The sequence below is a fragment of the Tunturiibacter gelidiferens genome (assembly GCF_013410115.1).
In the GTDB taxonomy this organism is placed as follows: Bacteria; Acidobacteriota; Terriglobia; order Terriglobales; family Acidobacteriaceae; genus Edaphobacter; species Edaphobacter gelidiferens.
Map to the genome: position 1 here is coordinate 859,617 of NZ_JACCCV010000001.1, position 115,343 is coordinate 974,959.

A 115,343-nucleotide genomic window follows, 5' to 3' on the forward strand; every position below is an offset into this window, starting at 1 on the left:
ACTTCGTCGAAGATGTGGAGGAGACGCTGGCCTTTTCCTGTATCGGGGCCGATGAGGTAGGTGGTGCGTTTGACGCCTTTGACGAGCTTGCCGTACATGTTCTTGGGCTTGACGAGGTCGTAGCGGTTGATGAGCTCCATGTCGGGGTCGGCGAGGAGGTCGTAGGGGAGGTCGTACTTGTCTTTGAACTTCTTCTGGTCTTTGACGGTGTCGCGGGAGATGCCGAGGACGACGACGCCTTGCTTCTGAAACTTTTCAAAGGCATCGCGGAAGCCGCAGGATTCGATGGTGCAGCCGGGGGTGTCGGCGCGGGGGTAGAAGAAGAGGACTACGGGCTTGGTTTTGAAGTCGGTGAGGGAGACTTCTTTGCCGTCTTGGTTTTGGAGGGTGAAGTTTTCTACTTTGTCGCCGGGGTTCATGTGATTTCCTTTGCGGTGTTCAATAGCAGTTTAGCTCTGACATTGAAGCTAACGAACGAGAGTGTGCTGCCTGTTGTCGATTGCGAACAGAAAGAAGTTTCTAGATGGGCATCACTTTGCGGGTCTTGAACCAATGCAATGCCGATCCGTCTGCAAGGGCAAGCAGAAACATCGCGGGTCCTAAGCCCACATAAAACGGTGAAGAAAAAAAGCTCGGGGTCAGCAGCACTCCCAATATGCCCAATCCCCCAACAGTAGCTAGCGCAAGACTACCCCATCGCGGCGTAATCAAAGTAAGCAGGGCAGCTGGTAGGAGTAGCGGAACCATCGCAAGTGACAGGTATACGCCTGGGAGATCAGTTTGATTTACATGATGAAATCCAAAGCTGATCCCCGGCATGAGGAAAAGGCTATATAACGCTATGGTCGCAGGAATGAGAAAACGAAATAGCAAAATCATACGATAAGGTGTCGGAACTCTGGAAGAACTGTATTTCAAGCGAGCGAAGCAAGGGTTTTTTCGAGGGAGGCGGAGTCTTCGACGTGGGAGGTTTTTTGGGTGCGGTCGATTTGGCGCATCAGGCCGGAGAGGACCTTGCTGGGGCCTACTTCGATGAAGTGGGTTGCGCCCTGGGCAATGAGGAGCTGGATGCACTCGACCCAGCGGACGGAGCCGGTGACCTGACGGATGAGGCAGTCGGGGACGTCGGTGCGGCTGGTGAGGAGGCGGGCGTCGACGTTGGCGGCGACGGGGAAGGCGGGGTCGTTGAAGGTGACGGTTTTGAGGTCGGCGGCGAGGGCGTCCTGCGCGGGCTGCATGAGGGCGCAGTGGAAGGGAGCGCTGACGTGGAGGATGACGGTGCGCTTGGCTCCGGCGGCCTTGCAGAGGTCGGCGGCGAGATGAACGGCTCCGGAGGCTCCTGAGATGACGGTCTGGTCGGGGGAGTTGAGATTGGCGGGGGAGACAACGGCCAGATTCGCGTTGAAGGTTTTGGCGTCGGGCATGGTGGGGAGCGGGGTGAGCTGGTCGGTGACCTGGGAACAGACCTCGGAGATGAGGGTTGAGGAGAGGCCCAGGATGGCGGCCATGGCGCCTTCTCCGGCGGGGACGGCCTGCTGCATGTAACGGCCACGGGATCGGACAGTGCGGACGGCGTCGGCGAAGGAGAGGGTGCCGGCGGCAACGTGGGCGGAGTATTCGCCGAGGGAGTGACCGGCGGCGAAGGCGGGACCGGGGGTGCCTTTTTCGGCAAGAGCTTCCGTAAAGACACGGGCGGCGGCTACGGAGGCGGTGAGGATGGCGGGCTGGGTGTGCTCGGTGAGTTTGAGCTGGTCTTCGGGGCCTTCGAAGATGAGTTTGGAGAGAGGGAAGCCGAGGGCCTCGTCGGCCTCGTCGAAGACGGCGCGGGCGGTGGGGAAGTTGTCGTGGAGATCACGGCCCATGCCGACGGTCTGCGAACCCTGACCGGGGAAGAGGAAAGCTAGTTTTGTCATCGTGACTATCGTAAATCAGCGTGCAGATTGTTCGCTTTATTGCAATTAGGGCTTATGTGCGCTGGAACACAATTATTTCGGTGCCAATCTCCGTTCGCGAGTATCTGAATAGATGGCGGAAGGAAAAAGTTATGTTCAAGAAAATTGCGGTGGCATTTGATGAGTCGCCCGAGGCTGGCAGGGCGTTTCATTCTGCGTTGGATCTGGCGAAGTTCAGTTCGGCGACGCTTCATCTGATAACGGTGATTGAAGGCTTTCCGGCGTATATGAGTTACGTTGCGTCGGTGGCTCCTGATGTGCCTTTGTTGTTGAAGAATGAGAAACGGAGTTTTTATTCGGACTTGCAGGGTAAGGCGAGGGCGGAGGCTGATCGGGCCGGGGTCAGTCTTTTTCTGGAGCTGACCGAAGGAGATGTTGTCGGCGAGTTGTTACGTTTGATCGAGGGGATCAGGCCTGACCTGCTGGCGATTGGGCTTCGCCATGACCATCGCATAGCGGGCCGCCTGATGGGTGGGACGGCGCATCAGATTGCGGCCCATGCGAAGTGCAACCTGCTGGGGGTTCACTGAAGGGATTGTGGGGTTGCGGGGGTCGACAGGGTGTGAGTGTGGCTTGGCAATGAGTGAAGAGGGTTGGAGGAAAGGGAGTTCGTCGGGATCCTTCGCTGCACTCAGGATGACAGCAAGGGGCTGATACGAATTTCAGACTCAGGAGACTAGATGCCGAGGCCGAAGTCTACGTCCTGCTCGTCGCCGGAGTGGGCGTAGAAGTCGTAGGGGGTGCGGCGGTTGAACTTGTAGCGCTGGCGTAGCTCGCGGCCAACAAAGAGGCCCAGAGCTACGGCACCGAGGCCGGCGGAGATCCAGCCTACGGTCTTGATCAGGGTCGATTCTGCGTCACCCTCATCCTCTCGCGCGAGGCGGGGGAAGGGGAGCGGAGCAGTGACGGGGATGTCCTCGGATTGAGAGTCTTCAGGCCTCGATTTGGAGCGGAACATCATGCTTTGAATGATATCGCAGGTTCGTCGGTGGTTGAGAGAACCGGCGGTTGAGAGGTGCTGCTTCAGTGGCATTGACTGATTGGACGCCTTTGGGCGAATAAGGTTGCTGCAAGTGGTGGGTTGGGGGCAAAAGCAACAGAAGGCAATGGCAACGGCAAAAGGAACCGCAGCGGCAACGGCAACGGCAAAAGCAACCGCAGATCCCCTTCGGGGATGACAACAAGAACTGCAACCGCAACTGCAACGGGCAACTGTAACGGCGGCGGCTACGATGGCGGCAACGCGGTTGGCGGTAGGGGGTTTTAGGAGACGTCGACGTGGTTGACGCAGAGCGCGCTTCGATCTTGAGTGGCTTGGGTTAGGTGACGTCGACCTGGTGGAAGCCGAGGCTGTAGAGCAGGGTGGTGATGGTGGCGCGGCCGTTCTTGCGGGCGGTGTCGAGGATGCCGTCGGCGAGGGCGGACTGCTGGAGCTGCTGCTCGGCCTTGGCGCGGGTGTCGGACTCGAGGTTCTGGTCGACGGGAACGAGGAGGCCGGTGGAGCGGGCGTAGACGCGGGTGTGCTGGTTGTCGAGGGTGGTGACGAAGAGTTGAGAGGCGGGAAGGGTGACGTGGATGGATTGGCCGTTGTTGTCGATGCGGACGTCTTCGGGTTTGAGTTGCGAGAGATCGATGCCGGCGATGGATTGGCCGTGGACGACGAGGAGGAGGCGATCTCCGGCGAGGAGGTCTGGGAGGACGGTGCTGGATTTGGAGCCTTCGACTACGGTGTCGATGGAATAGACGACGGTTTCGAGGCGGTTGAGGCGTTGAATGCGCTGGACCACGGCGGGAACTGAAGTGTCGAAGGTGGTGGTGCGGCCGGTGATGGCCGTTGCGGCGCGGGCGAAGATGCCGGTGGTTGCGTGGCGCAGGAACACGGCCAGGGCGGCTGCGCCAAGGATCAACGAGAGCAGGACGACGAAGAAGGTGCCGGAGGATCTGCGTTCTGAACCGTATGAGCCGTATTGGGTAGTCATGTTGTTTGGATGCTACTACGTGGGGTGGTAACTATTGGCGAGTGAGGGGATGATTGGCGAGAGCAGAACAATACAGGGATCCTTCGCTGCGCTCAGGATGACGGCTAAAAACTGAAGCACGACCACTGCAACCGCAACGACAATGTAACTGCGATCTCAGCGGTTGGAGTGGGGTCAAGGTTTTAGGTAGGTTTCGAAGTGCCAGAGGATGCGGTTGAAGAGCTCGTCGCGTGCGGTGGGGCCGGCGATGGAGTGAGTTTTGCGGGGGAAGAGCTGGAGGTCGTAGGGGATGCCGGCTTCGATGAGGGGCTGAATGAATTGGATCGTGTTGGCCATGTGGACGTTGTCGTCGCCGGTACCCTGCGCGATGAGGAGATGGCCTTTGAGTTTGGCGGCGTTGGTGGTGGGGGAGTCGTCCTTGTAGGTGGCGGCGTTGTCGGAGGGGAGGCCGAGGTAGCGCTCGGTGTAGATGGAGTCGTAATTGCGCCAGTCGGTGACGGGGGCTACGGCTACGCCTGCGCGTATGCGGTCGGTGTGGGTCATGGTGTAGAGGGTGAAGGTGCCGCCCCAGCTCCATCCCCACCAGCCGATGCGCTTGGGGTCAAGCTGCGGGTATTGGGTAAGGATCTGGTCGAGCGCGGCCATCTGGTCGGAGAACTGGAGGGGGCCGAAGTTGCGGTAGGCGGCCTGCTGGAACTCGCGTCCGCGTCCGCCGCTGCCGCGGGTGTCGACGTCGAGGACCGCGAAGCCGTGCTGGGCGAGGAGTTCGTTGAAGATCTGGCTGGCGCTCCACGAGTTGCGGATGCTGCTTTGGGGGGTGGGTCCGTTGTAGGGGTTGAGGATCAGGGGAATGGAGACGGAGGTGGGGGTGGTTGAGGAAGGAAGAGTGAGGCGGCCGTAGAGCTTGGTCTTTCCGTCGGCGGCGGTGACGGAGACGATGTCGCTGGTGACGGTTTTGGCCGGAGGAAGGGGTTTCGACTTCCAGATGGGAGAGCAGTTTCGAGTGACGTTGCAGAGGCTGATGACGGGTGGGGTGATGGCGTCGCTGTAGTAGTCGCTGAAGTGGGCGCCGTCTGGAGAGGTCTTTGTGCCGTGAGTGCCGCGACCCGCGGTGAGCTGATCTTTTGAGCTACCATCGAGTTTGATAGACCAGAGATTGTCTTCGAGTGGGGAGCTTTCGTTGGAGGTGTAGAAGACGGTGTTGGATTTTTCGTCGATGCTGTTGACGTACTCGATCTCGTAGTCGCCCTGGGTGAGCTGGCGGGTGAGGGTGGCGTCGGCGGCGAGGGGATGGTGCTGGTCGAAGCTGTAGAGGTAGAGGTGGGTGTGGCCGTCGCGCCAGCTTTCGATGAGGAAGCGGCCGCCGGAGAGGATGTTGAGGTCGGTGCTGAAGTCGAGGTACTTGGAGTCGGTATCGGTGTAGACGACGCGGGTCTTGCCGGATTTTGTGTCGGCGAAGTAGAGGTTGAGGTGCTGTTGATCGCGGGTGAGGACTTCGATGTAGACGGTGCTGGCGTCGACCCAGCCGAAGCGGGGGATGTAGTCGTTGTTGGGGCTGAAGGGGACTTCGATGAATTTGGTCTTGGCGCCTTTGGCGGAGACGATGCCGACGCGGACTGCGGGATTGGGGTCACCGGGCTGCGGGTAGCGCTGGCTGTCGATGGTGGCGTGGGTCGGGATCCAGTCGGTGATGGGGTACTGGGGGACTTTGGTTTCGTCCATCTGGAGGTAGGCGATGGATTTGGAGTCGGGCGACCAGAAGTAGTTGCTGCGAACGTCGAGCTCTTCGAGGTAGACCCAGTCGACTTCGCCGTTGAGGAGGGTGTCTGTGGTGTCGCGGGTGAGGGCGGTTTCTTTGCCGGTGCTGGCGACGGGGTGGACGTAGAGTTTGTGATTGTGGAGGTAGGAGACGGATTTTGCGTCGGGGGAGAACTTGGGGTCGTCGCCGGAGCCCTCGTGGGTGTCGACGATGAGGGTGCCGGTGCCGGGGGCGATGTCGTAGAGCCAAAGGCGGCCACCGTTGTCGAGCAGGAGGTGTTTGGAGTCGGCGGCCCAGATGTAGGCGGACATGCCGTAGCGGGCGCGATGGTCGGCGTCTTTCTCGTTGACGGCGGCGGCGGTGAGTTTGCTGAGCTGCTCTGCAGTGGCGAGGACGCTGGCGTGGCCGGTGGCGGCTTCGATCTGGACGATGTCGCCGGACTTGCCGGTGGTGTCGTCCTCGGAGGCGATGTAGGTGAGGAGCTTGCCGTCGGGGCTCCAGTCGATGCCGTGGGGAGGGGTGCCGGTGAGGTTCTTGTTGGCGTCGGCGATGGTGCGGAGGCCGGGGTCGGTGGGGGAGCTGGTCTGGGCGGCGGTTTGAGCGATGGCGCAGGAGACCGAAAGGCTAAAGAGGAGAGCAACTCGCAAAGAGACTGGCATGGTTGCGACAAGTCTACAGATATGGGAGGAGCAGGCCAAACTGGCTTGATGTTGGTGGTGGGTCAACTTGAAATCCACGTGCTCCAAGCCTGTCGGCCTTTCGGATTAGGACTTTCTCTTGCCCCTTGCCCCTCTACTGAAAGCCTGAGATCATGGCATCCATGCCCTCAGGAGGAATTGACCACTATTCCTATCTCATCGATAGGCGACATAGACCTCTGCTTATCGGGATATTCTCATTGCTTCTTGCCGTAGTTGAAACGCTCACGGGGCAAAGCCTAGGGGGCTTTGGCAGAGGGGTCACACGTGCAGAAAATCCTAATAGGTTCTGGTGGAATGTCGCGTGCTATTGTGCCGCTGGTCTCTTAGGTATCGCCATCTTTCTCTGTCAGAATTCAAACTGACTCACCACCTCTGATTGCAGAGAAGAGCCAAGCTCGTCGCAAGTGGTGGTTCGTTGTCTTGTTACAGAGCTTCCATGCTGGAGGAGGCTGCGATCTCGTGGTGGATGGCGAGGCGGTTCTGATAGCTTGCGGCGATGAAGTCGCGGAAGAGCGGGTGGGGCTCTAGGGGCTTCGATTTGAATTCGGGGTGGAACTGGCAGCCGAGGAAGAAGGGATGAGTGGGGATCTCCACGATCTCGACGTAGGTGGCGTCGGGGGTGGTGCCGGTGAGGCGAAGACCTGCGCCGGTGAGGATAGCCTCGTACTCGCGGTTGAACTCGTAACGATGGCGGTGGCGTTCGCTGATCTCGGACTTGCCGTAGGCGTGGGCAGCGAGGGAGTCGGGCTCCATGACGCAGTCCCAGGCTCCGAGGCGCATGGTGCCGCCCATCTCTTCGACGCCGGTGAGCTCGCGGAGCTTGTAGATGATGCGGTAGGGGGTGGCGGGGTCGAACTCGCCGGAGTTGGCGTCCTTGAGGCCGCAGACGTTGCGGGCGTATTCGATGCAGGCGGTCTGCATGCCGAGGCAGATGCCGAAGTAGGGGACGGCCTCTTCGCGGGCGTACCGGATGGCGTTGAGCATGCCTTCGATACCGCGTTTGCCGAATCCGCCGGGGACGAGGATGCCGTCGAAGCCCTGGAGCTGGGCGGCGTAGTCGGGAACTTCGAGGCCTTCGGCTTCGAGCCAGGTGACGCGGAGCTTGAGGTTGTGGGCGAGTGCCCCGTGGACTAGAGCTTCCTTGAGGGATTTGTAGGAGTCTTCGTACTCGACATATTTGCCGACGATGGCGATGGAGACTTCGTCTTTGGGGTGGTAGGCGCGGCGGACGATGTCCTGCCAGCGGGAGAGGTCGGGGGCTTTGGTCTCGATACGGAGATACTTCAGGGCGAGGGTGTCTACGCCTTCGGCTGCGAAGGTGAGGGGGACTTCGTAGATGCTGGCGACGTCGCGGGCGGCGATAACGGCGGGCTCTTCGACGTTGCAGAAGAGTGCGATCTTGTTGCGCATCTCGCGGGGGACGGCGCGGTCGGAGCGGCAGAGGAGGATGTCGGGCTGGATACCGATGGAGAGCATCTCCTTGACGGAGTGCTGGGTGGGTTTGGTTTTCAGCTCTTGCGCGGCGGCGATCCAGGGGATGAGGGTGACGTGGACGAAGCAGGTGTTCTCGCGGCCGAGATCCTGACGCATCTGGCGGATGGCTTCGAGGAAGGGAAGCGATTCGATGTCGCCGACGGTTCCGCCGATCTCTACGATGGCGACTTCGCAGTCTGCGGCGACCTTGCGCATGGCGTTTTTGATCTCGTTGGTGACGTGGGGGATGACCTGGACGGTCTTGCCGAGATAGTCGCCGCGGCGCTCTTTGGTGATGATCTGCTCGTAGATGCGGCCGGTGGTGAGGTTGTTGTCGCGGGTGAGCTTGGCGTGGGTGAAGCGCTCGTAGTGGCCGAGGTCGAGGTCGGTCTCGGCGCCGTCGTCGGTGACGAAGACTTCGCCGTGCTGGAAGGGCGACATGGTGCCGGGATCGACGTTGAGATAGGGGTCAAACTTCATGAGGTTGACCTTGATGCCACGAGCTTCGAGCAGGCAACCAATAGAGGCTGCGGCGAGACCCTTGCCGAGCGAAGACACGACTCCGCCAGTTACGAAGATGTACTTTGCAGACATGTCCGCGACCTCTTTGTATGTATTTGAAGTTTGTGCAGGATGGGCACGGTTAAGTATCGCAGGGTCCGCGCTTGGAAGCAATGGGTTGACTTTTTGAGGGGAAGTCAGGTTGAGTCATTCGGTAGTTAGCGAGGCGGGGCGCTCTGGTTTTCAGGGGATGGGATTTTTCGGAACTCCGCGCGAAATTTTTTTGATCAGGAACTCCTGAATGAGGGAGGAGGCTGCGCCGGAGGCCGTGTCGATGAGTGCGTTTGAGATTGTGAGCCCTGCCCCGTTGCGGTCGCCGGCGGGGTAGTAGAGGTTGGAGAGGCCGGCTGAGGCGAAGTTTCCCAGGATGAAGGAGTAGTTCGGCTGCCAGTGGCCGTTGTCGCCTTTGCAGATGAAGGCGGTGGACATGGCGTAGAGCGCGCGGGAGCGAATGGTTCCGGTGCCTTTGTAGAAGTAGCGCGGGTCCTGGTGGAAGACCGACGGAAGGATTGCGTTGCCGATCATGTTGCCGATGAAGCCGTCGCCGTAGGAGGCCCCGAAGCGTTTGAAGTAGCCTGCTGCGCCCTGGCCGTAGCCGCTGAAGGTGTTCTGAGACTGCTCAACGCCAGCGATGATTGCAGGGATTGCGATGGATACGGGATCGTAGGCGGTCCTCAAGGCCAGGCGGAACTTCTGGCCAGAGCTGAGAGGGACAGCATCCCAGTTGTAGGAGACGTAGAAGTTGGGGAAGACGCCGAGGACGCGCTGTTTTTCTTCGAGCGATACCTGCTCCTCGGCGATGTCGTGTCGTGTGAAGTTGACGTCGACGTTTGTCGTGGCGGAGGAGAGTTGCAGCATGATCGTCGGCAGTTCGTAGAGCTGGCCTTTTTGGAGGACAAGGGCGGAGGAGACCCAATTCGCAAAGCCGGTTGAGACGACCGCTATCTTGAAGGTGCCGGGGTTGACGTCGGTGAAGTTGAAGGAGCCGGTTGAGTCTGTCGCGATCGCGCGCTGGGGTCTCGAGTCGATGAACTGGATCGAGACGAGAGCGCCTTCAACCTGGGCTCCGCTGGGGTCTACTACGGTTCCTGTGATGCTGCCGGCGGATTGCTGGTCGGATAGGATGAAGTTTGCAGATTGCTGTTCGGGTGCGTCTGGTAGTTCGTCGTGAGCGGGGCTGAGTGTGGCGACCTGGCGGGTTGTGCCTGGTGGGGTCGAGTTGATCGGATACGAGAATGGCGCGAGGTCGGATTGGAGGGGAAGCGTCTGCGCACGGGCATACGTACTGAACATCGCGCACAGCAGGGTGGTCAGGAGAAAGGGGCCCGTATTACGCATAACGTGCATATCAGTTACGTTTCCAATTGTAGAGACCCACGCGGAATGTTTCATGGAAAGCATAGGGTGAGGAGCCGATTTCGCCGACCTGATTGATCTTGGTCGTTTGATGATCGATCCCACAATCACCCATCGGTCCAATCACTCGGATCGTCTCGGGCAGAATTCGTTGCAGCATTCGATTCAATATCACTCTTAGAGTTTGCAACAGTCGCACGGTTGCAAACCGGTTGATTTCGAATGACTTGCTCAGAGGGTGGTTCCGAGGGTGTTAATGTCTTTGGATTCAAGGACGGATCGAGGGAAGCCTTGTTTGGCCACCAGAAGCATGGCGCGGCCGACCTGCTCCGTGGTGCCGATCTGTTTGGGAAATATGCTTTTCATGATGGGGAGGATCGGTTTCAGGACGGAGTAAAAGACGCGGTACAACTTCGTCTTGGAGACGATGCCATGAAGTGGTTGAACGAATCCGATGCGGAACATGAATGCGGCTTTGAAGGGGAGCTTGAGGAGGTCGTTTTCGGTTCTGCCTTTGACGCGGGCCCACATGCTCGAACCGCGTTCGGTGCCGTCGGTTCCCGATCCTGAGACGTAGATGAAGGTCATGGAGGGGTTGAGCTTTGCAAGAGTTGTTGCAGCGGCGAGGGTGAGGTCGTGCGTGACGCGGGTGTATTGGGCTTCGGACATGCCCGAGGATGTGACGCCCAGGCAGAAGAAACAGGCGTCGAAGCCGGTGAGGCCGGCTTCGATGGTGGAGTATTCGAAGAGATTGCTGTGAACGAGTTCCCGGAGCTTAGGGTCATGCTGGCCGGTGGGCGTGCGTCCGATGGTGAGGACCTGCTTTACGTCGGGGTCGAGGAGACACTCGCGGAGAGCGCCCTGACCGACCATGCCCGTTGCGCCGAAGATAATTACGTTCATCCGTTTGCCTCAGTTCGAACATTGCATAGTTTTGGATCCGGCGCGATCGATCGACGGTATGTTGTGAAGAGTGTCGATGGTTCCATGCTACAGGCATGATTGGAGGGACGCGGATTCGCTACTTAGGTGACTGCAGGACAGGGGAAGGGGGATTGAGGATGTTCGGCTTTGTGGCGCCAAGCCATCAGGAGATTGGTTTTGGCTGACAGGGCTGGGCTGATTTGAGCGGTCGCCCGATTTCCAGCCGTGGCCCATCGAGAAACAAGAGACTCCGAGGAGGAAGAGCGGCCTAGGTGACCGTTGGTCTTTATGGGGCCCGCACGTTGGTGCGGAAGGCTATTTATGTGGTACGAGCGCAAGGATGGGACGCTGACCGAATTGGAACCACATATGCTTCAGCATGACTAATTTCAAGCTCTAATTGCGAGAAGAGCTGTTTTTCGCTGTCGGTCCATCTGACGGTTAACGTATAACTGAGAGAGATGGCCGGTCGCGTCCTGCGGAATTTAAATGGAGTTTTTGATGGGCGTTTCTATATTTAGTCGTGCTGCAAATAAGGCTCGAATAGTGCTTCAAGGTCGCGTTTCCTGTTTCAAATTGGCCGTTTTGCTCGTTAAAGGAAAGAAAGGTCTAGAGATCGGAGGCCCGAGTGCAGTATTTCGTGACAAGTACAGTCCGCTGCCAATTTATGGGGAGTTGGATTCTCTGGATAATTGCGACATTGCGCGCTCAACAACTTGGGGGACTCATTCCGATAGCTACATATTTGCCCCGCACAAACATGCAGGCAAGAACATATTCTGCGATGGCTCGGATCTGTCCGTTGTGTCTAATGAGAGTTATGATTTTGTCTTGTCCTCTCACAATCTTGAGCATTTCGCAAATCCGGTTAAGGCCTTGAAAGAGTGGCAACGGGTCACTCGACCGGGTGGCTCACTGATTTTAGTTCTTCCAAATTACACCTTGACCTTTGACCATCGGCGACAGCCAACACCGGTAAGTCACATGATTGAAGATTTCGATCGCAACACTCAAGAGGACGACCTCACCCACTTACCCGAGATTTTACGGGCACACGATCTAGGTATGGACTTGCCCGCTGGTACGCCAGAGGAATTTCGGGCGCGTTCGCTGAACAACTTTAGCAACCGCTGTCTCCATCATCACGTGTTCGACGAAGCCAACAGTCGAGAACTGCTCACCCAGGTAGGAATGGAAGTGCTTGCAGTTGATCTCGCACTTCCCCACCACATCTTCTTGTTGGCACGGCGACCGTGACTTCAGAGTCACGGCATAGATCATTTTTGATTCTGTGCACGTGACCGGTCGCCTATTTGCGATTGCTTGACCCTAGAATTGGTTGCATAAATGGGTACGACCTCAAGAGAAGAAAATAATGCTCTCGATGCGTTCCATGTGAATGTCACTTCTGGTTTTTGGGGCCCGAAAATGGGTGCGGGGAAGGGAACGCCATCCTTAGAGATGAGATTCCGTAGTCCAAGTATTCTCCTTGGAGGTGGTAGCTGAAATCATATATTAGGGAACGGACAACAACTACGATGTGGATTGATATCCAGGCATGGGCGCTGCGAAGGATGGACTCGCTGCCTGCGCGGCGGACGGGCCAAAGAGGTATTCCGGTGCATCTCGTCACCGGGGAGCAGGGAGAGAGGGAGGCCCTGTTTCATCTGCGGAAGTTGGGATATACGGTCGTAGCTCAGAGGTGGAAGAGCGCGAAGTTATGGGGGGACATCGACCTGGTGGGGTGGGACGGGCCGACGTTGTGCTTTGCCGAGGTGAAGACGCGAGGTGCAAGGGATGGGATGACGGCTGAGTCGGCCGTGGACCGGGACAAGCGAGATATGCTGCGGAGGATGGCGCGCGCTTACCTGAAGGGATTTCCAGAGAAGTTGAGGGGTGATGTTCCGGTGAGGTTCGATGTGGTGTCGGTATACTTGCTGCCAACTGGAACTGAGTTCAAACTGTATCGGGGAGCGTTTGGATGGTGATGTATGCACAGCAGTCAGATGTTGCGGTGCTGGATTCAGTCGAGTTGAGCGAGCGGCTCTCGGCGGTGCTGCGCGAGTCGATGTCGTGGCTGGTGACGGTCTCTGAGGCTGAGGCGAGCGTACCGGAGCGGCCGGGCAAGTGGAGCGCGAAGCAGGTGATCGGGCATCTTATCGATTCAGCGGTGAACAACCTGGGTAGAGTCATCCGGTTACAGATTGGGCCGGGGCAGAGTATGCCAGGTTATGAGCAGGTGGCGTGGGTGAATCTGCAGCACTATTCCGAACGCGAATGGGCGCAGGTACTGGCGCTCTGGGTTGCGTTGAATGAGCATATGGCGTGGACGGTTGGTCATATCGAAAAGGCTCATCTCGGAGATGTTGGATCGGTTGCAGAGGAGTCTTTGACCCTCGGGTTTCTGATCGAGGACTACATCGCACATATGCTGCATCACTTGCGACTCATGCGGGTATGGATGGGAATCGGCGATAAGGTGGAGTAGTCGTCCAAAAACGGATGGAGCCGGTGTCTAATACACTTGATCTGTTTTGATCTAGAAGGATGAGGGACTATGACGCTGCTGAATGCACCGGATTTCGATAGCCGTCGCGAGACACGAAACCGTAATCTGTTGATTGCTTTTGGGGTTCTTATTCTGCTGTTGGTCGTGTCGGGGGTGGGTGGTTTTCTGTTAGGACATGGGTGGTTCTTTTCTAACCTTCCGGCCGAGCATAAGGTGAGCAACTTTTTCAGCGCACTCGAGACGCAGGACTTTGGCAAGGCGTTTGCGATTTATACAAACGACCCGGACTGGCAACAACATCCCGAACGTCACGCGGACTATCCGCTGAAGAGATTTACCGAAGACTGGACAAGCGCGAGCCCCGTAGGTGAACCCATTCGTTCCCACCATGTTGATATCTCGAAGACAGATGGGACGGGGCCGTTTGGAAGCGGGATTATTGTCGCAGTGAGGGTGAATGGCGACCACAAGCTTTTCATGTGGTACGAGCGCAAGGATGGAACGCTAACCGAGCCGGCACCGCATATTCTTCAATATGACTAGGTTCAACTCTAATTGGGAGGAGGCTGTTTTCTTAGTCGGTTCATTTGTCATTTGACGGCTAACGTATAACTAAGAGAGGGTTCTTCCGAGAGCCAACACCGGTCGACCACATGATTGACAATTTTAGGTCTCCACGCCAAAGAGGAACGACCTCTCCACTTACCCGAGGTTTTACGGCACACCACTTAAAGTATGGACTTGTTGGCGAGTACTCCAGAGGAATTTCGGCGGGTTCGCTGAACAACTTTAGCAATCGCTATCTCTATCGTCACGTGTTCGCCGAAGCCAACAGTCGAGAATTGCTCATCCAGGTAGGGATGGAGGTGCTTGCGGTTGATATTGCACTTCGCCGCATCTTCTTGCTGGCACGACGATCGCGACTTCACCGCTGCGGCATGTGTCATTTTCGATCCTGTGCGCCGACCGGTCGCCTGTTTGTGATTGCTTCAAAGCAGGCGCTGGGGCAAGTCATCTAGTTTAAGAGCGTTTTTCCAAGTTCGTCGATGGGTTAGGATAGATCGGTACATGGATACTGTTGCGCAAGCGAACGATCAGATTCATCAAACGCCGCTCTCTAACGACGAGGAGGTCTTTGATCTTCTCGATATTCTGCTGGTGCTGACGCGCAACCGTCGAATGATTGGTCTCGCGACGCTCGTCTCGCTCATAGCAGGGATTGTACTCTCGCTTCTGTTAAAGCCTAGTTTTACCGCCACGGCAATCATACTCCCCCCACAGCAGTCTTCTTCTTCTTCAGCATTGCTAGGACAATTGGGTTCGCTCGCTTCGCTCGGAGGAGGGTCCGCCGCCTCACTCGGACTCAAGACTCCTGGCGATATGTATGTGGGCATCCTTCAAAGTCGTACGATCGCAGATGATGTTATTGCCAAGTTTAACCTCCGAGATATTTACAAAGAGAAAAAAGCTGAAGACACGCGTAAGGCGCTAAAGTCACACACGGAGATTGAAGTCGGCAAAGACGGTCTTATCAGGATTTCTGTGACTGACCACGACCCCAATCGGGCGAGTGACATCACCAATGGCTATGTAAGTGAACTATACAAAATGAACTCTCATCTTGCCATCACCGAAGCTGCGCAGCGCCGGGTGTTCTTTGATGAGCAGTTAGATAGCGAGAAGAAGGCCCTTGCGGCTGCCGAAGAGGATTTGCGTGTAACAGAGCAAAAGACCGGTTTGATTCAACTGAGTGGGCAAGCTCAAATGATTATTCAGACAATTGCTCAACTTCGGGCGGAAATTGCGAGCCGCGAGGTGCAATTGCAGTCGATAAGAACGTTTGCCACGGATCAAAACCCTCAAGTAGCGGTCCTAACCGGCGAGATATCAACTATGCGCCAGCAATTCGCCAAGTTGGAGAATGACCAACAGCGACAGGTGCAACCCGGAAATACGCCCGCGGGGCGAATTCCTGAAGATAGCCTAGAGTACGCACGTAAACTTCGAGAAGTGAAATATCACGAAACCCTTTTCGACCTACTTTCGCGCCAATATGAGGCGGCTCGTATCGACGAAGCAAAGTCTGCACCCGTTATTCAAGTTGTCGATTACGCGGTACCTCCCGACAAGCGGTCCGGTCCAAAACGAGCGTTAATTCTCGCAGTTTTTATCGCAGTCGGTTTCGGTCTCGCTTCCGCGAAAGTTTTCGTCGAGGATGCTATCCGTCGGGTGCAGCAAATACCGACGCAAGCAGCCAAAATGCAGGATCTCTTCTCACAATTTCGCAGGAAATATTGAGGTTATCTTTTTCGGTTTGTAACACCGATCAGATCGAATTGCAGAAATGGAAGTAATTTTTGAACGCAGAGCCCGATGCTTGCAGTGGAGTCAAATTTCGCAGGTGCTAGGGGTTCGATGAGAAAGAGTTTTGTTGGGACGACGGCCGAGAAGGTGGCAATAGAGCTCTGAAAGCTGTATGCCAACCTCGCTCCAATCTTTTCCCAACTTAACACTGTGTGCGCGCTCTGTTCTTCCCATAGCAGCGAGAATCCCGCGTTCAATATCTTGCGAGTCACCCGGATCAACGTATTGCGCGTTTTCTCCAAGAAGTTCGTGAGTGCCTCCGCATTGAGAGGACACAATAGCGCATCCTTCACCGTAAGCCTCGAGATCCACAAGTGAAGACACCTCGAACCAACTCGCAGACACATGAACTCTAGAGCGCCGCATATACCTTAGTGTTTCGGTGTGAGAGAGTCCTGCTAGATATTTAGAACTAGATCTCGCGATTCGAGATTTAAATTCGCGGCAGTATTGTCTGTGATTTAGATTTTCTTTTCCAATAAAAACACCTGACAGTCCTAATTGTTCTAAGGCTTCTAGGATTTTGATTTGATTCTTGCGTGCTTCGATTCTTCCAACGACGCAAACTTCTAAGTCACGATGTCCTTCGTTCTTGGCTGCCGTGCCAGGAGGACTCGATTCACATCCATTGCGGATACAAACGAAATGATTGCTTTCCAATTCGCCAAAATCCTTGGCGATATCGATTCGCTCTTTCTTGGACAAAATTTGAATAAGGTTTGCGTTAGATAAAAGAGCGCGTTGAATTTCATAAACTCCACGGCGCATCACGGTCCACGTAGGCTTAATAAGCTGAGGACTTTCGGCGCAGCGAATCATGCTTCGCAGCAATTCCAGTTGTGGGAAGCGGAGATTACCTGATACTAAACCGACAACTCCGCCTCTTCCTTCTCTCTCATATCGATTCACTTCCTGATAAGAGTGGTGAATGGTGGACAAAACGATCGGTTTACCAGCTCTTTTCGCGGAGAGGTAGTATGCGAATGCATCGACCGGGCGGTCGATATTTGTTAAGTGCACAATATCGTATTCGGTAAAGTCTTCCTTGAAATCGACTATGACCTTACCTGCAAATGGGACTGCAGTGGATCTCTCGATTCGCTGCCCCGCATCGATGTAGGCCTGAATCTGATAGAGATCTCCTCCAGGTTGTTTGAAGGCATCAATTCGCATTGGGTAGGCGATTTTCATAACGCTTAGGGGATACAAAGCTGTTCCTCGTTTAGGGTCCAATCAATTAGCCCATTAATTGATTTATTTTTCGTCCGTCAGGTATCTGGGCAATAGACCTAGAGATAACTGAATTTGCTGCGCCGATGCGAGCCATGAGCGCGAGTAGCACCCACATCGGAGGAAAAGTAATATCTGGTCCACTTAAAACTAAGTCGATGAACAATGCTAGGCTAGCCCATCCTACCCAGTAGGTAGTGCGCGCCGCATTTCGTGTAAGTTGGAACGCCAATATTGCGAAAAGACAAATTCCTATCACGCCGGTATTGCTTGTTATAGCGGCGAACAGACTAGATGGTCGATTGCTTCCTAGACCTACACCGAGACCATAGGTTTGAATGGTCAATAGTAGGGAGTATAGGTCGGCTGTAGTTCGAAAGACGAATGATAAGCTGTCCGATTTATCGACGGTTTGCACGAGCAAGGACTGCCGCAGTGGAGAGACGATTATTGCGGCAAGTGAACCTAAACCAACGAGTGCCAAAATCGATATCTGTTTGAATGTTGCTTTTTTGATATACCATGGGAATTCATAGAGCTTACTGTTAAGCATCAAGAGAAACGCCACGATTATTACTGCTGCAACCGCCGAACTAGATCGCACCATGGCGAGAGCCAGGAAAACAAAAAGCAAAGATGCAAACTTTCGCTCTCGATTGAGCACGCGAGCAAGTAGGCCTCCAGTAAACATCGCCAGCACGGCGCCAGCAAGGGATGGTTCACTAAACGTGCCCATGACTCGCGAGTCCCAATTTTGTAAATCGATATTCGTGATGTAGTAACTAGGGTTATTTGCGAAAAAGGAGGACGGAAATGCAACCCCCACCCTCTGGCAGATAAACTGGATGAGTATTATCGTCAACAAGAAATAGAAGGAAGCCCAGTAAGACGGTAAAAATTTTGCGGGGTCCGCCTTTAGTTTACTGGCAGATAGAACAACGCAACCCTGCACTCCTAGGTATGCAGCCTGTGCTACGTTGCCCAGGCCAAACTGAAGCGGTGATTGGCGAAAAAAATCAACTCCGACCTTGGGGTCGTAGACCGGTACGCCACGAAAAATCAACGGAAGGGTGAAAGCCGATCCCACACCAATTACACAGAAAAGCAAAAGCGGGAGTTTGCCTCGGAATACGGTTGGGGAAACACCACCGAAGGAACGGTCCAAGAAAGTACGCAGGATGAAACAACATGCGACGAAATAGTACGGCTGTATTCCAAGAGTTCCGATGTTGATGATAGATCCAGCTTGAAATAGCGACGAGAAAATAAGCAACGAAAAAAGCTTGTCGGACGATCTTACGCCACAATATATGGTGGCAATAAGGAACATGGTACCTAAAGGAGTAAGCATTAGACGAGCCAGTCTTTTCGCAGGTAAAGCAACTCCCGCGCGTCAGATCCAATAGTTTTAACGCCAGTACGTTTCCGAGTCGAGGTTCCGTTCATAGTCGAAGGAGGAACTGCAGGTGGTTTAGTTTGCCAGTTCGTCTGATCCCATGACGGAGCAAGTTGATATTTCGTCGCTGCCACGACTCCTTCGGTAATGTTGTCATCGACACCAATGCTCTTCTGTCTGCCTCGTCAAGTCTAGTCCCAAATATCTTCAGGAAGGCCTCCGCCTGGAGCGCAGCAGCCGTAAGCCACATTTCCAATTCTGGATCGCTTCGAAGTCTCCGTAGCCGCTGAATCCAAGACAATCCACCGCCGGCGCCAACCACGTTATGTCTATGCTGGCGATATGTAACAGTTTGGTCGCGTAGGGGTTGCAGCACACCGAAAGCGGCGGCAATCAGCGCCGACCAATAATCATGCATCATGACGTCGTCGACCGGAACCGGAATCGCTAAGTCGATAAGTGCACGATTGGCTATCATGGTACATCCGGTGACCAAATTTTGCGCCAGTAAGTTTCTGAAACTGGCTTTTTCGGGCCGGACTCCTGCTCTTCTCCAATGTGATTGGGATAGAATGGTGCCGTCGCTGGAAGCGATCTTCATGTCGGTATAGATGAGAATGGGAGTGTCTGACCCGCATTGCATTTCCACTTGCATCAACCGCTCCATGCAACGGGCTAGCTTATCTGATCTCCAGACATCATCCTGGTCGCAGAACGCGATGTAGTCAGCGGTGGAGCGCCGCATGAGGGCGGCAAAGTTGTTGCAGGGGCCCATTCTTTTGGGATTCCGCTCCCAAAGTAACTTCCCTGGATATTCAGTTGCGTAGCGATCGAGGATATTGAGCGTGTCGTCGATGGAGCCGTCGTCATTTACGAGGACTCGAAAATTTGTCCATGTTTGTACGAACAAGGAGTCAAGCTGCTCGGCAAGAAACGTCTCTCCATTATAGGTAGCCAATAAGACGTCGATCCGGGGAGAATTCTGGGGACCACGTTTCAAACTTATTGGATCTACTTGACTGCTTTTAGCGCTCACCTTCTTAATCCTCGTCCAGTGTTGCTGCCAAAGTGTTTCTTGTCTGCCATGTGGTTTAAGTCTAATTTACGAAATAGGCCGTGGGCCGACGACCGTCCTAAGAGATCCGCGAATGCAATATTTGTGTGACTTCTGTCGGCTCTTCAAAAGACCATGGAATGCATTATAGTGCACACTCGCGGCCAGCTAGAATCAGCACCCGTAGTTGCAGACTCTTGCAAGTTGTTGAAAACCTTCGCCATTTTGATTGGGATATATAATAGCCATGTGCTTCCGATTCAAGTTCAATGTGTGATTGTCTTATATAAAAACACACCGGCAGAATCGAAAACGATCCAATCCATTGTGAATTGTTGCAAGCGGCGGAGCGATCTTGCCGAACAACTTTCGATCTTAATTTACGACAATTCTCCTTACCCACAACAAACGTCTCCAACGAACTTGCCTTTCTTGGCTACAGAATATCGCCACGACGGTCAGAACGGAGGCCTTGTGGCCGCCTACAATTACGCGTTGCGTAGAGCTCAACAACGCAAAATCAGTTGGTTGATTGTTTTGGACCAAGACACCGTGGTAGAGGATTGTTTTTTCCCGGCTCTGCTAAAGGAACTTGTCGCATTGTCAACACCCAATGTTTGCGCCGTGGTGCCGAAGTTAACGCGCGATGGCGTGATGTTATCTCCTCAAGTGGTCGGAAAATTCTGGAACAAATCAATTCCATTTGAATTCTCAGGGATATCTGATAAGCATTTGACGGCACTTAACTCCGCTGCCTGTCTGCGAATCGACGCTCTAGTTAAGATCGGAGGTTTTCCTCTAGAATATCGGTTGGACTATTTGGACCACGTCATATTTCATCGCTTGCAGTCAGCCGGTGGCCGAATAGTTGTGTTGGACGTCACCATCCAACACTGTCTCTCGTCTATGAATTTAGAGGCAGAGATGAGCATCGAGCGTTACGTGAGTATGCTTTCTGCGGAGTGGAGTTTTGTCAAGGAAACTGAGTGGGGAGGCGGCACACTCGTTCACCGACTTAGGCTGTGGAAGCGGGCAGTCGTCCTCTTCGTAAAAGTTCGCAATCGGCGCTATGCGCTTCAAACACTGAAATACAGCCTCAGATAAGCTCATGTTCTTGTGAGATCTGCGGAGTACTTGTGACCATTAATTTCGTTACGCACGTGAGGTTCGTTCGTGAACGATTGATAGCTCAGCACAAAACAAGACGCTTTACCAGAGGAGCGACTGCCGAGCCGTCTCATACTATGCAAGCGCCTAGTTTTTCGTGGCTCCAAAAACGTATGGAGTTCAGCGTATAATTGAGGCAATTCTATGGAGAGCAAATCCTCCTATTAAGAGAGCCTAGGATTCACGCTTGGAACCCTTTGCTAAAGCACATGATTACCCAATTGGCGTAGTCATTCCTACGTATAACCGTATCGATACACTTCTGATTTGCCTCAAGCATCTTGAGGTGCAAACGTGGAAAGACTTCGAAGTCATCGTCGTTGATGATGGCTCGATGGATTCGACCGCCCAAGTGATGAAGGAGTATCAAGCTCATGCGCCGTTTCCGTTTCGTTTTCTAACCCAACCCAACGGTGGTCCGGCCCGTGCCCGCAACCGAGCGATACGAGAACTTAATGCGACGGCCTGCCTTCTTCTTGGAGACGACATTTTTGCGTCGCCCGATCTTGTGCGTCTGCATTGTGAGCACCACCGTTCCCATCCGGAGACAAATGCTGCCGCTGTCGGCTTAACGCGCTGGAGCGCAGAGGGCCAGACTGTTACTCCGTTCATGCGATGGCTTGACCGCGATGGTGCGCAGTTCGCATACGGAGATCTGTTGCGTGGAGTGTCCCCTTCGTGGGAACATTTTTATACAAGCAATTTGTCGTTGAAGGCTGATCAACTGCGGCGCCATCCGTTTGACGAGCGGTTTCGATGGGCAGCCATGGAGGATATCGAGTTGGGATATCGCCTCGCGATAGAGAAAGAGCTTGTAATGTCGTTTCTGCCCGATGCTGTTGCCGAACACCTTCATCCGACCAGCTTTCGTCAAGCATGTCGCCGCATGGTTGGGCTAGGGGCAAGTGCCCATTTATTGGGTGAGATATGGCCAGAACATCGAATAAAGTCAGTCAGTCCTATTAAACTGAAGCTTCGATCCCTGTTGCAGCAAGCATGGGTGCTAGCACGACTTACCGACGCAGCAGATTTATTGACTCATATCTGTGTTCCCAATCCATTGATGGAAAGGGTTCTCTCGTTGCATAGCACTCTGGGCTATCAGCAGGCTGCGCAACGTGCCAACTCTTCTTCACTGCCAACTCCTTAGACGCTCGACACAGCCTGACGAGGTTGCGCTCCAGAGAATCCATAGGCCATGACATAGATGTGCGTAAGCAAAGGACCAAATGCAGAGAGCAGCGAGAAGAAGACCGCATCGTGTGTTGTCCGTACTCCATGTATCACGATGAAGAGAATCTGGCCCGAGAGCGTCAAGGTTATTTCAAGGATGGTTCCGCTCCAGAACACCCACTTTCTGGCGCGATTCATGATCCAGATCAAGATTGAAAGGTAATTTATTGATCCAGTGAGCATCGCCCATCCCACAACATCGCGCAGGCCTTCATACTTCGAACCGAGCAGCCATAACACGGGACCAGGCGCTGCGAAGGCCAGCACCACAATCGGCGTACATGCAAGCAGTGCAATTAGGATCAGAGTGATGTAGCGGGAGAGTACCTTATCAGCCGGTAGCCTCGCCATCGCGGGTTCTACCACGACCGTGTTGAAGATTGTAAGAATGCTGAATATTTGACTGAGCCGACCCAACGCTGATATTTGGGCGATGCTGACGCTTTGGCCGAAAATCCCGATCAGAAATACCGAACTCTGTAACTGGAAAGCTGCGAAGACGAGAGCCGGGATCGCTGGCAGAACGTATCGCATTACTTCACGATCGATCTTTGGGTCATCTTTCTCTGGCCACTCGACATGCGCGTGCGATACCCTCTGCAGTATCTCGCCATTGAGCGTAATGTTGAAGGCGGTTGCGATAGCAGCTGTCCACCCATTTAGTGCTCCAGCGATACGCATTATCCAAAATACGGCGAGACGCCCTATAGCAGAAAGTGTCTGCGGGACATAAAAGTCTTTGAGGCGTCCGTACAGGAAGAGTGGCGCCGAGTAATAGGACACCTTGCCGCCCGAATATACGGACAACAATACTGAACCCATCAATAGAACTTCCGAGACCCACGGCCATCTATGCCTGCGCATGATGGCAAAGAAGGCAATCATGGCGATGGGCGAAAGTATCCAGAAGGTGCGGTCACGCAGGTGCTTTGCCGCGCGAACATATTTGCCGACCAATACCTTGTCACCGCTTCGAGCACCCACTAGGGGAATGATCGTGCTGGTAAAGCCGAGATCCATCAGCAGGCCAACCGTCTGTTGAAATCCGGCGGCAAGACCGAACTGGGCATAAGCTTCGGTGCTCATAGTGCGAACGAGGTAAAGCCCCGCCAAAATGTTCACTCCTTGTAGAAGTCCTTGCCCCAAGAAGAAGGTAGTCAAGAGTTTTGAAATTCGATGTCCGCTCTTCCATACGCTGTTCATAGGATCGGATTGTTCGGACGAGGATTGGAACTTCCCTGTTTTCTAGGACAGATAACGGCTGACAAGACGCAATCTCGTCCGGCCAATAGCAATTGGTCGCGGCTCGTGGTCTGTCGGCAAGCTGACGGGATGGCCTTGGCGGGTGATGTGCAAGCCGGAGTCGATGGCTGTCGCTTGCAACCCTGCATAATTTTCAACGCGTGGAATTGGTACTTATCGAGGCTGTCGTCAGTGAAGATGGAACCATCGAAATTGTGAAGGATGGCGGCTTTGTCGATCACATAATTAGAGGTTCTACGATTGGCACCGATTGGCTGGGGATGGGGGAGATTCAATAAGTTGTACACGGAGCTAAAAAAAACGGGTTTCGGGCGATCTGGAGCGAAGTGCCGGTGACTGATAAAGGTGAAGTTCGGCAAGAACGGTAGTCCTATTCGACGGGGTGAGGTCGGATTCATCGCGCCAATTACGTAGAGTCTATCTCAGACACCCTTCTGATTACCAAGCCCGATACCAAATCGCTCTTCTGTATGGTGGAAAGGAAGATGCCTTGTCTCCATTCGCTGGAGAGATATATCAAAGGATTGAAATCGTATCAGCCGCTTGTCTATCTCCCTGACGCAGGGGTAGATAGTTGAATCGAAGATTGCCCGGTTTCTCTTGCGCTAGACGATTCTGGTTTTCAAGAGGCACTCGCTGAATAGGCGTTATTTTCGAGCAATTTGAGCACCACAGCTTGCTGGAGAGCTGAACCAGTTTGAAAATTGGATCAGAGCGTTTGGCATTGAAAGTCGTCGACGCAAAGCTTCCGGCCCTTCCGAATAACGAACTTCAATCTCTAGAGATCGGTCTTGACGGAGTAGCGAAACGCACCTCCAGTAATGCGACCAGAGCGAGCAATGTGCCTTTGGCGTACGTCTCAGGACATTTGGTGGGCCCACCAGGACTTGAACCTGGAACCAACGAATTATGAGTTCGCTGCTCTAACCAATTGAGCTATAGGCCCTTATGCAACCGGCGCATTGAATTGACTTTCCTATTTCTTCGATTCTACCGCAGGCTACGCAACGACTTGATGAGTTGAGCGAATTCCCGGCTTGCATGAGATCTACAGCGGAATTGAAAGACAGCCCCGCCAGTCTGGAACCGTTACCTCCACTAGATATCTTCTTGCGTTTAGTACTCTCCGATGCTGTGAAGGTACGAAATACTTCCGTTTGCCGTGCAATGTTCTGCGCATTGAAAGGCTGAAGGCACGTCATTGGCCTGTTTTTTTGGGTTTTTATTTGGCATGGCAAGTGCTTACTGAGGAGATAACTACTAGTCACAAGAGTTTTGGTACCCCTGGTTGCGGCGCAATTTCCCCGATCCGACTGCGATTGCAGAATCGCCAAGTGAATTCTCTGGAGGAATACAGCAAATGAAACATCTTCTTCGCATCTTTTTTGTCCTGGCTCTGCTTTGCGGCGGCTCCAGTTCCAGCATCGCTCGTGCGAGCGGTATCGACTTTCGTATGACGGTTCTCGACCCGCCCAACAGTTGTACGCCGGACGACACCGCATGCTTCATCTTCAATGCGGGAGTTCCCTTCAACGTTTCATTGTCACAGTCCGTCTGCGATCAATTCGGGTTGGGAAATGGCGTTACGCCTGGGACCTACGGTTGCTTCCTGGCCAATAACGCAACACCGGGTACGATCGACAGTCTCGAGCTCAGCTTCCTAGGCGCACCACTTGGCAATCAACCGGCCAGTTGCGACTCAGGCGGCCAAAACGGTACGCCCAGCGCTCTCAATGTTGTAAGTTGTACTGAGACCAACGGACTGTACGATCTGTCCTTCGCCGGTGGAACAGGGATAGCTCCCGGAAGCGATCTTATTGTTTTTGAAGAAGGCGCCGATCCTACCCTATTCCAGGGAGGGAGTGGAGTGGTTGGTATTACGCCTGAGCCGGACTCGTTGATGCTGTTCTCGACGGGCGTTATGATGGCTGGCTTGTATATGTCTCGTCGGATCTGGACGACTGTCAAAGGGTCAGCTGCCGGTAATCGCTAAAGGCTGTTTCTCTGTGGGAGTGTGGTTTCCGCCCCGCTGTTCAGAAGGTGCGAAGTAGCAATTTAGCCCAGGCTGTTTGGCCTGGGCTAAATTTGCTAACGGGACCGTCAGGGATTCTGGTTGACGTACTTTGAAACCAACAGCCTCCGCGGACAAGACTTTTTGTGCTCTCGACCGGTCCGAGCAAATCTGGGTGGTCTGCAACTGATGGAGCCGGAAGGAACCGTCAATCTTGTGGAAAAGGTTAACCGGGGATGGGAGTTCCGTAAGGTCGGCGAAGTCCCATGATGTCAGAAACATGACGTTGACAGGCAAGTGTTGGTTTGCGTAACCTGCGAATCAAGCCGCCAGCTGTCTTGATACATCCTTTCTTCTGCTCTGCTTGGCGTTGGGATGAAAGAAGTCCTTTTGTTGTCGACGCGAATCCATTAAGTCTCTGGCGTTTTGGCGTGGGCTATTTCGGTTGACTATAGGTTGTTGGGCATCGAGCGGTGATTGGTGCCCAGACTGATGAGGCAAATGGGAAGACGAAGCTTATGGCTTCAAGTACTTTCCAGTTCACTTGTTGCAACAAATGACAGATCACCGGCTGGGGAAGTTGATCAATAGATTTTGAGAGTTGCATCTATGCGATACGCTGGAACTTCGGTTGTGTTGTTGCTGCTCTTCGGCCTTGCGGCTGGGCTGCCTGGGCAGAAGGCCCCGACACCTGCGGCGCCGAGAACACAGCTCGAAGCCACGCTCGGGGACGGTACCCTTGAACTCTCCGGCCTCTGGAAGTTTCATATCGGTGACGATATGGCTTGGGCGCGCCCGGATTTCGACGACTCGAGTTGGGGGACGATCGATCTGACTCCTCCCGCAGGGTCCGCGAATCCGGAGCTAGGCAGCAGCGGTTACATTCCTGGCTGGACAGCCAACGGTTATCCGAAACATACGGGATTCGCGTGGTATCGGCTGCGAGTGAATGTGCAGAGTTCCCACGGCAGGCTTGCGATCAAGATGCCGAATGAAGTCGACGATGCGTATCAGCTCTACGTCAATGGTCAGCTTCTTGGGGAACTCGGCAAGTTTGGTGAGCGCAAGGCAACTGCCTATAGCACGCTACCCCGAGCTTTCCGACTACCGAGGGAACTCCGCAATGGCCCAATAACCATCGCGGTGCGGATATTTATGGACAGCGCGTCTCTTTTCCTTACTCCAGACGCCGGCGGCATGCATGAACCTCCGGTTCTTGGGCATGCCGGAGTAATTGGAACTTTGATTCAGATGGATTGGGACGATACTGCGCATGTTGTCGGTAGCGGCTTCCTGGAGATGTTGATTCTGCTCCTTGCGTGGATGGTGGCAGTGAGTCTTCTTTCGATGGATCGTACGGAACCTTCGTACCTTTGGCTGAGCCTAGTTTGTGCCGTCACGATCCTGAGTAATGGCGTCGTCCTCATCGTCAGTTTCGTGCCGTGGATTGCCCTGACCCCCGGGATAGTTTTGCAGGATGTCATCATTGGTCCGATCCGGATCGGACTGTGGGTTATCTTTTGGGGCTATTGGTTCCGAATCAGCCGAATGCGTTGGGTTCATCGCTTTGTTTGGGGGTTGGTCGCTCTGACGATGGTCGGAACGGCGATGATGCGTGCGCCTATCTACGGACAGCACGTTCCAGTACATGCGTCCGTCTACCTGACACCCATTTTGCTTGGACTAAGGCTCAGTTTTGCAGCGCTTCTTTGCGCAATTACTTTCCGAGGCATTCGCAAGCAGAAGACCGAGGGGTGGCTGGCCTTCTCGGCAGTGGTTCTGGTAGCCGTCGCTCTTTTTCAAGTGCAACTCCGCCTTCTTCTTCATGTACCGATTGCGTTTAACATTCTCGGATTTGACGTTCAGTTAGGAACAATCTCGACGATCTTCTCGCTCTTTCTCATTACCGTCATGTTGGTTCGTCGATTCCTGCATACCCAGCGAATACGCGAGCAGTGGAAGGCGGAGATCGAACAGGCCCGGCAAATTCAGCATGTGCTGATTCCAGAGCAGCTTCCCCGGACACCAGGTCTTGCTATCGAAAGTGAGTATCGTCCGGCGCGCGAAGTTGGCGGGGACTTCTTCCAGATCCTCCCCGTCCAGGATGATGGCAGCGTACTGATCGTGGTTGGTGACGTTACAGGAAAGGGCCTGCAGGCTGGCATGCTCGTCGCGCTGATCGTTGGTGCGATACGGACGGCGGTTCAATACGACTCCGATCCTTTGATCCTGATGAACAGCCTCAATGATCGACTGTGGGGTCGCGGCCGGGCCAGTGCGACTTGCCTCATCCTCCAAATTCGCACCGACGGACGGGTGACATTGGCAAACGCGGGACACCTGCCGCCGTATCTGAATGGAATAGAGATTGAGATGGATGGGTCACTCCCCATCGGTGTGGTGCCAGGTGCGGAGTTCTTCGTCTCGCATTTCACGCTCGAGCCGGGGGACACGTTGATGCTGATGTCCGACGGAGTCGCTGAAGCACAGGATCAACAGAAGCAGCTGTTTGGGTTTGAACGCATCGAGAAGATGTTGCAACAGCCGATCTCCGCAGCGGAATTGGCCTCGGCTGCTCAGGACTTTGGGCAGGAGGATGACATTCTCGTGCTGCGGATTCAGCGGAGGCCCCAGCCAGAAAACGTTCCAGATGAGAGGGGCATTCTGACGGCGACGTAGACAGCGGATTTCAGCGGAGGCGACTCGGCGGCTTAGTAAGCTCAGGTTTATTCGAAGCCTGCACAGGCAGCGGCTTCATCCGGGTAGAGTTTGGTGTACTTCGTAATGCCCACCATTGTGAAGACTTTTTGGAAGTGCGGGGTCAGACCAAACGTCTGGACGGTTTGTCCTTTCTGGCTGGCGGCGTAGAGCAGTTGAATGATCAGTGCGATACCGCTGGAGTTGAGATACTCCACCTTGGAAAAATCGAGCAGGATGCGCTTGGATGTCTCGGGTGACAGCCCTCCATAGGTGCCCAGTACCGCGGGCTCGGAGGAACTCGTAATATCGCCGGCGAAACGCAGCACCGTGATTGGATCGCCCGAAGCGCACTTAACCTGCTCCATTTTGACCTTCGTACTAAACTCCGCCATGGTGATGTCTCCTTCAATCCTCTGTTTTCCTTAAGCGTATGACGAGTCGCGCGTAGCTTCCAGTGAGAGGCGCACTGACCCATTCTGCCTCATCCACCAGAGACTGAATGAGAAACATTCCCATACCGCGACTGGCCTCTTCTCCGTGCATCTTCTTATCCATATCCGGGGTATGAACGCCACCCGGCGGCCCAGTCCCGGTGTCGAGGACCTTTACTTCGAGCGAAGTCTCATTCATGGAGAGAATGACGCCTACGATCAGAGACTCGTCGAGTTTATTTCCATGCTCCATCGCATTGATGCAGGCTTCGGCAACAGCGGTCTTGAGATCTTCGACACGATCTGGAGCGAAGCCCATCAGCTTCGCGACGCTGGAGGCGGTACTCATTGCAATCTTTTCAAAGCCGAGACGCGAAGGAAGACGCAGTTCGATGCTGTTCACGTTCTTACCGTCCACTTCCCCTCCTACGGCTTCCGTCCAATTACGAGTGCGGTCATATCGTCTGATTGGTTTTCCTGATTGGAGAAAGCATCCAGAGTCTGCCAAATCGAGTTCAGTGTTCCAGTTGCGTCCGAGAGGCGGCAGGCGCGGAATGCCTCCATAAGGCGCTCCTGACCGAATTCTTCGTCACCCTTAAACACCTCAGTCATTCCGTCGGTGTAGATTAGCAGCTTCGCCTTCTCAGACAGCACATATTTTTCTGCGGAGTAACCAGAGAAGGGAAGCATACCTACCGGGGTTCCGCTGGCTTCAATCAACTCAGGCATATCTCTGCCGTTGAGGAGAAAAGCCGGATTGTGCCCGGCGTTTACCACTTCGACAGTATGTGTCTTCGGATCGAGTCTAAGAAACATGGCCGTGACGTAACGGCGGCGCGACTCTTCACCCTCTTTGTAATGAAGGTAGTTCAGGTGGGTTGCCATGTCGGCGAGCGGCATCTCTGAGTTTGCAATGGCTCGCAATGCTGCCCGAAACGAGCTGCCAACCAAAGCCGAGGCGAGGCCTTTGCCCGCGACATCGGCTACGACTATCATCAGTTCTCCAGACGACAGTGGGATGAGATCGAGGTAGTCACCCCCGACTTCGTAGCAGGTCTGCGAGCGGCCCGCGATACTGTAACCGGAGATATCCGGAAAGGTCTGGGGAAGGAGACTTCTCTGGATGTCCCGAGCACAGGAGAGATCTTGCTTCACCCGCTCCATGTCCAGCGTTTGTTCGTGATAGCGGGCGTTTTCAACGGCGACGGCGGCCTGGACTGCGAGATGTTCCAGGAAGTCCTGCTCGAAGAGGGAGAGCGGCGCGCCTTCACGCGTGATAACGACCATTTCGGTGAGGACAGCACCGTGGCGGTCCAGTAGCGGGAAGCGGTAACAACCACGCTTCGGATCGGAAGACGGAGGATGTAAAAGGAATCGCGGGGGAATCTCTCCGTAGGAAAAGGGAAAGGCCGTGAAAAATGCACCCGCCATCTCAAGTTCGCGCACGGTGATCTGCAGGACGCTACGCAGTACACTGTCCAACTCGATGGTGCTATGGATTCTATGGGTCGTATCGAGGAGCGCCTGTAGCCGCGCGATTTGCTGTTGCAGATGAAGACTGCTTTCGATTTCCATGGACCTGCTCCTTCACGTGACCGTTCAGACGACAATAGAGCTCTCAAAGCTTTGCCGTAGGCCAACGAAGAGTTCGCTGCTTTCGTTATCCACCGTCTGTTGTGGGCTCTTCTGCTGAATCGCAACGTAACAGTGGCGGAAGTTCGACTGGAGCTTTGACGGCTACGAGATATCGACGTCTTGTTGGCCCTTTCAGGAGATATCACGGATGGTAGACAATGAACAGAACAATCTTATTTCTTGCCTGCAGTGCCTGGGGTAGTGTTTGCATCTTCCGGCGCAGATGGATTGATGTGGCCCTGATTGTTTTCCGGTGTGTTGGAGTTGACCTCCGTGGGGCCCGGGCCTGCGGTTGAGGGGTTATCACCTTTGGGCCCTGAAGGTTCGACGGCATGTTCTGAGTTGGTAGGGGGAGGCTGATAGCGGCTTTGATTCGACTGTTGATCATTCGTGGACATAAGGTCACCTTTCGAGTCTCAACCCATTGGAGAGAATGGCGGAGTTTGTAGTTGCCTGGGTCGTCGCTAAGGCGAGATCGCGCCGCCCGAGATTGTGTAGCCTATATTTAAAGCTTAGGAAGTCGTAAGCGGAGGCAGTAGCAGCAAATGAGATTAGCAGTGAAGACAGAAGAGATCGCATGCAGCGATTCCATTCTGGTGACCGGCGGAGCCGGCTTTATAGGGAGCAACTTCGTGCTGGACTGGTTGGGTGCCGGCCATGGACCAATCGTCAATCTGGATAAGTTGACCTACGCCGGCAATCCGGAGAATCTGGCGTCTGTTGAGCACAGCACGGCCTACAACTTTGTGCAGCGTGATATCTGTGATGCGGAGTTGGTGGCCAGCTTGCTGCAAAAATACCGCCCGCGAGCGGTGATTCATTTTGCCGCGGAGAGCCATGTTGACCGTTCGATAGTGGCGCCCGACGCGTTTCTGCGAACCAACATCGATGGCACCTTTACCTTGCTGCAAGCGGCCCGCGCATACTTCGAGGCGTTGGCAACTGCAGATCGGGAGAGGTTTCGCTTTCTGCACGTTTCGACCGATGAGGTGTATGGCACGCTGACACCGGAAGCGCCGGCCTTCCATGAGGAGACGCCTTATGCTCCCAACAGTCCATATGCAGCGTCGAAGGCAGCGTCAGACCATCTGGTGAGGGCGTGGGTGCATACGTACGGCTTGCCCGCCATTATCACGAACTGCTCCAATAACTATGGGCCGTATCAGTTTCCGGAGAAACTGATTCCGCTGATGATTTCGAATGCTCTGCAGGGCAAGTCGCTGCCTGTATATGGAGATGGGCAGCAGGTAAGAGACTGGCTGTATGTTGGAGATCACGCGAGTGCGTTGCGCACTGTCTTAGAGCGGGGCCGAGTTGGCGAGACCTACAACATCGGCGGCGGCAATCAGCGGAGCAATCTCGAAGTGGTAACGACTGTGTGCGCGCTGCTGGATGAACTGGTACCGCAATCAAAGTTCACGCCGCATTTGCAACTGCTGAAATATGTAACCGATCGACCTGGGCATGATCGGCGGTATGCCATCGATGCGCGCAAGCTGGAGGGTGAGCTCGGCTGGCGAGCACAGGAGAGCTTTGAGACGGGGCTAAGGAAGACAGTGGAGTGGTATCTGGGAAACAAATCGTGGGTGGAGCATGTGACCAGTGGGGCGTATCAACAGTGGATGAAGCAGAACTACTCTGGGCGGGGAGAAAAAGTTGCTCTTGGTGAAGGTCGCTCAATGACCCAGGCTGGCGAGGGAACTCGATGAAGGGGATTATTCTCGCGGGCGGCTCAGGAACAAGACTGCATCCCGTGACGCAGACCGTTTCAAAGCAGTTGCTGCCAGTCTACGACAAACCGATGATCTACTACCCACTGTCGGCCTTGCTGCTGTCGGGTATTCGCGAGATTCTTGTGATATCAACGCCCGAGGACACGCCGCGGTTCGAGCAACTGCTGGGAAGCGGAGAGCAGTGGGGCATTACGCTGCATTATGCCGTACAACCTTCACCGGATGGCCTGGCACAGGCGTTTTTGATCGGAAAAGAGTTTCTCGCCGGAGAAGGTTGTTGCCTGGTGCTGGGGGACAATATCTTCTACGGACATGACTTCGCGAAGACATTGCGAGAGGCTGCTGCGGGCGGCCCAGGCGCGACAGTGTTCGCTTATCCGGTCCTTGACCCGGAGCGGTATGGAGTGGTGGAGTTTGACGAGCATCGACGAGCGATCTCGATTGAAGAGAAGCCGCTAAAGCCGAAATCACGCTACGCCGTGACGGGTATCTACTTTTATGACGCGCAGGTCGTCGGAGTTGCTGAGGGGCTCAAACCGTCACCCCGCGGTGAACTGGAGATTACCGATGTAAATCGTTGGTATCTCGAGCACGGGCAGTTGCGGACGCAGGTGCTTGGACGCGGAATCGCTTGGCTCGATACCGGGACACACGATTCTCTCCTGGAAGCGGCTACGTTCATCCATACGATTGAGAAACGGCAGGGCCTGAAGGTGGCCTGCCCTGAAGAGATTGTGTACCGGCTCGGTTACATAAACGCCGAGCAGTTGCGAACACTAGCATCGAAGATCGCGAAGAGCACATATGGGCAATATCTGCTACGAGTTCTGGAAGAAAGGGTTTACTGATGGCGCTTGGGAAGTTGCCATTGGGGGAGCGGATCCTTTTGACGGGAGTGACGGGCCAAGTCGGTGGTGAGCTATGGAAAACCCTGAAGTCATTGGGAGACGTGGTCGCCCCGGAACGCGCAACGATGGATCTTGCGAATGCGGGATCGGTCCGCGAGACGATTCGGTCAGTACGGCCAAGGTGGATCGTGAATCCCGGAGCCTACACGGCGGTGGATAAAGCGGAGAGCGAGCCGGAGTTGGCGTATGCAATCAATGCCGAGGCCGTCAGAGTAATAGGAGAAGAGGCGCGAGCGCTTGGTGCCGGTGTCATTCACTTCTCTACGGACTATGTTTTCGATGGCTTAGGGAATAAGCCATACGCTGAAACTGATGCGACCGGCCCGGTGAGTGTCTATGGCGCGAGCAAACTTGCCGGAGAGAAGGCGCTTCGTGATAGCGGCGCTGCGCACATGATCTTCCGCACAAGCTGGGTCTACGGAACCCGCGGGAGAAATTTTTTGCTAACGATTCTCAAGTTGGCACGCGAGCGCGAGACGTTACGAATAGTTGCCGATCAGTATGGTGCGCCGACCTGGAGCCGTGATCTGGCAAGGATGACTGCGCATGTGATCGGGCGATCCGAAGCCGACGCGCAGACAACGGGATTCGAGACTGCAACTCAGGACGCGAGTGGGGTGTACCACGCAGCTGGAGGCGGTGAAACTACCTGGTTCGGATTTGCAGCGGAGGCGCTTCAACTGCAGTATGAGATGGAGCCCGGAGTGCGGCTTGCGGCGGTCGAGGCTATACCAACCGATCAATACCCGACTCCTGCGAAACGGCCATTGAACTCGCGGTTGAACTGTAGCAAGCTGACGCAGCGATTCGGATGGACCATGATGGACTGGCGGAACTCGTTGCGAGAGGTACTGGCAGAAATATGAAGCAGCGGGCGCTATTTCTCGATCGAGATGGTGTTGTCAATGAAGAGGTGGGATATCTCTATCTAGCTGAAGAGGTAAGGTTTGTCGATGGAATCTTTTCGCTCTGCAGGACCGCCGTAGGGCTTGGATATCGACTGATCGTTGTGACGAATCAGGCGGGCATCGCGCGAGGCTATTATTCGGAGGCCGATTTTCAAGCGCTGATGGTGTTCATGCGCGGAAAGCTTCGTGAGGAAGGTATTGAACTCGATGCTGTTTATTTTTGCCCGTTCCATCCTGAACACGGAGTGGGGGAGTATAAACGCGAGCACGAGGACCGGAAACCGGGCACGGGTATGCTGCGGCGAGGAGCAGCTCAGTTTAGAGTGGAGTTAAGCGAGAGTGTAATGGTGGGGGATCGATGCTCGGATGTGGCGGCTGCTAATGCAGCTGGATTGCGCCAGGCTTTTTTAGTCAGTGGGACTGAGGTTGACGGATGCGCTGGGGAACATCTGAAGGTCGAGTCATTAACAGAGGTGGAACGTTGGCTGGTGGCGCACGGGTAAGTGGGCCACCGGGCGACATGCACGATGAACTACCGTCAAAGCTCCGCAGCGACCCGGAGTCTGCCAGGAAGCAAAGCGTCCATGATCTTTCAGCGTGGATCTCTCAGCGTGGAGCTGACACTGCTCGACCTCTCAGACAAGGTGGGTCACTTCAACCGGCGGAAGCTCTGCATCCAGAAAGTGTTTGCCAAGGGCATCCTTGGGACTGACCGAGAGAGGAATGCCATCGAGAGCCTCGATAGGCCAATTAATCGCGAGAACAGGGTCGCTCCAGAGGATGGAGCGGTCTCCCGCCGGATGGTAGAGGTTTGTGGTTTTGTAGAACACTTCTGCGGTGTCTGAGAGGACAAGAAAGCCGTGGGCGAAACCTTCTGGAATCCAGAGGAGCTGCAGTTGGTCAGCGGAGGATTGGGCTTTCAGGTGAAATCCGGCCCATTTCCCAAAGTCGGGAGACTCCCGCCGGAGGTCGACCGCGACGTCCCAGATATGGCCCGAGAGAACGCGGATGAGCTTGCCCTGTGGCTTGCCGAGTTGATAGTGGAGACCGCGAAGTACCCCTTTGACTGAGAAGGACTGATTGTCCTGCACGAAATGCGCCCCTAACCCTGCAGCCGCAAAAGTTGATTGATTGAATACCTCTGAAAACCAACCGCGACTATCTCCGAAGCGTTGGGGTTGAACTAGTTTAACGTCACGTAGAGGCGTTTCGAGAACTCGCATTTGTTTAGTTTAGTGGCCGCGCCGCTACATGAAAACAGCCACGCTTGATCGTTCCAAAGTGGAACGAATAAAAAGCGAATCTTACAGAGGTAGGCTCCGTTTTCAGAATTCCGTCGGTTAGAATGATGAAGTTGTATCAATGCGCTGTGTTTCCCAGTCGTCGACTTGGTCCAACCCGGTTCTTCAGAGAGACCATCGTAAGGTCCGTGAGCGGGTAGATATGAGCAAGCAGGTGAAGTGAATTGGAAGCGCGGCCGTTTCCCGGATTCAATCAGGCTCCAGGAGCGGATTAGAGAACGCACCGCGACACATGGCGTGTAACAAGAACCGGTCCGGCTGATGTGACGTACAACATGCGCACATACGAGCCGAACAGATACAGGATTCGAATGCAGGCTGAATATCAATCTCCCGAGTCGCGGACAGCGGCTATCGAAGGTTCTTATTCGTACCCGGAGTCAGTTGGCCGTTCGCTGGAGATATCGCATCGAGCAGACGAAACTCCGTCCGAGTTTTTCCGATACCGGGTGATCAAACGCTGCTTTGATGTCGCGTTGGTTCTGATCTCAATGCCCATTGTGCTGTTATTGCTGGGTTTTGTGGCCGCAACTGTGAAACTGAGCTCGCCAGGGCCCGTCTTTTATTCGCATCGGCGGATACGCAAGAGTGGGGCTTTTTTTTCTATGTGGAAGTTCCGTACGATGTGTATCAACTCGGCTGAAGTCCTGGAGGCTCATCTGGCGCGAAATCCAAAGGCGCGCGCGGAATGGAACAGAACCCACAAACTTCGTAAAGATCCGAGAATTACACCGCTTGGGCTTTTTCTTCGGCGATATAGCTTGGACGAGTTACCCCAGCTCTGGAATGTGCTCGTTGGACAAATGAGCCTGGTGGGCCCACGGCCGATTGTAGCTGCTGAAGTAGAGAAGTACGGTGATTGCTTCGATTGCTATTGCAGGGTGAAGCCTGGATTGACGGGGCTCTGGCAGGTATCGGGACGCAGTGCATTGAGTTACGAGAGACGTGTCGCACTTGACTGTGAATACGTTGAACGATGGTCGCTCATGAAAGACCTTTGGATCCTGATGAAGACGTTTGCATCAGTAGTTAACCAGGACGGCGCGTATTAATCTCACTCTCATGAAATGAAGAGCGGTGTGGGCCGAAATTTTCTGCGCGTCATCTACGAGCGCCGGATCGATTTCTTGGTTTCGAGGGCTCGCATTTTGACTTTGCTCGTGCTGCTGATCCCTCAGACGAAAAATCTCTGCACCGGTTTGCGGCGCTTCAAAACGACCGTCATAGGAGTTGGAATATGGCGAGTTCTAGCGGGAAACTCCTTAGAACTCGCCCCGTGGTTCTCGACAGAGACGGCGTGATCGGAGTTTGCTGATGTCTTTAGAAGGTATGCGCGACATGTTGAGAGGCTCTTTGGGTAAGAGCCTGCATGGACTCCAGGAGGAGGATAGACTGGCGGCTGCGTGGCCAGTTGCGTGCGGAAAGGCGATGGCGGAGCGGGGGCAGATCGTAGGATTTGAGAACGGCATAGTTCGAATAGATGTGGACGATGGCGCGTGGTTGCGGCAGTTGATAAGTATGCGTCGTCAGCTTGCCGGAGAGTTGTCACGTATTTCAGGTGTAACCGTAAGCGAGATACACTTCGAGAAGAGGAATTTCAAGCGATGAAGGAACAGGCCGGCGTAACCTTGGACGATGTGAGGCGGGTTGCAGAGTTGGCGAATCTGGAGCTAACGGCGGAGGAAGAACCAAGGATGCAAAGAGACTTGAACGCCATTCTTGGCCATATCGATCAATTGAACGAGCTGGATACTTCTGGGGTCCCCGCGATGGCACAGGTAAGTGAGATGTTGGGTGACACTTTGCTCGATCGTGGAGAGGCGTTGCGGATGGATGAAGTACGGCCGTCGCTGGATCGAGCTGAAGTAATATCTGCGGCTCCGGAGACCGATGGACGATTTTTCAAGGTGCCGAAGGTGATTGAAAGGTGAACGTAAAAGTACTGAATATGGAGAACCTGACAATCGATGCCGCGCATAAGGCGTTAGCTTCAGGTGAAACGACGGCAACTGCGCTTGCGGCGCTGCACTATGATCGCATCGCCTCTGAGGATAGGGAGATCAATAGCTTTCTGGCGCTAAGTCGGGAGCGGGCGATGGCCCAAGCGCAGAAGATCGACGAGATGGCAGCTAAGGGTGCCCCATTACCTTCACTGGCGGGGGTTCCAGTGGGGATAAAAGATGTTCTGGCGATGAAGGGAGCACCGGCGACTGCTGGTTCACTCATTTTGAAAGGGTACCGACCTCCGTATGACGCTACTGCAGTCGCGAAGCTGGAAGCAGCTGGGGCGGTGCTGCTGGGCAAGTTGAATTGCGACGAGTTTGCAATGGGTTCGTCGAACGAAAACTCTGCGTACGGACCGGTGTTGAATCCAAAGGCGTTAGATAGGGTTCCGGGCGGCTCGAGCGGCGGCTCGGCGGCTGCGGTGGCGGTGAATTTTGCAGTAGCGACCCTTGGAACTGATACTGGCGGGTCGATTCGGCAGCCAGCGGCCTTTTGCGGCGTGGTCGGTGTCTTGCCGACGTACGGGAGGGTTAGTCGCTACGGGTTGATTGCATTCGCGTCCTCGCTGGACCGTGTTGGGCCGCTTACAAAAACAGTAAGAGACGCTGCAACTATCTTGCAAGTTATTGCAGGAAAAGATGTTATGGATGCAACCTCATCGACCAAACCGGTGGCTGACTATGTCGGCGGACTGGCGCAACCTGTTGACGGGTTACGGGTCGGCGTGCCGACGGAGTACTTCGGAGATGGCTTGGACCCGGAGATTCGTAGCGCAATTGATGGTGTACTTGCTGGTTTGAAGCTGGTGGGATGCGTGGTAAAGCCGGTCAGTTTACCCCACACCAAATATGCGATTCCGACCTACTACGTCATCGCTACGGCGGAGGCATCGTCGAATCTCTCGAGGTTCGATGGAGTCAGATTCGGGCTGAGGGCGGAAGAGGCGAACACGTTGTCGGCGATGTTTCGGAAGACTCGAGATGCGGGCTTCGGCGCCGAAGTTAAGCGGCGGATTCTGCTGGGTACCTATGCACTGAGCGCGGGTTACTATGACGCCTATTACCGCAAGGCGCAGCAGGTTCGAACTCTTCTGACACGAGACTTTCTGACGGCGTTTGCCGATGTCGATGTGCTCGTGGCTCCGGTAACTCCAACCCCGGCGTTTAAGCTGGGCGAAAAGACGGACGACCCTGTCCAGATGTATCTGGAAGACATTTACTCAGTTGCGGCGAGTCTGGCGGGCATTTGCGGCGTGTCCGTGCCCTGTGGGCAGACGAAGGCAGGATTGCCGATCGGAGTCCAGATTATGAGCAAGCACTTCGATGAATCGACCATGCTTCGAGTAGCGCAGGCCGTAGAGACGCAGCAATATGCGCAACGGGAATCTGCCATCTGAGGCCGTGTCTTTTGTCCTGGCGAGGGCGCACTCCATCATTGGATGGGGATCGAGTCGGATGGATTGGTAGGCTGGGCATCGAGATCCTGATTTGAATGCCAGGTGATCGTCAATGCGCAATAGCTCATTTCAGCGGGTTTACTGACTGCTGATTGTATGATGATCGATATCAGGCAAAAGAAGGTTGCGAGGATTAGAGCAGATGCAGTTTGGTAGTTCCCCTAGATTATGCAGGTTTGGATATGTGCTTCTGATCACCGTGTTCGGGACGCTTACGTCACCGGCTCAGTTCGACCAATTTGGTCAGGCTCTAACTGGACAGACGGGCCAACAGCAATCTTGTGACCCGAATGATCCAACGTGCCAGTCTTCAGCAGATCAGAGCAACCTTCAGGTACGCAATCCCTCAGTCAATCAGCAGCAGACTCTAACTCCACAGATCATCGTGCCTGGACAACAAGACAATACTCAGACCAATACGCAAAACAGCACTCGGACCCAGCAGCAAAGCCAAAATCTTGATACTCGACTTCCCCTGGATTCGCCAACTGAGTTTCAGCTTCTGGTTGCCAATTCGATTGGCAAGATGCTGCCGATCTACGGAGTGAACCTGTTTCGCAACCTGCCATCCACCTTTGCTCCCCTGAATATGGTTCCGGTAACACCAGATTATGTGGTTGGGCCAGGAGACGAGTTGCTGATCCAGATGTGGGGGCAGGTCACGCTGAACGGCCGCTTTCTGGTAGACCGATCGGGAAGTATCTTCGTGCCGCAGGTGGGCTCGGTTCACGTGGCTGGGGTGAAGTTTGAGCAGATGCACGACTTTCTAAAGAGCCAAGTTGCGAGGGTCTTCAGGAACTTCGATCTCAATGTGAATTTGGGTCAGCTTCGGTCGATCCAGGTATTTGTCGTTGGGCAGGCGCGCAGGCCTGGCAGTTACACGATCAGCTCGCTGAGCACATTGACGAACGCACTTTTCGCCACCGGCGGCCCGACCCCGCAGGGTAGCCTGCGGCATATTCAGTTGAAACGTGGGGGCAAAGTCGTAGTTGAGTTCGATTTGTACGATCTATTGCAGCGCGGCGATAAATCGAAGGACGAGCAGCTGTTACCCGGCGATGTGATTTACATTCCGCCCGTTGGTCCGCAGATAGCTGTCGCGGGCAGCGTCCGCGCGCCGGCGATCTACGAGCTTAAATCCCCGGACAGTACGACCGTTGGTGATGTTCTAGAGTTGGCCGCGGGTCTAACGAACGTTGCTTCAGGGCAGAGGGTTCGGTTAGAGAGAGTGGACGAACGCCGTAGGCGCAGCATGATTGAGATAGCTCTTGACGCGCAGGGAAGGGCGACCGTGATGCAGGACGGCGACCTGTTGGAGCTGAACGCAGTAGTTAGCCAATACAAGGATGCAGTGACGCTTCGCGGAAATGTGGCCAATCCTGGACGCTACACCTGGAAGCCGGGAATGCGCGTCCGCGATCTACTGCCGGACAAGGATGCGCTGATCACCCGCGACTACTGGTTGAAGCGAAGCCAACTTGGTCAGCCCACTTTGACCTATATTCCCACATGCCTTCCCTTGACCCCCTACGGTGTTCCAAATCTGCGTTACGGAATTCCGGTTGGAGAAGAAGGATCGAACCCGAACTGGAGATACTCCTCTACCCGGAATCCCAATTTGATTGGGCTGGCTTTCGGAGGCGAAGAGGGAAGTAGCTACCGAACGGCAGATGGAGAAACGGATAGCGAAACAGATGCTTCGACCGATGGCGCACTCGATTGCATGAAAATTCCAGCATCGCAGACCGCGTTGAGTGGAATCAACGATCGGTATACCCCGTCTACAGCAACCAATGCAGCCAATGCAGCCAATGGAACGAATTCCACAAACAATCAAAACAACTCCAACGGTGGCAACTCCAACACGTCTGGGCTTCTGCAAAATGGTTCCCAATCGAACTCAGCACCTTCGAATCGCACGAGTGCAGCCAGCGCCAGTTTGGGTTCAACCGTCGCAAATGCATCTTCTGGAGAATTTCGGCCGCGGAACAATGTTAAGCTGAGTGAGCCCGATATCGACTGGAGCTATGCTGTTATCGAGCGTCAGAGCAAGGTGAACCTGACAACATCTCTTCTTCCCTTCAACCTTGGTAAGGCCATCCTGGAAGAAGATAATACTCAGAATCTTGAGCTGCTTCCCGGCGACGTAGTTGCGATCTTCTCAAAGGCGGATATTCGTGTGCCCCAGGAGCAGCAGACGCGATTCGTACGCCTGGAGGGAGAGTTTGCGTCCTCTGGTGTCTATAGCGTTCTGCCAGGTGAGACCTTGCGGCATCTGGTAGAACGTGCCGGCGGATTTACTTCAGAAGCATATCTCTATGGCTCAGAATTCACACGGGAATCTACACGTCGCGTTCAGCAACAGCGCCTGAATCAATACGTCGATGAGATAGCTCTACAGGTAAGCACAAACGCAACTAACAACGCGGGTCGAGCTATAAGCGCTTCTGACACTGCAGCCGCAGCTGCGGCTCAGGCGCAGAACCAATCGATTATAAGCAGTTTGCGACAAGCAAGGGCTACTGGTCGCATTGTGCTCGATTTGAAACCTGATAGTCACGATCTCGCTCAGATACCCGACCTCCCGCTTGAGGATGGAGATCGTTTTATTGTGCCGCGTGTTCCTTCTACCGTTAGCGTGGATGGGGCCGTGTATAACCAGAATTCATTTGCGTTCGAATCGCAGCGGAGGCTTGGCGGTTATATAAGACTAGCCGGCGGGACAAATAGAGATGCAGATAAGAGCCGGGCTTATGTTATCCGAGCAAGCGGATCTGTAATCAGCAAACAATATAGCTCTTCCCTACGAGGAAACAACTTTGACTCGCTCCGTTTGTTCCCAGGCGACACGGTTGTCGTTCCTCTGAATCTGACGAAAGGCAATACCATACGATTGATCGTCGATATTGCACAGATCGTCGGTCAGTTTGGATTAGCGATAGCTGCGGCTAATGTCGTGTTCTAAGAAAAAACACTTTTTGTTACAAGGGAGGAATGGTCGGTTCCGTCACCACGATTCTGAAGCGACAGTGTGACGAACGAGTGACGGGGACGCTGCCGACTCGAACACGACGAGTTAGCACTCTCCATAAGCGGGCGTTCTAACGGTGGTAATCTCTAACAGGTGAATTTTTTCGTAGTTGTACCGACTTTAAATGCCGCCGAGGGATGGTCGCGGCTTACGTCGCTGCTTTTGGGATCCATCGCAGCGGACCGGGTGCTGATTCTCGACTCTTCTTCTACTGATGAAACAACGAGTTTGGCGGCGGTTGCGGGTTTTCGGGTGCATGCGATTGCAAGATCTGAGTTCAATCATGGCGGAACAAGGCAGCTGGCGGCTGAACTATTGCCTGACGCAGAGATCCTCGTTTTCCTGACGCAGGATATTGAACTGGCGCAACCGGACGCTATTCATTGTTTACTAGAAGCCTTCTCCGAACCAAGCGTTGCGGCGGCCTACGGGCGTCAGCTACCACGTCGCGGTGCAACCCCGGTTGAAGCTCATGCGCGTTTCTACAACTATCCTGCACAGTCCGGCGTGCGTACGTTGTCCAGCCGGGAGCAGCTTGGTTTCAAGGCCATCTTTATCTCAAACTCGTTTGCCGCTTACCGGCGCGAAGCGTTAATGGCCGTAGGCGGATTCCCACGCGACGTCGTCTTTGGGGAAGATACAATCACTGCCGCCAGACTATTGCTCGCAGGATGGAAGATCGCCTACGTGGCCGAGGCGAAGGTGTATCACTCCCACAGCTACACCTGGAAGCAGGAGTTCCGACGATACTTTGATATTGGCGTGCTGCACCATCGTGAGAGTTGGATGCTCAATGAATTTGGTGGCGCTGGAGGGGAGGGTAGCCGCTTTGTTCGGTCGGAATTGCGGTATCTCTGGCCCCGGTATTGGTGGCTTATTCCTTCTGCTTTGATCCATACCGCGGCTAAACTGTTAGGTTACCGATTCGGCAGAGGTGAGAATCTGTTCAGCATTAGTATGAAGCGCCGATTGAGTATGAATCGTCTTTTCTGGAACTAGTCACACTGTGTAACGAGATCACCCTATCTCCCGCGATTGCCTTTGGGAGCGGTCTGCGCGCAAAGCGGAATCACTCTTAGCGGTGCAGATGCAACTCCGGTGTCCAGGCAATCTGGAACCATCCGCTGGTGTTGTGTTGTGAACCGCTCATGTAGGAGGGAATGAGAAACCGTTCGTATTGGGTGAATATCTGCGCCTGCCAGTGACGGTTGATGGCATAGGATCCGTTCACGAATCCATCGGTGATCCTGCCTCCATTAGGAAGGAACAAGTTTCCGCCCCAGCTTTGGCGATAGCCGGCTTCAACTCGTGTGCGGGCAGAGAACCAGTAACCTGAGCGGGCTTCGATCGCGCGGGCATCGCGGCCGACTGCGTTCCCAAGTAAAAAACCTTTGTTGGTATTTCCATCAAGGTACTGATTGTTGATAAAGAAGTGAGTTCCACCGTAGTCATGTGCAAGCCCCTCCGAACTGACGGCTTCGACGCGCAAATCCATGTGCGGCAAAAAGGGTAGCCTTGCGAAATAGATGCCCGGATTCCAAACTGCCCGGCGAGGTGCGGCGATGGGGCTTGGGTCATCATCGGAGTACGCGTCTGCGTAGAGCGTAACCAGCCGTCTCAAAAAAGGCAGCCGATAGGTAAAGTCGAAGTTACTCTTTCGATCGCCTGGATCCTCCCGATCTCCATAGCCGCCGCTTCCCCCGTTTCCTGTAGTGATATTCCCGGTCGAGTTGAAACTAAAGATGTTGGCTTTGAAGCTGTGGGGCGTAATCGGATGTCCTACACCCCAAAAGATGGACCAGCGGGTAAAACTGATCTCCAGGTTATCCCCGAAGTTGAAATCCACCTTTTGCCCGTTGTACCAAGGGCGTGCCGGGTAGCTATGTCCTGAGAGCTTTCCGAGTACGACATCGAAGCGGTAGGTGCCGAGGGATGGCACGAGCGGAAAAGGGTGCGGCCGTGTCGAGACCAAGCGCAGGCTATAGGTCGGTTCGGCATTACTGGAGAAGGCGAGCGGGCCCGTGGTAGTGGGTCCCCAGTAGAGCTCCTGTTTGCCGAAAGAGAGCTCGTTCCCCGCGAATGCGACGCCACCGTAGAGTTCAATGGGACGCTGGCGGTTGTATGCAGCGCGCTCGGCGATTGGCTGTATAACCGGGTCGGAGTCTGGCGATATCCGATCCAGTACATTGATCAGTTGGTTGATGGCAGGCGATTCGGCCGGGTTGCCGGGGCTGTGCTGGAGCTCCTGACGATCGTAGAAGAAAAGTCGTCCGTGATGAGCGCGCACCGAATACCCGAAGATCGCGCTACTGCCTCTGCCAAGCGGGCGGCCGAAGTCGTTCCACCATGTCTGGCCGAAGTGAAAGCTGTCGGCCAATGCGGGGCCTGCGATTGTGCCATACCGCCCGTAGACGGATTCGAGGCTTAACGACTCGTAGTAGTTAGGTTCGGTTTCAAATTCAGCATGGAGATCCGCTACAAGGCGACGAGCCTCCGAAACTAGCCCCGGGCTGTTGTATTGATCTATATCGACCTGATCCTCCGCCAGTTTAAGCTGACGGAGGCACTCCTGCCGGGTCCACGGGCGGATCGAAGAGCTCTGGCCCGGAATGAAACCCATCGCAGCCAATCTTTCAAGTGCTGGATAGACCCAGCTGTCCATCGGGACATTCGTCGATCCGATCGTGTCGGGGTCGTCATCTTCCGTAAAGAGGCGGGGCGGGTGATGGGCGACGGGTACTGGCTGAGTTGCTCCGCTAACCGGCTGAGCTGCTCCGTTTGTCTGTTGTGTTTTCTGCGTCCGCGGTTTCCCGAAGTCGTCCGGCAACGGTTTGGAGTTGAAGGGGTTTAGGCTAAAGTTGTGATGCGCGCGATAGACGTAATGACCGATCAGCCATCCGGTCGCGCTTCCGATCAGTACGTCCGATGGGAAGTGTTGTTCCGCAAGCACGCGGCTGACGCTTACCCCGGCGGCCAGTCCATAGACCGCTGTGCGAGTGATCCAGCCCGGATATTCATCGCCAACAACCGAAGCCAGGGCCCATGCAGCCGTAGCGTGATTCGAGGGGAAGCCCGCCGCTGAGGGGCTGGAACTGAAAAAGTCTCCCTTGGCGTTGTTTACGAGCGGGCGGTCACGCAGGAATACGAATTTTCCCACCTCGCTCACCGCCAGGCTGTCTGCCAGTGCTTCTCCGGCCAGCAGGCCGGTCTCGTGGGCCTGGGGCGCATCGTTGAATAAGCTCCATAGGTACATGCTCGCCGGCAATGCCCCGAGCGCAGCGACACCAGCGTTCGAAAAGGTATTGAACTTGCTACGGTCGTTCGCGTTGATGTTGATCAACGATGTCATGGTGTGTTGGTCGCTGCCGATCAACACACCTGTCGTGGCGGCCAAAGGTGCCAGCCAAATTGCGTCGCTTGGCCGTAGATGCAGCGGGCTGGTCCAGATCGCTTTCTGATCGGCCAGCAGGCGCCGCGGGGTACCAGCGAAAGTAATGTCTTCGCTGGCGGCCTTCGCTCCTGTTGGCTTCGACCCAGGGTTGCCGGCGACTTGTGGCTCAGGTGCATCCGGCAGAGAGCTGGAGGAGTCCGCTGGAACATTCGCAGCTGGTGGCTCTGAGGTCGCATCTTGGGCGAAGCACGATCGCCCGATCGATAGCAAAAGGAGTGCTGCGAGGCGGAAGTATCGACCAGGTTTTGGGTGAGCTACAAGCATCGGTAACGGTTCGGGGCGGGCGTACTCGGATAATGCAACCCCTTGCTGGAGGCTACCATAGCCGGACGCCGACGGACCGTACGTTGACCAAAGCGTGACAACTTTCTCATTGGGACTTCCGCTTCCCTCAAAGTCAAAGGCGAAGCGGGAGCATCCACAAGATGGTGGTTTAGAGATGGAAAAAGTGGTTGGCTCCCAGTACCAGCAGCAGGGTGATGGCAGCGATAGCGACCTCGCCGACGGCTCCCACGATGAATGGTCGCGCACCCTGTTTGAAAAGATCCTTCAGGTTCGTGCGCAGGCCTACGCCGGCAAAGGTGAGCAGGAAGGCCCAGCGGCTCAGGTTCCCTAATGCTGTGAGCTGAGGCTTCGAGAAGCCCAGCGCGGATACATGGGGGTTGGCCGAGGAGCCCAGGGTCGCCAGCAGCGAGATGAAGAGGAAGCCGAGGACAAACTTAGGGAACTTCTTCCAAAGGAATGCAGCTTTGTTCTCGAGTTGTTCCGTCGCGGCGCGACTGGCGAGACCCTTGCGAGCCCATTGAATCGCATACGCCAGCACAACAAAGCCAATGAGAGCGTTGCGGCAGGTCTTGGCGAGTACGGCGAACTTGCCCGCGGCATCGGAGTAGAGGGCTCCTGCGGCGGTGGCTTCGGCGGTATTGTCGACCGCGAGACCCGCCCAAAGACCGTAGGCGCGATCGCTCATGTGCAGCGCATGGCCGATGAGCGGAAAGGTGAATAGAGAGATCGCTCCAAGGGCCAGAATTGCAGCGATGGCGGTCGAGGAGTCCTCTTCGTCGGCGTCGATCGCGCCTTGAGTCGCGATGATGGCAGAGACGCCGCAGACACTGGACCCAACGGCCAGCAGCGTAGTGAGTTGAGGACCTAGTTTGAAGGTGCGGCCCAGCCACGTCATGAAGGTCAGCGAGAACGCGAAAGCGACGAAGACCAGGGCCAGTGAGATGCCACCTAGTTTGAGGATGTCGCCGAGAATAAAGCGTGCGCCGAGCAGGATGATGCCTGCCTTTAACCAGAACTCGTAGGTGGCGACTCCCGCGCGAAAGATCCTGGGTAGCCCGACGGTGTTTGCGATGAGGATCCCAAAGAGAATGGCCCAGAGCACATATTCGATGTTGGGCAGGACGTAGTGGTGAGTCTTCCCGTAGGTGTTGATGAAGTGCTCGACGAACTTGCCCGCGTAGCCGACGCCGGCCAGAAGTGCAATGCCCGGAAGAAGGCCGAGGAGGGAGGAGCGCTCCGCCGGAACGCGGCCGGGAGCGTGGGGTGGGTACTCAGTGCGAAGATCGGGTAGATCGATTGAGGCGGCCATAGACTCTCCTTCGTACAAATTCGTTGGGGGCGCAGACGTCGATGCTTACCAGGCGACGGTTTTGAGCAGGCCGGCGCGGACGATGGCGGCGAGAGCAAGAGACAACACAATTGCCCAGGTGTCGGTTGAAAAAGAGAGACGGGTACGAGGGATGGACATGGAGAAGTCTCCTTGGAGGAAGCGTGGTGCACACGAAGCGACGTGTGGGCTACAACACTGAATTTTTAGAAAGGGGATACACGCAGGGAGGACTAGCTACAACAACAACGAGTAGGCATGAGGTGCAGCGGCGCGGGTTGGCGGAAGACCGTCATGTCAGGCTTCAGTGTACACCAGCAGGGTGGGAGCGGTCGGCTGCTCAGGCTTTCAAGAGGTGCGCTGCCTTCGACTCAGCCTGCCGCCGCAGCACTCCGGCCTTGGCGTAAAGCTTTTCAGTGATAGCACTTGCCGGTGGCAGCCTCGCGTTGGCATGATTCAACAAAAGAAGATAATCGTGCCACGCGCCGGTCGTCTGTTGCACGTCTTCCATACGTTTTGCAAACTTCGCCGCGGCCTTCGACGCGTCGCCGCCGATCTCGGCCATATATCGAGCCGTCTTGCAGACCTTGCGTATCGAATGAAGATCCTCATCTTGACTGGGATCGAGACCGCGCACCTCGGGAGCCATCCAGCTTCGCGCTACATTGATAAGCTTTGCTCCACTCAGGTTGAGATCGGCCTGTCCGGCAATATCCATCTCAACTCTATCGAGGGCTCCATGGATCTCGTCTCGACTGCTGCGGATTTGCCGTTGCAGCTTTTTCACCTTCTTCTTTCTCGAAGCCTGCAGTTCCTTCTCCAGCTTTACCATCCCATCGATTGCTCCGAGATGTTTTAGAAGCTCAACATGAACGTCCAGATCGCGAACAGCCCCGGCGCTCCGCCGGATGTCACCGAGCGACCGCCTGAACTGCTTCGACCTCTTTGCCAGATTGGGCAAATCCGCAGCGTTGGCCAATACTTCAAGCACCGCCTCCAGCCGACGTGTGCTCGAGCGGAGCCGGTGTACAGCCTTGGGCTCTGGATCGTCAACGCAATCGGCTAGTGCGGCTTTCAAGTCGAATGAATGACGGAGAAATGTGATGACCGGTTGCGGCATGGGACACCCTGCCTTCTTACAGATGCATCTTTTGCGGATTGAGGCTTCGCGACCCCGGATCGCCGCGATAGTTGCGCGCAACCGGTTTGAGTAAGGTGGGTTTCATTGGGTGTAGGCAGGAGGTTGTTATGAAGATCACAAACGTAAAAGCGATGGTTGCAAAGGGCGTAACGGTTGGCTTACTGGCAGGTGCGTTTGTGTTGGCGGCGCCGGCGAAGGCTGACGCACAGCAGTTCGCTGTGGGGGTACGGGTTGGCTATCCGGCTTACTATGGCTATCCCGCTCGCGGCTACTACTACGGGCCCGACTACTATGCTCGTCTGCGCTTTGAACAGGAACGTCGACATGCCGAGTGGGTGCGAGCGCATGAGTTTGAGCGCTATCACTATGATCACCGTGATGACCCTCGTGACTACCGCCATGACGACCACCGTGATCGTTGGTAGTCGATACCCTACGCTGCAGTCTTGCTGCGCCTAACAATGTTCGCAGGCCGGTTGCGGAGAGGTCCCCGCGCCGGCCTCGCCGTTGTTGGCGAACTCCGGCTCCATAAGCGGTCGATAGTAGCGGGCTTCGGGGAATGCACAGCCCTGGCAAAGAGTTCTTCCGTCGCGGAGGTGCTCGCGATCATAGTTGATTCCTTCGCCGCACTGCGCACAGGTGATGCGCGCCGACTTGTAGCCGGGCATCTCACGTGGGTGGATCGGGACCGCAACCCAATCTTCCTGGAAGAGGTCTTGGTTAGGCAACTCGCGATAGGCGAGCATCTGCTGTTCGTTCTTGTTCTCAAGGTGCGGAAAGAGCTCACGAGCACGCTGCTTGGAAGACTCCAGCGCGGCGATCCGCAGAGCTTTGAAAACAGGAGTATCGCCCTGGGGCGTCAGGGGTGACGTGAGGTCGACGAAGGTGGCGGCCATCTTTCCCCAATCGCGAAATTTGATGGCGCGTTTGCCCAGGCGACAACCAGTGACCACGGCAATAGCGTCGGTCGCGCATCGGTCGATCTCGATGAACGTGACCAGGCGCTTGCGGTCGGCACCCTTGGGATCTTCGACGCCAAGGCGTTCACAACCCAGCATGGCCATCCGGACACCGAGAATCTGACCAGCACAAAGGTGACCGTGGGCGATCTCGGCTTCGCGGAGAAGTGCGTCAAAAGACTGCATAGTCTGATGATACTGCTGGAGACGCAAGCGCGTTTTTTAAGTATTTGCGCGAGGTTGCGCAGCGGAGGTACTATTCGAGGCCCGAGGTGCCCCATGAGTGAATTTGCGATGACGATCGGTATGGTGCTAAAGCAAAAGTCCGGGCCTATTGCGTCTATCGCGCCAGACGCCTCCGTCTATCAGGCCATTGAGATGATGGCAGAGCGGCAGGTAGGCGCGCTGCTGGTGATGACGCAGCAGTCGCTTATGGGAATCATCTCCGAACGTGACTACGCGCGGAAGGTCATTCTGCAGGGGCGATCGTCGAAGGAAACCCAGGTCGCGGAGATCATGAGCAGCCCGGTGATCTCCGTGTCGCCAAAGCACACCGTCGGCGAATGCATGCGCATCATTACCAAGAATCGCATCCGGCACCTGCCGGTGGTCGAGGGCAGTGCGGTCGTCGGCGTAGTTTCGATCGGCGACCTCGTGAACACGGTCATCAGCGAGCAGGAGATGACAATCCGGCATCTCGAAGCCTATATCTCAGGCGCAGCTACGACGTAGCGGACGGTTGCGCCGTCGCAATGGACGAGGTCGGTTTCGCTGCCCCGAAGGCCTCGAGTGCGTCGTGAAGCCGGGTGAAGATCCATGAGGTGCCAATTGCCTCGGTCAGGTGATGGCGGTTGAAGTCTTCCCTTGTGTTCCACGGTACTCGAGCGAATCCCAACTGGACGCCAGCATCTGCCAGATTTTTCTTCAACTCCTCAACCACTCGCGCGGCGCTGTAGTCCAGGTTGGTAATCGCCTCGGCATCTACGATGACCCACCGCACGCTGGTCGGTGATGGGCCAACCAGTGCGAGAATCTCGTCCGAGAAGCGGCTCGCATTGGCATAGAACAGTGCGGCCCCGAAGCGGTACATCACCAGCCCCGGCTCAGTCACTGCGCCTGGAGTCGGAGGAATCAGCTTCCACACATTGGCCTCATCCGGAATCATCACTCCCGTGCGGGGATGGTAGCTATGGTGCACGATGCGCAGCAGCGAAAGGACCATCGCCAGAACAATACCCACTTCGACGCCTGCAGTAATCACGACGATGGTAGTTGTCACGGCAAGCGCGAATTCGGCAGGGCTTTCGCGGAGAATCCCCTGCAGGCTGCGCAATTTAATCAGCCGGATCGCCACCAGGAAAACCAGGGTGCCCAGTACGCATTGCGGCAGATATTGAAGTGGCTTGGTCAGAAACAACAGTACCAGCGCGACGACTATCGCCGTGGTAACCTGTGCGATCTGGCTCCGACTGCCCACGCCTTCCACCATGGCGGTTTGCGTAGGGCTGCCGTTGACGACGAACGTCCCGCTGAAGGCAGCAGCCGCGTTGGCCGCGGAGAGGCCGATCAGATCCTGATTCTCGTCAAGCCTTTGATGATAACGAGCTGCATAGACTCGCGAGGTTGCTGCGCTCTGGGTCAGTATCATGACAGCGCATGACCCGGCGACCGAGAGCAGTGGTTTGATGTCACTCCAACGAACGTCTGGCATTGCAAGGTGCGGCAGACCCCCCGCCACCGCGCCAATGACTGCGATGCCATGCCCGGCAAAGTTCCACACTGCACTGGCCGCTGTGGCCAGAACGACTGCAAACATCGGCCCGGGTGCTTTAGGCGCAGACCAGCGGAGAGCAAAGACGAACGCAAGCACCGCGAGGGTCACCGCCAACGTCGGTAGATGTATCCTCGGGAGTTCGCGGACGATCTCCACGAGTTGAAGAATCGATCTACGCGAGGAGACCTGAACGCCTAGCATCTGGCCCAGAACCGCGATGCCGACCTGAAATCCTATGCCCGTCAGGAAACCGACGAGCACTGTCTGTGAGAGGAAGTCGGCGACGAAACCCAACCTGCACAACCGCCCCACCAGCAGGAAAGCGGCTGTGAGAAGCGCTACCAGGCCTGCCAGCGCGACATATCGAGTGCTCGCTGTTGGAGCCATGCCAGCCAGGCCGCTATGAAGGATAGCCGCAGTTGCCGAGTCAGCGGCGACCACCAGAAACCGCGACGAACCGAAGGTCGCAAATGCAAGTAGCGGCAGCAGAAGGGAATACAGACCGGTAACAACAGGCATTCCTGCGATCCGGGTATACCCGAGCGCCTGCGGAATATTCATCGCGGCGAACGCAACACCGGCAACGGCGTCTCGTATAACGCCGGTTCGCTTCAACGGCCTGATGCCTTGGAACAGATTCAACAAATTCGAAACTCCTGCCTCAGAGACAGCGCAAAGTTCCCAGCCCTCGCAGCGGTGGTCCCGGAACTAGACGTTGATCCTAAACCAAATACCGCCGCTTCGACGACGTCGTGTCACGAATCCTCAACCCCGGCGACCCAGCCAGCGCTCTACTATTCGTCCGAGTTATCGCCCTCTTCCATCAGCGAGACGGTGCCGACCACGTCGTAGGTGGTCGCCTCGCCGCCAGTCGGCTTTAGCGTGACCCGCAAGGGCAACCGCTGCCACTGAGCAGGCTGGCACACCGGAATGAAGTGGTCAGCCTCTGGCCACTTCCCGATCTGCTTCTGGACTACCGGCCGCCGCGCTCCCAGCTCGGCCACGATTGCATAAAGGCCTCCCTTGGCCGTCGTTGCGATCCCACAGTACGCCGCATAGTCGCGGAACCAGACCACATCGGAGACAGCGAAGTCGAAGTCGGGCAGGCGGAGCACCGTAATGTGGCCAGTGACGCGATCAACGGAGAGCCAAGGCCCTGGCTGCCAGATCCAATGCGGTGCAGCATCATTCGGCAGCGCGTCATTGAGCCGAAGCGCACGGCGGACAGTAAAGGTGCGGTCCGTCACATCGTGGCTCTCGCCAGTCGTCCACTCCTTCTGGCGATCGTCCACGAACAGCGGACGCACCCTAAGGCTGCTGGTCTCATCCACTTTGCTGTCGGGAGTGGCATCTGGCTGCGTGTAGGGAACCTTGCGGTACGCCCCCAGCGTGACCGTATGAATCTTCGGACCGGCCGCCAGCAGCGGACGTCCCGGATAAATTGACGGCAAAGCCAAAAAAAATACTGCCACCAGAAGATGAGAAAACTGCGGCCTGGCGCGGGTCGTGCGGGGAGTCGAACTCAAGGGATTAGGGCTCTCACAGGGGAAATTCAGTTGTTGCCATGCTACCTGACGAACAGTCTTTTCTATGCGGTAGGGGTTTCGGGACGCATAACACTTTTGGGGTGGAATAAAAGGGCTAAATAGCAGAAGAAACTTCAGTGAAGTCGGAAAGAACTCCATAGGTAACGGAAAAGGTTCAGAGGTTGTGGAATAGATTGTGAATACGGGGCAATCCACGGGCCTTTGCAGAGTAGTATCGTGGAAAGTATGCGTGCTGCCGTCGTGGTAGCGCGTGCGACAGACCGCGGCGGATCATTTGAAGCAGTACGAAAGGATACAAACGAACATGTGGAAACCGAATCAGACTGGAAGCAACACTCCCTCGACTCCTGAACCGGTGCGTCCGTCGACTCCAGCGACGAACTTCGAGGCGAGCCCCACCCGTCCCGCGACCGTTGGCGCTGGCAACGCATCAGCCGCCGTACCAACCGGCGAGCAGGCCACCATCGGCAAGTCCCTGATCGTCAAGGGTGAGCTGACAGGTTCTGAGTCACTGTACATCGATGGCAAAGTCGAAGGCGCAATCAACCTCCCCGGCAACCGCGTCACAGTAGGCCGCAACGGACAGGTCGCAGCGAACATCGTGGCACGCGAGATCGTTGTGCTCGGTAAGGTCCGAGGCAACTGCCAGGCTAGCGACCGCGTTGATATTCGCAGCGAAGGCTCGCTCACCGGTGATGTAATCGCAGCGCGTATCTCGATTGAAGATGGCGCGTTCTTCAAGGGCGGCATCGACATTCGCAAGCCCGGCGGAACCGACCTGAAGGGTGGCACCGCTACCCCAGCTTCCACCGAGCCTGTCGCCGTCGAGGCATAACGCTTCGTAACGTCGTTTCTAATCGAGTCGAGCGGTCCCTGCTAATCCCAGGGATCGTTTTGCTTTTTATTGGAACAGCCGAAGCGGAAGATTGCGAAGAACTGTAAATATCGAAGCCACAGCGAGCACGACATAGACGGGCGCACCGGGCATTCGCGGCCAGCCATCATCTTCGCGTCGAACAAATCGCCAGTACCAGCCAAAACCATAAGCTGCCGCGAGAGGAAGCAAGAGCGTAATCAGTGCGTTCAAGTGTATCGCCTCGTTAAGCCGCCCTTGGAGCAGCGCGGCAACCGCGCGTGTAGCTCCGCACCCAGGACACTGCAGATGAAAAGCTTCATAGATGGGGCACCGTGGATAGAAGCTGTACTGTGCAGGGGGAAAGCGCCGCAGAACTCCAGCCACCACCCCGACGATCGCCAACGGTACAACCGTTCGTACGATTGCTGCGACACGACTACCTCGAGTCAGCACGATCACCGCGCCACGTTCTGGTAGCGAAGGGTCTGTTTCAGCTGGTTGATCTCGTTGAGCTTGTATTGAAAATAAATGCCGCCGAAGAAGAAAGTCATGACGGCGCTCAGACGCAGGCCTAGGGGCTCGGCGCTGTTGAAGTGTTGCTCAAGCGTATCTCGCAGCGTAAAGCGGGCGATGAGGCGAGCGACCCAGGCGGCAATGCCGATGAATCCTCCCACGAAGTTTTGATGGGGCTGTTGGTGATGGCTCATCGCGATGACGAGTCCCCAGGACCCACCGAAGTGCAGCACAACCAGCACGGTGGCAATAATGTAAAACATCAGGGCTTTGCTCGCCGGTTGCACTCGGTTTGCCCACGCGGCTATAACCAGGTTCCAGACCACCACGAAGAGCCCACAAGTAAGAAAACCGAGCAGCAGTTCAAGCACCCAGTTCAAGTTAGGCGGGTCAGGATAGGTGCTGCCTGACTGCGAATACACAGCAGGAGCAGCGTAGACCGGTGTCGCCGGGACGCCCGCTGAGCCGATAATTTGGGCGACCGGAACCCAATCGGGCATCGTGTCGCTCTTGGCCATGTCCGTCAGCAGAACGTTTCCCGAGCCGACATAGCGCTGAAGGTCTTCGAGGGTATACGGTCCATACATCTGCCCGTTGCGCGAAACCTGATAGGTCATGCAAATCTCCTAAGTAGTCGAGGACTGCAACGCATCTGCAGAATCGATGAAATCATGGAGAAGCGGTTCCACACAATCAGATTCGGAGACCTACCCCGATAACGCCGATTCTGTTCCTTCGGATTAGGATGTGAGAGTCTTGCACTGTGCATCGAGCAACTTTAGTCATCAACGCATCGGCCGGGCGAAGCAAAGACTTGCGAACTCTGGTCCATGCTATGGTCCAGACTCTTGAACAAGCTGGCATCCAGGCGAATGCGATCCTGACTACATCAGCCGGCGAGGCGCATTCAATTGCCGCTGATGCTGCGGCCATGGGATGCGATGCGGTCTTCGCCTGTGGTGGCGACGGCACGGTGCATGAGGTTCTGCAGGGCCTTGTGGGCACAAAAGCCGCGCTTGGGGTCGTACCGCTCGGGACGGCAAACGCCTTTGCGCGCAATCTCGGGTTGTCGCTCGATCCCGTGAAAGCTCTTCAACAGCAGCTAAGCTTTGAGTCGCGCGCGATCTCGGTCGGCGAGGCACGCTACGCTGCCGAAGGATCCGAAGTGACCAGACATTTCATCGTCATGGCCGGAGCTGGTCCGGATGGTGCGCTCGTGTATCGGCTCCTCGCAGGGAAGAGATCGAAGCTCGGTCGAAGCGTCTACTACGCCCATTCGCTGAGACTCTTCCTGACGCGAAGCTTTCCCGCGTTTCGAGTGGACTATCGAAGGAGCGACTCCGGCGAGTGGGTGGAGCGACGCGGCGTCGGGATTATCTGCTCTCGCGTTGCAAATCTTGGCGGCATATTCAGTCGTCTCGCAACAGGTAGTTCCGCGAACGAGAGCGATCTTCTACTCTCCATCGTGAAACCACCGGCGACGATCGGTCTACCGGCGTGGTTCGCGTTTAGTCACGTTAGACTCAGCACCCAGAATCCGTGGCTGGAACAGGCTCGAGTCTCCGAGTTCCGCTGCACGCCGCTTGAGCCGAATCATCGCATTCATGCAGAACTCGACGGGGAGTGGATCGGTCACCTCCCGATCTCCGTTCGCCTCTTACCGCAAGCGATTTCTCTGTTGATGCCGAAGAACAATGCAGCAAAGGTCAGGAACAAGCGTTTTGCCAACTAAGAGGGACCAAGATCAGAACTCATCGTCGCCGGTAGGGCGAAAACGATAGCCGATCCAAGGCTCGGTGACGATATACGCGGGCTCTTCTGTGAGCTCGATCTTCTTTCGCAACTGGCCAATGTTGACGCGCAGATACTCCGGCTGATCGGCGTTCGTTCCCCAAACCGCGTGAAGCAACGCTCGATGCGTCAGGACCTGTCCGGGGTGCTGCGCCAGGCACACGAGAAGGTCGAACTGCTTCGGTGTCAGGTGCGTGTCTTGCCCGCGAACTGCTACTCGGTGCTGCGGAATATCGATATAAAAATCGCCTGCTGAGATGACCTGCGGGGCGTCGGACTCGGTAGCCGAACTGCGGCGGAGTTGCGCGCGGACGCGAGCCTGCAGCTCCTGAATGCTGAATGGTTTCGTCACGTAGTCGTCCGCGCCGGCGTCCAGCGCTTCGATCTTCATGGCCTCTTGATTGCGGACCGAAAGAACAATGATCGGAACCTTGGATACAGCTCGAATCTCGCGGCAAAGCTCAATCCCGTTCATCTCAGGCATGGAGACGTCTGTAACGACGAGATCTGGCTTCCACGTATGCACAGCCTCCATTCCCTCAACGCCGTTCGCAGCGATGCGCAACGAATAGCCTTGCGTCGAAAGCGCCGTGCGAAGTACGCGAGTGATCTGCGCCTCGTCATCCACGATAAGAATCTTTGCATGTTGCTGGCCTTCCAGGTTTTGTTTCATTCGCGCTCCGGATGTTGCGTGACGATGTGGACATCCACATTCGGCGACTCTTTGAGAAAGTGCTGAATCGCCCAGTAGTAAAGGTATTTGCGAAGGCCGTGGACGGCAGTACGGCCGAAGACGATATGAGTGATGCGCTTTTCGCGAACAAAACTGGCCGCAGCGTGGGCGATGCTCTTTCCCTTAACGGAGAACACCTGCGCATCCATATTGCGTGCGAACTGGATGTTAGCCGCTAGCGTAGCTTTTTCTTCTTCCAGCAGGTCTTCATCATCGTCGACATGCAGAACAAACAGTTCGCCTCCTACGCCTTCCGCAACGCGTGCGCCGCGTGCGATCAACATCTGCGAGGAACTGTTGGAACTGATGCAGACAGCCACGCGTTCGCGCACCGCCCAATGCGCCTCGATGCGTTTCGCGTCCATATAGGCCGTCAATGTGCGATCGACCGCCTTCGTGACATGTTGCAGCGCCAGTTCACGGAGCGCGATCAGGTTTCCGCGACGGAAGAAGTTTGCCAGGGCTTTTTCAGCACGAGCCGTTCCATAGACATCTCCGCGACGCATCCGTGTCTGCAGAGCTTCGGGCGTCAGATCGGCCATCACGATCTCGTCCGCGCGTTGCACTAGCCAATCCGGGACGGTCTCGCGGATGATCACGCCGGTCACACTCTGGACGGTTGGCGCGACACTCTCGATGTGCTGCACGTTCATCGTGGCCAGGACGTCGATGTTGGCGGCCAGAACGTCGAGCACATCTTCATATCGCTTGCGATGTTTGGTGCCCTCGATATTGCTGTGCGCCAGTTCGTCGATCAGAACGATCTGGGGCCGACGCGTAAGGATGCCATCGAGGTCCATCTCCTCGAAGACCACGCCTTTATACTCAATCCTTCTACGCGGAACCTGCTCCAGTTGCTCGGCCAACTCGGCAGTACGGGGTCTGCCGTGCGTCTCGACCACCCCGATGACAATATCCTCCCCACGCTGATGCCGGCGGATCGCCTCGCTCAACATGTTGTATGTCTTGCCGACGCCGGGCGCATAGCCGAGGAAGAGTTTGAAGGTCCCGCGCATCTTCTCCGGTGCGACCTTCTCCAGCCATTCCTCCGGGCTCTTCAACGCCGGATTCGAGTTATCGCGAGTGCCCATAAGGATAAGATAATGGAGTGCAGCGAAAGCTTATACGCAGTATCGTCCGCTACAGTATCTCCACAGCGAGCGCAGCTGTCATTGTAGCCGTCTACTTTCTTCGGCTGCATGTCAACGAAACCACAGTAGCCCTGACATTCCTGATAGGCATCCTTCTCGTAGCCGCGAACTGGGGTCTACGCCACTCGATCTACCTGTCTATTCTCTCAGCGGCTGCATTCAACTTCTTCTTCCTTCCGCCGGTCCTCACCTTCACCGTTGGGGACGGTCGCAACTGGGTCGCCCTGTTCGCATTTCTAGTGACCGGCATCGTCGCCAGCCAGCTTGCGGAACGGGCGCGACGCGAAGCAAAGATATCGCGCCGCCGCCAGCGCGAGGCGGAACGGTTATACGAGTTCAGCCAGCAAATGCTGGTGACCGGCAACGTGATCGATCTCCTCAATGTCCTGCCGCAGATGATCGCCGTGACCTTCAACCTTACGGGAGCCGCCGTTTACCTCCGCGAAAAAGATCGCATCTACCGCTCCAGTCCTGATTACATGGACGTAACCGCCTCCGAACTGCGTGATGCAGCGTTCACCCGCGACCATCGTTATGACGAAGCGCGCGCCGTCACCCTCGTTCCAATCCTCCTCGGAACGCGTCCCATCGGCGCAGTTGGAATCACGGGCAATAGGACCTCGCCCGAGGCGCTCGACGCAGTCTGTGGCCTGGCAGCTATCGCCATCGAACGCGCCGGTGCCGTCGAGACCCTCACGCGCGTCCAGGCCTCACGCGAAAGCGAGCGCCTGCGCAACGCGTTATTGGATTCTGTCGCGCACGAACTCCGAACGCCCCTGACCTCGATCACAGCCGCCGTCACCACCTTGCGCAGCGAGCCCTCCCTCGATGCAGAGCAAAGCGGAGAGATGTTGCAGGTTATAGAGGAGGAGGCCGCCCGTTTGGACCGACTCGTCGGTCAGGCGATGGAGATGGCGGAGCTGGATGCAAACGACATCAAGCTCGACCTGCGCATGCACTCCATGCGAGAGGCGGTTGATCTTGCGCTCGAGGCCGTACAGGGACCGCTCAAAAACCATCCCCTCGAGCTCCGCCTCCCCGACACCCTTCCTCCCGTGCAGATGGACCTCGAGCGCATCGCCAAAGTACTGCAGCATCTGTTGGAGAACGCCGCTAAATACTCCGCAGAGGGAAGCCCCATCTTCGTCAGCGCCGAAGTCTCCCGAGGCCAGCTCGTCACCAGCGTCGCCGATCGTGGCGCAGGAGTTGACGATCTCGAGAAGATGATGATCTTCGACAAATTTTACCGCGGCCAGGGCCAAAGATATCGCGTGCAGGGAACAGGCATGGGACTCGCCATCGCGAAGGCGATCGTCGAAGCCCACGGCGGCTCCATCGACGTCACCAGCCAGCCGTCACAGGGTTCCGTCTTCTCCTTCTACCTGCCCCTGAATCTCTCCGGCCGCTAAAACTTCCTGTAGTCGTGAAACTAGAGCTTCGGCAACTGAGTCACGTTCCAACCACCACCCAGCGCCTTGATCAAAAGCACGCTCGCATCCATCTGTCTGCGCATAATGTCGATGTCGTTCCGCTCGTTATTCAACTCGGTCGTCTGAGCGGTCACAACCTGAAGATAGGTATCGAGCCCGCCCACATATCGATTGTTGAATATCTGCGCAGCAGACTGTGCCGCCATCGTAGCCTGACGCTGATGCCCCGCCTCCTGATCGAGAACCCGCAGAGCAACCAGATTGTCTTCGACCTGTTGAAACGCCGTCAAAGTAGTCTGTCGGTAGTTCGCAACGGTCTCATCGTAGCTGGCATTGGCCTGTTCGGACACAGAGGCTCGACGTCCCGCGTCGAATACCGTCTGCGAGAGTGTAGGTCCCAGCGACCACAATAGACTCGCCGGATCGAAGAGGTTCGCAAACGAGGTTCCCTCCACACCAACCGTTCCGCTCAACGAAATTGTCGGATAGAACGCAGCCCGCGCAATGCCGATGCGATCGTTCGCCTCAGCGACGCGGCGTTCCGCCGAAGCAATATCCGGGCGTCGCTCCAGCAGCTCCGAAGGTAGTCCAGTCGGGATCATCGGAGGTCGCGCATCTAGAGGAGCGCTCGGCAACGCGAACGAAGCCGGGGGCTCCCCAAGAAGAATCGCAATCGCATGCTCGAACTGGGCTCGTTGCAGAGTAATGTCACGAGCCAGTACCTTCGCTGCCTCCAGCTGAGTCTGCGCCTGATCGACGTCCGACTTCGGAGCGACGCCTCCTTCAAAGCGGTTCTTCGTGATCCGGTAGGCCTCTTCGAAGTCCTTCACGGTATCGTTCAACAGCTTCTCCTGGGCATCGGCGCTACGAGCTTCGAAGTAGTCGATGGCAAGCTCGGCCTGCAGGCTCAATAGCACCGTCTGTCTATCTCCCGCGCTCGCCTGCGCCTCCTCCCGCGCAGCACTTACTGTGCGACGAACGCGCCCCCACACATCAATCTCATAGCTTAAGTCCACCGGTAGTTGAATCACGCCGACGCCGTTTCCTTGCGCGTTGTTCACATTGAAGTACGGCTGGTTTGACGACTCACGTGAGCCTCCGGCGGACGGTGCTACCCCAACGGTCGGATACAGAGATGCGTGGTTGAAGCGGATCAAGGCCCGTGCTTCGCGGAAACGAGCATCCGCCGCCTTGAGATTCTGGTTATTCTCCGCCACCTGCGGCTCCAGAACATTTAACTGCGTATCGCCAAAGATCGTCCACCACTCTCCGCGCAGCGCCGCATCGGCCGGCTGCGCAACCTGCCAGTTCGAGTTTTCTTTGTAAGCGTCCGGTCCTGCTTCCTTATACCCGGGTGTCATGGGAACCGATGGCTTCACGTACTTCGGCCCGACCATGCATCCGCTTAGCAGAAACACCGCGGCGCTGGCCAGAGCGCTGGGTCGTAGCGTCACTGCGCCCCCTCTTTCTTCTGCATCTGTGTTGCGTTCTCATTCATCTGGCTCTTCACCTGCACCTCCTGGCCGCTCGCCAGCGAGTCGGAAGGATCGAGAATCACGGCATCGTTCGGCGTCAACCCTGAGGCGATCTCAACATTCGCGCCCAGGTCTTTGCTGATGGTCACAGGCACCAGCTGCACGCGTCCATCACGAACTACCCCCACCTGCAGGCCCTGCGCCCGGAAGAGCAGTGTGTTCGACGGAATCATCAAATTCGAACTCCGCTGCGGCACCTTAAAGTGGACAAAAACATAAGCCCCCGGCAGCAGCTCGCCCTTGGGATTGTCGACGTCAACCTCGACATTCAGCGTGCGTGTTGCTGAGTCGATCGCGTTCGAGTTGCGCGCAATGGTGCCCTCGAACTCCCGTCCCGGATACTCGTCCAGAGTCAAAGTCGCCTTACCCCCGGCCTTGATCGAGGTTGAATACGCCTCCGGAACCGAGACGAACACGCGGATCTTTTGAATCGCCGCAAGATGAAACAGCTCCTTGGGAGTCGTATTCTCGCCGGCCTGAATCAACCCGCCGATATCGATATTGCGCGCTGTCACGATTCCATCGAACGGTGCGTAAATCTTCTCGAACGATTGCAACTGTTGCAGTCTGCGCACCGCTGCCGTCGAGGCATCCACCGCCGCTTTCTTTGCCGCGGCATCACTCACCGCGACATCGGTCTCCTGCTTCGAGACAGAGTTGGTCGTCAAAAGATTTTGATAGCGTGCCGAGGTCGTATTTGCAAGGTTCAGATTCGCCTCTGCGCTCTTCAGATCGGCCTGCGCCACCTGAAGCTGCTCATCCAGTTCAGGCGTCTCGATAACCGCCATCAGCTGTCCCTTGCGAACATGCGCGCCAATGTCGAAGTACCAGTTCTTCAGGTAGCCGCTCGTACGGGCATAGATCGGAGTGTCAACATACGCCTGCGTGTTTCCCGGCAGCGCCAACCCGGAAGATAGTAGCGAACTGGCAGGATGAATCACTTTGACTGACGGGATCGATGCAGCTTTTGTATCCGTCTCGAGCGTGCTCTCCGACCGGTGGCGCGCAGCAATTCCGAAGATTACAACCAAAGCCACAATTACCGCGATGACCGTAACTCCAATCCACGTCCCTCTCGTCAATCCGGGTTCCGGTGCGTCCGCTGCCGCTGCCGGGCCTTCACCGGAGAGTGTGGTCTCATCCTCATTCATCCTGGGCTCCGCCTTCGTTCCGCTGGTCATGCTTTCTCCTTCGTGCCTGTCAATTCTTTTAGTCGCCGGCCGTCAACTGGTGTTCGCGGCTCTCGTTGGGGACATTGGATCTCTTATCAGAGCTATGCAGTAAAGCAAAAACAGCGGGAACGAAGATGAGGGTCGCAACCGTAGCGCAACAGAGACCGCCTATCACCGCTCGACCCAACGGCGCATTCTGTTCTCCGCCTTCGCCCGCGCCCAGAGCCATCGGAATCATGCCGATGATCATCGCGAGTGCCGTCATCATCACAGGGCGGAACCGTGTCGCTCCCGCTTCAATCGCCGCTTCGATCGCATTCCCATGATGCAACAGGCGTTCTTTCGCAAACGATACCACCAGAATGCTGTTCGCCGTCGCAACGCCCATACACATAATCGCGCCCATCAGTGCCGGAACGCTCAGCGTCGTTCTCGTCGTGAACAGAAAGAGCACAATACCCGCCAGAGCTGCGGGCAGCGCCGTAATGATGATGAACGGATCGAGCCAGGATTGGAAGTTCACCACGATCAACAGATAGACCAGGACAATAGCAAACGCCAGCCCTGCAATTAGTCCGAAGTAAGAGCTGTTCATCGTCTCAATCTGACCGCGCACTCTCACAAAGCTGCCGCGTACCAGGGACTTCTCATTTCTCGCAACAATTCTGTTGATCTCTCTGCCAACCGAGCCGAGGTCACGCCCCTGAACATTTCCATAAATATCGAGCGTGCGCCGAACGTTGTAGTGCGTCACCACCTCCATCTCGCTGCTGCGCGTGATGGTCGCAACATCGGTCAGAATCTCCGGCTGCTTTGCTGTCGGAGACGAGATAGGAATGTTCTCGAGCGAGTTCAACGAGCTGATCTGGTATTGCGGGGTCTGCTCCACGATGTTGTAGGTATTGCCATTGTTCCAGTTCAGATAAAACATCGGATTCAGCTGCGTACTGCCGCCGAGTATGTTCAGCAAACTACTGCCCACATCACGTTCCGAATAGCCGCCCTGCGCCGCTTTCGTACGGTCTACATCGACGTTCAACACAGGATAGTCATCAGGTTGCTGAATACGAAGATCGACAAGACCCGGAACCTGGTGCAACTCGCTCAATACCTGGTTCGCAACCTTTCGGTTAGCCGCGATATCCGATCCCTCAAACTGAATGTCGATCGGCGCAGGCAGACCGAAGTTCAGAATCTGCGTAACAATATCCGACGGTAGAAAGTAAAACGTGACTCCGGGAAAGGCACGTGGGAGATCTCTGCGCAATGCCTCGACATAATTGGCGGTCGGGTGGTGATCTTCCTTCAACGAGACCAGAATGTCCGCATCTCCCGCGCCGATTAGCCCCGAAGTCGCATGCTGAGTATTCAGTGTGCTGTACGGCAGGCCAATGTTATCGAGGATATTATCCATCTCAGCCGCAGGCACTGTCTTCCGAATATCCTGTTCAATCAGATCGCACAGCTTCGCAGTCTCTTCAATACGGATTCCGCTCTTGCCTCGAACGTGAAGGATGAACGATCCATTGTCTGTGCTTGGAAAGAAGTTCTGTCCAAGAAACGGCACGAGCGCAAAGACACACAAGCAGAGCAGCAGAAAGATGGGAACAAAGAAAATTCGCGCCGCCACCAGCCGGCCAAGCAGATCTTGATAACTTCTGCGCAGCCGCTCGAAGATTCGCTCGAAGCCACGTTGAAACCGCGCAAGAATGTTATTCGAAGGAACAGCGTGGTGATCATGTGCCTTCAGCAGATACATCGCAAGCGTTGGAACCAATGTACGAGACAGAACATACGAAGCCAGCATGGCGAAGACCACAGCCTCCGCCAAGGGCACAAACAGATAACGCGCAACCCCGCCCAAAAAGAACATCGGTAGAAACACAATGCAGATGCAAAGGGTTGAGACCAGTGCTGGAACCGAGATCTGAGCGGCACCTTCGAGGATCGCATCATGCAACTCTCTGCCTTCCTCAAGGTAGCGTTCGATGTTTTCGATCGTTACCGTCGCATCATCCACCAGGATGCCGACGGCCAGCGCTAGCCCGCCCAGCGTCATGATGTTGATCGTCTCGCCCAAAAGACCCAGCACAGTAATTGAAGTTAGGATCGACAACGGGATCGAAACGGCGATGATGATTGTGCTGCGCCAGCTTCCCAGGAACAAAAGAATCATCAATCCCGTCAGCACCGCCGCGATCACAGCCTCGCGGATGACCCCCTGCACCGATCCGCGAACGAAGACGGACTGGTCGCCGATCGGAGTCATCTTCAGCTCTGGCGGCACAGTCAGCTTTACCCTGGGCAACAAATTCCTGACACCGCTCACCACGGACAGCGTCGAAGCAGTTCCGGACTTCAGAATCACCATCAGCGCCCCGCGGCGCCCATCCTGCCGCACGATATTCGTCTGCGGAATGCTTCCGTCCGCCACAGTCGCAACGTCGCGCAGATAGATCGTTGTTCCGTTGACCTGTTTGATCGGAAGGTTGCTGATACCTTCCAGAGTCACCGGCGAAGAGTTGATGTGGATGTCATACTCGGCCTCACCGATCTTCGCCGTTCCGCCCGGTTGCACCACGTTCTGCTGTCCCACAGCATTGAGTACATCAACTGGTGACAATCCCTTGGCCTGCAGTTGCTTCGGATCGATATTCAACATAATCGACCGCTGTTTGCCGCCATAGATATTCGGAATAACCGCGCCCGGAACCGAGATCAGCTGTGGACGAACAAAATTCGCGCCAAGATCGTTCAGCTGTTGCTCGCTCAGTCCCGCTCCAGACAAACCCAGCTGCACGATCGGCACGCTCGATGCGCTGAAGTTAATAATCTGCGGCGGCAAAATACCCGGCGGCAGTTGCCTCAGTTGATACTCCGAAGCCGCAGATACCTGAGAGTTTGCCGTATCCAGACTCGCTCCCGGCTGCAGGTAGATCTTCACAATCACCTGGCCCGCAAACGTCGTCGACTCGATATGCTGGATGTTGTCTACCAGCACCGTCAGCGCCTTCTCGTAGGGTGTCGTCAGCCGCCCTTCAAGCTCCTCCGGATTCAATCCCGTATATTGCCACGCAACCGACACCACTGGAATATTGATGTTCGGAAAAATATCGGTCGGCGTGCTCGAGATGACCACAGGCGCAGCAATCAGGATAAGGATTGCCAGCACGATGAAGGTGTACGGTCGGCTCAGAGCTACTTTTACGATCCACATTTGACGAACCCTCTTCCGCTCGGGTAAATCTTTCCCTATATAGAGTAAGACATTCTCTCCCGCGTTTAGGTCTCACAGTTATTTCCGAGGGCCGCCATCGGAAAGACCGATATCCTGACAACAGAGGGATATAGCTTCATGGAACTGAGACACTTGCGTTATCTCTGCGCAGTTGCCGAGCACGGCACCTTCAGCGAGGCAGGCCGTCGCCTGCACGTATCCCAATCCGCCATCAGCGAGCAGATTGCCGATCTGGAGCGCGAAGTCGGCGGCCAGCTTCTCAACCGCAGCTCAGGCCGAACCCGCCTCACCCCCCAGGGCCAGATCTTTCTCGCCGAGGCCCGTAAAACTCTCGCTGCCGCCGACCGAGCCCTCGAAATCACCCAAAGCTCCCTCCTCGGACAAGTCGGATCCCTCAATATCGGATTCTTCCTCTGGGGCGCCGGCGGTTTCTTCGCCCGCATCATCCGCGACTACCGCAAACTCCATCCGGACATCAAGCTCTCTCTCTATGAGATGCGCACCCCCGAGCAGATGGAAGCCCTGCTCACCGGTAAGATCGACATCGCCTTCGCCCGCCCCCTCGAGCCGCCCTTCGACCAGACCCTCCGCGCCGAGCTGCTCTATCGCGACCCCGTTGTCGTCGTCCTTCCCCGCAAACATCCCCTCGCCGGCAAACCCATCTCGATCGACTCCCTGGCCACCGAACGCTTCGTCCTCTGCGATCGCCAGATGACGCCCGCACTCTTCGACGCCATCGTGGCCCTATGCTCTGCTGCAGGCTTCTCCCCCAATATCGTCAACACCTCCTCGACCTGGTCCGGCGTCCTCACCTTGGTCGAATCCGGCGAAGGCGTCGCCCTCGTTCCCTCAGGTGTCCGTTACCTCCGCCCTCCCGGAGTCGTCATCTCCCCGCTTGTGCCGCAAAACCTCTATATGGGGCTCTCCGTCGCCTGGAACCCTCAAAACGAGGACCCAATCCAACAGAACTTCCTTCGCCTGGTTCGAGAGAACAAGGATCGCATCCAGCGCACCCACGGCCTCTAACTGAGTATCCAAGCCCCTTCTGAATCGTCTTCTGCGGTACTTTTAGTGTCTAATGCTGTCCATGATCAGACCCTGCTTCCTCGTCATCGACCGGGAGTTTCCCGGCAGCATCTCGACCCGCAAGCTGGTAATCGAAACTGCAAAGTTCAACGTCCTCACGGCCTACAGCGGTCAGGAGGCCCTCGAGATCTTCACCCGCTTTCCCGCTGTCAGCGGCGTCGTCCTCGACGGTGGTCTCGACGATCTCTCCTGCGAAGAAGTCGCCAGCAAGATCAAACTTCTTCAGCCGAAGGTGCCTATCATCGTAATCACCGCCCCCGACTCTAATAACTGTCCTTTAGCCGACTATCAGCTCGAATCCTTCGATCCGGCAAAGCTTCTCGAGATCCTTCGCAGTCTGAAACCTGAGGCCTCGGCCGCCATCGAAAAGCGCAACGAACAGCTCAGCCGCGAAACTCTCTCCTAATCCGAACCAAACAAAAAGCCCTTCCCTCCGCAATCTTCCGCGAAGAGAAGGGCGGTCGTACCCATTGCTTATTTGTTCGCTTCGACGTCGATTGTGAACTGAACGTCGTCACCCAGAATGGGCGCGGCATACTTCGAGCCGAAGTTGAAGTCGCTGCGCTTCAGCGTCCCGGTACCCGACAGGCCGATGACAGTCTTGCCGCCCATTCCCTTCTGCGGAGCGGTTGGTCCATCAACAGTCAGCGTTACGCTCTTAGTCACACCCGCCAGCGTCAGATCGCCCACAACCTGCAGCTTCCCGTTCGCGCCTGACACCGAGGTCGACTTAAAGGTCAGCGTCGGAAACTTCTCGACGTTAAAGAAGTTGGGAGACTTCAGGTCCTTGTCGCGGTTATCGTTGTTCGTCGACACAGTGGTCGCGTCCATAGTTTCTTCCACGCTCGACTTGCTGGGGTTCTTGTCGTCCCACACTATCGTGCCGGTCACACCGCTGATCGAGCCGCGAACCGTGCTGACTCCCATATGTACGATTGCGAAATTCACCTGGGAATGGTTCTTGTCGATCGTCCAGGTTGATGCGGAGCTTTGGGCGAACGCGCTGACTCCAGTAAGGAGCAGGGCAGAGAGGGCGGTGGTAAAGATGCGACGGTTCATAGTCGTTCTCCTCGGAAATTGTTAGGTCTGCTGTGAGATGTCTTTGTTATGGTGGCCGACTCAAAAATATGTGCCGGTCACCGTTGCATTTGTGTAAAAACTCATTCACGCGCTGTCAGGTACGGGACAAGGGTTATGCGAGATCGAACAACAGTATCTCGCTGTTAGCCTTTCCTTGCGCGCTTACTTCGAGCGACTCCTCGTGATCGACTGCAACAGCATCGCCCGTCTTCAGAGCCTTGCCGTTCACCGTCACCTCTCCGTGGATCACATGCAGCCACGCATGGCGCTTGCTCCCCAGCGGATACGTAATCTGTTTGCCCGGTGTCAGCTCCGCAACCGACACGCTCGTATCCTGGTTGATCGTTGCCGCTCCGGCAGCCGGCACCGGCGATGCCAGCAGCTTGAAGCGGTCCAGCTTCTCCTCCGCCTCAAACTTCAACTGCTCATAGCTCGGCTTCGTACCCCGGCTCTTCGGCTCAATCCAGATCTGCAGAAAGTGAACCGGCTCCGTCTCCGAACCGTTGAACTCGCTATGCACCACGCCGCTACCGGCCGACATCTTCTGAATTTCGTTCGGCCCCAGCACCTCCACGTGACCCATGCTGTCCTTATGGGCAAGCTTGCCCTTCAGCACGTAGCTCAAAATCTCCATATCGCGATGCGCATGCGCTCCAAACCCGCGCCCCTCGGCCACGCGATCCTCATTGATCACTCGCAGCGAGCGATACCCCATATGCTCCGGGTCATGATAGTTGGCAAACGAAAAGGTGTGGTGTGAATCCAGCCATCCGTGGTCGGCGTGGCCTCTTTCGTTACTCTTGCGAACAGTCAACATAATGCTTCCTTTCTTACTTCTTCACCGGCTCATTGCTTAGGGCCGCGTGTCCTCCAAATCGAAACTGCTCTTGCATTCTTTCCAGCAACGTCTGAACACTCTCAAAACTGTCGTCATCCTGACCCTGAGCGTAGTCGAAGGGGAAGGATCCCTGTATTTGTTGTGCTCGTATGTCGGCACAGATGATCCCATTTCGAACCGATCCTAAACAGCCTCTTTACACTTCTGCGTCGGCACCGCGGACTTCGCCGCAAGCCCAACCCTCTTCAACCCCTCGTACATCGTTCTGCGCTCGTCCTCGGAGAGGCCGGCCATCACAAACTCCAGATCCTTTTCGTGCCGCGCGTAGATCTCTTCGATAAAGTTCTTACCCTCGGCCGTAAGCTCGACCAGACGAATCCGCCGGTCCGAGTTACAGCTTCTCCGCTGCACCAGCCCGCGCTTCTCCAGCCGATCGATCGCCGACGTCATCGAAGCGCTCGCCAGCAGCACCTTCTCCCCGATCACGGAGATCGTCAACGGCCCTTTGTGCAGCAAGACCTCCATCACCATGAAGTCGCTGATCCCCAATCCCTGGGCAGTTATTGCGCCCTCGATGAAATCGACCATCGAATCATGGGCCCGAGCCAGAACTAACCAGAGTCGAGGGGCCGAAACTATATTCTGCTCATCTGCCATCTCAGCCTCCTCAACTCCTACGATATAAGATATCTCGACATCGAGATAAGATTCAAAACCTCAACTCCCTTTCCTATCCTCCTTATTATCAGCAGAATCGGATTTCGGAGATTTGTCGGCCTTCGCTCAGAGGAGCGCAACTGGACGGACCAATGGACACTTTCTCGTCCTACCGAAGTGGCTATGCAAAGGTTCTTGTGAGTGGACCTTGGAATCCGGTCCGTCTGGCCCTAAGTTCAGATCAATGAACTGTGGGCGGGCAGTCTCAGGCATCCTCCTGAACACCGCCCGAGGAGGCTCTCCGGTGCTGACGCTTCTATCGCATCTGTCGTTGATCGCTTTGCCCGTACCCCTGCTGATTGTGTTGTCGGCGGTGCTCCTGCTATCGGTGCTATCCCCGCTACCCTGGTCGGCTCTCCTGCTGTCCTTCCACGGCGCAGCCGGGAACTCTTTCCTTCATCATCTCGCCTCCTTGCGTCCCGCTCACGCCTCCTTCTATCGCCTCTGTCTAGCCCTCGCAATCCTCGTGACGATTCCGATCCCCACGATCAAAAGGGAGCGCAATGGATTGTTGATCTCCTGTCTGCTGACGCTCGCTTTGCTCTTCCCTCTCTCCGTCATCCCGTCTTCCTTCACACGGGATCTCTCGCCGCGCATCCGGGGAACGGTAGACGACCGGGAAGGCTCAACCATCCAGGGCGCCAGAGTCGTCGTCGTCAATCAAGGGACCGAAGCTGTCTTCAGAACCCGAACCGGAAGCGATGGGACCTATGAGTTTCGTAAACTTCCCGACGGAATCTACTCTCTCAGTGTCCAGGTCCCCGGCTTCCAGACCTTCACGGTCTACGGAATCCACCTCGCTCAGGACTCCGACTACGCCCGGCAAATCGATATGCAGCACGCCTGCAGGACACAGGCGATCCGGGCTTCAGCAAGAGCTCCAGCAGAGAATGCACTGACCGGTGAATCGCTCCTCTAGTTGCCGCCGTGAGCTGGTTGACGTCTGGAACCGGTTGCAGCCGCGAGCTTGTGGCCGCCCGAGCTCATTGCAGCCTTGACGGCTCCTCAGACCGGCTGCCGTCCAAGCTGGCGGCCGATATCTTTCATTCGCTCCGTTGCGTCCACCACCTCCGTAGCCTCCGCGGGGAACGGCTTGAGCCCAGCCGCCAGCAAAGCCTCGTCCACAACCCTCTGCGCCTCTGTCTTTGACGGAGCAATACCGAAGGTCCAGGCGGTCTTTCCCACCATCTGCGCCGGATGCAGATCCGCCAGAGCCGCAAGCAATCCGTCTACCTCCTCCGTCTCCGATCTTTCATCCTCGAGCCCGACCACAATGGTATCGGCCCACAGCAGATCCGCCTCCCTCAGCGTTCCATAACCCTTATGCCCTATCTCCGCCGCGCCGGGCTTCCTCAGACGTCTTAGTCGAATGCCCGCCTCAGCCTCGACCGCACCCACACCGACCGCCAGCGCCAACTGCTCCGTATGTTCCGTATCGGCCTGAAAGATCACCAGCACATGACTCATCTCAGCAATCTCCTTGAATGATCCCTGGAACTGCCGCCAACCGTCCCGCCCCAGTGCGAACCCGAAAAAGACGCACTCGACGTCTACGTCCAAAAATAAAGTTCAAAAAGTTGGCGTATTTTTTCGCGCCCAATAAGTGACGGTCAAAACACCACGTTAGCCACACAAATCACCACAACTTCACCACGATTTACCATCCACAAACACCACCAAAATGCCAAAAACCCCTGCAAAAAGCTCCTTTCACCACGTACAGAAATTTTTCTCCGCCAAAAACCAAAATCAACCCTCGCTCTGAAGCGGTTTCCGTGCGAAGTAATAAAGCGAAAACGCCAGCAACGCAAACATTACAACGCTGACCGGATCATGGTGCAGAGGATTGTGTTCGCTAAAGCGCGGAATCGACCTGTCAGTAGCAGCTTCATAGAGTTTCACGCAAACCCCAAGCAATCCAACGATTCCACCAGCGGCAATCAGCCCAGAAGCATAGAGCGATCCCGGAGAAACCTCCGATTCAATCGTCGCGTCTCGCGCGGTGATGGTGTTGAAGATAGGGAGACCGCTCGGATCCGCATGTGCAGGATTAGTAGGGTCAAAGTCGGGATGTTGAGCCAGCCAGGTTTCACGGTCCGAGTGCCAAAGAGCCAACGAGGCATCGTGTTCGAGGCGAGCCTTCTCGGCCGCGTGGCGAAGCATAGCGCGGTCGACCATCCAGCGCATAACGCCTCCCACGAAGATCGCCAAGGTGGTAGCAATGCTGAGATAAGCACCCACGGCAAAGGTGAGAGAACGAACGCCAAGAAGCTCAACAACAACCACGATGGCAACACCAAGCAAAACGAGAGCCCACGGTAGTTTGCGGCTAAGGATGCCATTGATTACAGTCGCCATGAGACGTCCCTGTGGAGCTGCGGCCTTTTCGCTGCCGATGCCCTGAATCCATTGAACTTCGATCTGACCTGTCGTCGGATTGTAGAGATACTTGCCATCATCGAGCGTAGTAGAGCCAATTGCATTGAGAAGCACATATTGCTTAGCGTTCGAGAGTTCTTCTTTTGCCTGATTGTCGGCGTTGTGAGCGGTGAGAGTGATTTTGTCACTGCCGGTGAAGTGGCCGTTGTTCTGGACTCCGTCCGGCAGACGATCTAGCGAGAAGACAATAGGTTTGGGGAGACGCTGGAAGGTTTCGAGGCCCTTGTTCATTGCGTTGAGAGTTGCGCCGATCGAAAAAATGGAGACGACGACGCCTATCATGATTGCAATCTGCTGCTTCCATGGCGTTGCGCCGATAAGGTAGCCGGTCTTGAGGTCTTGTGAAGTGTCGCCGGCGTTGGAAGCAGCGATGCAGACGACTCCACCAATAGTGATGGCAAGAGCGCCAAAGGCTGGTGCAGTCCAGCCTTTGACAAGGAAGATGGCGGCGGTAGCCATGAGAGTCGCAATGGTCATGCCCGAGACGGGAGACGCGGATGATCCAACGATCCCTACGATACGCGCACTGACGGTGACAAAGAGAAAGCCGAAGACCACGACGAGAAGAGCAGCCGCGATATTGGCGAGAGCGCCGACCTGCGCACCGGGGATGGGCTTGAACTGCAGGAAGAGAAACATCAGCAGGATGAGAAGTAAGGATCCGCCAAAGACGACGATAGGAGGAAGATCGTGTTCCGTGCGAGAGGGTTGCGAAACGACGGACTTACCTGTGCCGGTCTTCCTGAATCCTTGGGTGAGCGCTCCGACGATAGTGGGCAGGGTACGGAGGAGGGTGATGAGACCGGCGGCGGCGACTCCGCCGGCTCCCATGGGGCGGACGTAGGTTCGCCAGAGATCCGAGGGAGACATCTGCGTAATGAGGATGGTGCCGGGGTAGAGTGGGGTGGCGAGGTGCGAGCCGAAGAAGTAGATCGCAGGCATGAGGACCAGCCAGGAGAAGACTCCGCCGGCGAGCATGATGGCGGCGACGCGGATGCCAATGATGTAGCCGACGCCAAGATATTCGGGAGTGCAGTCAGCACGGATGGCTGAGCCTTTGAGGAGATGCTGCGCGCCGAGATCAGGCTGATAGTCCGGCTGACTCGGCCACAGTGCGAAGAGGTTGTCATTCTGGAACAGGGTGTAGAGGCCGCCAAGACCGAGGCCGAGGAAGACGCGAGAGGCGAATGAGCCGCCGCGCTCACCAGCGATAAGGACGTCGGCGCAGGCCGTGCCTTCGGGGTAGATAAGGTTGTCGTGCTCTTCGACGATGAGCTGGCGGCGAAGGGGAATCATGAAGAGAACGCCGAGCCACCCGCCAAAGAGCGCAAGGGCAAAGATACGCGAGGCCTCCAGATCGAAGCCGAGGAAGATGAGAGCAGGAAGTGTGAAGATGACGCCGGAGGCGATCGACTGTCCAGCGTTGCCTGTACTTTGAACGATGTTGTTTTCGAGGATGCTTGCTTTGCCGAAGGCTCGCAGAATCGAGATAGACAGGACCGAGATGGGAATTGATGCGGCGACAGTGAGACCTGCGCGCAGGCCGACGTAGACAGTGACCGCTCCGAACAGCACGCCAAAGACAGCGCCGAGAATCAGCGCGCGGGCAGAGAGCTCAGGGCGTGTTTCCGTCGCGGGGACGAAGGGCTTGAAGGTGGGCTTGGTCGGTGTGAATGTTGCCATGGTAATACGTCTCCCGCGAGCTCGAGCTTTGTTTCGGCTTCGATGGAGTGTATCAGCGGGTGTGTACGGTGAGTGAGGTCGGCTTGGTTGAATTTGAAGCGTGGGATTGTCGTTACTTTGATTCTCACTGCTGACTCTTTTGCGACTCGAGGTAGACGGAGCCGAACGGGACAGGGGTAATGCTCCGCAGAGCATGATGTTCCGGAGATGGAAGAGATTCTGAGTATCAGGCAGGGTCGCCCGTCTCAGCATTCGTCTGAGGTTTGCGCGGCTTGGTGAGGCGATAACGAAGTAGGGCGGCGAGGGCGCAGGCTATGAGGAACAGCATCGGGCCGGTGAAGAAGAAACGGTCGGTAATCCACTTGTTGTCGAGCAGGCCGGTCGTCTGTCCATAGAGAGGGCCGAAGAAGCGTTCGACGCGACCGACTGATCGGTGCGGGTCAAATACGCTTGAGGCTTGAGATTTCCAAGTAGCGAAACGGATAAGGAAGGCAATCGTAACTGGTAACCACGCCCACAGGATGGGAGGTACAGCTTCGGACTCTGGAGCTAGGCTGGAAGATGGAGAAGTAGCAACGGACTGGAAGAGATCTCCTAGTGCCTTACCTAGTTGGCCGAAGGGAATGAGGCCAACTAGAAATCCGCTGGCCGCAAAGATAGGCAGGAAGTAGCTCAACACGTAGCCAATGCGGCTCAGGCTTGTCCAGTGCATCCTGGTAGCCAATTGCCAGACAGGTGCTGTAACGACCCATGAAAATCGGATCGCGACGACTGCGACCAGCAAGTACAGAAACAAGCACTTGGCGCACCATGTGACAACTTTGAGCATGGCCTAGATGTAGCATAGGCGCATCTTTTATGGTGCAGAATTGTTGACGACCGGCGTCGCTAAGGGGCTATACTGCAGGAAATGGCGCGGTCCGACCGACCTGGAGCGCCGGCGAGTGAGGTGAGTCTTCAGCGATTGCTTGAATGACAATGCGCTCGGGATTGGTTCCGGGGGACCGCCCGGTGCTCCGCCTGGTGGCGGGGTAGAAGGGCATGCGAGGTCTCGCTGGTGGCGAGGGCCGGGACGGGTGGTTCGGGCTGCGCTGGATGACCTAATTACTACGTTGTATCCGACCGATTGCAGGGCTTGCGGTGGGCCTCTGCTGACAGCTGAGCTGTCTCCTGTATGCAACAGATGTATAGAAGGCGTTGAGGCGCAGTCGATGACGCTGTGTGTCCGTTGTGGCGAGGCACTCGACATGGAGGGCGTGCGGTTCGCGGGGCAGTTTCCTGTGGAGGGGCTGGTGTGTTCGCCTTGCCGGATGGCACCGCCGGAGTTCGAGCGAGCGGTAGCGTATGCCGTGTATCAGGATGAGTTGAGGGAGATGATTCACCTTCTGAAGTATGAGCGGATGTCTTCGGTGGCGAAGCCGTTGGGCCGGTTCCTGGCGAGGGCGATCGAGATGCTTGAGGGCGAGGCTGCTAGTGAGCTGCTTGTCGTTGCTGTGCCGTTGTTTCCCGCGAAGGAGCGGGAGCGTGGCTACAACCAGGCGGTGTTGATGGCTGATGCTGCGCTGGCGGAGTTGAAGAGGTCTCGTCCGCGGTGGAATCTGACTTCGGCGCATGAGGTGATTCGCCGGGTGAAGGATACGCGAAGCCAGTTCGAGCTGACGCCAAAGGGGCGGAGAAGAAATCTGCAGGGCGCGTTCCAAGTAGACGATCGGGCTGCGCTGGCGGGGCGAGAAGTTTTGTTGGTGGATGACATTTATACGACCGGGGCTACAGCTCGGGCTTGTGCGCAGGTTTTGCGGCGGGCCGGGGTTGGCAAGGTTTGGGTGGCGACGGCGTCTCGGGCCCAGGCGGAGATGATTGCTTCCTGGGATGTGGCTTCGGCGGATGCGAGGTCGGCGGATGCGGGTTCTAGTGTTGCGGTCTGGGATGCTGGTTAGAGTTGGAGTGGCAAGAGAAGCTTGGCGCGGAGTGCTAACAGTAGCTGGAACCGGAGGGCTTTGAGATGCAATCGGGGAAGATGCGAAAGCAAGGGCTGGTCGGAAAGCGGCACGCGGGACACGGCGGTGGGCACGGGGCCGGGCGGGTTACGACGGAGCGCGAGGTCCGGGTTGGCGTGTTTCGGCAGCCGGCGATGCAGACGCCGGTACTGGTGCTGAATGCGTCGTACGAGCCGATCAATATATGCGGGGCCCGGCGGGCGCTGGTGCTGGTGTTGAAGGGCGTGGCGCGCACCGAGGAGGAGCAGGGTGCGGTGCTGCATGCGGCGCGGATGCGGGTGGCAATGCCGAGCGTGATCCGACTGCTGGAGTACCGCAGGATTCCGCACCAGACGCGGGCGTTGAGCCGCAAGAACATTCTTTTGCGCGATCGAAACTCGTGCCAGTACTGCAGCGTCATCCTGACCGCGGGGGAGTTGACGCTGGATCATGTCATACCGCGGTCGCGTGGGGGCCTTTCGACCTGGGAGAACCTCGTCGCCTGCTGCCACAACTGCAATCGGCGCAAGGGCAACCAGATGCTGCACGAGCTGACGGACATGAAGCTGCAGCGGGAGCCGAGGCCGTTTTCTTTGCATACCTCCCGGCACATCATGCGGATGATTGGGAGCGCGGATGCGGCGTGGCGGAAGTATCTCTACTTCGAAGCCGAACCGGCGGCTTAGCATTTCAAGTACTTGACGCTGAATACCCCCTCCCCCCGGGGGGTATTTGGACGTAAAATATTTGTTATCAATTATTTACAGGTGTGGTTCATCTGTAAAATATTGATAACAAATAGGTTGCGGATAAAATACTTTAAATCAATGGTTTAGCGTAATGCGGTGCTGAAAAAGAGAGCCCCGGAGGATGTCCTCGGGGCTTTCTGTCTCTGATTCCATTCTAGCGGTTCGGACATAACTCATGCGCCAGATCGAAGTGTTTGTTTCGTAAAGGCTTAGGTGGTTTTGGGTCTTGACAGCTTTTTGGCTTGTCTGAAGTCTGCATGCGTGTGTCCTGCCCGACGGGCGCCCTGCGCGGGCAGCGGTCACTTCGTGACGTGTGTACCGGTCTCGTTGGGATCAACATCTTGGTCCTCCCGCTGGTCGGCACGAACTTTAGCTCGCGACCAACGGGAGCCCCACGCAAAGCGATCGCCGGTCACGAAGTGACCGCTGCCCGCGCAGGGTGCCCGTCCGGCAGGACAGTGATTGCGTATTGGGGGGCTGCAAGTTGAAACGGGGATGTGATAGTTTCAGCGGCAGGAGATCGAATGTCTTATATCGAGAGTTATCAGTGCGACGTGTGCGGCGATAAAAAGGGTGAGGGCGGGGATTGGTGGCTGGCCTGGGTGGACTGTTTTCCGGGGGAGAAGCCGGAGGAGGATCAGCCCCTTATCAAACTGACGCGGTGGCAAGCTCACCATGCGCACTCGGCCGGAGTGAAGCACCTGTGCGGGGCGCGGTGTGCCGGGACGCTGATGGATCGGTGGATGACGCAGCAGCATGCGGATCCGGATTCGCACTGCGAGACGAAGTAAGGCGGGTTTCTGCCCTGACCATAGGGTCATGTTGCGAAGCGCAGGGTGTGTTCGCGTAGATGTCTGCGGTTAGTAGAGCAAACACGAAATGTTGAGGTTTCTCCACTGCGTCGCGAGATGAAGCTGCGCGACTCTGGTCGAGAGAACGAATTGTTTGGGGCGAGTCGAGGTGAAGGCTCACGACGGATTGCGATTGTTTGGCCTGGGAAGAATGGCAACGACTGGACTGTTTGGGCTGGAAAGTTCGAATGGTATGGGTAAATGGAGTGTGTCGGGATCCTTCACTGCGTTCAGGATGATGGCTTCGCTGCAGTCAGGATGACGGCTTCACTTAGCTGTCTCTGGTTTATTGGGCGAGTGGCTGGTAGTTGGAGCTGGTGGTTGTGACCTGGAGCTTCTTGGCGGTCGCGTTGAGGACAGACTGCTGGACGTAGTTGGTGGAGTCGGGCAGGCTGGCAAAGCTTACGGCGAGGGTGACGACGTCCTGGGGATTGTCCATGTAGGTGTTGACGTTCAACGCGCTGATCTTTTTATCTGCAGTGTTGAAGGAGATGGTCATCTGGTCGCCGGGTTGCGCGTAGTCCGTGAACACAATCTTCGTGATGCCTGAGTCCGGGGCGGGGTTGAGAGAGACTTTGCCCGCCTGGAAGGCCTGCTGCATGCGTTGCGGGTCAGGCGGGACGTACATCGCGAGCAGGGTCTTGACCTGCCCCATGTAATCCTTCATCTCTTCTTTCTTCTTTGCGATAACCCTTTGTTTGATGCGACCGCCGCTCGGTGGCGGTGGTGGCGGGCTCATAGGGGTCTTCTGTACTTTTCCGTCGGGACCGTACTGGCACATGGACTGCGAGGGGGGCTTGTCGTCGCCGTTGAGCGTGAGCTGCGTGTTCTCGATCCACCGGTATTGATGCAGTCTCTGTTGATTTGCGGCGACTGACTGCTTCAGGGCCGCTACTTTCCCTTGCAGATCGCCGCCTGCCGCCTGGCTGTTAGCCCGGGTGGTTGTGAAGATAAGGCAAGCGAACAGGGCGGCTGCGATGAACGCGCTCTCTTTATGAGAAAGCGATAGAGTGTTTGCGGTGGGTCGGTCCATCGAGAGCTCCTTAGAGTTTGAAACATGGCCGATCTGGGATTTAGCGAAGCTTTCAGGCGTGACAGATTGCGTGTAACTCCGTGGGGTTGGCGTCTGATCAGGCTGTCCGCCAATCAGTTAGAACCCCTCACGTGTGGTCGACGAGAAGGCGAGACTGGACGATTTACTTGGTTGCGGTCTTCTTGACGTGCGGGATGCGGTTGACCGAGCCGTCGGGCATGACGATGTATTTATCTCCAGTGGCGTCTTCGATGTAGGAGTTCTTGCTGCCGGGGACGAGGGTGACCTCGCGGGCGTCGGTCTGTCCGGGCGCGGTGAGGACGAAGTGTTTGCCGTCGCCTTCATCCTGTACGGGAGACTTGGTCGGCATCGGTGCGGGGGCCACGGTGGCTACGGGTGCGGGGCCGGGCGTGGGGGCCGGGGCGGCGGAGCTGGTGGGGGGTGCGCCAGTGAAGGCTGTCATCTGGCCGGTCTGGCGGAAGTGGACGTACTCGGGTCCCTTGATGCCGTTGACGCACTGCTGGTAGGCATCGACGCCTACGGTTTGGCTGGTGGCGGTGGTGCTGGCGACGTCAGCGCTGTTGCGGTTGGTGCGCTCAGTGGCGCCGGTAGCGGCGGCGGTGTTAGCGCCGTTGTTGTTGCCGTAGCCCCACCATCCGCCGCCTTTGCGGGAGATAGCGCTGGTAGCGGCACCGGTAACGCCGGCGATGCTGCCCTGGGCCATCTTGTCCTTGTCCTGGCCGTGCTCGCGGTCGTGGAGGGTCTTCTGCTCGTCGGTGAGCTGGCTGGAGGCCTGCTGGCGGCACTGGGTGAGCTGCTCCTGGGTGATGGGCATCATGTCCATGGTGATGCCGTCGGCGGGGCCTGCTGCGGGTGCGGGGGCAGGCGCTGTCTGGGCGAAGGCGTAGCCCAGGGAGAGGGTGGCGATGCAGGTGGTTTTGAGAAGGAATTTGACTGGCACGGTGGCCTCCCGGTGTGCGATCGTTCCCGACGATCAGACGCTGCAGGGGCCCGTGAATCCTTAGGAAACGGGAACACCGTGATAGTAAACTCGGCGCGGTTGGTGGGCAAGCGAATCTTCGGTAACTTTGATGAATTCTCGTTGGAACCGCCGTGTCCAGCCGGACGGGCGCCCTGCGCGGGCGGCGGTCACTTCGTGACTTATATACCGCTTCGCTTGGCGCTCCCGTTGGTCGCAAGCTGGAGTTCGTGCCGACCAGCGGGAGGACCTATGATGTTCGTCCTGCCCTGACCGGTATACACGTCACGAAGTGATCGCTGCCCGCGCAGGGCGCTCGTCCGGCAGGACACCGCTATGGTTTAGGGTTCTGCGGTGGACTGGCTGGAGGCTGGGTGGTGTCCTTCTTGTCGGTGATGTCTTCGCCGTTGTAGATGATGCGCGCGGTGGCGTGGTACTGCTTGTAGTCGGTGTACTTGACGACGTTGCGCATGTGGACGTCCTGCGAGAGGGCGCCCTCCTGGGCGACGAAGTGGAGGTTGCCCTCGGCCTTGGTGTAGGTGGGGAACCAGTACTTGCCGTCGACCTGCTCGTAGTAGGTGGTGAAGGGCGGGGATAGGTCTTCGTGGCCCTTGCGCTTGTCCTGGGGGACGGTGATGCCGTTGACGAGGACGATCTGGAAGTCCTGCTGGTCGACCCAGACTTTGCCCTGGAAGTAGCGCTTGCCTTTTTCGAAGGTCTTGGGGGCGGCGGAGAAGACGTAGGTGTCGAGCTCGTCGATGTGCTGGCGGCCGAGGTAGGTGATGTCGTATTTGGGCAGGTCTTCGGTGGTGAGGATGAAGGGGAGGCGGTGCTCGATCTCGTCGAAGTCGGCGGGGGTCATCTGGACGCGGTCGAGGGTGTTCTGGGGGGCGAAGACGACGTGCTCGGCGCGTTTGCCATCCTTGTCGAAGGTGATGTCGGTGACCTGCTGGTACTCGCCGTCGACGCGGTTGGTGTCTTCGGCGAGGGTGTCGACGCGGACGGTCTGGCGGAAGGTGTAGTTCTGGCGGGCGAGGCTGAAGAGAGTTTCGCGGGCGGCGAACTTGTCGATGATCTGCTGGGGGGTCATGTTGGCGGGGGGCGCGGGGTTGAGGGGGCCGAAGCCTGCGGGGTCCTGGGGGGCGGCTCCGTCTGGATTTGCGACAGCGGCGATGGCCGCGGTGGGCGGGGCCGATAGCAGGAGGGATAGGACGCTTGCAGAAACAAAACGTAGGGTCGCGGAGGCAGAGGCGCGGCTGGGCTTCATGTGGGAGAACTCCATGGGCGGGGCGGTCTCGGTCTTGCCTGCGTTGCCCCGCACGCTACTAAGAATAGACGCGATTTGGGGAGGTTTGGTGATGTGGCCTGGAGCGAGGGAGATGAGCGGGTTGATCGTGCTGCGGTGGCTGGAGCTTTCGCTGGCCGGCGGAGGCCTGTGGGCACTCTGGTGCCGGATGCAGGTTCGGGTGGCGGAAGGCAGGCGGGAGAGGCGGGAGCAGGAGGAACTGCGCGCTTATGCGGGGCTGGATGTTCGGCTGGGGGCGGATGCGGAGCTGCCTGAGCTGGCGACGAGGGTGAGCCGGTTGATGGCGGAGAAGAGCGTCTTTCGCAGGACGGCGGTAATGGTTCGCGATGCGGGGGGAGTGCTGGCGGTAACGGCCAGCGCGGGGATGGAGGAGACGACGGTGGAGTCGCTGAATGCCTGGGCGGAGGGTGTGGTGGAGGCGGAGCGCAGGGGTGGGATTGGCACGCGGCGGGGGGAGGGCGGACTGGGCAGGCGGGTGAAGAACAATGCGTTTTCGGTGGTTTTTGGGATGGGAATGGGAACCGGTAGGGGACAGAGTGCGCGATTCGGGGAGGAGGCGCGGGGGGCGATCGTGATTCCGCTGTGGACGACCAGCGGGAGGATGATGGGGGCGCTGGCGGTGGGGGCGGACGGGTTGCTGAGCGTGCGGCAGAGGGAGTTGGAAGAGGCGTTGTGGCCGCTCGAGGCGCTGGCGGTGAAGGTGGCGCGGGCGATGGAGAACGCTGCGCTGGCCGAGAAGCTGATGCGCGCGGAGAGGCTCGCGGGGCTAGGGATGCTGGCAGGGGGGATGGCGCATGCGCTGAGTAATCCGCTGACGGCTGTGCTGGGGTTTGCAGAGCTGATTGCGGGGTCGACGGGCGAGGCGCGGGTGAAGACGGATGCGGAGATCATCGTCCGGGAGGCGCTGCGGATGCGGCAGACGGTGGAGACGCTGCTGGAGTTCTGGAAGCCGGTGGGGCAGGGCGATGAGCTGGTCGATCTGACGGAGTTGGTGCGGGAGTTGGCGGCGGCGTGTGGAGAGAAGCTTGAGAGCAGAGGGATTCGCCTGGTAGTGCAGGCCGACGGCGAGGTGCCCGAGGTGCGGGGAAACAGGCACAGGCTGCGGCAGTTGCTGGAACACCTGCTGAACAATGCGTCGCAGGCGCTGGCTGGGGTGCGGGAGACGAAGACTGGCGAAGAGTTGGTGATTCGGATGTCTTTGAGCTGCTCGGGGAGTTGCCCGGAGAGTACTTCCGGGAGTGCTCCTGATAGTGCATCGGGTGGGGATGGGCGGAGGGTTCACCTGATTGTGAGCGACACCGGGCCCGGTTTTCGCGAGCCGGGGCGGATGTTTGATCCGATTTACACGATGCAGGAGGCGGGCGATGGCGCGGGGATGGGGCTGAGTCTTTCCTACTCGATTGTGCAGGAGCATGGCGGGGAGATCAGTGCGTTCAATATGCATCCGCACGGGGCGGCGGTGGCGGTGGAGTTGCCGGTGAGGATGGGGGCGGAAAAAAAATCTGTGGTGGTGGAGGAGGCGATTCGCCGCGCTGCTGTTGGGGGATAGGCGGTTTTGCCTGTGGTTTTTTGTGGTGCAGAACGTGGTGTTTCGCGTGGTGGACGTGGTATCGATGTGGTGTTTTGTGTGGTGAATTTTGTGGTCGAAAAAAGTGCCACGTCTTCTGGATTATTTTCTGGGACGTGAAAACTTTGGCGGGGATTTTCTTCTGTGGTTCCTCTTCCGGTTCGATCCTTGAGTTGCGGGGGTAGACTGGCGCGATGAAGAAGTGCGCGATCAGGGCCGGCTTGCTGGCGGCGGCGGTGGCTGGGGTTTGGGGCTGGACTTGTGGCAGGGTGTGGGCGCAGGGATTTGGTCCAGACTCTGATTCCTTGTCGGGTGGAACGACGGGAAAGCGGCCGATGACGTTTGCGGACCTGCAGCGGATGAAGCGGGTGAGTGATCCGCAGGTTTCGCCGAGCGGCAGGTGGGTGATGTTTTCGGCGATGGATGTCGATCTTGAGAAGAATACGAAGGTGAATCATCTTTGGGTGGTGCCGATGGCGGCTGTGCCTGCGGACGGCCAAGGAAAAGCAGATTCCTCCGCTGCGCTGCGGAATGACAACCTGAAAAATGGGAGTGAGCGGCAGGCGGATTCCTCCGCTGTGCGGAATGAGAACAAGAAAGGCGGGCCCGATGGTCCGGTGAAAAGCCGCGCTGAGCGGCAGTTGACGTTCTGGAAGGAGGGCGAGTCGGGGGGAAGGTTTTCGCCGGATGGGAAGCAGGTCGCGTTTGTTGCGACTGATAGCGCGACGGGACTTTCGCAGATCTTTCTGGCGGCGTGGGATGATGCAGCGGGGACGCTGGGGACGCCGAAGCGACTGACGGGTGTGAGCACGGAGGCGGATGGCGCGGTTTGGTCGCCGAACTCGCAGAGGATCCTGTTTGTGTCTCGGGTGTATCCGGAGTGCAGCGACGAAGCCTCGTGGATGGATGAGGATCTTTGCAATAAAAAGAAAGATGATGGTGCGGCAGCAAATCCAGTGAAGGCGCAGGTCTTCGAGCACTTGATGTATCGACACTGGAATAGTTATTTGGGGCCGAAGCGGAGTCACGTGCTGGTGGTGTCGGCGGCCGATGGAAATGCTGTTCGGGATCTGACTCCGCGAGGGGATATTGGAGATGCGGAGGCTCCGACGTTCACGCTGGGCGGTCCGGTTGGGTATGCGTGGGCTCCTGGTTCGGAAGAGATTGCTTATGTAACCAATGTTGATCTTGTTCCGGCTGCGAGCACCAATAACGATGTGTTTACGCTGCTGCTGGATGATGCGGGTGCGAGGCCGCGCAAGGTTTCGGCTTCTATGGGGAGCGACGATGCGCCGGCTTATTCGCCCGATGGAAAGTATCTCGCGTTTCGTTCGCAGGCGAGGGCGGCGTATGAGAGCGACCGGTTTCGGCTGATGTTGTTCGATCGTCTCGCCGGAACGACGAAGGAGTTGTTGCCGAAGCTGGATCGCTGGGTGGATGAGTTTGTGTGGAACCCGGTGAATCCGGAGATCTGCTTTACGAGTGCAGATCATGGGGAGGAGCGCATCTTCTGCACTTATCCGAATCTGGGCGACTCGCTCTTCGCGCTGCCGGGGAAGGGGGAGTATGGCGAGTTGCAGTTTGCGGCGTTGAAGGACGTTGGCTATGAGCTGGTGGCGGCCAAGATGACGGTGGAGTCGCCGGCTGCGGTGGTGGCGCTGTTTCGGGGAGACGTAAAGGCGTCTGCGGATAGAGATATTCCGAGTGTCTCCAATCAGATTGCGACGACCGAGGTGCGGCTGACGCATTTGAACGATGACCTGGAGCAGCATCTTGACTTGCCGAAGATGACGAGCTTTACGTTCAGCGGCGCGGAGGGTGCGCCGGTGCAGGGTTTCATGATTCCGCCGCCGAAGTTCGATGCGGCGAAGAAGTATCCGCTAAAGTTCTTGATTCATGGTGGACCTCAGGGGGCGTGGGGCGATGCGTGGAGCTATCGGTGGAACGCGGAGTTGATGGCGGCGAGCGGGTACGTGGTGGTGATGGTGAATCCGCGCGGGTCGACGGGGTATGGGCAGGCGTTTGTCGATGGTGTGAACGGCGACTGGGGCGGCAAGCCTTATGTCGATCTGATGAAGGGTCTGGACTTTGCGGAGTCGAAGTTTGCGTTTATCGATAAGACGCGGGAGTGTGCGCTGGGTGCGAGCTACGGCGGATTTATGGCGAACTGGATTCTGACGCACACGGATCGGTTTGCCTGCATTGTGACGCATGATGGGATGTTCAATCCGGAGAGCGCGTACGGTACGACGGAGGAGTTGTGGTTCAACGAGTGGGAGTTTCGGAGGCCGGGCGAGGTGGCGCCGGGACAGCCGTGGCGGTATGCGGCGGGGCCGGTGGCGAACGATCCTTTCAGGAGGTGGTCGCCGATACTTGCGATTCAGAGTGCGAAGACGCCTACGCTGGTGGTTCATTCGCAGCGAGATTATCGGTTGGATGTGTCGGAGGGGTTTCAATTGTTTACGGCGCTGCAGCGGCTGAATGTTTCGAGCAAGATGCTGTATTTTCCGGATGAAGGGCATTGGGTGTTGAAGCCGCAGAACTCAAAGCTCTGGTACGAGACGGTGGGGGATTGGTGCGACAAGTGGACGAAGACGAATCTGTATGCGGCGATTGTGCCGTCTACGGCGACGCCTGCTTCGAAGGCGGGGACGAAGGTGAAGGGGGCGGCGCATCCGGCTGCTCCGGTGGCCGCGTCTCCGGCTGCTGCAACTGCTGCGCCGGTCGGTGTACCTGCTGGGCCGAGCGTGGAGGATTCCTCGCAACGGGCTGGGGGCTCTGAGGACTTTACGGTTGCGATCGGTGCTCCGCAGGATGAGGTGAAGGTGGGATCGGATGCGAGGGTGACGATTGCGCTGAGAAATGTTTCGGACCATCAGGTTGCGTTTGCGCATCGACCGGGCGCGAACAATGCAGAGTTTTCTTACAGGATCGAGGTAAAAGATGCGGCGGGGCGTGCGGTGGGGTTGACCGCGTATGGGCGTGAGGCGTTGCAGCATCAGCAGGAGGAGAGCCGTACCGTGGAGTTTGTGCAGCCGGGGAAGGCCGCGGTGCAGACGGCGCATCTGGAGAAGCTGGTGAATATGAATCGGCCGGGGCGGTATACGGTGCAAGTGTTTCGCAAGGATGCGAAGAGCGGTGCAATGGTGCGGTCGAATGAGTTGACGTTGAACGTGGTTCCCTGATGACGTCGGGTGGAGGAGAAAGCAAAATACGGGGGTCTCTCCACTGCGCGGTTCACGATGAGACTGTGAACCGCTTCGGTCGAGATGACAATATTTCCTGCGGGGCGGCGAAGAACAAAGGCGCAAAAATCGCCGAGTGAAAAGCCGTTGGGTGAAAATAGGTTCGAGGGATTGTGATGGCGTTTGCGCGGCCGAAGAAGCGGGAGCCGGTGGGTGAGGCTGGGTTGTTCGAGTATGCGGTGGGAACATTGGCGCGACGGATGCGGACGGTGCGGGATTTGCGGCGGTTGATGAAGACTCGAGCGGAGGAGGGTGAGGCGGGGGAGCGCGCGATGGATGCGGTGATCGTGCGGTTGAAGGAGCTGAACTATTTGAGCGATACGCGGTTTGCCGAGGACTACACGCGGGTGCGGAAGGAGCATGAGAAGTTTGGGAAGAGACGGGTGCAGCAGGATTTGATGATGAAGGGTGTGGAGAAGGAGTTGGTAGCCTCGACGTTGGAGTCGGCGTATGAGGATGTGGATGAGGTGGGGCTGGCGCGACAGTATATTGCGCGGAAGCGGATGAGGAAGCCTAGTGGGGAGAGTGCTCAGAAGGAGACGGTGCGGACGATGAACCGGCTGATGCGGGCGGGGTTTTCTTCGAATGCGATCTTTAAGGTGTTGAAGGCGTGGGAGCTTCCGGAGGAGGCTTTGGCGGGTGTGGAGGAGGGTGGGGTGGATTCGGACTCGTATGCGGAGCGGGAGGAGCGGGCGGGGGATTCGGATAGTTATGCGAAGCAGAATGAGGAGGAGTGATTTTGTCCTGCCGGACGGGCCCACTGCGCGTGGGGCGGGCGTTCGCACGCCTTTTTACTGCTTCGCGTGGTGCTCCCGTTGGTCGCGAAGGAAGCTGATTCCGACCAACGGGAGGCTCTATGGTGTTCGTCCTACCAAGACCGGTATACCCGTCACGAAGTGACCGCGCTCCGCGTAGGAGGCCCGTCCGGCGGGACATCTCTTTAGAGTCAGTAGTCGCCGCGAAAGCTGTGGATGAGGCGGCGGTCGCGTTTGCTGGGACGCTTAGAAGGGGCAGCGTAGGCGATGGGGCCGAGGAGTTTGCGCTCTTCGGCGGCTTTGCGGCGAGCCTCTTTGCTGGCTTCGGTCTCGCGGTAGAGGGTTTGAGCTACGGCTGCGGAGCCGCGCTGCTGGCTTAGGGCGAGGACTTCTACTTCGAACTCGCCGGCTTCGTTTTTGATTCGGAGCATGTCGCCGAGGCGGACCTCGCGGGAGGGCTTGGCGGAGAGGTTGTTTGAGGAGATGCGGTTCATGTCGCAGGCTTTGGAGGCCTGCTCGCGGGTCTTGAAGAAGCGGGCGGCCCAGAGCCACTTGTCGATGCGGGTGCCGGTCATGGATCTATTTTCTTCTACTTCCGTTTCTTCTACTTCTGCGATGAGGTGCTAGATGGCGCGGAGCATGCGGACGGGGAGATAGAAGAGGGCGGCGATGAGTTCGAAGGTGCCGCCGACTACGATGCCTACGAGGCGGAAGGGCAGGAGGATCAGCCAGATCAGGGGGTAGAGCAGGAGGGCTGCCAGGGCGAGCGGCCAGCAGACGACCATGAGGATCAAAAAGAGCAGAAGGTTGAGCATCGGTGTTTCTCTCCTGAGGAGATTAACGGTGAGGGTGGGGGAAAAGTTCCGTTGGGTGGATGATAGGGGGATGGCGGAGAGTGGGTTGCAGCGGGTGGTGGGGGTGGACTGGTCGGGCGACAAGGGGCCGGGGCAACGGAGGAAGATCTGGGCGGGGGTTTGGACGGCTTCCTCTAAGGGCGGCAAAGTAACGCTGGAGAGTGGGCGGACGAGGGAGGAGTTGATGGCTTGGTTGGTGGAGATGAGCCGCGAGACGCCGCGGATGGTGGTGGGGTTTGATTTTTCGTTTAGTTATCCGGCGTGGTTTTTACGGGAGCTGGGGATTGGGTCGGCGCCGGAGTTCTGGGAGTTGGTGGCGGGCGGGCGCGGGGAGGAGTGGCTGCATCGGGACTGTGAGGATGTGCGGTTTTGGGGGAGGGTGGGGCCGATGCGGCATGGGAAAAAGCCGGCGGAGTTCAGTGGGGAGCATGCGCACAGGATGTTGCGGAGGGCAGAGACGGTGTTGAAGGTGAGGGCGGAGATGACGGATCCGTTGCAGGTGGCGAAGATTGCGGGGATCGCGCCGAAGTCGGTGTTTCAGATTGGTGGGGCGGGGGCGGTGGGGACGGCTTCGCTGCGGGGGATGCCGGGGTTGCTGGTGTTGCGGGCGGCGGGGTTTCGGGTTTGGCCGTATGATGAGCCGGATGTGAAGCGGGCGCCGTTGGTGGTGGAGATCTATACGCGGCTGATGACGGGGGCGGTGACGAAGAGCTCGGAGGTGGCGCGGACGGCTTATCTTGCGAAGAAGCGGAGGGAGAGTGCGCTGTATGCTGGGCTGTCGCGAGGAGTGGTGGCGAAGGCGCGGGCTTCAGAGGATGCGTTCGATGCGCTGGTGAGTGCGATGGTGATGGTGGAGCATCGCGGGGAGTTTGCGGGGTTGAGGAAGACGGAGGATGAGGTGTTTCGGATGGAGGGGCAGACGTGGGTGCCGGGGTTGTTCGGTTAGCGTTAGGGCTTGTGGAGGAGAGCGGTTCGCGCGTGGCGCGAATGCCCACATCTCAGAATCGAGATATGGGGCACCCGGCCGGGGTTGGTGATCGTACACTGAAAGCCCGGGGACTAAAAGGGTGGACTCATGAGAGCAAATCTGCTGACGCTTGCTGTCGTTATCTTTACGCTTGGTCTGCTTTTGGCCCATGCGCAGGAGGTGGTTTGGAGCACGGCGAAGGTGATTGGAGCGGTGATCGCCGGGGTATCGTTTCCGTTGTTCGTGCTCGCTCGGTGGCAGCTTGGCAGTTCGTTTTCGATCAAGGCGAAGGCTGGCCGACTGGTAACGACGGGGCTGTATTCGCGTATTCGCAATCCGATTTATCTGTTTGGTGGGTTGTTTACGGTGGGGGTGTCGCTCTTCTTTTCGGTGTGGGGACCGCTGGTGGTGGCTTTGGTGATTGTGCCGTTGCAGATCGTCAGGGCTCGCAGGGAAGAACGGGTTTTGGCTGTGGCGTTTGGGGAGGAGTACGAGCGGTACAAGAGCAGGACGTGGTTTTGAGGAGTGGGCTCGCTGGTAGACTTTAAGGTCTATGATCAATCGTTCGGGCAGCCAGATTCGGGAAGATTTTTTGCGGTTTTTTGAGGGCAAGGTGTCCGAAGCGACCGGACAGGGGCACAGGCGGGTGCACTCTTCTTCGCTGGTGCCGGTGAACGATCCTACGCTGCTGTTTACCAATGCGGGGATGAATCAGTTTAAGGATGTTTTTCTTGGGAACGAGAAGCGGGATTACACGCGAGCGGTGAGTTCGCAGAAGTGTGTGCGGGCGGGGGGCAAGCACAACGATCTGGAGAACGTTGGGTTTACGCGGCGGCACCATACCTTCTTTGAGATGCTGGGGAATTTTTCGTTCGGGGACTACTTCAAGAAGGATGCGATTGCTTATGCGTGGGAGCTGCTGACTTCGAATCACGATCATTGCTTTGGGATCGATCCTTCGCGCCTTTACGTGACGATCTTTGAGGGGGATGCGAAGGTTCCGCGGGATGATGAGGCGGAGAGGTTCTGGATTGAGATTGGGGTGCCGAAGGAGAGGATCTTTGGGATGTCGGCCAAGGATAACTTCTGGCAGATGGGGGATACGGGGCCTTGTGGGCCTTGTAGCGAGATCTTTTACGACATGGGGATTGAGGCTGCGGAGGAGGCGGGTGTTGATAAGCCGTTTCCGCAGGATGATCAGCGGTATGTCGAGGTGTGGAATCTGGTGTTCATGCAGTTTGACAGGAGCAGCGATGGGACGCTGACTCCGTTGCCTAAGCCTTCGATCGATACGGGGATGGGGTTGGAGCGAATTGCTGCGGTGCTGCAGGGTGTGCTGTCGAACTTTGAGACGGATCTGTTTACTCCGCTGATTCTTAAGGCAGCAGAGCTAGCGGGACTGACGGGGGCGGCGAAGACAGCGGAAACAGTCAATTTGGCAAGTAAATTATCGACCGCGTCGGATCTGGCGAGGTCGATGGAACGAGGGTCGCTGGCGCGGCTTGTCAACACTGCAAGTCTACGCATCATCGCGGACCACGCGCGCTGCGCGACGTTCCTCATCTCCGATGGTGTTCTTCCCTCGAACGAAGGGCGCGGGTATGTGCTGCGGAAGATTCTGCGGCGTGGGATTCGGCATGGACGGGTATTGGGACAGGAGAAGCCGTTTATGCATGAAATGGTGTTCGCAGTTCGGGATGAGATGCAGGTGGCTTATCCGGAGTTGAAAGAGTCTGCGCAGCGGGTAAGCAAGGTGGTGCTGGCGGAGGAGGAGCAGTTTGCTCGTGTAATGGAAAGAGGATTCCAAGAACTGCAGGATGAATTTGCTGCTGCGTCTGAGCGGGACATGCAAAACCTGATCATTGATTTCTGCCAGGAGCATGGGCTGACTGTTGATTTGGAGCAACTGAAATCTCGTACTCGAGGATTGGTATCGATTTATAGAGACCTCTGGGATACACGAAACTACTTTATTGGTGATGACTATTTCAATGAAAAGTATGAATCCGAAATTTCACTTCAGCTTGGGTCTATCTTCAAATGGGGTGAATTGACTCCAGAGCTTGCACAACATATTCGCAAGTCATGGTTTCCCAAACTGCCAGGACGGCAGGCATTTCGTCTGTACGAAACGTTCGGAATGCCACTGGATTTTATGGTCGACGCTGCGCGCGATGCTGGCATCGAATTTGATCAGGCTGGGTTTGAAGCTGCGAAACTTGAGGAGCAGCAGCGGGCTCGTGCTTCGTGGAAGGGCGGGTCGCAGAAGTCGGCGGCGCCGGTTTATCGGGAGTTGCCGAAGACGGAGTTTAAAGGGTACTCGGCGCTGCGGGTGGATGGGGCGAAGGTGTTGGCGCTGGTGAAAGATGGCGTTGGTGTGCCGGAGTTGAAGGCTGGCGAGTTGGGTGAGGTGGTGCTCGATGCGACGAGTTTTTATGCGGACTCGGGTGGGCAGGTTGGGGATGTGGGGTGGTTGTACTCGGGGGATCATAACCTGGTGGTGGCTGAGGTGAGTGGCGCGACCAAGCCGGTGCAGGGAGTGTTTGCGCATAAGGTGAGGGCGAATCAGACGATTGCGGTGGGCGATAGTGTGGACACGGTTGTCGATGGGGCGACGCGGGCGGCGACGACAAGGAATCATACGGGGACGCATCTGCTGCATGCTGCGCTGCGCGAGGTGCTGGGGAAGCATGTGAAGCAGGCGGGGTCGTTGAACGATGCGACGCGGCTGCGGTTTGATTTTTCGCACTTCACGGGGGTGGCCGAGGAGGAGTTGCGCGAGGTCGAGGAGATTGTGAATCGGCAGGTGATGGGGAATACGAAGGTGGAGACGCTGGTGGATGTGCCGATCGACGTGGCTGTGAATGAGCTGGGCGCGATGGCGCTGTTTGGCGAGAAGTATGGCGAGAAGGTAAGGGTGGTGAAGATCGGCGACTTTTCGACGGAGCTTTGCGGCGGGATTCATACGGGGGCTACGGGTGAGATTGGGTTGATCAAGGTGGTGGGCGAGGGGTCAGTGTCTTCGGGGGTGCGGAGGGTGGAGGCGGTAAGTGGGACTGGTGCGCTGCATGAGTTCCGGCGGGACTTCGATGTGGCGAAGGTAGTGGGGGCTTTCGTGGGTTCGGGGGCGGGGAGTTCGTCTGAGAGCGTGACGCCGGCGGAGGCGTTGCGTGCCAGGATTGCGGCTCAGGAAGAGGAGATGAAGAAGCTGCGGCGGGAGCTGGATGTGGTCAGGATGAAGGCGGCGAGTTCGACTTTATCTGACGCTAGCGCGTCTGCCGTGGAAGTGAAGGGCGTGAAGGTGCTGGCGCAGAGGGTGGATGGCGTGGAGAAGGCGCAGTTGCGGGAGCTGGTGGATTCGCTGCGTATCAAGTTGGGGAGTGGTGTGGTGGTGCTGGGGGCTGCGGTGGAGGGGAAGGTTTCGCTGATTGTGGGGGTGACGAAGGATCTTACAGCGCGGGTGCAGGCTGGGAAGGTTGTTGGACTGCTGGCGGCGCAGGTTGGGGGAAAGGGTGGGGGAAGGCCTGATCTGGCGGAGGCTGGCGGGAGCGATGTGGGTTCGCTCGATTCTGCGTTGCAGGGGGCGGCGGAGGTTGTGGGCGGGTTGCTTGGTTAGGGGCTAGGTGTCCTGCCGGACGGGCCTCCTGCGCGGAGGGCGATCACTTCGTGATGGGTATACCCCTTCGGTTGGCGCTCCCGTTGGTCGCGAGGGAAGATGATTCCGACCAACGGGAGGACCACGCGAAGCTTTAAAAAGGCGTGTGAACGCCCTAGTGGCCGCGGAAGATTTGTATCAGGAGCCAGAGGTTTAATCCGGCGATGAGGAAGGCTACGGCGTAGCTTAGGAGCCTGGTTCGCGCGTGATTGACGAAGGGGCCCATCTTCGCCGGGTTGCTGGTGAAGGCTACCAGAGGGAAGACGGCAAAGCTCAACTGCATGCTTAGGATGACCTGGCTTAAGAGTAGCAGTTTAGAAGTGCCGCGCTCGCCGTAGAAGTAGGTGACGATGATGGTGGGGATGATGGCGAGAGAGCGGGTGATGAGCCGGCGCAGCCAGGGGGCGAGGCGAATGTGGAGGAAGCCCTCCATGACGATCTGGCCGGCTAGGGTTCCGGTGATGGTGGAGTTTTGACCGGAGGCGAGCAGGGCGAGGGCGAACATGGTGCTGGCTCCGGCGAAGCCCAGCATGGGGGTGAGGAGCTTGTAGGCGTCGTTGATCTCGGCGACCTCGTAGTGGCCTGCGCGATGAAAGACGGCTGCGGCGAGGATGAGGATTGCGGCGTTGACGAAGAGGGCGAGCATGAGGGCGGTTGCGGAGTCGATGTTGGCGAAGCGGATGGCTTCGCGTTTGCCCTGCTCGGTGCGCGGGTAGTTTCGCGTCTGGACGATGGAGGAGTGGAGATAGAGGTTGTGCGGCATGACGGTGGCGCCGAGGATGCTGATGGCGATGTAGAGCATCTCAGGGTCGGTAATGATGGCCTTGGAGGGGATGACGAGGTTGCGGGCGATGGGGAGCCAGTCGGGGTGCGAGAGCAGGACTTCGACGCCGAAGAGAGCGGCGATGGTGCCGATGAGGGTGATGACGAGGGCTTCGAGATAGCGGAAGCCGCGGTTTTGGAGGAGCAGGATGAGCAGGACGTCGGTGCCGGTGATGAGGACGCCGAGCATAAGGGGAATGTGGAAGAGGAGTTGGAGGGCGATGGCGGAGCCGATGACTTCGGCGAGGTCGCAGGCGCCGATGGCGATCTCGGCGAAGAGCCAGAGAAGGATGTTGGTGGGGCGGCTGTAGGTTTCGCGGCAGGACTGGGCTAGGTCGCGTTCGGTGGCGATGCCGAGCTTGAGAGCGAGGCTTTGGAGGAGGATCGCCATCAGGTTGGAGAGCATGATGACGAAGAGGAGGGTGTATCCGTATTTGGACCCGCCGGCGAGGTCGGTTGCCCAGTTTCCAGGGTCCATGTAGCCGACGGAGATCAGGAAGCCGGGGCCGAGAAAGCCGAAGAGGCGTCGCCAGAAGCCGGGAGACTGCGTGAGGCGTACCGAAGAGAATGCCTCCGGCAGGGACGGGCGCAGTTCGCGATTGAGTTCCTGGAGGGTTGGCATAGGCGGCATTGGTACGTGCAGTCTTAAATGCAGTATGCCACATTTAGTTAACCGAGGTTATGTTTTTTTACGTCGCCTTGGTTCATCTGTTTCTCTGGATGCCGGATTGGGCCGTACCCAGACCCTGATGGCGGCGGATTGGCCGAGGGTCACGGAGCCGTTGGGGGTCTTGATCTGCATGGTGTTGTCGTAGTTGCGTCTCTGGACGCGGACGGCGACCTTTGGTCCTATTCCGAGTTCATGAAGAAACTCGAGCAGGCCGGAGTCTCGTTCGTAGAGACTTGCTACAACGTAGTCGGTGTTCTCGGTTGCTTCGGAGAGAGCGACGAGGCCTCGGCGTTTGATCTGCGCGGGGGTCTCTGGGAGAACCTTGTTGCCGTGGGGGCAGTCGCCGGCTTCGCCGAGTTTTTCGATGAGCTTGGCTTCGAATGCGGGGGAGATGGCGTGTTCGAGGCGCTCGGCCTCGGTGTGGATCTGATGCCACTCCATGCCGAACATCTCGGAGAGCATGCGTTCGACGAGATGATGACGGAGGGCGGTGCGGTGGGCGGCCTCTCGTCCTTTGGTGGTGAGTTTGAGAGCCCCTTCGCGGCCAGCCTCGATGTAGCCGTCCTCGCGCAGGCGCTTTACGGCCTTGGTCACGGCGGGAGCGGAGACCTCCAGCCACTGGGCCAGCAAGGCTGCAATGACAGTGTGGCCCTCGCTTTCGGCTTCAATGATCGCCTTGAGGTAATCTTCCTTCGAGACTGTGATTTCCTGCGACATGATTGCAAGTTAACCATGGTAAAGCGGATTTGTCATCGGTCGAGATGATCTTTTGGGGGGAAGAACGGCAAACGGCTGGGTGTTGGGTTGGAAGGTTCGAACGGTATGGGTAGGTGGAAGGTGTCGGGATCCTTCACTGCGTTCAGGATGACGACAAAAACAAACTGCGGATCCTTCCCCATTCGACTTCGCTCAGGGTCAAGATGACGACAAGAACAAACTAAGGATCCGTCCCGTTCGACCTCGCTCAGGGGTAGGATGACGACTTCAAATAATCGCCTTTCCCTTCGTGGAAATGACAGATCTTTGGTCGCCCTATAGCTCGACACTGCCTGATTCTCAGAGGGTCTACTGGCTATTTCGATGCTTCCTCGTCTTCGAGAAGCTGTCTTGCCTCTTCGAGATTGAGGAGGTTGCCGTCTACGACGATTTCATAGACGCCTGCGTTGTCCGGAACGGAGAAGACGCTCTCAACGGTGTGTCCGCGTTTGCGAATAGCTTCGACGAGAAGATCGATGTCTACCATGCGTGTGAGTTTACCCCAGGATGGCTTGCTGGGATCATCGTTGAATAGAGGCTTGATGCGGGATGAGCGCAATGGGTTGGGGGTATCGGGGGGAGTACCGGGTTTCTTTTCACACGCGTTGCGGGGTGGGCTCTCTTAAACTTAGGCGGTCTGTCGTTTTTTTGAAGAAGACACATGGGCCTGGGGAAGATAATTCGTAGTTCTTGGTGTGGCGCGAGTTGCGCGGTGGTGCTGGGCTGCGCGATGGTGCAGGTTCTGCCTGCGAAGGCGGTTCGGCAGCGGCATGTGGAGTTGACTCCGTGGGAACAGGCCGAGCGGGGACGGCAGGCGCTGGAGGCAATGCCGGAGGGGACGCGGACGCGAGCCGATTATGCGCGGGCGATGGATGGGTTTCGTGCGGTGTACCACGAGGCTCCGGGGGGTATGCATGCTCCCGACAGCGTGAATGCAGTGGCGGAGTTGCTGGCGGAGCAGGGGCGTGGACTGCATGATGCGAAGAGTTTGAAGGCTGCGGCGGGGCAGTATGAGTTTTTGCGGACGCAGTATCCGGGGAGCTCGCTGCGTGTGGGGGCGCTTCTGGCGGAGGGGCAGATCTATGAGAATGATCTGCATGATGCGGCGGCGGCGCGGGAGAGATATTCGCTGCTGGTGAAGGAGTATCCGCGGAGTGAGATGGCGGAGGAGGCTCGGGCTGGACTGGCTTCGCTGGATCAGGGTGGGCGTAAGGATCCAGGTGCGATGGGAGCGGTTGGGGCGGCTCCGGTTGGGTCTTCTGTTTCTTCGAATGCGGCTACGGCTGCGAAGGAGGCTGGAGCTGGTGGGATGGTGGCCGCGGCGAGTGCATTTGATGGGCGCGACGTTCGCGTGTCGGGTGTGAGTTCAGCGGGTCCGGCGACAGTTGCGGAGAGGCAGGGGGCTGCGCCGGTGGATGAGGCGGCCGGTACAGCTCCTGGCTCGACTTCGGGCTCGGCTTCGGGTTCAGATGCGGGAACGCAGAGTGTGGCGCCGATGCATATAGCGAAGACTGTGCGGCGTGGGCATATGGCGCAGGTGACGGGGATTCGTCACTGGTCGACGCCGAACTACACGCGGGTCGCAATCGACCTCGGCGACGATGTGACGTATGAGGCGGCGCGGGTTCCGAATCCGGATCGCATCTACTTTGATCTGCATGGTACCCGGCTGGCGCAGGAGCTGGTGGGCAAGAGCTTCGCTGTGACCGATGATGGTTTTTTGAAGAAGATTCGGGCGGCGCAGTTTTCGAATGACATGACTCGAGTGGTGCTGGATGTTAATGATGTGACGGAGTACTCGGCGTTTCTGCTGCCGAATCCCTATCGCTTAATTATTGATATCCATGGTGGTAGTAAGGCGGAGCCGGGCGCTCCGGTGGTGAGTGTGCCGATGCAGAGAGCGGCGGCTCCTGCGCCGTCGGTTCCGAATACGACGGCGGTAAAGTCGGGGAGTTCGTTTGATGTGGCGGCGGTGAGTGCGCAGCCGGGAAGGGTGGAGGCGACGACGCAGCCAACCTCGCAGCCGATCTCGGCGGTGGTGTCGGACAGGAGTCAGTCAGATAAGGCTCAGGGCTCAGGGCTCAGGGTTCAGGGGGGCGATGGTGCATCGGGGACAGGTAGCTCTATTGGAGTAGCGACAAGCTCTGCGGACGTTGCGGTGCCTGTACCGAGCACGAGGAAGCTGCGACACGGCAAAGGTGCGAAGGATGCCGATGCGGTTCCGGCGCGGGCGGCAGTGCCTACGGCGGATGGCGAGACCTCGATGGTGCGGGCGCTGGGGTTGAAGGTTGGACGGATCGTGATCGACGCGGGGCATGGGGGGCATGACTCGGGGACGCTGGGCGTGGATGGGATTGAGGAGAAGGACGTGGTGCTGGACGTAGCGCTGCGGCTGGGGAGGCTCCTGCATGAGCGCCTGGGGTCGGAGATTATTTATACGCGGTCGGACGATACGTTTATTCCGCTGGAGACCCGGACGGCGATTGCGAATAAGGCACAGGCTGATCTGTTTCTTTCGATCCATGCGAACTCTTCATCGGATGCGAGTGCGCGCGGAGTGGAGACTTACTACCTGAACTTCACGTCGTCGCCGGATGCGCTGGAGACGGCGGCGCGTGAGAACGCTGTGTCGGACCAGTCGATTCATCAGCTGAGCGATCTGGTGAAGAAGATTGCGCTGAAGGATAAGATCGCCGAGTCGCGAGAGTTTGCAGGGGATGTGGAACAGAGTCTGTATGGTGGGTTGCAGAAGGGGAATGCAGGACTGAAAGATCGCGGTGTGAAGAAGGCTCCGTTTGTGGTGCTGATCGGGGCGAATATGCCTTCGATCCTGGCGGAGATCTCGTTTGTGACGAATGCGAAGGATGCTCGGCAGCTGCAGCAGCCGGAGTATCGGGAGCGGGTGGCGGAGAGTCTTTATAAAGGTGTGGCGAAGTATGCCGGTGGGTTGAGCGGGGCGAAGGCGCCGACGGAGCGGGCCAGCGGGAACTGATTCTCTGTGGTGTGGCGGTGAGGCGAGAGAAGATCCTGCGCGGTGCAGTAACAATTTTGCTGCGTAAGGGCGATCAATAAAGGCTCTTATGTGGGCGAACAAAACAGACAACGACAACGGCGAATACGGGGTCTTGACGGATACCGCAGCATGATCGGTTCGCTGCAACGGAGAGCTGTGGCCGCGATCCACTGCGCTGTTCACGATGAGGCTGTGAACAGCTTCGGTCGAGATGACGGTGTTTGTTAGAGGGCGAGCGAGAAGCAGATTCCTCCCCCGTTCGACTACGCTCAGGGTGCGGAATGACAAACAAAAAGGCGCGACTATTAACACGACTATCAAATAGACGAAAAAGGCCACGACTAAAAAGCAAAAAGGCCACGACTATTAAATGAGAGGGAGGTTCGCCTGCACGGTGGTGCGGCATTCTTAGATTCTTCCAATCTGGATGATTCGGGGATGGCAGGGCGGTTGCTTCTAGTTCGTCGCGGAGATTTTTTCGCACGAAGATGCGGCGCTTGCCTCGTTGTTTCGATGCGGTGATGGCGTGCTTCAGTGAGGAGGCCCATGAGGCCTGAGACGCAGAAGATTCAACCGCTTTACGGGAGTGCCTTTCACTGTATCGGGGCCGAGTGCGAGGACTCCTGCTGTCACGGCATGAGCGTTCTCGTGGACAAGAAGACTTACGAGGGATATCAAGAGTTTCCGGAGGAGAATCTGGGTGCGCTGGTGAAGGAGTATGTCTCGATTCTTCCTGTCGGCGCGACTGAATCTCTTTATGCGCGTATCAAGCCGAACGCATCGGGCCGATGCCCGTTTCTTTCTGCGGAGCGGCTCTGTGGGGTGCAGAAGGAGTTTGGCTCGGCACATCTTTCAGCGACGTGTTCGACTTATCCTCGCGCGCTGAACAGTGTGGAGAATGAGCTTGAGATTTCGCTATATCTCTCGTGCCCGCAGGCGGCTCGGCAGGTTCTGCTCGATGCCGACTCGACGCGGGCGATGGGCGATGCTTCGTCGGCGCACTTTCGAAGCGACCAGTTTTCGCGACTGGCTACCGGGGAGGGTTCGATTCATAAACCGATACGGTACTTCTGGGAGGTTCGGGATCTGGTTGTCGCCATGATTCAGGATCGTAGGCGACCGCTGTGGCAGCGGCTGTTTTTGCTTGGGATGCTTTCGAAGCGGCTGAACGAAGTGACGACCGCGCAGGAGGACGATGGGGTGCCGGAGATACTCGGCAACTATTGGGAGATATTGGAGAGTGGGGCGCTGCGCGACAAGCTGGAGATGGTGCCGGCGCAGCCTGCGGTGCAGCTGGATGTGGTGCTTCGGCTGATTGACCAAAGGATTCGCGCGGGCTCATGCGGGCAACGCTTTCTGGAGTGCTTCGACGAGTTCCTGCAGGGTATCGGATACTCTGCGGGATCTACTTCGGCGAGCGATGCGCTTCATTATGTGGAAGCGGAGGCACGGTACTGCGCGCCATTCTTTGCGGCGCATCCGCATATTCTGGAGAACTATCTACTGAATTATGTCTACCGGACGCTGTTTCCGTTTGGCCGCGAGGCGAGCGCACATATCACTCCGCAGGTAATCTTTGGGGAGTTCCTGTTGATGGTGACGCAGTATGCGCTGGTCTACGGTCTGCTGGTCGGGATGGTGGGTTATCGGCGGGAGGCGTTCGGGGAGGAGCATGTCGTCAAGCTGGTGCAGTCTTTCTCGAAGACGGTGGAGCATAGTCCGAGCTATTTAAAGGAGATCAATCAATTGATAGAGAGCAGGGGGTTAGGAGATCCGCAGGGGATCGCGACGCTTTTGAAGTTTTCTTAGGATGAGGTTGGTGGATCGTTCTCGGGTTTGAGCGGCATGGAACTTAGGAAGGAGGCTCTAGGCTTACGTTCGGGCGCTGGTGTAGTCTGACCAACGTATGGGTTTTCTTTCTCGGATGCGGGTTGTGTCGACGGCCGTGCTGGGGCTGGTGGTGATGGGTGCCTCTGTGATTTCGCTGGAGGGACAGACGCCGAAGGTGATGTTGGCGGAGCCGCCGACGCCGCTGTTGCCGGAGTCGCTGCGGGGAGGGGCTGACCATGACGCGGGTACTGGTGCTCCGTCGTGGAGTGGAGCCGACGGGCCGGTGCTGGTGGAGGATGGGATTCGCCGGTATGAGCGTGGAGGGCCGCAGAGTCCTGGCGCAAACGGCACGGTGACGGTTTACCAGTTTGAAGATGCTACGGGGGCAGCCGCTGCGTATGACTATCTGCATAAGAGCGCGCCCTATGTGGTGCGGAGCGGAGTGTCCGTGGTGGTCGCTAACCTGAAGGGCAGTCCGGCTTCGGCTGAGGCGCTGCTACGGACGGTGGAGGTGGGGCTGCCGAAGGTAGGGGGGCCGAAGGGAATGTCTCCGCTGCTGCCGACTTATCTGCCGGCGAAGGGTCTTGACAAGGGCTCGGAGCGGTATGCGGTGGGACCGGTAGGGTATAAGGCGATGGGCGGGGCGCTGCCGCCGGAGATTATTGGCTTTGATAAGGCTGCCGAGGTGGTGACGGCGAAGTACGAGGGAAAGGGTACGCTGACGATGCTGCTCTACCCGACGCCGCAGATTGCGGGCGACCACGGGCGGCAGATCGAGGCGGAGATGAACCAGGAGGGTGGTGCTGCCGGGACGGTGAAGCTGAGGCGTGAGGGGCCACTGCTGCTGATGACGACGGGCGCATGGAACCCGGCCGAGGCGCGGAGGCTTGTGGAGGGGATCCATCTGCGGAGCGAGGTGACGTGGAACAAGGCGATGCCTCCGGAGTTTCATGCGGAGATCAGGAAGACAGTGAGCCTGCTGACCAGCATCCTGGTGTTCTGCGGACTGGGAGCTTTGGCTGCGGTGATCCTGGCGTTGTTTCTGGGCGGCGGACGGGCGGCAATTAGGGTACTTCAGGGTAAGCCGGCAGCGACTGAGCCGGAGTTTCTCCGGATCGACTTGAGTGGAAGTGCGGCGCGGATTCAGACGAAGGGACCCGGGGTCGAGCAGGGAGGCTGAATCGAGTGGCCCAATCTGCACTGAGGATGGTGCAGGGGCCGAGCTAAGCGGCTGATAGGAATGTCGTTGGGGTCTGGATAGGGTAAGTAAAAGCGAATTTTAGGCGAAAACGTGGCCATCTGTTGTCAGTTTAGTAAACCCCGTAACCATTGAAAAATAAGGACTTACATTAGTTGAGTTTTGACCTTGACACGTCATATCGCCAAACTTAGTATTTCGCCAGAAAGTTCTGATGGCTTTGCCTCCGTTGGAACTATTCTCCCTAAAGAAGAGGCCACCTCGTTGCCGGGTGGCCTCTTCGCTTTTTCAGACGGGATTTCCGAGGGTTATTTTCCGAGAGGATTGGTTACCAAAGTGGGAGTGCGAAGGTGAAGGAAATCATCCGAGGTGTTGGTGTTGTGTCATGGCGGGGTCCTGGTCGCCGATGCAGGTCTTAGGGAATGGAAGGCTCTTCGAACGAAGAGGTGGTCTATGTCTCATGGGCTACATCCGATGCTTCAAGTAGCCATCGCTCTCGCGGCTCTGGTGACGTTGGTGTGGCCCACTGAGATGGGGGACGGGGGACGTTAGAGGTGATGGAGTCTGAGTCTTCGAACGACGACGTGCGGAACTTTGGTCAGGGAGTGGGGAACGATAGCTCCATCGAGACGTCGGCTCGGGCATAGGGAGAGGGCACGACGCGCTCCGGCGGCAGTCGTTTGAAGCCGACTGTTTCGTAGAGGTGAATGGCAGGGGTCAGCTTGTGGTTGGTTTCGAGATAGAGGCGAGTTGCACCTGAGGCCCTTGCTTCCTCGACAACGCTCTGGAGCAGTCGGCGGCCGATTCCGGTTCCCTGGCACGCTTGGGTTACTGCCATCTTGGCAACTTCAAACTCGCCGGGTTTCATTGCGACTAGAGCGCAGCAGCCAACGGTTTCACCGTTCTGAATGGCGAAGAAGATGCGGCCGCCATGGTCAAGGATGGTTGTCTGAGGGTCGGAGAGGGAGTACACGTCCTTCGGCTCGAGGACGAACTCCCGGGTGATCCACTCTTCGTTGAGGAGGCGGAATGCGATCTCGTCTCCTGGTTCAAATTCTCGGATCTTAAATTCCAGAGCTGTGTTGTTCATGGGGTCTCCACTAGTTTCTGCTGTTTTCGGACTGCTGGCGCGAGCCGGTGTAGAGCACGGCTGGTGGAAGTCGGTCTCGATGCGGGCCGTGACCAACGGGAATGTTTTGGAAGTCGAGACCCAGCCGGGTTGTGTCCTTTGTTCCGGAAAGAGTCACTCGCGACGCCTCCTGAACTAAACGCTACGAGGAGTTTCACGGGATGTCCAATAGCTGAAAAGTCGTGATCTATATCATTGATGTATGAGTGACCAGATCGAACTTCGGCATCTGCGGTACTTTCTGGTGGTCGCTGAGACGCTTCATTTCAGCAAGGCGGCGAGGCGCCTGGGGATGGCGCAGCCTCCGCTGAGCCAGCAGATCAAACGGCTGGAGCAGATGCTTGGTCATGCGCTCTTTGAGCGGACGACACGCGGAGTGAAATTGACGGCTGCTGGCCAGTTGCTGGCGAGACGTGCTCGAAGCACGATGGAGAAGGTGGACGAGGATCTTGCCCAGGTTCGCCGGCTGGGGCGCGGCGAAGAAGGGACGTTGACGGTGGGTTTCAGCGGCTCGGTGATGTTTACGGAGCTGCCCGCTGCTATTCAGAGTTTTCGGCGTCGTTATCCGAAGGTTGAGCTACGTTTGCGCGAACTCGTGACGTCTGCGCAGATCGTTGCGCTCCTCAATGGCCAGATTGACCTTGCGTTTTTGCGAGATGGCGACCCGACTGAGGGGATTCGAATCACTACTTTGTCGAAAGAAAAGTATGTGGCTGTGTTGCCGGAGGGCCATCCGTTGACTCGGCGAAGTACTTTGAGCGTAAAGGCATTGGAGGGTGAACCGTTCATCATGTTCGCGCGGCGTATGGGACCGCTCGCCTACGATCGAACGATCGCGTGTTGCGAACGAAGCGGATTTCGTCCGAACATTGTTCAGGATGCGCCTCAATGGTTGACGCTGGTGCGCCTGGTGGCTGCCGGGCTTGGCGTGTCGCTGGCGCCAGCTTGTGTGGCGAGGGTTGCGATGCCGGGGGCGGTGTATCGAGAGGTGAAGGCTGGGTGCCGGACGTCGATCGATCTCGGCGTCAAGATGGGAGCGGAGAGTGTACTTGCGAGGAACTTCATCGAGATCGCGAATCAACATCTTGTGGGTTGATCCCGAGGAGGCGGTCGCGCACGCTGCGCTTGTGGCTACTGGAGGTTCGGGACAAAAGAGAGATTTGGCGGATGGCCACGAAGCCGATAGAATAGAACGACAGGCCGATGTAGCTCAGTTGGTAGAGCAACTGATTCGTAATCAGTAGGTCAGCGGTTCAACTCCGCTCATCGGCTCCATTCCTTTCCATCATTTAGGAAGCTTTTCGCCGCCAGACCAACTGATTCTGTTTAATCTGGTTTGGAAGCGAGCTATCTTATTTTGAGTGAGATGGCATGTCTTCGGATTTGTTCACGAATTCCATGATCTCTCCCGCATTGATGTTCACCTACGGGTCCTCGTGTCGTTCCCGAGTGATTGCTACAGTCAAGTATGAATGAGGCTCTTTCGCGATGCTGTTCCCGAAGCTGTAATTGTGAAACGGCCCAATACAGTGAGCGGGCGGTGAGTCTTTCCGATTCTCAATAGTCTTTCTTACCAAGAAGCTTGCGGGCACGGCGGATAAATGGAGCATCAATCATCGCTCCATCAATGCTGGTAACAGCCACCCCTTTTTGCGCCGCCTGTGCCGCAGCCTCCAGGATTCGCGCAGCGGAGACGAGTTCCTCTGACGTTGCGACAAATACCCGGTTAGCAATGGGGATCTGTGAAGGATGAATGCAGCTGGCACCTACGAAACCGAGTGAACGAGAAGCTCTCAATTCATCTTCATAACCGGATATATCTTTGAAATTAGCGTAAGCCGAATCATAACAATCGAGGTGAGCTTCGGCTGCTGCCAGGCGAAGGGTAAGCCGAATCTGGTTCCTAGCAGCGACATTACTCTGTGCCACACCCAGCGGCTCCAGTAAGTCTGCAAAGCCGATCTGCAAGCCGAGCACTCGTGGGGAACTGAGCGCGATCTCTGCAGCAAAACGTAAACCACGCGGCGATTCGATCGTGGGAAGGATGCCTAAAGGGGCAGGCAGGTTCCGCGACCGCTCGAATTTGGCGATGATATCTGCCGACGCGCGGACATCTTCCGCCGACTCTACCTTGGGTAAAACGATTGCAGAGATCGACTTCCAGACGGCGCAGTCTACATCTTGCTCAAAGTCTGCAGAGGTAACGGGGTTGGTGCGAACCAGAAGCAGCGGTTGATCGATGGACTGGCGTTCGCGCAAGTAGGATTGCAGATGGTCTCTGGCTTCAACCTTCCGTGCTGGCGCAACGGAGTCTTCAAGATCGAAACACACAGCGTCTGCGCCGGACTTAGTCGCCTTTTCAAAGAGCTCCGGACGGATCGCAGGTACAAAAAGTTTGCTGCGCATCATTGTTTATCTCTTCTCTGGTTTGTCGGGCATCTTTACGAGACCTGACGAAATAAAACCTGCAATGGCGGAATCCGTATAGCCGATCTCACCCAGCACGTCGTGGGTGTCTTCTCCCAGATGAGGAGCGGCTCTGCGGAAGCGCCCAGGCGTGGCCGACAATCTGGGTGAGATTGTGTGTACGGGGATTGTTCCTAAGTCGGTATCTGGCAACTCAACGACAATCTGTCGCGCGTGAAAATGTGGGTCGTGCTCGATGTCGGACATGTCGTAAATTGGACCAACAGTCACCCCGTTCTTCTGAAAAAGGTCGAGGCATTCCTGTTGGTTGAGCGTGAGTATAAAGGAGGCGATCATTCGATCCAGTTCAACCACATTGTGTAGTCGGTTTTCATTCGTTGAAAAGCGAGGATCGGTGATGAGCTCCGGCCGGTTGATCGCTCGAAAGATCTTTTCAGCCATCTTTTGCGTCGAACCGGAGAGGCATATCCAGTGCTCATCCAATGTGCGGTAGACATTACGCGGAGCACTGTTGGTTGAACGGCTTCCTGTACGAGGTTTAACGACTCCAGTCAGCCGGTGGTTTGCAGCCTGTGCACCCAATATGGAAAACAAGGGGTCTAGCAGCGGGATGTCTATTACCTGGCCTTCACCCTGATTGACCTCAACATGCCGTAGTGCCGACAAAATTCCGATCGCTCCATAGAGACCTGCAGTCATATCGCCGAGATAGATGGGCGGCAGTACAGGCTCGCGGTCAGCGAAGCCGTTCATTGAAGCGAACCCAGACATGCCTTCTACAAGCGTGCCGAAGCCGGGACGCTCAGCGTAAGGGCCGGTTTGTCCCCAGCCCGATATGCGTGCCAGTACAAGCTTGGGGTTAGCGGCGAACAACGTCGTTGGGGCGAGGTTCATTTTTTCGAGAGTCCCTGGACGGAAGCTTTCGACCATTATGTGAGCCTCGGCGGTGAGGCGAAGCAGTATGTCTCGAGAGCCTTCATCGCGCAGGTTGAGACAAAGGCTGCGCTTATTGCGGCTGTAGGTCTTCCATGCGGTTTCGACGCCGGCGACTCGCCACTCGCGCAGAGTGTCGCCTCCGGGTGGTTCAATTTTGATAACGTCAGCCCCTAAATCGGCTAACACCATGGTGAGAGTGTTCCCGGCGACGAGTCGGGATAAATCCAAGATACGTATCCCGTGAAGTGGGCCGCCTGGTCCGGAGGTGAATTCAATTCGGTTGAACATAGCTATTTTCCGTGCGTAAGGAAACGCAAAATTAGTAGCGTCAGGGTAACGGTAATTGCTCCGCCGATACGCGTTGCAATCTGAGCAAAGGGCATGAGTTCAAGACGATTGGCTGCGGTCAGAATAGCTACGTCTCCAGTGCCTCCGGCGCCGGTGTGACAGGCGTTGACGATAGCGGTTTCGACGGGATAAAGATGTATCCACTTGCCTATAAAGAAGCCAGTAACAACAAGAGTGAGGACGACAAGAACAATCACTGCTAAATTTGCCGGATGTAGTGCTTCTTTCACCGACTTCCAAGGCGTCAACGCAACAGCCACAGCGAAAAGCAGCGGATACGTTACGGCGACCGCAAAGAAGTGCCCGACGGCCGCCGCCGCCCGATCGATCCATGGCGGAAGCAAATTGGATACCTTGAGCAGCACTGCTATTACAAGCATTGTGACGGGGGGAGGAAACCCCAAAAGAAAGTGCGAAACAATGCCGAGCAAGTAGAGAGAGATGGCAAATAATGCCGCCGCACAGAGTTGATCATTCCTAGGTGCGATAGGGGCGACATTTAGCGACGCCGGCAGAGGGAGTATGTTGGACGGTGGCTGCAGCAATCCATTACCAGTGAGGGACGGATAGCGACGCCCGATGGCATTGAGGCATCCAGCCATGATGATGGCGACGAGATTTGCAAAGAGGACGACAGGCAGCAGATGTGCGAGGTACTCGGCGGAGCTTTGATGAAAGATGTCCTCATAGCCGATTGAAAGTGGAATGGCTCCTTCACCAACACCACCTGCCATCACGGGGACGATAACGAGTGTGACAATCCTGGCTAAGGGCAAACCGATCGCAACACCCGCTACAGAGCCGATCAACACGGCCATAAGCGAGCCGGCGAACAGTGGAATTAAAACTTTCGCAATCCCTTGCAACAGCAACTTGCGATTCATGCCGAGGATACTGCCGACGATGATTGCTGTAATGTACAAGTAAATAAAATTGGTTCCCTTGGTGAAGCTGGTGACAGTTTCCACCAGGTTAACGGGCAACCAGTGTCGATACACCAGGTAAGACGGCAGGAATGCGGCGGTGATGGCCGGTGCTCCGAGGCGTCGCAAAAACGGAATGAGTCCCCCAAGCCACGCGCATAGGAACCCTCCTGCGGCGAGCGTTGCAATCATGACGGATACGTCTCCAGTGAGCGCATGGGCACCCGTCAGAGCCGCTACAGCACCAAACAGCAGAACAAACACGGGAAGGGGCAGCAGCCCAATGCGATAAGAGAGCCAGCGGGGCCACTGTCGACGTACCTGCGTTTCGGAGTTCAATTCAAGAAGCATTCATCTCACATCAAATATCATTGATAAAATAGAACGGCGTTCTTTTATACATGAGTGTCAACTTCAATAGACATAATGTCAAGGAGGCAGCTTGCCGCGAATTTCACGATCTGTCACGGGGGGGTCTGCAATCGCCGATCGCGTTCTTGCGTTGCTATCGGCATTCCGAGCAGGGGACACTGAGCTGGGACTCGCAGAGCTTGCATTGCGCACAGATTTGTACAAGAGCACTGCGCTGCGCTTGCTGCACTCCCTGGAAGGGGCACACTACTTGATCCGAACACCTCAGGGAACCTATCGGTTGGCGGCTGAGATTCCGAGACTTAACGCAGTGCACGAAGCGGCCGACGGGCTGCAAGCAGCCGTGATGCCTATTCTGCGTAGCCTGGTCGCTGTCACTCACGAGACTGCCGCACTGCATGTCCGGCAAGGGAATCATCGCGTTCGGCTGTTTTGGATAGATTCACCGCAGCCCCTGCGAGAGCATGTCATGTTAGGAGAAGAACTGCCTCTGGACCGAGGGGCTGGTGGTCTAATTTTGGGAGCCTACTCAGGGGCCCGAGGCGCGGGCCCAGACAAAATTAGGAAACAGGGATATGCGACTTCCATCGGAGGTAGGCTGCCGGAGCTATCAGGTATTTCGGCCCCCGTATTCAACTCGCGCGGTGAGTTGGCTGGCGCACTGACACTTACGATGCCGACGCAGCGGTGGAAGCTGTCCTGGCGCCAGATTGTAGTGGCGAAGGCGAAAGAGCTCACAGAAGATCTAGGCGGCACAGTCGTAGTTGGAGAACGGGTGAAAAAGCACCGCTGAACGGCGATCTGGTCAGGTAGCCAATTTGCGACGAGGCGCCGAGTCTGGCTTCTTCTTACTTTGACGTGTTGGAGGGGGAGGAGCAATGGAAGCCCCTAGTCGAAGCTCCGTTGGCAACACATGGTGACGAAAGGGACGATTCGGATCGCTTACCCTTTCAAGCAAAAGCTGAACTCCCAGCGAACCAAGTTGATAACCAGGCTGCAAAACGGAAGACAGTGGAGGATCCATCAGCTCGGTTACTTCGAGTCCGTCGAATCCGAACAGCGATACGTCATGCGGACAGCGAAGACCCAGCTCGCGAATAGCCATCACGACGCCCATGGCAATCATGTCGTTCTGGGCAAAGATCGCGGTTGGCCTCGGCTTAAGCTGTAACAGTCCTAGTGCCGCTGAGTATCCACCTGCACGATCGAAGGAACTCTCCTGCACATACTCTGCGGGAATTTGAATATTTGCTTGTTTCAATGCACGTCGGAAGCCGGCCAGCCGTGCATGGGCAATCGTCAGCTGCAAGGGACCCGTAATGGTAGCGATGCGTTTGTGACCAAGCTGTATGAGATGTTGAGTCGCATTCAGCGCACCTTCATCGTTGGCTACGGTGACCGTGTCGCCTTTCCAATGTCTTGGCATACGGTCGAGACAAACCACAACTGCTCCGCCTCTGGTTGCACTACCGGCCTGCATCGTTATCTCGCTGAAGTTAGAGGGAATCACGATGATGCCAGTAGGAAGGTATGTCCGCAGCTGGTTCATGTACGAGACCTCTTTGGTCAGGTTGTTATCTGCGTTGCAGAGCACGAGACGATAACCGCTCCCGAACGCCGCGTCTTCAGCACCGCGAACGACAGCCGGAAAGAATGGATTGGTGATGTCCGGGATGATCATGCCGATCATGTTTGTCTTATCTCGTCGCAGACCTCGTGCAAGCTGACTTGGCTCGTAGCGAAGAGAATCAACAGCCGCAAGAACTCGGCGTCGCAGCGGTTCGCGTACCTTCGCAGAGTTATTCAGTACGTTAGAAACGGTTCCGAGCGACACCTCGGCAAGCCGCGCGATCTCTTTCATATTGGACATGGAACACCTTTGAAAGCTTCAATATGCGGCTAAGAGGAATTCTAGACGAGTCTCACTCCGGTGAAGCTCAAATCTAGCGAGTCCGCGAATCGCCGTTGTTTCTTCAAAAAAAACTCTTGACACTTACCGCATCGTTTCCATATAAATTGCCCCGTTGCATTTTGAAACGTTTCATTCTCCTGGAGGCCGCCCTTGAGCCGAATCAAAAAGTGTTTCGTTTGGGTAGTGGTTTTTATGATCGTCGTGGCGCCCGCCCTAAGTTTTGGCCAATTCGCCCAGCGTGGCGGCGTCGAAGGGATTGTCACTGATTCGACCGGCGCTGTAGTGCCAGGAACGACGGTTACGCTGCTCGACCTCGAACAGAAAGCTACGAAGACCGCTATGTCGGATGCGACCGGTCACTATAGTTTTCCTGAAGTCACCGCTGGCACCTACCAGGTCACGGCCTCACACGCCGGCTTTGAAACGACACAATCCAGTGTCATTACGGTGAACCTCGGCCGCAATGCGAGGTATGACCTGCAATTGAAGATCGGCGCTCAGTCGGAACAGGTGACCGTGGACAGTTCTACTGCGGTGATGGAGACAGGTCAAGCGAATCTCAGCACAAATGTAACGGAAAAGCAGTTTGAGCAGTTGCCTCTCAACGGTCGAAACTTTACCTCCGTAGCTGCGCTTTCGCCCGGCATCTCGACCCAGCCGCAGGCAAACCTGAATCCTGGCGGAACCTACTCCGTTGGCGCTCAATTTGCATCCGGCGGAGTCGCCTTCACAACGGGAGGGGTCGTTCAGGGATCGCGTGACAATGGATTTTACGTAAACGGAGTAAACATTACAGATAATTACGAAACCAGCCTCAGCTATGAGCCCTCGGTTGAAGCACTCAGCACCGGAACCTTGCAGGTAGCAGACTTCTCTGCCGCCAACGGACACGATTTCTCCACGTTGAGTATGCAAACCAAAGGGGGCACTTCCACATTCCACGGGCAAGCTTACGACTTCATCGAGAACGATGCCCTCAACGCGATCAATCCTTTTACGAAATCATTTGCGGCGTACACCGGCAACAACGACTTCGCAAAGCCCACATTACGCCGAAATCAATTCGGTGGAGGGATAGGGGGGCCGGTGTTTATCCCTAAAATTCTCGAAGGTCTCAGGAATAAGGCATTCTTCTTCGCCAACTACGAAAACTTCATTGAGAGTGATGGGGCTCAGCCGGTCTATCAAAGCGTACCGTCCGCCGCAGAGCGCACGGGGGACTTCAGCGAATTGTTGGGTGGATCGAATCCACTGCAACTGTACAACCCCTTCTTCACGACCTACGACGCGAATGGCTTCAGCAGCCGTCCCGTTATTCCGAACAATCGGCTTGACCAGGCTGTAAGGCCGGATGGCAGCTCGGTTTTTGACCCGGCTTCCAAGGCGCTCATGGCTCTTTATCCATTGCCGAACATCTCAGGAACTCCGAGCTCGCAGCTGAATTACGTCACAACTCAAAAACTCGGGTTTTCGGTCTATCACTTCGACTCCCGTTTCGATCTGAATCTCACAAGCAAAGACAACATCTTCGTCACGTATTCAAAGTCGCACGGCGACAACAACAACTCGGGAAATCTGGCGCCTTCACAACTCTATGTGTCTGATGTCGATGATGGCGCATACCTTGTGACCGTGAACTATGCGCGCGTCTTCACGCCCAACCTGGTAAATGAATTTATCTTCGGCATCGGCGACTCAGCCCTTCAGACCGTAGCTCCCAATCAGATCAGTTATCTGAACAGCGATGCAAATCCGTTCAATCAGGTCTTTCAAAATACTGGTTCCGGAATTACGCGTGGTGTTCTTCAGATGATTGTCGACAACTATGCAAGTCCTGGTTTTAATCAGGTCTTCCGTGCTGAGAATAAGGTCATGCAGTTTTCAGACAATGTGAGCTGGAGTAAAGGCAGGCATACGATGACTTTCGGAGGAAATTACTTCCGCAAAAGCGAATATGACTGGGATTTCGCTCGCTTTGTCGAGTTTCAGCAGAAGTTTAGCACCGGTGGAAGCCTTCAAAACTACGAGGGGGGCGACGCCATGGCTGATCTGGCCATGGGCCTGCCGGAAACGATCCACCAGCGTTACGACTTTCAAGGTGGCGACGCTACGTCGCCGGAGTTGGACGTAACATTTCCGTACTGGGGTTTTTATGCGAACGACAAGTTTGCGGTGACCCCACGTCTAACCCTAACCGTTGGTCTCCGCTACGATCTCTCGATCCCACTCTATGCAAACAACAACCTGTGCTGTGCGATCTACCAGCCAACAACGGACGGTGGCGTGCTCAAGCTTCCCGGAATCGCACAAGGTGTGCCGCAGCATTATCTGTCGGCAACCAAAAAGGATTTTGCGCCTCGAGTTAGTTTTGCCTACAACCTGGATAAGAACACGGTACTGCGGGCAGGCTATGCGATCTTCTATGACGTTGGTGCAACGCAGATTTCAACTGAGGTCGGCAACGCGTTGAATGGCGTCCCAGGCTACTTCAGCGGCGACGAGATCACGAACGTTACAAAGGGCGCTCCAAGTGATACTCCCGTCCTGGGACTCTCGAACATCTTCCAGACTCCTCCACCGCTCGTTCCTGGCAACTATCCAGTAAGTACCGGCCCGGGTCAGGGATATTTTGGCGACGGGTACTATTCGACGGCGTACTACTACGATCAGAAGTCGACCCCGCTGCCCTACTATCAACGCTTCATGCTGGATGTCCAGCATGAAATCACGCCCCGCGACTCGTTCACACTCTCTTATTTGGGGTCACAGGGACGAAAGGGTTCTAACTACATCAACGAGAACCTGCCTGCTTACCAAACGAATTGGCCGACTAAGAATGCCTACAACAATGCTCGTCCGAATAATCTGGGCCGCTTCGGCGACATCTACGTGCAGCGACCGAACTTGAACGCCTTTTACAACGCAGCCGTCGCTCAGTTCCAACATCAGTTCACTCATGGACTCCAGTTCCTGAGCAACTACACCTGGGGCAAGACCGTCTCTGACTATCCCTACGTCAACACGCTTGCGGCAAACGGAGAAGGCGGGTTCAATGGCTTCCAGGACCCACATATCTATAACCGGGGTGAGAGTACTTTGTCCCACCGCCACCGCTTTGTCTACAGCGGCATCTGGTCACCGACTTATGGCCAATCTTGGAACCGCGTCGCACGGGAAGCATTGACCGACTGGAGAGCTTCATTCATCGGCACGATCGAGTCCGGGGAGGCGCTTACGATCATCAATGACGCGACCAGCGCACTTGACTATGCAGGTACAGACGAGCTGTTTGTCAACGGCGATCCAAACCTCTCTCGCGGTTCAAAGAACTTTCTGAACCAGTTCAATACAGCGGCGTTTACGATTCCAGTAACCGGCGTTCGTGGTAACTCCGGGCTTGGTACGATCCGTGGTCCGGGCCAAAATAATCTCGATCTATCTCTCGCCAAGACCTTTCCGATCTTCGAACGCTTCCATGCTGAATTTCGTGCCGACGCTTATAACGCTCTGAATCACACGCAGTGGAACGGCGCTCAGACTTACCAGACAAAGACCGGAACCAGAAGCGGCATTCCTTTCGGTGCAGCAACAAATGCTCGCGAAGCACGTATTCTGCAATTGGCTGTAAAGCTGGCTTTCTAACTGATGGCCTTGAAACCATTTCCAGGGTCGGATCCTTTCACCGATTGGAGACGCAGTGTATCAACCAGAAATCTATGCAAGCACGCTGATCTTCATGCTCATCAGCATGAGCTGCTGGGGCTCTTGGGCAAACACCATGAAGTTGTGCCCAGGCTATCGGTTTCAGCTCTTCTACTGGGACTACGTCATTGGGCTCCTGCTTGGAGCGATCCTCTGGGGTTTCACTCTTGGCAGCACGGGATCAGAAGGGGTGTCTTTTGTCGCCGATCTTGCGAAGGTTCACCCCTACCATCTCGGCATGGCACTGGTGGGTGGGGTGATCTTCAATCTCGCGAACCTGCTGTTGGTTGCGGCGATCGATGTAGCCGGCTTGGCCGTGGCCTTCCCTATTGGAATCGGTCTGGCTTTGGTCATAGGGGCGATTAGCAACTACGTTATCAATCCAGCCGGCAATCCGTTGTTGTTGTTCGGAGGCATCGCGTTGGTGGTTGCGGCAATTGTTATGGATGCGTTGGCATATCGTCTTCGGGAAAGAGAAAGACGAAACGCAGGCAGCAAAGGCATCTTGCTGAGCCTGCTTTCGGGGGTCTTGATGGGAAGTTTTTACCCCTTCGTTTCGAAGGCGATGTTTACTTCTGGGGCATCGGGGCCGTATGCCGTGGCATTCCTCTTTGTCATCGGGGTGGCTCTCTGTGCTATTCCCGCAAATTATCTGCTTATGCGTAAGCCAATTGATGGGCAAACTCCCGTCGATTTTTCAGGCTATGTTGCAGCTCCTAAACGCTGGCATCTCTGGGGAGCGATCGGTGGCATGGTTTGGTGTACAGGCGCTGTTTTCAATTTCGTCGCGGCGCGGACACACTTCGTCGGTCCTGCAGTCTCCTATTCCATCGGCCAGGGCGCGACGATGGTGTCGGCAGGTTGGGGTGTCTTTGTGTGGCGCGAGTTCGCAGGCACAACCAGTCGGATCAAGCTACTGCTAACGTTCATGTTCATCTTTTTTCTTTTAGGCCTTTGTGCAATCGCCGCCGCTCCGCTCTTTGCTGGTCACTAGCCGCTTCTGGAGAAACTTATGCATAATGACCTGCGACCTATCGTCGTTGTAGGCAGTATCAACATGGATCTGGTGTCGAGCGTGCCCCGTATACCACGCGCAGGAGAGACCATCTTTGGACATGATTTTCAAACTCATGCCGGTGGGAAGGGTGCCAACCAGGCAGTCGGCGTGGCGCGACTCGAATATCCCGTGAAGATGCTGGGCATGGTTGGCAGAGACGCGTTCGGAGACCAGTTGCGACTGCAGCTCAAGAGAGAGGGCGTGGACATCACGGAGGTGAGCGAGGTCAATGCCGCGACTGGAACAGCAACCATTCTCGTTGATGATGCGGGTGAAAATAGCATCGTCGTCTCGCCGGGAGCCAACCTCCATCTGACTCCCGACGTCTTGCGGAGCAGAAAAGAGATATTCCGACACGCGGGGGTGGTTCTTGCACAACTTGAAATTCCACTTGAAACGGTTCAGTGCCTGGCGGAGATGTGCTCCGAATTGAACCTGCCACTCATCCTGGATCCGGCACCGGCGCAGGCGCTGCCAAACGGAGAACTTAGAGGAGTGACCTGGCTCACGCCCAATGAAACAGAAGCTCAGTTCTACACCAATGGCGCATCCTCTGAAGAGGGGGTGATGGCCATGCTCCTGCAACTGGGAGCGAAGGGCATCATATTAAAGCGCGGCGCGTTGGGAGCCGTTCTCTTTGGCGAAGATCGTTCGTTGCATCGAATCCCGGCACCCAAAGTGCAAGCTGTGGATACGACGGCAGCTGGAGACGCTTTCAACGCAGCGTTTGCGGTCGGCTTGATGAACGGTGACACCCCTGTAGAAAGCGCACGGTTTGCTACAGTTGCCGCTGCCCTGTCTGTCACACGTTCCGGGGCACAGCCTTCTTTGGCGACTAAAAGAGAAGTGTTGATGGCTTTAGAGCGCTCCATCGACGTACACGTTCATTCAGCCGAAAAAAATCTGTAAACGAAACACGAGGAGCAAACATTGCGATTACTATCCCTAAGCGCCAGACTTGTTGCGGCAGGCCTTTGTTGCCTCTGTTCTGCCGGACTTAGAGCACAGATTGATTACCCTCATCTTAAACTCAACACCGAAGGTATCTCGGCACCGGGATGCAATGACGTCTCGAAGCTGCTTATCGGGGGGAATCACGGCTGCTCTGCGCAGGAGACTCAGATCTGGTTGGACGAGATGCGTGGCTGGCGCACCAATCGCCAGATTCGCATGGGTTATTCAGGTGACATGTATGACCTGCCAGCGCTCAAATGGACGCAGTCGAGCTTCATACAACCTCAGATGATGATGGAAGATCGGTATTTTTACGATCCAGACTCGGGAAAATACACGGTCGATCGTTACCTGGACGACACGGAGAAACGCTACGGCGGCATCGATTCCGTCCTCATATGGCACACCTACACGAACATAGGCATCGACGACCGGAATCAATACGATCTCATTCGCGATATGCCCGGCGGCATTCCCGCCGTCAAACAAATGGTGTCGGACTTCCATCGCCGTGGAGTCAAAGTCTTCTTTCCAGTGATGGTGTGGGACCAGGGAACTCGAGATGAAGAAAAACCGAACTGGACAGCTACTGCGGAGATGATGAAAGAGATCGGGGCAGACGGCGTAAACGGCGACACCATGGACGGTATCCCAAAAGCATTTAGCGACGCCGCTCTTAAAATTAATCACCCTCTGGCGCTCGAACCGGAAGCATTCCCCGGTCATGACGAGATGCTTGCGTGGAACACAATGTCATGGGGTTATTGGACCTACCCCTATGCGCCGGATGTAAGTCGTAGTAAGTGGCTCGAGCCTCGCGCGATGGTAAACGTTAGCGCACGATGGAGTCACAGCAAAACAGAATATCTCCAGGCAGCATTCTTCAACGGGGTCGGATTCGAGAGTTGGGAGAATGTCTGGGGAATATGGAACGGCATTACGCCTCGTGATGGCGAAGCGATTCGCCGGATGGCAACCATGGAGCGCGGCCTCGCGCCTTTTCTGGTCAGCAAAGATTGGCAACCCTACTACACCACCGAGTCGCGCGGTCTGTTCGCAAGTTACTGGCCTCTGAACTCAGAAGCCGTTTGGGCACTCGTCAATCGCAGCGATTATGTGATGCAGGGCGAACTGTTGCGTGTCAAGAGTGCTCCTGCCGGATCAAAGTTCTTCGATGTCTACCACGGTGTTGAACTGACTCCACGCATGGACGGCCAGGACGCACTGCTCTCGTTTACGGTCGAACCAAACGGTTACGGAGCCATTCTTCAGGTGCCGGGTGCCTTATCCGTTGCGCAACAGACTCTCCTGACAAAGATGCGAAGCATCACGCAAAAGCCGCTCGAGAGCTACAGTGCTGAGTGGAACTTTATACCGCAAACATTGGTGGAGATCCCAACGACGAAAGCTACATCGCAAGCTCTTGAAGGCATGACGAAAATTCCTGCGGCTACATACCGATTCCGCGTGAACGGGATTGAAATCGAAGGACGTGACGATGTTGGCGTCGACTTTCAGTACCCTTGGGAGCCGTCACCTCGCCGCTACCACGATCACATCGTAAACATCGACACATTCTGGATGGATACGAACCTGGTCACAAACGAGCAATTCAAGAAATTCATTGATGCCACGCACTACAAACCTAAGGATGCCAAAAATTTTCTTCGTGACTGGAAAGGTGACACTTATCCCGTTAGCTGGGGAGACAAGCCAGTCACCTGGGTCTCTCTGGAAGATGCACGCGCATACGCTAAGTGGGCAGGGAAGCGGCTGCCCCATGAGTGGGAGTGGCAGTACGCCGCCCAAGGAACAGACGACAGAAAGTATCCGTGGGGCAACACATGGAGCGCTGAAGCTGTACCCGTCGTCGATAAGGGCCGAAGGCTAACTTCGCCAGATGCCGTAGGCGCGCATCCGAAGGGCGCGAGCTCTTTTGGTATTCAGGATCTGGTCGGCAACGTATGGCAATGGACCGACGAGTATGAGGATGATCACACGCGTGCGGCTGTGCTTCGCGGCGGCAGCTACTACCAGCCGGGTGGATCGATCTGGTACTTTCCGCAAGCCTACCGCAACGATGAACACGGCAAGTTCTTGCTGATGGCTCCAAGCGAAGACCGTTCAGGCGCAGTAGGTTTCCGGTGTGTCATGGACGCGCAATGAGAATTGTCACGAGCCTGAGCGGCATGGGCCCGAACGCTTTCTTCGGCCAGCCAGCGAAGATGGACGGAATCATCTCTCGACGTATTATCCGAGTATCGATCCGTCTAACTTTGTTATTCCTTGCCGAATTAGCGATGGCAGGCGAGATGCGCGCGCTCGCCGCTCAGCCTGCTATCTTTCCGTTCACACACAACGGATACAGCCGTCCCTACCTCGTCTATAAGCCTGAGCATCTTCCTCCGCACCCTGCGGTGGTCTTCATGCTGGGCGGTACAGGCAGCTCTGCTAGACAGAACTCCGAAGAGTTCGGCTGGCAAACCGAAGCGGACCTCAACAACTTCTTAGTTGTCTTCCCCGAGCTGCTGCCTCGCCAACCCGATCAACCTTTTGCAAAGCAAACCAACACCACATTCTGGGACATGCAGGGTTCTCGCACCCATCTCCCTCCAGCCGGCATGCTTCCAGTCGATGACGACGGTTATCTCATGGCCGTTCTTCGGGACGTCCTGCACCGTAATTCAGCCGACCCTAAACGTATCTACTTCGCTGGTTTTTCCAGTGGATCCGGAATGGTCCAATTGCTCGCCGCCCGACACTCCAAATCCATCACTGCGATCGTGGCCGTCGCGACTCCGCTCATGGAGCCCCCGGTGAAGCTGGCTCATTCGATGCCCGTCCTCTACATTCACGGCGACAACGACGAACAGTTCTCTGGCTTTGAGGTCAACAGTCCCAACTTCGCGACCACCCCGCACGGTAACTGGGTTACGTGGGGTTATCTCAACGGCTGTCAAGTGCAGCGAGCGGAAAAGACTGCCTGGGGAGTCCAGCTATCCTGGCAGGGTTGCAGGGACCATGTATCAGTCATCGCCGACTTCATCGCCGGCTTCGGCCATGAGTGGCTGGGAAGTAAGAGTTCAACCTTAAATCGAACCACTCGACCCACCGAGTCGCTAAATTTCACCCACATGGCATGGCAATTTTTCGCGAACGCCCATTCAAAATAAAACATGTCGCAGCAACTCCGAGGTGCTGCCAATAACTAAGCGGGCGAAGATGCCTGTGCTTTTGCCGAATCTGCCTCCCGCGGCTGCGATCGAATATTCGAAGTCCAACCCATTGACAAGCAGGACGGCCGTCGGAGACGGCGATGCATTGGGGGGCGGACTGACCGCAAATCCTTAGCGCTGTGTTTGTTTCACGTCCACACCCTGGCATTGGTCAGCGGTTCAACTCCGCTCATCGGCTCCATTTAAACTCCCTAAAATGAATACTTACAAGGACTCTGGTCATATATGCCCGACCGGTGTGGTGTGAGTAGAGTGCGCTCCCAAATGTGTGGCGTTGCCTTCGAGGCAGACGGGAGGGCATGGACAAGTATTCAGATTTCTGACCGGGCATCTATA

Annotated in this window: 98 protein-coding genes and 2 tRNA genes (1 of these 100 only partly in view); 49 read left to right on the top strand and 51 right to left on the bottom strand. The window is 56.6% G+C overall.

Annotated features, from left to right (window positions below):
• On the bottom strand, positions 1-419 hold the 5' portion of the coding sequence (locus tag HDF12_RS03740) for a peroxiredoxin (protein WP_179581277.1). It extends 61 nt beyond the left edge of the window; only the first 419 of its 480 coding nucleotides appear in the window; it begins with the start codon at positions 417-419; its stop codon lies off the left edge, out of view.
• Between the two features lie 495 nt (positions 420-914).
• The gene (gene fabD, locus HDF12_RS03745) at positions 915-1,913 is read right to left on the bottom strand and encodes an ACP S-malonyltransferase (protein ID WP_179581278.1); all 999 of its coding nucleotides are present in this window, start codon (positions 1,911-1,913) and stop codon (positions 915-917) included.
• A 131-nt stretch (positions 1,914-2,044) separates the two neighbouring features.
• On the opposite strand from fabD, the gene HDF12_RS03750 reads away from it, so the two are divergent.
• Positions 2,045-2,482: a universal stress protein gene (locus HDF12_RS03750; protein WP_179581279.1), complete on the top strand. Its 438-nt coding sequence runs from the start codon at positions 2,045-2,047 to the stop codon at positions 2,480-2,482.
• Positions 2,483-2,628: 146 nt separating this feature from the next.
• Here the strand turns inward: HDF12_RS03750 and HDF12_RS03755 are convergent, their stop codons facing one another.
• The 6 genes from HDF12_RS03755 to HDF12_RS03780 form a co-directional block, all read right to left on the bottom strand.
• Positions 2,629-2,985: a hypothetical protein gene (locus tag HDF12_RS03755; RefSeq protein WP_179581280.1), complete on the bottom strand. Its 357-nt coding sequence runs from the start codon at positions 2,983-2,985 to the stop codon at positions 2,629-2,631.
• A 286-nt stretch (positions 2,986-3,271) separates the two neighbouring features.
• On the bottom strand, positions 3,272-3,931 hold the full coding sequence (locus tag HDF12_RS03760; protein WP_179581281.1) for a DUF4230 domain-containing protein: 660 nt from the start codon (positions 3,929-3,931) through the stop codon (positions 3,272-3,274).
• Positions 3,932-4,105: 174 nt separating this feature from the next.
• Positions 4,106-6,349: a S9 family peptidase gene (locus HDF12_RS03765; protein ID WP_179581282.1), complete on the bottom strand. Its 2,244-nt coding sequence runs from the start codon at positions 6,347-6,349 to the stop codon at positions 4,106-4,108.
• Between the two features lie 465 nt (positions 6,350-6,814).
• Positions 6,815-8,458, bottom strand: a complete 1,644-nt coding sequence (locus tag HDF12_RS03770; protein WP_179581283.1) for a CTP synthase — start codon at positions 8,456-8,458, stop codon at positions 6,815-6,817.
• Between the two features lie 150 nt (positions 8,459-8,608).
• Positions 8,609-9,763, bottom strand: coding sequence for a carboxypeptidase-like regulatory domain-containing protein (locus HDF12_RS03775; RefSeq protein ID WP_179581284.1), 1,155 nt, complete (start codon positions 9,761-9,763; stop codon positions 8,609-8,611).
• Between the two features lie 249 nt (positions 9,764-10,012).
• Entirely contained in the window at positions 10,013-10,684 is a 672-nt protein-coding gene (locus HDF12_RS03780; RefSeq protein ID WP_179581285.1) for a Rossmann-fold NAD(P)-binding domain-containing protein, read from the bottom strand.
• Between the two features lie 522 nt (positions 10,685-11,206).
• Here HDF12_RS03780 and HDF12_RS03785 point away from each other — a divergent pair.
• From HDF12_RS03785 to HDF12_RS03800, 4 genes are all read left to right on the top strand, one after another.
• Positions 11,207-11,962: a methyltransferase domain-containing protein gene (locus tag HDF12_RS03785; protein ID WP_179581286.1), complete on the top strand. Its 756-nt coding sequence runs from the start codon at positions 11,207-11,209 to the stop codon at positions 11,960-11,962.
• 281 nt (positions 11,963-12,243) lie between these two features.
• Complete coding sequence (locus HDF12_RS03790) at positions 12,244-12,693, top strand: YraN family protein (protein WP_179581287.1); 450 nt, start codon at positions 12,244-12,246, stop codon at positions 12,691-12,693.
• Positions 12,687-13,193, top strand: coding sequence for a DinB family protein (locus HDF12_RS03795; protein ID WP_179581288.1), 507 nt, complete (start codon positions 12,687-12,689; stop codon positions 13,191-13,193). Before HDF12_RS03790 ends, HDF12_RS03795 begins: the two co-directional genes overlap by 7 nt.
• A gap of 69 nt (positions 13,194-13,262) precedes the next feature.
• Positions 13,263-13,757 carry a hypothetical protein gene (locus tag HDF12_RS03800; RefSeq protein ID WP_179581289.1) on the top strand — a complete coding sequence of 165 codons (495 nt, stop codon included), beginning with the start codon at positions 13,263-13,265 and terminating at the stop codon, positions 13,755-13,757.
• Between the two features lie 185 nt (positions 13,758-13,942).
• On the opposite strand, the gene HDF12_RS03805 is transcribed toward HDF12_RS03800, so the two are convergent.
• Positions 13,943-14,161: a hypothetical protein gene (locus HDF12_RS03805; protein WP_179581290.1), complete on the bottom strand. Its 219-nt coding sequence runs from the start codon at positions 14,159-14,161 to the stop codon at positions 13,943-13,945.
• 121 nt (positions 14,162-14,282) lie between these two features.
• Between HDF12_RS03805 and HDF12_RS03810 the strand changes: the two genes are divergently transcribed.
• Positions 14,283-15,512, top strand: coding sequence for a GumC family protein (locus HDF12_RS03810; RefSeq protein WP_179581291.1), 1,230 nt, complete (start codon positions 14,283-14,285; stop codon positions 15,510-15,512).
• A 90-nt stretch (positions 15,513-15,602) separates the two neighbouring features.
• Here the strand turns inward: HDF12_RS03810 and HDF12_RS03815 are convergent, their stop codons facing one another.
• From HDF12_RS03815 to HDF12_RS03825, 3 genes are all read right to left on the bottom strand, one after another.
• The gene (locus HDF12_RS03815) at positions 15,603-16,769 is read right to left on the bottom strand and encodes a glycosyltransferase (RefSeq protein ID WP_179581292.1); all 1,167 of its coding nucleotides are present in this window, start codon (positions 16,767-16,769) and stop codon (positions 15,603-15,605) included.
• A gap of 46 nt (positions 16,770-16,815) precedes the next feature.
• Positions 16,816-18,159, bottom strand: a complete 1,344-nt coding sequence (locus HDF12_RS03820) for a hypothetical protein (RefSeq protein ID WP_218892291.1) — start codon at positions 18,157-18,159, stop codon at positions 16,816-16,818.
• A 91-nt stretch (positions 18,160-18,250) separates the two neighbouring features.
• Positions 18,251-19,240 (bottom strand): glycosyltransferase family 2 protein, encoded by a 990-nt coding sequence (locus tag HDF12_RS03825; protein WP_179581294.1) that lies wholly within the window; start codon positions 19,238-19,240, stop codon positions 18,251-18,253.
• Positions 19,241-19,465: 225 nt separating this feature from the next.
• On the opposite strand from HDF12_RS03825, the gene HDF12_RS03830 reads away from it, so the two are divergent.
• Both HDF12_RS03830 and HDF12_RS03835 read left to right on the top strand, forming a co-directional pair.
• Positions 19,466-20,362 carry a glycosyltransferase gene (locus HDF12_RS03830; RefSeq protein ID WP_179581295.1) on the top strand — a complete coding sequence of 299 codons (897 nt, stop codon included), beginning with the start codon at positions 19,466-19,468 and terminating at the stop codon, positions 20,360-20,362.
• 250 nt (positions 20,363-20,612) lie between these two features.
• Positions 20,613-21,575, top strand: coding sequence for a glycosyltransferase family A protein (locus tag HDF12_RS03835; RefSeq protein WP_179581296.1), 963 nt, complete (start codon positions 20,613-20,615; stop codon positions 21,573-21,575).
• Here the strand turns inward: HDF12_RS03835 and HDF12_RS03840 are convergent.
• On the bottom strand, positions 21,572-22,861 hold the full coding sequence (locus tag HDF12_RS03840) for a lipopolysaccharide biosynthesis protein (RefSeq protein ID WP_179581297.1): 1,290 nt from the start codon (positions 22,859-22,861) through the stop codon (positions 21,572-21,574). The two genes, HDF12_RS03835 and HDF12_RS03840, sit on opposite strands and share 4 nt — an antisense overlap.
• Positions 22,862-23,061: 200 nt before the next feature.
• Here HDF12_RS03840 and HDF12_RS03845 point away from each other — a divergent pair, with 200 nt between their 5' ends.
• Positions 23,062-23,199: a hypothetical protein gene (locus tag HDF12_RS03845; protein ID WP_179581298.1), complete on the top strand. Its 138-nt coding sequence runs from the start codon at positions 23,062-23,064 to the stop codon at positions 23,197-23,199.
• A gap of 591 nt (positions 23,200-23,790) precedes the next feature.
• Here HDF12_RS03845 and HDF12_RS03850 read toward each other — a convergent pair.
• Positions 23,791-23,867 (bottom strand) — tRNA-Ile (locus HDF12_RS03850).
• Positions 23,868-24,281: 414 nt separating this feature from the next.
• Here HDF12_RS03850 and HDF12_RS03855 point away from each other — a divergent pair.
• Both HDF12_RS03855 and HDF12_RS03860 read left to right on the top strand, forming a co-directional pair.
• A complete protein-coding gene (locus tag HDF12_RS03855) occupies positions 24,282-24,914 on the top strand; it encodes a hypothetical protein (protein WP_179581299.1) in 633 nt (210 codons plus the stop codon).
• Positions 24,915-25,541: 627 nt separating this feature from the next.
• Positions 25,542-27,611 carry a PP2C family protein-serine/threonine phosphatase gene (locus HDF12_RS03860; RefSeq protein WP_179581300.1) on the top strand — a complete coding sequence of 690 codons (2,070 nt, stop codon included), beginning with the start codon at positions 25,542-25,544 and terminating at the stop codon, positions 27,609-27,611.
• Between the two features lie 47 nt (positions 27,612-27,658).
• Here the strand turns inward: HDF12_RS03860 and HDF12_RS03865 are convergent, their stop codons facing one another.
• The 4 genes from HDF12_RS03865 to HDF12_RS21955 all read right to left on the bottom strand — a co-directional run bounded on the left by HDF12_RS03865 (position 27,659) and on the right by HDF12_RS21955 (position 30,096).
• Entirely contained in the window at positions 27,659-28,024 is a 366-nt protein-coding gene (locus HDF12_RS03865; protein ID WP_179581301.1) for an STAS domain-containing protein, read from the bottom strand.
• A gap of 13 nt (positions 28,025-28,037) precedes the next feature.
• Positions 28,038-28,481, bottom strand: a complete 444-nt coding sequence (locus HDF12_RS03870) for an ATP-binding protein (protein ID WP_373563837.1) — start codon at positions 28,479-28,481, stop codon at positions 28,038-28,040.
• Positions 28,482-28,489: 8 nt separating this feature from the next.
• Positions 28,490-29,638, bottom strand: a complete 1,149-nt coding sequence (locus HDF12_RS03875) for a PP2C family protein-serine/threonine phosphatase (RefSeq protein ID WP_179581302.1) — start codon at positions 29,636-29,638, stop codon at positions 28,490-28,492.
• 233 nt (positions 29,639-29,871) lie between these two features.
• Positions 29,872-30,096: a hypothetical protein gene (locus tag HDF12_RS21955; RefSeq protein ID WP_218892292.1), complete on the bottom strand. Its 225-nt coding sequence runs from the start codon at positions 30,094-30,096 to the stop codon at positions 29,872-29,874.
• A 147-nt stretch (positions 30,097-30,243) separates the two neighbouring features.
• Here HDF12_RS21955 and rfbB point away from each other — a divergent pair, with 147 nt between their 5' ends.
• Genes rfbB through HDF12_RS03895 form a run of 4 tightly spaced genes read left to right on the top strand, consistent with a single transcriptional unit; the run spans position 30,244 to position 33,750 of the window.
• A complete protein-coding gene (rfbB, locus tag HDF12_RS03880; protein WP_179581303.1) occupies positions 30,244-31,407 on the top strand; it encodes a dTDP-glucose 4,6-dehydratase in 1,164 nt (387 codons plus the stop codon).
• A complete protein-coding gene (rfbA, locus tag HDF12_RS03885; protein ID WP_179581304.1) occupies positions 31,404-32,279 on the top strand; it encodes a glucose-1-phosphate thymidylyltransferase RfbA in 876 nt (291 codons plus the stop codon). The genes rfbB and rfbA overlap by 4 nt, the downstream gene beginning before the upstream one ends.
• Positions 32,279-33,205 carry a dTDP-4-dehydrorhamnose reductase gene (gene rfbD, locus HDF12_RS03890; protein WP_179581305.1) on the top strand — a complete coding sequence of 309 codons (927 nt, stop codon included), beginning with the start codon at positions 32,279-32,281 and terminating at the stop codon, positions 33,203-33,205. The genes rfbA and rfbD overlap by 1 nt, the downstream gene beginning before the upstream one ends.
• Positions 33,202-33,750 (top strand): D-glycero-alpha-D-manno-heptose-1,7-bisphosphate 7-phosphatase, encoded by a 549-nt coding sequence (locus HDF12_RS03895; protein ID WP_179581306.1) that lies wholly within the window; start codon positions 33,202-33,204, stop codon positions 33,748-33,750. The genes rfbD and HDF12_RS03895 overlap by 4 nt, the downstream gene beginning before the upstream one ends.
• Positions 33,751-33,882: 132 nt before the next feature.
• On the opposite strand, the gene rfbC is transcribed toward HDF12_RS03895, so the two are convergent.
• A complete protein-coding gene (rfbC, locus tag HDF12_RS03900; RefSeq protein ID WP_179581307.1) occupies positions 33,883-34,470 on the bottom strand; it encodes a dTDP-4-dehydrorhamnose 3,5-epimerase in 588 nt (195 codons plus the stop codon).
• A 389-nt stretch (positions 34,471-34,859) separates the two neighbouring features.
• On the opposite strand from rfbC, the gene HDF12_RS03905 reads away from it, so the two are divergent.
• From HDF12_RS03905 to HDF12_RS03930, 6 genes are all read left to right on the top strand, one after another.
• A complete protein-coding gene (locus HDF12_RS03905) occupies positions 34,860-35,600 on the top strand; it encodes a sugar transferase (RefSeq protein WP_179581308.1) in 741 nt (246 codons plus the stop codon).
• Between the two features lie 262 nt (positions 35,601-35,862).
• The gene (locus tag HDF12_RS03910; RefSeq protein ID WP_179581309.1) at positions 35,863-36,156 is read left to right on the top strand and encodes a DciA family protein; all 294 of its coding nucleotides are present in this window, start codon (positions 35,863-35,865) and stop codon (positions 36,154-36,156) included.
• Positions 36,153-36,479 (top strand): Asp-tRNA(Asn)/Glu-tRNA(Gln) amidotransferase subunit GatC, encoded by a 327-nt coding sequence (gene gatC / locus HDF12_RS03915; protein ID WP_179581310.1) that lies wholly within the window; start codon positions 36,153-36,155, stop codon positions 36,477-36,479. Before HDF12_RS03910 ends, gatC begins: the two co-directional genes overlap by 4 nt.
• A 17-nt stretch (positions 36,480-36,496) precedes the next feature.
• On the top strand, positions 36,497-37,948 hold the full coding sequence (gene gatA / locus HDF12_RS03920) for an Asp-tRNA(Asn)/Glu-tRNA(Gln) amidotransferase subunit GatA (protein WP_179583319.1): 1,452 nt from the start codon (positions 36,497-36,499) through the stop codon (positions 37,946-37,948).
• A gap of 445 nt (positions 37,949-38,393) precedes the next feature.
• A complete protein-coding gene (locus HDF12_RS03925; protein ID WP_179581311.1) occupies positions 38,394-40,973 on the top strand; it encodes an SLBB domain-containing protein in 2,580 nt (859 codons plus the stop codon).
• Between the two features lie 159 nt (positions 40,974-41,132).
• Positions 41,133-42,038, top strand: coding sequence for a glycosyltransferase family 2 protein (locus HDF12_RS03930; protein ID WP_179581312.1), 906 nt, complete (start codon positions 41,133-41,135; stop codon positions 42,036-42,038).
• A gap of 76 nt (positions 42,039-42,114) precedes the next feature.
• On the opposite strand, the gene HDF12_RS03935 is transcribed toward HDF12_RS03930, so the two are convergent.
• From HDF12_RS03935 to HDF12_RS03945, 3 genes are all read right to left on the bottom strand, one after another.
• A complete protein-coding gene (locus HDF12_RS03935; protein WP_179581313.1) occupies positions 42,115-44,754 on the bottom strand; it encodes a capsule assembly Wzi family protein in 2,640 nt (879 codons plus the stop codon).
• Between the two features lie 169 nt (positions 44,755-44,923).
• Positions 44,924-46,084: a YeiH family protein gene (locus HDF12_RS03940; RefSeq protein WP_179581314.1), complete on the bottom strand. Its 1,161-nt coding sequence runs from the start codon at positions 46,082-46,084 to the stop codon at positions 44,924-44,926.
• A gap of 358 nt (positions 46,085-46,442) precedes the next feature.
• Entirely contained in the window at positions 46,443-47,222 is a 780-nt protein-coding gene (locus tag HDF12_RS03945) for a CHAD domain-containing protein (RefSeq protein WP_179581315.1), read from the bottom strand.
• Positions 47,223-47,350: 128 nt separating this feature from the next.
• Between HDF12_RS03945 and HDF12_RS03950 the strand changes: the two genes are divergently transcribed.
• On the top strand, positions 47,351-47,668 hold the full coding sequence (locus HDF12_RS03950) for a hypothetical protein (RefSeq protein ID WP_179581316.1): 318 nt from the start codon (positions 47,351-47,353) through the stop codon (positions 47,666-47,668).
• 30 nt (positions 47,669-47,698) lie between these two features.
• On the opposite strand, the gene HDF12_RS03955 is transcribed toward HDF12_RS03950, so the two are convergent.
• On the bottom strand, positions 47,699-48,388 hold the full coding sequence (locus tag HDF12_RS03955; RefSeq protein WP_179581317.1) for an FmdE family protein: 690 nt from the start codon (positions 48,386-48,388) through the stop codon (positions 47,699-47,701).
• A gap of 93 nt (positions 48,389-48,481) precedes the next feature.
• On the opposite strand from HDF12_RS03955, the gene HDF12_RS03960 reads away from it, so the two are divergent.
• A complete protein-coding gene (locus HDF12_RS03960) occupies positions 48,482-48,934 on the top strand; it encodes a CBS domain-containing protein (protein WP_179581318.1) in 453 nt (150 codons plus the stop codon).
• Here the strand turns inward: HDF12_RS03960 and HDF12_RS03965 are convergent.
• Together HDF12_RS03965 and HDF12_RS03970 are read right to left on the bottom strand one after the other, a co-directional pair.
• A complete protein-coding gene (locus HDF12_RS03965; protein WP_257025334.1) occupies positions 48,924-50,618 on the bottom strand; it encodes a SulP family inorganic anion transporter in 1,695 nt (564 codons plus the stop codon). The two genes, HDF12_RS03960 and HDF12_RS03965, sit on opposite strands and share 11 nt — an antisense overlap.
• Positions 50,619-50,770: 152 nt before the next feature.
• Entirely contained in the window at positions 50,771-51,502 is a 732-nt protein-coding gene (locus HDF12_RS03970; protein ID WP_246373645.1) for a hypothetical protein, read from the bottom strand.
• Between the two features lie 325 nt (positions 51,503-51,827).
• Here HDF12_RS03970 and HDF12_RS03975 point away from each other — a divergent pair, with 325 nt between their 5' ends.
• A complete protein-coding gene (locus HDF12_RS03975) occupies positions 51,828-52,358 on the top strand; it encodes a bactofilin family protein (protein ID WP_179581320.1) in 531 nt (176 codons plus the stop codon).
• Between the two features lie 66 nt (positions 52,359-52,424).
• On the opposite strand, the gene HDF12_RS22775 is transcribed toward HDF12_RS03975, so the two are convergent.
• Both HDF12_RS22775 and HDF12_RS03985 read right to left on the bottom strand, forming a co-directional pair.
• On the bottom strand, positions 52,425-52,838 hold the full coding sequence (locus HDF12_RS22775) for a DUF2752 domain-containing protein (RefSeq protein WP_179581321.1): 414 nt from the start codon (positions 52,836-52,838) through the stop codon (positions 52,425-52,427).
• Positions 52,835-53,509 carry a DUF4339 domain-containing protein gene (locus HDF12_RS03985; RefSeq protein ID WP_179581322.1) on the bottom strand — a complete coding sequence of 225 codons (675 nt, stop codon included), beginning with the start codon at positions 53,507-53,509 and terminating at the stop codon, positions 52,835-52,837. The genes HDF12_RS22775 and HDF12_RS03985 overlap by 4 nt, the downstream gene beginning before the upstream one ends.
• Before the next feature lie 146 nt (positions 53,510-53,655).
• On the opposite strand from HDF12_RS03985, the gene HDF12_RS03990 reads away from it, so the two are divergent.
• Positions 53,656-54,624 (top strand): diacylglycerol/lipid kinase family protein, encoded by a 969-nt coding sequence (locus tag HDF12_RS03990; protein WP_179581323.1) that lies wholly within the window; start codon positions 53,656-53,658, stop codon positions 54,622-54,624.
• A 12-nt stretch (positions 54,625-54,636) separates the two neighbouring features.
• Here HDF12_RS03990 and HDF12_RS03995 read toward each other — a convergent pair whose 3' ends face one another.
• Positions 54,637-55,356 carry a response regulator transcription factor gene (locus HDF12_RS03995; RefSeq protein WP_179581324.1) on the bottom strand — a complete coding sequence of 240 codons (720 nt, stop codon included), beginning with the start codon at positions 55,354-55,356 and terminating at the stop codon, positions 54,637-54,639.
• Positions 55,353-56,507, bottom strand: a complete 1,155-nt coding sequence (locus HDF12_RS04000) for a histidine kinase (protein WP_179581325.1) — start codon at positions 56,505-56,507, stop codon at positions 55,353-55,355. Before HDF12_RS04000 ends, HDF12_RS03995 begins: the two co-directional genes overlap by 4 nt.
• A gap of 17 nt (positions 56,508-56,524) precedes the next feature.
• Here HDF12_RS04000 and HDF12_RS22780 point away from each other — a divergent pair, with 17 nt between their 5' ends.
• Positions 56,525-57,976 (top strand): DUF4118 domain-containing protein, encoded by a 1,452-nt coding sequence (locus HDF12_RS22780; protein ID WP_179581326.1) that lies wholly within the window; start codon positions 56,525-56,527, stop codon positions 57,974-57,976.
• Between the two features lie 20 nt (positions 57,977-57,996).
• Here HDF12_RS22780 and HDF12_RS04010 read toward each other — a convergent pair whose 3' ends face one another.
• From HDF12_RS04010 to HDF12_RS04020, 3 genes are read right to left on the bottom strand one after another with little or no spacing between them, the layout of a single operon-like run.
• Positions 57,997-59,451: an efflux transporter outer membrane subunit gene (locus HDF12_RS04010; protein ID WP_179581327.1), complete on the bottom strand. Its 1,455-nt coding sequence runs from the start codon at positions 59,449-59,451 to the stop codon at positions 57,997-57,999.
• On the bottom strand, positions 59,448-60,713 hold the full coding sequence (locus tag HDF12_RS04015; protein WP_257025335.1) for an efflux RND transporter periplasmic adaptor subunit: 1,266 nt from the start codon (positions 60,711-60,713) through the stop codon (positions 59,448-59,450). The genes HDF12_RS04010 and HDF12_RS04015 overlap by 4 nt, the downstream gene beginning before the upstream one ends.
• Positions 60,714-60,741: 28 nt before the next feature.
• A complete protein-coding gene (locus HDF12_RS04020; protein ID WP_179581328.1) occupies positions 60,742-63,921 on the bottom strand; it encodes an efflux RND transporter permease subunit in 3,180 nt (1,059 codons plus the stop codon).
• Positions 63,922-64,059: 138 nt separating this feature from the next.
• Here HDF12_RS04020 and HDF12_RS04025 point away from each other — a divergent pair, with 138 nt between their 5' ends.
• Positions 64,060-64,968, top strand: a complete 909-nt coding sequence (locus tag HDF12_RS04025; protein WP_179581329.1) for a LysR family transcriptional regulator — start codon at positions 64,060-64,062, stop codon at positions 64,966-64,968.
• Positions 64,969-65,029: 61 nt separating this feature from the next.
• Positions 65,030-65,434 carry a response regulator gene (locus tag HDF12_RS04030; protein ID WP_306457994.1) on the top strand — a complete coding sequence of 135 codons (405 nt, stop codon included), beginning with the start codon at positions 65,030-65,032 and terminating at the stop codon, positions 65,432-65,434.
• A gap of 68 nt (positions 65,435-65,502) precedes the next feature.
• On the opposite strand, the gene HDF12_RS04035 is transcribed toward HDF12_RS04030, so the two are convergent.
• The 3 genes from HDF12_RS04035 to HDF12_RS04045 all read right to left on the bottom strand — a co-directional run bounded on the left by HDF12_RS04035 (position 65,503) and on the right by HDF12_RS04045 (position 67,603).
• Positions 65,503-66,087, bottom strand: coding sequence for a YceI family protein (locus HDF12_RS04035; protein ID WP_179581331.1), 585 nt, complete (start codon positions 66,085-66,087; stop codon positions 65,503-65,505).
• 133 nt (positions 66,088-66,220) lie between these two features.
• Positions 66,221-66,925, bottom strand: coding sequence for a pirin family protein (locus HDF12_RS04040; RefSeq protein ID WP_179581332.1), 705 nt, complete (start codon positions 66,923-66,925; stop codon positions 66,221-66,223).
• 204 nt (positions 66,926-67,129) lie between these two features.
• Positions 67,130-67,603 carry a MarR family winged helix-turn-helix transcriptional regulator gene (locus HDF12_RS04045; RefSeq protein WP_179581333.1) on the bottom strand — a complete coding sequence of 158 codons (474 nt, stop codon included), beginning with the start codon at positions 67,601-67,603 and terminating at the stop codon, positions 67,130-67,132.
• A gap of 304 nt (positions 67,604-67,907) precedes the next feature.
• Here HDF12_RS04045 and HDF12_RS04050 point away from each other — a divergent pair, with 304 nt between their 5' ends.
• On the top strand, positions 67,908-68,582 hold the full coding sequence (locus tag HDF12_RS04050; protein WP_218892293.1) for a carboxypeptidase-like regulatory domain-containing protein: 675 nt from the start codon (positions 67,908-67,910) through the stop codon (positions 68,580-68,582).
• Positions 68,583-68,668: 86 nt separating this feature from the next.
• Here the strand turns inward: HDF12_RS04050 and HDF12_RS04055 are convergent, their stop codons facing one another.
• The 3 genes from HDF12_RS04055 to HDF12_RS04065 form a co-directional block, all read right to left on the bottom strand.
• A complete protein-coding gene (locus HDF12_RS04055; protein ID WP_179581335.1) occupies positions 68,669-69,130 on the bottom strand; it encodes a hypothetical protein in 462 nt (153 codons plus the stop codon).
• 282 nt (positions 69,131-69,412) lie between these two features.
• Complete coding sequence (locus HDF12_RS04060) at positions 69,413-71,785, bottom strand: OPT family oligopeptide transporter (protein ID WP_179581336.1); 2,373 nt, start codon at positions 71,783-71,785, stop codon at positions 69,413-69,415.
• Positions 71,786-72,011: 226 nt separating this feature from the next.
• Positions 72,012-72,497, bottom strand: a complete 486-nt coding sequence (locus HDF12_RS04065; protein WP_179581337.1) for a hypothetical protein — start codon at positions 72,495-72,497, stop codon at positions 72,012-72,014.
• 499 nt (positions 72,498-72,996) lie between these two features.
• On the opposite strand from HDF12_RS04065, the gene HDF12_RS04070 reads away from it, so the two are divergent.
• The 3 genes from HDF12_RS04070 (at position 72,997) to HDF12_RS04080 (ending at position 75,301) form a co-directional block, all read left to right on the top strand.
• Positions 72,997-73,722, top strand: a complete 726-nt coding sequence (locus tag HDF12_RS04070; RefSeq protein ID WP_179581338.1) for a ComF family protein — start codon at positions 72,997-72,999, stop codon at positions 73,720-73,722.
• Between the two features lie 65 nt (positions 73,723-73,787).
• Positions 73,788-74,447: an HNH endonuclease gene (locus tag HDF12_RS04075; protein WP_179581339.1), complete on the top strand. Its 660-nt coding sequence runs from the start codon at positions 73,788-73,790 to the stop codon at positions 74,445-74,447.
• Between the two features lie 587 nt (positions 74,448-75,034).
• Positions 75,035-75,301: a hypothetical protein gene (locus HDF12_RS04080; RefSeq protein WP_179581340.1), complete on the top strand. Its 267-nt coding sequence runs from the start codon at positions 75,035-75,037 to the stop codon at positions 75,299-75,301.
• A gap of 346 nt (positions 75,302-75,647) precedes the next feature.
• Here HDF12_RS04080 and HDF12_RS04085 read toward each other — a convergent pair whose 3' ends face one another.
• The 3 genes from HDF12_RS04085 to HDF12_RS04095 all read right to left on the bottom strand — a co-directional run bounded on the left by HDF12_RS04085 (position 75,648) and on the right by HDF12_RS04095 (position 78,640).
• A complete protein-coding gene (locus HDF12_RS04085) occupies positions 75,648-76,394 on the bottom strand; it encodes a hypothetical protein (protein WP_179581341.1) in 747 nt (248 codons plus the stop codon).
• Between the two features lie 163 nt (positions 76,395-76,557).
• On the bottom strand, positions 76,558-77,355 hold the full coding sequence (locus HDF12_RS04090; RefSeq protein WP_179581342.1) for a hypothetical protein: 798 nt from the start codon (positions 77,353-77,355) through the stop codon (positions 76,558-76,560).
• Positions 77,356-77,707: 352 nt separating this feature from the next.
• Positions 77,708-78,640, bottom strand: coding sequence for a hypothetical protein (locus tag HDF12_RS04095; protein ID WP_179581343.1), 933 nt, complete (start codon positions 78,638-78,640; stop codon positions 77,708-77,710).
• Positions 78,641-78,752: 112 nt separating this feature from the next.
• On the opposite strand from HDF12_RS04095, the gene HDF12_RS04100 reads away from it, so the two are divergent.
• From HDF12_RS04100 to HDF12_RS04110, 3 genes are all read left to right on the top strand, one after another.
• The gene (locus HDF12_RS04100) at positions 78,753-80,228 is read left to right on the top strand and encodes a sensor histidine kinase (protein WP_179581344.1); all 1,476 of its coding nucleotides are present in this window, start codon (positions 78,753-78,755) and stop codon (positions 80,226-80,228) included.
• 212 nt (positions 80,229-80,440) lie between these two features.
• Positions 80,441-83,431, top strand: coding sequence for a dipeptidyl-peptidase 5 (locus tag HDF12_RS04105; protein ID WP_257025336.1), 2,991 nt, complete (start codon positions 80,441-80,443; stop codon positions 83,429-83,431).
• Between the two features lie 176 nt (positions 83,432-83,607).
• Positions 83,608-84,228, top strand: coding sequence for a regulatory protein RecX (locus tag HDF12_RS04110; protein WP_179581345.1), 621 nt, complete (start codon positions 83,608-83,610; stop codon positions 84,226-84,228).
• Positions 84,229-84,437: 209 nt separating this feature from the next.
• Here the strand turns inward: HDF12_RS04110 and HDF12_RS04115 are convergent, their stop codons facing one another.
• Together HDF12_RS04115 and HDF12_RS04120 are read right to left on the bottom strand one after the other, a co-directional pair.
• On the bottom strand, positions 84,438-84,821 hold the full coding sequence (locus HDF12_RS04115; RefSeq protein WP_179581346.1) for an RNA-binding S4 domain-containing protein: 384 nt from the start codon (positions 84,819-84,821) through the stop codon (positions 84,438-84,440).
• A gap of 48 nt (positions 84,822-84,869) precedes the next feature.
• Positions 84,870-85,061: a hypothetical protein gene (locus HDF12_RS04120; protein WP_179581347.1), complete on the bottom strand. Its 192-nt coding sequence runs from the start codon at positions 85,059-85,061 to the stop codon at positions 84,870-84,872.
• A gap of 28 nt (positions 85,062-85,089) precedes the next feature.
• Between HDF12_RS04120 and HDF12_RS04125 the strand changes: the two genes are divergently transcribed.
• The 3 genes from HDF12_RS04125 to alaS all read left to right on the top strand — a co-directional run bounded on the left by HDF12_RS04125 (position 85,090) and on the right by alaS (position 89,683).
• Complete coding sequence (locus tag HDF12_RS04125) at positions 85,090-86,046, top strand: hypothetical protein (RefSeq protein WP_373563838.1); 957 nt, start codon at positions 85,090-85,092, stop codon at positions 86,044-86,046.
• A gap of 129 nt (positions 86,047-86,175) precedes the next feature.
• Entirely contained in the window at positions 86,176-86,589 is a 414-nt protein-coding gene (locus HDF12_RS04130; RefSeq protein WP_179581348.1) for a methyltransferase family protein, read from the top strand.
• Positions 86,590-86,620: 31 nt separating this feature from the next.
• Positions 86,621-89,683, top strand: coding sequence for an alanine--tRNA ligase (alaS, locus tag HDF12_RS22170; RefSeq protein ID WP_257025337.1), 3,063 nt, complete (start codon positions 86,621-86,623; stop codon positions 89,681-89,683).
• Positions 89,684-89,837: 154 nt separating this feature from the next.
• On the opposite strand, the gene HDF12_RS04145 is transcribed toward alaS, so the two are convergent.
• The 3 genes from HDF12_RS04145 to HDF12_RS04160 form a co-directional block, all read right to left on the bottom strand.
• A complete protein-coding gene (locus HDF12_RS04145) occupies positions 89,838-91,166 on the bottom strand; it encodes an Nramp family divalent metal transporter (RefSeq protein ID WP_179581349.1) in 1,329 nt (442 codons plus the stop codon).
• 57 nt (positions 91,167-91,223) lie between these two features.
• Complete coding sequence (locus tag HDF12_RS04150; protein WP_179581350.1) at positions 91,224-91,931, bottom strand: metal-dependent transcriptional regulator; 708 nt, start codon at positions 91,929-91,931, stop codon at positions 91,224-91,226.
• Positions 91,932-92,286: 355 nt separating this feature from the next.
• A complete protein-coding gene (locus HDF12_RS04160) occupies positions 92,287-92,529 on the bottom strand; it encodes a hypothetical protein (protein WP_179581352.1) in 243 nt (80 codons plus the stop codon).
• 102 nt (positions 92,530-92,631) lie between these two features.
• On the opposite strand from HDF12_RS04160, the gene HDF12_RS04165 reads away from it, so the two are divergent.
• The 3 genes from HDF12_RS04165 (at position 92,632) to HDF12_RS04175 (ending at position 97,993) form a co-directional block, all read left to right on the top strand.
• Complete coding sequence (locus HDF12_RS04165; protein WP_257025338.1) at positions 92,632-94,962, top strand: N-acetylmuramoyl-L-alanine amidase; 2,331 nt, start codon at positions 92,632-92,634, stop codon at positions 94,960-94,962.
• A gap of 567 nt (positions 94,963-95,529) precedes the next feature.
• Positions 95,530-96,792 (top strand): flagellin lysine-N-methylase, encoded by a 1,263-nt coding sequence (gene fliB, locus HDF12_RS04170; RefSeq protein ID WP_179581353.1) that lies wholly within the window; start codon positions 95,530-95,532, stop codon positions 96,790-96,792.
• Between the two features lie 97 nt (positions 96,793-96,889).
• A complete protein-coding gene (locus HDF12_RS04175) occupies positions 96,890-97,993 on the top strand; it encodes a DUF6599 family protein (protein WP_179581354.1) in 1,104 nt (367 codons plus the stop codon).
• Between the two features lie 616 nt (positions 97,994-98,609).
• On the opposite strand, the gene HDF12_RS04180 is transcribed toward HDF12_RS04175, so the two are convergent.
• The gene (locus tag HDF12_RS04180; RefSeq protein ID WP_179581355.1) at positions 98,610-99,101 is read right to left on the bottom strand and encodes a GNAT family N-acetyltransferase; all 492 of its coding nucleotides are present in this window, start codon (positions 99,099-99,101) and stop codon (positions 98,610-98,612) included.
• A gap of 241 nt (positions 99,102-99,342) precedes the next feature.
• Here HDF12_RS04180 and HDF12_RS04185 point away from each other — a divergent pair, with 241 nt between their 5' ends.
• Entirely contained in the window at positions 99,343-100,236 is an 894-nt protein-coding gene (locus tag HDF12_RS04185) for a LysR substrate-binding domain-containing protein (RefSeq protein ID WP_179581356.1), read from the top strand.
• A 103-nt stretch (positions 100,237-100,339) separates the two neighbouring features.
• Positions 100,340-100,415: transfer RNA gene (locus tag HDF12_RS04190), tRNA-Thr, on the top strand.
• A gap of 282 nt (positions 100,416-100,697) precedes the next feature.
• On the opposite strand, the gene HDF12_RS04195 is transcribed toward HDF12_RS04190, so the two are convergent.
• Genes HDF12_RS04195 through HDF12_RS04205 form a run of 3 tightly spaced genes read right to left on the bottom strand, consistent with a single transcriptional unit; the run spans position 100,698 to position 104,125 of the window.
• Positions 100,698-101,549, bottom strand: a complete 852-nt coding sequence (locus tag HDF12_RS04195) for an HpcH/HpaI aldolase/citrate lyase family protein (RefSeq protein ID WP_179581357.1) — start codon at positions 101,547-101,549, stop codon at positions 100,698-100,700.
• A 3-nt stretch (positions 101,550-101,552) separates the two neighbouring features.
• Positions 101,553-102,791, bottom strand: coding sequence for a CaiB/BaiF CoA transferase family protein (locus HDF12_RS04200; protein WP_179581358.1), 1,239 nt, complete (start codon positions 102,789-102,791; stop codon positions 101,553-101,555).
• Positions 102,792-102,793: 2 nt separating this feature from the next.
• Positions 102,794-104,125 carry a 2-hydroxycarboxylate transporter family protein gene (locus HDF12_RS04205; RefSeq protein WP_179581359.1) on the bottom strand — a complete coding sequence of 444 codons (1,332 nt, stop codon included), beginning with the start codon at positions 104,123-104,125 and terminating at the stop codon, positions 102,794-102,796.
• 91 nt (positions 104,126-104,216) lie between these two features.
• On the opposite strand from HDF12_RS04205, the gene HDF12_RS04210 reads away from it, so the two are divergent.
• Entirely contained in the window at positions 104,217-104,939 is a 723-nt protein-coding gene (locus HDF12_RS04210; protein WP_179581360.1) for an IclR family transcriptional regulator, read from the top strand.
• A gap of 12 nt (positions 104,940-104,951) precedes the next feature.
• On the opposite strand, the gene HDF12_RS04215 is transcribed toward HDF12_RS04210, so the two are convergent.
• A complete protein-coding gene (locus tag HDF12_RS04215) occupies positions 104,952-106,016 on the bottom strand; it encodes a LacI family DNA-binding transcriptional regulator (RefSeq protein WP_179581361.1) in 1,065 nt (354 codons plus the stop codon).
• Between the two features lie 192 nt (positions 106,017-106,208).
• Between HDF12_RS04215 and HDF12_RS04220 the strand changes: the two genes are divergently transcribed.
• The 5 genes from HDF12_RS04220 to HDF12_RS04240 all read left to right on the top strand — a co-directional run bounded on the left by HDF12_RS04220 (position 106,209) and on the right by HDF12_RS04240 (position 114,944).
• Positions 106,209-109,700: a TonB-dependent receptor gene (locus tag HDF12_RS04220; protein ID WP_179581362.1), complete on the top strand. Its 3,492-nt coding sequence runs from the start codon at positions 106,209-106,211 to the stop codon at positions 109,698-109,700.
• Positions 109,701-109,755: 55 nt separating this feature from the next.
• Positions 109,756-110,754 (top strand): GRP family sugar transporter, encoded by a 999-nt coding sequence (locus HDF12_RS04225; protein ID WP_179581363.1) that lies wholly within the window; start codon positions 109,756-109,758, stop codon positions 110,752-110,754.
• Positions 110,755-110,772: 18 nt separating this feature from the next.
• Positions 110,773-111,726 carry a ribokinase gene (gene rbsK / locus HDF12_RS04230; RefSeq protein WP_179581364.1) on the top strand — a complete coding sequence of 318 codons (954 nt, stop codon included), beginning with the start codon at positions 110,773-110,775 and terminating at the stop codon, positions 111,724-111,726.
• A 228-nt stretch (positions 111,727-111,954) separates the two neighbouring features.
• Entirely contained in the window at positions 111,955-113,937 is a 1,983-nt protein-coding gene (locus HDF12_RS04235) for a formylglycine-generating enzyme family protein (protein ID WP_257025556.1), read from the top strand.
• Positions 113,934-114,944 (top strand): CE1 family esterase, encoded by a 1,011-nt coding sequence (locus HDF12_RS04240; protein WP_179581366.1) that lies wholly within the window; start codon positions 113,934-113,936, stop codon positions 114,942-114,944. The genes HDF12_RS04235 and HDF12_RS04240 overlap by 4 nt, the downstream gene beginning before the upstream one ends.
• The last annotated feature ends 399 nt before the right edge of the window (positions 114,945-115,343 follow it).

Coding starts and splice junctions, on each gene's coding strand:
- HDF12_RS04085 (WP_179581341.1), bottom strand. CDS start 76,394: ATGGACCGACCCACCGCAAACACTCTATCGCTTTCTCATAAAGAGAGC.
- HDF12_RS04030 (WP_306457994.1), top strand. CDS start 65,030: ATGATCAGACCCTGCTTCCTCGTCATCGACCGGGAGTTTCCCGGCAGC.
- rfbA (WP_179581304.1), top strand. CDS start 31,404: ATGAAGGGGATTATTCTCGCGGGCGGCTCAGGAACAAGACTGCATCCC.
- HDF12_RS04150 (WP_179581350.1), bottom strand. CDS start 91,931: ATGTCGCAGGAAATCACAGTCTCGAAGGAAGATTACCTCAAGGCGATC.
- HDF12_RS04075 (WP_179581339.1), top strand. CDS start 73,788: ATGCAATCGGGGAAGATGCGAAAGCAAGGGCTGGTCGGAAAGCGGCAC.
- HDF12_RS03775 (WP_179581284.1), bottom strand. CDS start 9,763: ATGCGTAATACGGGCCCCTTTCTCCTGACCACCCTGCTGTGCGCGATG.
- HDF12_RS04175 (WP_179581354.1), top strand. CDS start 96,890: ATGGGTTTTCTTTCTCGGATGCGGGTTGTGTCGACGGCCGTGCTGGGG.
- HDF12_RS03985 (WP_179581322.1), bottom strand. CDS start 53,509: ATGACCTATCAGGTTTCGCGCAACGGGCAGATGTATGGACCGTATACC.
- HDF12_RS04215 (WP_179581361.1), bottom strand. CDS start 106,016: ATGTCCAATATGAAAGAGATCGCGCGGCTTGCCGAGGTGTCGCTCGGA.
- HDF12_RS04015 (WP_257025335.1), bottom strand. CDS start 60,713: ATGACCAGCGGAACGAAGGCGGAGCCCAGGATGAATGAGGATGAGACC.
- HDF12_RS03770 (WP_179581283.1), bottom strand. CDS start 8,458: ATGTCTGCAAAGTACATCTTCGTAACTGGCGGAGTCGTGTCTTCGCTC.
- HDF12_RS03905 (WP_179581308.1), top strand. CDS start 34,860: ATGCAGGCTGAATATCAATCTCCCGAGTCGCGGACAGCGGCTATCGAA.
- HDF12_RS04070 (WP_179581338.1), top strand. CDS start 72,997: ATGACGCTGTGTGTCCGTTGTGGCGAGGCACTCGACATGGAGGGCGTG.
- HDF12_RS03910 (WP_179581309.1), top strand. CDS start 35,863: ATGTCTTTAGAAGGTATGCGCGACATGTTGAGAGGCTCTTTGGGTAAG.
- HDF12_RS04045 (WP_179581333.1), bottom strand. CDS start 67,603: ATGGCAGATGAGCAGAATATAGTTTCGGCCCCTCGACTCTGGTTAGTT.
- HDF12_RS03950 (WP_179581316.1), top strand. CDS start 47,351: ATGAAGATCACAAACGTAAAAGCGATGGTTGCAAAGGGCGTAACGGTT.
- HDF12_RS03895 (WP_179581306.1), top strand. CDS start 33,202: ATGAAGCAGCGGGCGCTATTTCTCGATCGAGATGGTGTTGTCAATGAA.
- HDF12_RS04165 (WP_257025338.1), top strand. CDS start 92,632: ATGGGCCTGGGGAAGATAATTCGTAGTTCTTGGTGTGGCGCGAGTTGC.
- rfbB (WP_179581303.1), top strand. CDS start 30,244: ATGAGATTAGCAGTGAAGACAGAAGAGATCGCATGCAGCGATTCCATT.
- HDF12_RS03785 (WP_179581286.1), top strand. CDS start 11,207: ATGGGCGTTTCTATATTTAGTCGTGCTGCAAATAAGGCTCGAATAGTG.
- HDF12_RS04100 (WP_179581344.1), top strand. CDS start 78,753: ATGAGCGGGTTGATCGTGCTGCGGTGGCTGGAGCTTTCGCTGGCCGGC.
- HDF12_RS04065 (WP_179581337.1), bottom strand. CDS start 72,497: ATGCACTGGACAAGCCTGAGCCGCATTGGCTACGTGTTGAGCTACTTC.
- rfbD (WP_179581305.1), top strand. CDS start 32,279: ATGGCGCTTGGGAAGTTGCCATTGGGGGAGCGGATCCTTTTGACGGGA.
- HDF12_RS04120 (WP_179581347.1), bottom strand. CDS start 85,061: ATGCTCAACCTTCTGCTCTTTTTGATCCTCATGGTCGTCTGCTGGCCG.
- HDF12_RS04195 (WP_179581357.1), bottom strand. CDS start 101,549: ATGATGCGCAGCAAACTTTTTGTACCTGCGATCCGTCCGGAGCTCTTT.
- HDF12_RS21955 (WP_218892292.1), bottom strand. CDS start 30,096: ATGTCCACGAATGATCAACAGTCGAATCAAAGCCGCTATCAGCCTCCC.
- HDF12_RS03755 (WP_179581280.1), bottom strand. CDS start 2,985: ATGCCACTGAAGCAGCACCTCTCAACCGCCGGTTCTCTCAACCACCGA.
- HDF12_RS04235 (WP_257025556.1), top strand. CDS start 111,955: ATGCGTGGCTGGCGCACCAATCGCCAGATTCGCATGGGTTATTCAGGT.
- HDF12_RS03750 (WP_179581279.1), top strand. CDS start 2,045: ATGTTCAAGAAAATTGCGGTGGCATTTGATGAGTCGCCCGAGGCTGGC.
- HDF12_RS04205 (WP_179581359.1), bottom strand. CDS start 104,125: ATGCTTCTTGAATTGAACTCCGAAACGCAGGTACGTCGACAGTGGCCC.
- HDF12_RS03940 (WP_179581314.1), bottom strand. CDS start 46,084: ATGGCCGCCTCAATCGATCTACCCGATCTTCGCACTGAGTACCCACCC.
- HDF12_RS03955 (WP_179581317.1), bottom strand. CDS start 48,388: ATGCAGTCTTTTGACGCACTTCTCCGCGAAGCCGAGATCGCCCACGGT.
- HDF12_RS03935 (WP_179581313.1), bottom strand. CDS start 44,754: ATGCTTGTAGCTCACCCAAAACCTGGTCGATACTTCCGCCTCGCAGCA.
- rfbC (WP_179581307.1), bottom strand. CDS start 34,470: ATGCGAGTTCTCGAAACGCCTCTACGTGACGTTAAACTAGTTCAACCC.
- gatC (WP_179581310.1), top strand. CDS start 36,153: ATGAAGGAACAGGCCGGCGTAACCTTGGACGATGTGAGGCGGGTTGCA.
- HDF12_RS03805 (WP_179581290.1), bottom strand. CDS start 14,161: ATGACACATGCCGCAGCGGTGAAGTCGCGATCGTCGTGCCAGCAAGAA.
- HDF12_RS03760 (WP_179581281.1), bottom strand. CDS start 3,931: ATGACTACCCAATACGGCTCATACGGTTCAGAACGCAGATCCTCCGGC.
- HDF12_RS03810 (WP_179581291.1), top strand. CDS start 14,283: ATGGATACTGTTGCGCAAGCGAACGATCAGATTCATCAAACGCCGCTC.
- HDF12_RS03815 (WP_179581292.1), bottom strand. CDS start 16,769: ATGAAAATCGCCTACCCAATGCGAATTGATGCCTTCAAACAACCTGGA.
- HDF12_RS04055 (WP_179581335.1), bottom strand. CDS start 69,130: ATGAGTCATGTGCTGGTGATCTTTCAGGCCGATACGGAACATACGGAG.
- HDF12_RS03795 (WP_179581288.1), top strand. CDS start 12,687: ATGGTGATGTATGCACAGCAGTCAGATGTTGCGGTGCTGGATTCAGTC.
- HDF12_RS04105 (WP_257025336.1), top strand. CDS start 80,441: ATGAAGAAGTGCGCGATCAGGGCCGGCTTGCTGGCGGCGGCGGTGGCT.
- HDF12_RS04110 (WP_179581345.1), top strand. CDS start 83,608: ATGGCGTTTGCGCGGCCGAAGAAGCGGGAGCCGGTGGGTGAGGCTGGG.
- fliB (WP_179581353.1), top strand. CDS start 95,530: ATGAGGCCTGAGACGCAGAAGATTCAACCGCTTTACGGGAGTGCCTTT.
- HDF12_RS04240 (WP_179581366.1), top strand. CDS start 113,934: ATGAGAATTGTCACGAGCCTGAGCGGCATGGGCCCGAACGCTTTCTTC.
- HDF12_RS03780 (WP_179581285.1), bottom strand. CDS start 10,684: ATGAACGTAATTATCTTCGGCGCAACGGGCATGGTCGGTCAGGGCGCT.
- gatA (WP_179583319.1), top strand. CDS start 36,497: ATGGAGAACCTGACAATCGATGCCGCGCATAAGGCGTTAGCTTCAGGT.
- HDF12_RS04040 (WP_179581332.1), bottom strand. CDS start 66,925: ATGTTGACTGTTCGCAAGAGTAACGAAAGAGGCCACGCCGACCACGGA.
- HDF12_RS04060 (WP_179581336.1), bottom strand. CDS start 71,785: ATGGCAACATTCACACCGACCAAGCCCACCTTCAAGCCCTTCGTCCCC.
- HDF12_RS03800 (WP_179581289.1), top strand. CDS start 13,263: ATGACGCTGCTGAATGCACCGGATTTCGATAGCCGTCGCGAGACACGA.
- HDF12_RS03995 (WP_179581324.1), bottom strand. CDS start 55,356: ATGAAACAAAACCTGGAAGGCCAGCAACATGCAAAGATTCTTATCGTG.
- HDF12_RS03875 (WP_179581302.1), bottom strand. CDS start 29,638: ATGGAAATCGAAAGCAGTCTTCATCTGCAACAGCAAATCGCGCGGCTA.
- HDF12_RS03860 (WP_179581300.1), top strand. CDS start 25,542: ATGCGATACGCTGGAACTTCGGTTGTGTTGTTGCTGCTCTTCGGCCTT.
- HDF12_RS04115 (WP_179581346.1), bottom strand. CDS start 84,821: ATGACCGGCACCCGCATCGACAAGTGGCTCTGGGCCGCCCGCTTCTTC.
- HDF12_RS03865 (WP_179581301.1), bottom strand. CDS start 28,024: ATGGCGGAGTTTAGTACGAAGGTCAAAATGGAGCAGGTTAAGTGCGCT.
- HDF12_RS03840 (WP_179581297.1), bottom strand. CDS start 22,861: ATGAACAGCGTATGGAAGAGCGGACATCGAATTTCAAAACTCTTGACT.
- HDF12_RS03855 (WP_179581299.1), top strand. CDS start 24,282: ATGAAACATCTTCTTCGCATCTTTTTTGTCCTGGCTCTGCTTTGCGGC.
- HDF12_RS04200 (WP_179581358.1), bottom strand. CDS start 102,791: ATGTTCAACCGAATTGAATTCACCTCCGGACCAGGCGGCCCACTTCAC.
- HDF12_RS03945 (WP_179581315.1), bottom strand. CDS start 47,222: ATGCCGCAACCGGTCATCACATTTCTCCGTCATTCATTCGACTTGAAA.
- HDF12_RS03960 (WP_179581318.1), top strand. CDS start 48,482: ATGAGTGAATTTGCGATGACGATCGGTATGGTGCTAAAGCAAAAGTCC.
- alaS (WP_257025337.1), top strand. CDS start 86,621: ATGATCAATCGTTCGGGCAGCCAGATTCGGGAAGATTTTTTGCGGTTT.
- HDF12_RS04025 (WP_179581329.1), top strand. CDS start 64,060: ATGGAACTGAGACACTTGCGTTATCTCTGCGCAGTTGCCGAGCACGGC.
- HDF12_RS04130 (WP_179581348.1), top strand. CDS start 86,176: ATGAGAGCAAATCTGCTGACGCTTGCTGTCGTTATCTTTACGCTTGGT.
- HDF12_RS04180 (WP_179581355.1), bottom strand. CDS start 99,101: ATGAACAACACAGCTCTGGAATTTAAGATCCGAGAATTTGAACCAGGA.
- HDF12_RS03790 (WP_179581287.1), top strand. CDS start 12,244: ATGTGGATTGATATCCAGGCATGGGCGCTGCGAAGGATGGACTCGCTG.
- rbsK (WP_179581364.1), top strand. CDS start 110,773: ATGCATAATGACCTGCGACCTATCGTCGTTGTAGGCAGTATCAACATG.
- HDF12_RS04095 (WP_179581343.1), bottom strand. CDS start 78,640: ATGAAGCCCAGCCGCGCCTCTGCCTCCGCGACCCTACGTTTTGTTTCT.
- HDF12_RS04000 (WP_179581325.1), bottom strand. CDS start 56,507: ATGGGCACTCGCGATAACTCGAATCCGGCGTTGAAGAGCCCGGAGGAA.
- fabD (WP_179581278.1), bottom strand. CDS start 1,913: ATGACAAAACTAGCTTTCCTCTTCCCCGGTCAGGGTTCGCAGACCGTC.
- HDF12_RS03765 (WP_179581282.1), bottom strand. CDS start 6,349: ATGCCAGTCTCTTTGCGAGTTGCTCTCCTCTTTAGCCTTTCGGTCTCC.
- HDF12_RS04035 (WP_179581331.1), bottom strand. CDS start 66,087: ATGAACCGTCGCATCTTTACCACCGCCCTCTCTGCCCTGCTCCTTACT.
- HDF12_RS04185 (WP_179581356.1), top strand. CDS start 99,343: ATGAGTGACCAGATCGAACTTCGGCATCTGCGGTACTTTCTGGTGGTC.
- HDF12_RS03975 (WP_179581320.1), top strand. CDS start 51,828: ATGTGGAAACCGAATCAGACTGGAAGCAACACTCCCTCGACTCCTGAA.
- HDF12_RS03820 (WP_218892291.1), bottom strand. CDS start 18,159: ATGCTTACTCCTTTAGGTACCATGTTCCTTATTGCCACCATATATTGT.
- HDF12_RS04145 (WP_179581349.1), bottom strand. CDS start 91,166: ATGCCAACCCTCCAGGAACTCAATCGCGAACTGCGCCCGTCCCTGCCG.
- HDF12_RS04080 (WP_179581340.1), top strand. CDS start 75,035: ATGTCTTATATCGAGAGTTATCAGTGCGACGTGTGCGGCGATAAAAAG.
- HDF12_RS04020 (WP_179581328.1), bottom strand. CDS start 63,921: ATGTGGATCGTAAAAGTAGCTCTGAGCCGACCGTACACCTTCATCGTG.